Origin of the sequence: Natroniella acetigena (assembly GCF_023227745.1) — a bacterium.
GTDB classification, from domain to species: domain Bacteria; phylum Bacillota; class Halanaerobiia; order Halobacteroidales; family Halobacteroidaceae; genus Natroniella; species Natroniella acetigena.
This window is the reverse complement of sequence record NZ_JALKBX010000004.1, coordinates 1-91,663: the sequence shown is the minus strand read 5'-3', so window position 1 is coordinate 91,663 and position 91,663 is coordinate 1. Positions and strand designations below refer to the sequence as shown.

General features: G+C 34.5%; 92 protein-coding genes and 3 riboswitches. Of the genes, 4 read left to right on the top strand and 88 right to left on the bottom strand.

All coding sequences use genetic code 11. From position 1 onward, the window contains the following. Positions 1-192 precede the first annotated feature (192 nt). From MWH25_RS02125 to MWH25_RS01945, 37 genes are all read right to left on the bottom strand, one after another. Complete coding sequence (locus MWH25_RS02125) at positions 193-666, bottom strand: DUF3189 family protein (RefSeq protein ID WP_248625321.1); 474 nt, start codon at positions 664-666, stop codon at positions 193-195. 1 nt (position 667) lies between these two features. Next, on the bottom strand, positions 668-1,108 hold the full coding sequence (locus MWH25_RS02120; RefSeq protein WP_248625319.1) for a DUF3189 family protein: 441 nt from the start codon (positions 1,106-1,108) through the stop codon (positions 668-670). Positions 1,109-1,119: 11 nt separating this feature from the next. Continuing rightward, positions 1,120-1,311: a capping complex subunit for YIEGIA gene (locus MWH25_RS02115; RefSeq protein ID WP_248625317.1), complete on the bottom strand. Its 192-nt coding sequence runs from the start codon at positions 1,309-1,311 to the stop codon at positions 1,120-1,122. 10 nt (positions 1,312-1,321) lie between these two features. Next, positions 1,322-2,221 carry a YIEGIA family protein gene (locus MWH25_RS02110; RefSeq protein ID WP_248625315.1) on the bottom strand — a complete coding sequence of 300 codons (900 nt, stop codon included), beginning with the start codon at positions 2,219-2,221 and terminating at the stop codon, positions 1,322-1,324. A 14-nt stretch (positions 2,222-2,235) separates the two neighbouring features. Further along, the gene (gene spoIIP / locus MWH25_RS02105; protein WP_248625313.1) at positions 2,236-3,351 is read right to left on the bottom strand and encodes a stage II sporulation protein P; all 1,116 of its coding nucleotides are present in this window, start codon (positions 3,349-3,351) and stop codon (positions 2,236-2,238) included. Further along, complete coding sequence (locus tag MWH25_RS02100) at positions 3,341-4,078, bottom strand: DUF1614 domain-containing protein (protein ID WP_248625311.1); 738 nt, start codon at positions 4,076-4,078, stop codon at positions 3,341-3,343. Before MWH25_RS02100 ends, spoIIP begins: the two co-directional genes overlap by 11 nt. A gap of 314 nt (positions 4,079-4,392) precedes the next feature. Beyond that, a complete protein-coding gene (locus MWH25_RS02095) occupies positions 4,393-4,653 on the bottom strand; it encodes a stage V sporulation protein S (protein WP_248625309.1) in 261 nt (86 codons plus the stop codon). Between the two features lie 102 nt (positions 4,654-4,755). Continuing rightward, positions 4,756-5,544 carry a TIGR00282 family metallophosphoesterase gene (locus MWH25_RS02090; RefSeq protein WP_248625307.1) on the bottom strand — a complete coding sequence of 263 codons (789 nt, stop codon included), beginning with the start codon at positions 5,542-5,544 and terminating at the stop codon, positions 4,756-4,758. A 51-nt stretch (positions 5,545-5,595) separates the two neighbouring features. Then, a complete protein-coding gene (locus MWH25_RS02085; RefSeq protein WP_248625305.1) occupies positions 5,596-6,117 on the bottom strand; it encodes a hypothetical protein in 522 nt (173 codons plus the stop codon). Positions 6,118-6,398: 281 nt separating this feature from the next. Next, a complete protein-coding gene (gene rny, locus MWH25_RS02080; protein ID WP_248625303.1) occupies positions 6,399-7,931 on the bottom strand; it encodes a ribonuclease Y in 1,533 nt (510 codons plus the stop codon). Positions 7,932-8,117: 186 nt separating this feature from the next. Next, positions 8,118-8,783 (bottom strand): DNA repair protein RecN, encoded by a 666-nt coding sequence (locus MWH25_RS02075; RefSeq protein WP_248625301.1) that lies wholly within the window; start codon positions 8,781-8,783, stop codon positions 8,118-8,120. Position 8,784: 1 nt separating this feature from the next. Beyond that, positions 8,785-9,045: a hypothetical protein gene (locus MWH25_RS02070; protein ID WP_248625299.1), complete on the bottom strand. Its 261-nt coding sequence runs from the start codon at positions 9,043-9,045 to the stop codon at positions 8,785-8,787. Beyond that, positions 9,032-10,504 (bottom strand): AAA family ATPase, encoded by a 1,473-nt coding sequence (locus tag MWH25_RS02065; RefSeq protein ID WP_248625297.1) that lies wholly within the window; start codon positions 10,502-10,504, stop codon positions 9,032-9,034. Before MWH25_RS02065 ends, MWH25_RS02070 begins: the two co-directional genes overlap by 14 nt. 3 nt (positions 10,505-10,507) lie before the next feature. Next, positions 10,508-11,473 carry a metallophosphoesterase family protein gene (locus MWH25_RS02060; protein ID WP_248625295.1) on the bottom strand — a complete coding sequence of 322 codons (966 nt, stop codon included), beginning with the start codon at positions 11,471-11,473 and terminating at the stop codon, positions 10,508-10,510. A gap of 13 nt (positions 11,474-11,486) precedes the next feature. Continuing rightward, positions 11,487-12,125, bottom strand: coding sequence for a RecX family transcriptional regulator (locus MWH25_RS02055; RefSeq protein ID WP_248625293.1), 639 nt, complete (start codon positions 12,123-12,125; stop codon positions 11,487-11,489). 50 nt (positions 12,126-12,175) lie between these two features. Continuing rightward, the gene (recA, locus tag MWH25_RS02050; protein ID WP_248625290.1) at positions 12,176-13,249 is read right to left on the bottom strand and encodes a recombinase RecA; all 1,074 of its coding nucleotides are present in this window, start codon (positions 13,247-13,249) and stop codon (positions 12,176-12,178) included. A gap of 318 nt (positions 13,250-13,567) precedes the next feature. After that, a complete protein-coding gene (locus MWH25_RS02045; RefSeq protein WP_248625288.1) occupies positions 13,568-14,971 on the bottom strand; it encodes a metallophosphoesterase family protein in 1,404 nt (467 codons plus the stop codon). Positions 14,972-15,342: 371 nt separating this feature from the next. Then, positions 15,343-16,578 carry a competence/damage-inducible protein A gene (locus MWH25_RS02040; protein ID WP_248625286.1) on the bottom strand — a complete coding sequence of 412 codons (1,236 nt, stop codon included), beginning with the start codon at positions 16,576-16,578 and terminating at the stop codon, positions 15,343-15,345. Positions 16,579-16,760: 182 nt separating this feature from the next. Beyond that, positions 16,761-17,411 carry a phosphate signaling complex protein PhoU gene (gene phoU, locus MWH25_RS02035; protein ID WP_248625284.1) on the bottom strand — a complete coding sequence of 217 codons (651 nt, stop codon included), beginning with the start codon at positions 17,409-17,411 and terminating at the stop codon, positions 16,761-16,763. Positions 17,412-17,440: 29 nt separating this feature from the next. Further along, positions 17,441-18,205 (bottom strand): phosphate ABC transporter ATP-binding protein PstB, encoded by a 765-nt coding sequence (pstB, locus tag MWH25_RS02030; protein ID WP_248625282.1) that lies wholly within the window; start codon positions 18,203-18,205, stop codon positions 17,441-17,443. A 17-nt stretch (positions 18,206-18,222) separates the two neighbouring features. After that, entirely contained in the window at positions 18,223-19,074 is an 852-nt protein-coding gene (gene pstA / locus MWH25_RS02025; RefSeq protein WP_345947213.1) for a phosphate ABC transporter permease PstA, read from the bottom strand. Between the two features lie 71 nt (positions 19,075-19,145). After that, positions 19,146-20,003, bottom strand: coding sequence for a phosphate ABC transporter permease subunit PstC (gene pstC / locus MWH25_RS02020; RefSeq protein ID WP_345947212.1), 858 nt, complete (start codon positions 20,001-20,003; stop codon positions 19,146-19,148). A gap of 232 nt (positions 20,004-20,235) precedes the next feature. Further along, entirely contained in the window at positions 20,236-21,174 is a 939-nt protein-coding gene (locus MWH25_RS02015; protein ID WP_248625276.1) for a PstS family phosphate ABC transporter substrate-binding protein, read from the bottom strand. A 153-nt stretch (positions 21,175-21,327) separates the two neighbouring features. Further along, complete coding sequence (locus MWH25_RS02010; RefSeq protein WP_248625274.1) at positions 21,328-22,071, bottom strand: EAL domain-containing protein; 744 nt, start codon at positions 22,069-22,071, stop codon at positions 21,328-21,330. Between the two features lie 63 nt (positions 22,072-22,134). Further along, on the bottom strand, positions 22,135-22,938 hold the full coding sequence (phnE, locus tag MWH25_RS02005; RefSeq protein ID WP_248625272.1) for a phosphonate ABC transporter, permease protein PhnE: 804 nt from the start codon (positions 22,936-22,938) through the stop codon (positions 22,135-22,137). Then, positions 22,931-23,701, bottom strand: a complete 771-nt coding sequence (phnC, locus tag MWH25_RS02000; RefSeq protein WP_248625269.1) for a phosphonate ABC transporter ATP-binding protein — start codon at positions 23,699-23,701, stop codon at positions 22,931-22,933. The genes phnE and phnC overlap by 8 nt, the downstream gene beginning before the upstream one ends. Before the next feature lie 72 nt (positions 23,702-23,773). Beyond that, positions 23,774-24,679, bottom strand: a complete 906-nt coding sequence (locus MWH25_RS01995; RefSeq protein WP_248625267.1) for a phosphate/phosphite/phosphonate ABC transporter substrate-binding protein — start codon at positions 24,677-24,679, stop codon at positions 23,774-23,776. Between the two features lie 318 nt (positions 24,680-24,997). Beyond that, complete coding sequence (locus MWH25_RS01990; RefSeq protein WP_248625265.1) at positions 24,998-25,879, bottom strand: PHP domain-containing protein; 882 nt, start codon at positions 25,877-25,879, stop codon at positions 24,998-25,000. Positions 25,880-26,215: 336 nt separating this feature from the next. Further along, entirely contained in the window at positions 26,216-27,982 is a 1,767-nt protein-coding gene (pnpS, locus tag MWH25_RS01985; RefSeq protein ID WP_248625263.1) for a two-component system histidine kinase PnpS, read from the bottom strand. Between the two features lie 12 nt (positions 27,983-27,994). Further along, on the bottom strand, positions 27,995-28,690 hold the full coding sequence (locus MWH25_RS01980) for a response regulator (RefSeq protein WP_248625261.1): 696 nt from the start codon (positions 28,688-28,690) through the stop codon (positions 27,995-27,997). 444 nt (positions 28,691-29,134) lie between these two features. Beyond that, on the bottom strand, positions 29,135-30,631 hold the full coding sequence (locus MWH25_RS01975) for an AAA family ATPase (RefSeq protein WP_248625259.1): 1,497 nt from the start codon (positions 30,629-30,631) through the stop codon (positions 29,135-29,137). Between the two features lie 12 nt (positions 30,632-30,643). Next, the gene (locus MWH25_RS01970; protein ID WP_248625257.1) at positions 30,644-31,165 is read right to left on the bottom strand and encodes a hypothetical protein; all 522 of its coding nucleotides are present in this window, start codon (positions 31,163-31,165) and stop codon (positions 30,644-30,646) included. A 103-nt stretch (positions 31,166-31,268) separates the two neighbouring features. Continuing rightward, positions 31,269-33,281 (bottom strand): polyphosphate kinase 1, encoded by a 2,013-nt coding sequence (gene ppk1 / locus MWH25_RS01965; RefSeq protein WP_248625255.1) that lies wholly within the window; start codon positions 33,279-33,281, stop codon positions 31,269-31,271. A gap of 58 nt (positions 33,282-33,339) precedes the next feature. After that, the gene (locus MWH25_RS01960; RefSeq protein WP_248625253.1) at positions 33,340-33,780 is read right to left on the bottom strand and encodes a phosphatidylglycerophosphatase A family protein; all 441 of its coding nucleotides are present in this window, start codon (positions 33,778-33,780) and stop codon (positions 33,340-33,342) included. Next, a complete protein-coding gene (gene pgsA / locus MWH25_RS01955) occupies positions 33,773-34,315 on the bottom strand; it encodes a CDP-diacylglycerol--glycerol-3-phosphate 3-phosphatidyltransferase (protein WP_248625251.1) in 543 nt (180 codons plus the stop codon). Before pgsA ends, MWH25_RS01960 begins: the two co-directional genes overlap by 8 nt. Beyond that, on the bottom strand, positions 34,315-35,640 hold the full coding sequence (gene rimO, locus MWH25_RS01950) for a 30S ribosomal protein S12 methylthiotransferase RimO (protein WP_248625249.1): 1,326 nt from the start codon (positions 35,638-35,640) through the stop codon (positions 34,315-34,317). Before rimO ends, pgsA begins: the two co-directional genes overlap by 1 nt. A 211-nt stretch (positions 35,641-35,851) precedes the next feature. Continuing rightward, positions 35,852-36,961, bottom strand: a complete 1,110-nt coding sequence (locus MWH25_RS01945) for a DUF362 domain-containing protein (RefSeq protein ID WP_248625246.1) — start codon at positions 36,959-36,961, stop codon at positions 35,852-35,854. A gap of 118 nt (positions 36,962-37,079) precedes the next feature. On the opposite strand from MWH25_RS01945, the gene MWH25_RS01940 reads away from it, so the two are divergent. Further along, positions 37,080-37,253 carry a hypothetical protein gene (locus MWH25_RS01940; RefSeq protein ID WP_248625244.1) on the top strand — a complete coding sequence of 58 codons (174 nt, stop codon included), beginning with the start codon at positions 37,080-37,082 and terminating at the stop codon, positions 37,251-37,253. Positions 37,254-37,256: 3 nt separating this feature from the next. Here the strand turns inward: MWH25_RS01940 and MWH25_RS01935 are convergent, their stop codons facing one another. The 15 genes from MWH25_RS01935 to MWH25_RS01865 form a co-directional block, all read right to left on the bottom strand. Then, positions 37,257-37,706: a hypothetical protein gene (locus tag MWH25_RS01935; RefSeq protein ID WP_248625242.1), complete on the bottom strand. Its 450-nt coding sequence runs from the start codon at positions 37,704-37,706 to the stop codon at positions 37,257-37,259. Positions 37,707-38,095: 389 nt separating this feature from the next. Then, positions 38,096-39,223 carry a LysM peptidoglycan-binding domain-containing protein gene (locus MWH25_RS01930; protein ID WP_248625240.1) on the bottom strand — a complete coding sequence of 376 codons (1,128 nt, stop codon included), beginning with the start codon at positions 39,221-39,223 and terminating at the stop codon, positions 38,096-38,098. A 261-nt stretch (positions 39,224-39,484) separates the two neighbouring features. Next, positions 39,485-39,784 (bottom strand): DUF2103 domain-containing protein, encoded by a 300-nt coding sequence (locus MWH25_RS01925; protein WP_248625238.1) that lies wholly within the window; start codon positions 39,782-39,784, stop codon positions 39,485-39,487. A gap of 306 nt (positions 39,785-40,090) precedes the next feature. Further along, complete coding sequence (argH, locus tag MWH25_RS01920) at positions 40,091-41,467, bottom strand: argininosuccinate lyase (protein WP_248625236.1); 1,377 nt, start codon at positions 41,465-41,467, stop codon at positions 40,091-40,093. Positions 41,468-41,482: 15 nt separating this feature from the next. Beyond that, complete coding sequence (locus tag MWH25_RS01915; RefSeq protein WP_248625234.1) at positions 41,483-41,989, bottom strand: GNAT family N-acetyltransferase; 507 nt, start codon at positions 41,987-41,989, stop codon at positions 41,483-41,485. Next, a complete protein-coding gene (locus MWH25_RS01910) occupies positions 41,982-43,187 on the bottom strand; it encodes an argininosuccinate synthase (RefSeq protein ID WP_248625232.1) in 1,206 nt (401 codons plus the stop codon). The genes MWH25_RS01915 and MWH25_RS01910 overlap by 8 nt, the downstream gene beginning before the upstream one ends. A 769-nt stretch (positions 43,188-43,956) precedes the next feature. Next, positions 43,957-44,817, bottom strand: coding sequence for a putative beta-lysine N-acetyltransferase (ablB, locus tag MWH25_RS01905; protein ID WP_248625230.1), 861 nt, complete (start codon positions 44,815-44,817; stop codon positions 43,957-43,959). Further along, a complete protein-coding gene (gene kamA / locus MWH25_RS01900) occupies positions 44,798-46,069 on the bottom strand; it encodes a lysine 2,3-aminomutase (protein WP_248625228.1) in 1,272 nt (423 codons plus the stop codon). The genes ablB and kamA overlap by 20 nt, the downstream gene beginning before the upstream one ends. A 197-nt stretch (positions 46,070-46,266) precedes the next feature. After that, positions 46,267-46,698, bottom strand: coding sequence for a Fur family transcriptional regulator (locus MWH25_RS01895; protein WP_248625226.1), 432 nt, complete (start codon positions 46,696-46,698; stop codon positions 46,267-46,269). 463 nt (positions 46,699-47,161) lie between these two features. Further along, entirely contained in the window at positions 47,162-48,013 is an 852-nt protein-coding gene (locus MWH25_RS01890; RefSeq protein WP_248625224.1) for a metal ABC transporter permease, read from the bottom strand. Positions 48,014-48,015: 2 nt separating this feature from the next. After that, complete coding sequence (locus MWH25_RS01885) at positions 48,016-48,783, bottom strand: metal ABC transporter ATP-binding protein (RefSeq protein ID WP_248625222.1); 768 nt, start codon at positions 48,781-48,783, stop codon at positions 48,016-48,018. Position 48,784: 1 nt separating this feature from the next. Beyond that, a complete protein-coding gene (locus tag MWH25_RS01880) occupies positions 48,785-50,143 on the bottom strand; it encodes a metal ABC transporter solute-binding protein, Zn/Mn family (protein WP_248625219.1) in 1,359 nt (452 codons plus the stop codon). A 315-nt stretch (positions 50,144-50,458) separates the two neighbouring features. Beyond that, positions 50,459-51,499, bottom strand: a complete 1,041-nt coding sequence (locus tag MWH25_RS01875; protein WP_248625217.1) for a peptidoglycan DD-metalloendopeptidase family protein — start codon at positions 51,497-51,499, stop codon at positions 50,459-50,461. 633 nt (positions 51,500-52,132) lie between these two features. Continuing rightward, positions 52,133-52,552, bottom strand: a complete 420-nt coding sequence (locus MWH25_RS01870) for a hypothetical protein (RefSeq protein WP_248625215.1) — start codon at positions 52,550-52,552, stop codon at positions 52,133-52,135. Continuing rightward, complete coding sequence (locus tag MWH25_RS01865; protein ID WP_248625213.1) at positions 52,539-53,150, bottom strand: CbiM family transporter; 612 nt, start codon at positions 53,148-53,150, stop codon at positions 52,539-52,541. The genes MWH25_RS01870 and MWH25_RS01865 overlap by 14 nt, the downstream gene beginning before the upstream one ends. A gap of 211 nt (positions 53,151-53,361) precedes the next feature. On the opposite strand from MWH25_RS01865, the gene MWH25_RS01860 reads away from it, so the two are divergent. Beyond that, positions 53,362-53,790, top strand: coding sequence for a DUF4198 domain-containing protein (locus tag MWH25_RS01860; protein ID WP_248625211.1), 429 nt, complete (start codon positions 53,362-53,364; stop codon positions 53,788-53,790). A 2-nt stretch (positions 53,791-53,792) separates the two neighbouring features. Beyond that, on the top strand, positions 53,793-54,095 hold the full coding sequence (locus MWH25_RS13105) for a DUF4198 domain-containing protein (protein WP_428832786.1): 303 nt from the start codon (positions 53,793-53,795) through the stop codon (positions 54,093-54,095). Positions 54,096-54,222: 127 nt separating this feature from the next. Here MWH25_RS13105 and argF read toward each other — a convergent pair whose 3' ends face one another. The 34 genes from argF to pssA all read right to left on the bottom strand — a co-directional run bounded on the left by argF (position 54,223) and on the right by pssA (position 86,899). Further along, positions 54,223-55,140 carry an ornithine carbamoyltransferase gene (gene argF / locus MWH25_RS01855; RefSeq protein ID WP_248625209.1) on the bottom strand — a complete coding sequence of 306 codons (918 nt, stop codon included), beginning with the start codon at positions 55,138-55,140 and terminating at the stop codon, positions 54,223-54,225. A 49-nt stretch (positions 55,141-55,189) separates the two neighbouring features. Next, positions 55,190-55,636, bottom strand: a complete 447-nt coding sequence (locus MWH25_RS01850; protein WP_248625207.1) for a hypothetical protein — start codon at positions 55,634-55,636, stop codon at positions 55,190-55,192. 238 nt (positions 55,637-55,874) lie between these two features. Continuing rightward, positions 55,875-57,998: an anaerobic ribonucleoside-triphosphate reductase gene (gene nrdD / locus MWH25_RS01845; RefSeq protein WP_248625205.1), complete on the bottom strand. Its 2,124-nt coding sequence runs from the start codon at positions 57,996-57,998 to the stop codon at positions 55,875-55,877. 14 nt (positions 57,999-58,012) lie between these two features. Next, positions 58,013-58,465: a transcriptional regulator NrdR gene (nrdR, locus tag MWH25_RS01840; RefSeq protein WP_282706849.1), complete on the bottom strand. Its 453-nt coding sequence runs from the start codon at positions 58,463-58,465 to the stop codon at positions 58,013-58,015. Positions 58,466-58,798: 333 nt separating this feature from the next. Continuing rightward, positions 58,799-58,939: a hypothetical protein gene (locus MWH25_RS01835; RefSeq protein WP_248625201.1), complete on the bottom strand. Its 141-nt coding sequence runs from the start codon at positions 58,937-58,939 to the stop codon at positions 58,799-58,801. Positions 58,940-59,041: 102 nt separating this feature from the next. After that, entirely contained in the window at positions 59,042-59,305 is a 264-nt protein-coding gene (locus MWH25_RS01830) for a YlmC/YmxH family sporulation protein (RefSeq protein WP_248625199.1), read from the bottom strand. 107 nt (positions 59,306-59,412) lie between these two features. Further along, positions 59,413-60,123, bottom strand: coding sequence for a stage II sporulation protein R (gene spoIIR, locus MWH25_RS01825; RefSeq protein WP_248625197.1), 711 nt, complete (start codon positions 60,121-60,123; stop codon positions 59,413-59,415). A gap of 13 nt (positions 60,124-60,136) precedes the next feature. After that, the gene (gene sigG / locus MWH25_RS01820) at positions 60,137-60,913 is read right to left on the bottom strand and encodes an RNA polymerase sporulation sigma factor SigG (RefSeq protein WP_248625195.1); all 777 of its coding nucleotides are present in this window, start codon (positions 60,911-60,913) and stop codon (positions 60,137-60,139) included. Between the two features lie 754 nt (positions 60,914-61,667). Then, a complete protein-coding gene (gene cobC / locus MWH25_RS01815) occupies positions 61,668-62,285 on the bottom strand; it encodes an alpha-ribazole phosphatase (RefSeq protein WP_248625193.1) in 618 nt (205 codons plus the stop codon). Between the two features lie 396 nt (positions 62,286-62,681). Then, entirely contained in the window at positions 62,682-63,764 is a 1,083-nt protein-coding gene (gene cobD, locus MWH25_RS01810) for a threonine-phosphate decarboxylase CobD (RefSeq protein WP_248625191.1), read from the bottom strand. Between the two features lie 179 nt (positions 63,765-63,943). Beyond that, positions 63,944-64,843, bottom strand: coding sequence for a GHMP family kinase ATP-binding protein (locus MWH25_RS01805; protein ID WP_248625189.1), 900 nt, complete (start codon positions 64,841-64,843; stop codon positions 63,944-63,946). Between the two features lie 197 nt (positions 64,844-65,040). Continuing rightward, positions 65,041-65,775 (bottom strand): adenosylcobinamide-GDP ribazoletransferase, encoded by a 735-nt coding sequence (gene cobS / locus MWH25_RS01800; RefSeq protein WP_248625187.1) that lies wholly within the window; start codon positions 65,773-65,775, stop codon positions 65,041-65,043. After that, positions 65,775-66,374 (bottom strand): cob(I)yrinic acid a,c-diamide adenosyltransferase, encoded by a 600-nt coding sequence (locus MWH25_RS01795; protein WP_248625185.1) that lies wholly within the window; start codon positions 66,372-66,374, stop codon positions 65,775-65,777. The genes cobS and MWH25_RS01795 overlap by 1 nt, the downstream gene beginning before the upstream one ends. Further along, on the bottom strand, positions 66,375-67,754 hold the full coding sequence (locus MWH25_RS01790) for a cobyrinic acid a,c-diamide synthase CobB (protein ID WP_248625183.1): 1,380 nt from the start codon (positions 67,752-67,754) through the stop codon (positions 66,375-66,377). Between the two features lie 374 nt (positions 67,755-68,128). Then, on the bottom strand, positions 68,129-69,079 hold the full coding sequence (cbiB, locus tag MWH25_RS01785) for an adenosylcobinamide-phosphate synthase CbiB (RefSeq protein WP_248625181.1): 951 nt from the start codon (positions 69,077-69,079) through the stop codon (positions 68,129-68,131). Between the two features lie 209 nt (positions 69,080-69,288). After that, the gene (locus MWH25_RS01780; protein WP_248625179.1) at positions 69,289-70,803 is read right to left on the bottom strand and encodes a cobyric acid synthase; all 1,515 of its coding nucleotides are present in this window, start codon (positions 70,801-70,803) and stop codon (positions 69,289-69,291) included. Further along, positions 70,800-72,332, bottom strand: coding sequence for a cobyric acid synthase (locus MWH25_RS01775; RefSeq protein ID WP_248625177.1), 1,533 nt, complete (start codon positions 72,330-72,332; stop codon positions 70,800-70,802). Before MWH25_RS01775 ends, MWH25_RS01780 begins: the two co-directional genes overlap by 4 nt. Positions 72,333-72,548: 216 nt before the next feature. Next, positions 72,549-73,142 (bottom strand): bifunctional adenosylcobinamide kinase/adenosylcobinamide-phosphate guanylyltransferase, encoded by a 594-nt coding sequence (gene cobU, locus MWH25_RS01770; protein WP_248625175.1) that lies wholly within the window; start codon positions 73,140-73,142, stop codon positions 72,549-72,551. Further along, positions 73,135-73,890 (bottom strand): precorrin-6A reductase, encoded by a 756-nt coding sequence (cobK, locus tag MWH25_RS01765; protein WP_248625173.1) that lies wholly within the window; start codon positions 73,888-73,890, stop codon positions 73,135-73,137. Before cobK ends, cobU begins: the two co-directional genes overlap by 8 nt. Continuing rightward, the gene (gene cobJ, locus MWH25_RS01760; RefSeq protein WP_345947211.1) at positions 73,887-74,573 is read right to left on the bottom strand and encodes a precorrin-3B C(17)-methyltransferase; all 687 of its coding nucleotides are present in this window, start codon (positions 74,571-74,573) and stop codon (positions 73,887-73,889) included. Before cobJ ends, cobK begins: the two co-directional genes overlap by 4 nt. A gap of 26 nt (positions 74,574-74,599) precedes the next feature. Next, on the bottom strand, positions 74,600-75,631 hold the full coding sequence (gene cbiG, locus MWH25_RS01755) for a cobalt-precorrin 5A hydrolase (protein WP_248625169.1): 1,032 nt from the start codon (positions 75,629-75,631) through the stop codon (positions 74,600-74,602). Next, entirely contained in the window at positions 75,628-76,383 is a 756-nt protein-coding gene (gene cobM / locus MWH25_RS01750; RefSeq protein ID WP_248625167.1) for a precorrin-4 C(11)-methyltransferase, read from the bottom strand. Before cobM ends, cbiG begins: the two co-directional genes overlap by 4 nt. Positions 76,384-76,589: 206 nt before the next feature. Then, positions 76,590-77,291 (bottom strand): precorrin-2 C(20)-methyltransferase, encoded by a 702-nt coding sequence (gene cobI, locus MWH25_RS01745; protein WP_248625165.1) that lies wholly within the window; start codon positions 77,289-77,291, stop codon positions 76,590-76,592. A gap of 4 nt (positions 77,292-77,295) precedes the next feature. After that, on the bottom strand, positions 77,296-77,883 hold the full coding sequence (gene cbiT / locus MWH25_RS01740; protein ID WP_248625163.1) for a precorrin-6Y C5,15-methyltransferase (decarboxylating) subunit CbiT: 588 nt from the start codon (positions 77,881-77,883) through the stop codon (positions 77,296-77,298). Beyond that, on the bottom strand, positions 77,876-78,502 hold the full coding sequence (cbiE, locus tag MWH25_RS01735; RefSeq protein WP_248625161.1) for a precorrin-6y C5,15-methyltransferase (decarboxylating) subunit CbiE: 627 nt from the start codon (positions 78,500-78,502) through the stop codon (positions 77,876-77,878). The genes cbiT and cbiE overlap by 8 nt, the downstream gene beginning before the upstream one ends. Before the next feature lie 121 nt (positions 78,503-78,623). Continuing rightward, positions 78,624-79,718 carry a cobalt-precorrin-5B (C(1))-methyltransferase CbiD gene (gene cbiD / locus MWH25_RS01730; protein WP_248625159.1) on the bottom strand — a complete coding sequence of 365 codons (1,095 nt, stop codon included), beginning with the start codon at positions 79,716-79,718 and terminating at the stop codon, positions 78,624-78,626. Between the two features lie 196 nt (positions 79,719-79,914). Then, on the bottom strand, positions 79,915-80,535 hold the full coding sequence (locus MWH25_RS01725) for a precorrin-8X methylmutase (RefSeq protein ID WP_248625157.1): 621 nt from the start codon (positions 80,533-80,535) through the stop codon (positions 79,915-79,917). 244 nt (positions 80,536-80,779) lie between these two features. Continuing rightward, positions 80,780-81,145 (bottom strand): sirohydrochlorin chelatase, encoded by a 366-nt coding sequence (locus MWH25_RS01720; protein WP_248625155.1) that lies wholly within the window; start codon positions 81,143-81,145, stop codon positions 80,780-80,782. Between the two features lie 219 nt (positions 81,146-81,364). Then, on the bottom strand, positions 81,365-81,991 hold the full coding sequence (locus MWH25_RS01715; protein ID WP_248625153.1) for an energy-coupling factor ABC transporter ATP-binding protein: 627 nt from the start codon (positions 81,989-81,991) through the stop codon (positions 81,365-81,367). Further along, on the bottom strand, positions 81,988-82,755 hold the full coding sequence (cbiQ, locus tag MWH25_RS01710) for a cobalt ECF transporter T component CbiQ (protein WP_248625151.1): 768 nt from the start codon (positions 82,753-82,755) through the stop codon (positions 81,988-81,990). Before cbiQ ends, MWH25_RS01715 begins: the two co-directional genes overlap by 4 nt. Then, positions 82,752-83,399: a cobalt transporter CbiM gene (gene cbiM, locus MWH25_RS01705; RefSeq protein ID WP_248625149.1), complete on the bottom strand. Its 648-nt coding sequence runs from the start codon at positions 83,397-83,399 to the stop codon at positions 82,752-82,754. The genes cbiQ and cbiM overlap by 4 nt, the downstream gene beginning before the upstream one ends. A gap of 14 nt (positions 83,400-83,413) precedes the next feature. Continuing rightward, positions 83,414-83,926: a hypothetical protein gene (locus MWH25_RS01700; protein ID WP_248625147.1), complete on the bottom strand. Its 513-nt coding sequence runs from the start codon at positions 83,924-83,926 to the stop codon at positions 83,414-83,416. Positions 83,927-84,346: 420 nt separating this feature from the next. Beyond that, positions 84,347-84,699: riboswitch (cobalamin riboswitch) on the bottom strand. Between the two features lie 193 nt (positions 84,700-84,892). Continuing rightward, entirely contained in the window at positions 84,893-85,381 is a 489-nt protein-coding gene (locus MWH25_RS01695; RefSeq protein ID WP_248625145.1) for a hypothetical protein, read from the bottom strand. A gap of 336 nt (positions 85,382-85,717) precedes the next feature. After that, positions 85,718-86,047, bottom strand: a riboswitch (cobalamin riboswitch). 129 nt (positions 86,048-86,176) lie between these two features. Then, positions 86,177-86,899: a CDP-diacylglycerol--serine O-phosphatidyltransferase gene (gene pssA, locus MWH25_RS01690; RefSeq protein WP_248625143.1), complete on the bottom strand. Its 723-nt coding sequence runs from the start codon at positions 86,897-86,899 to the stop codon at positions 86,177-86,179. A 300-nt stretch (positions 86,900-87,199) separates the two neighbouring features. Here pssA and MWH25_RS01685 point away from each other — a divergent pair, with 300 nt between their 5' ends. Continuing rightward, entirely contained in the window at positions 87,200-88,192 is a 993-nt protein-coding gene (locus tag MWH25_RS01685; protein ID WP_248625141.1) for a lysylphosphatidylglycerol synthase transmembrane domain-containing protein, read from the top strand. A gap of 149 nt (positions 88,193-88,341) precedes the next feature. Here the strand turns inward: MWH25_RS01685 and MWH25_RS01680 are convergent, their stop codons facing one another. Beyond that, the gene (locus MWH25_RS01680; RefSeq protein WP_248625139.1) at positions 88,342-89,019 is read right to left on the bottom strand and encodes an ABC transporter substrate-binding protein; all 678 of its coding nucleotides are present in this window, start codon (positions 89,017-89,019) and stop codon (positions 88,342-88,344) included. A 326-nt stretch (positions 89,020-89,345) separates the two neighbouring features. Then, positions 89,346-89,636, bottom strand: a riboswitch (cobalamin riboswitch). 117 nt (positions 89,637-89,753) lie between these two features. After that, entirely contained in the window at positions 89,754-91,547 is a 1,794-nt protein-coding gene (locus tag MWH25_RS01675; RefSeq protein WP_248625137.1) for an ABC transporter ATP-binding protein, read from the bottom strand. Positions 91,548-91,663 lie beyond the last annotated feature (116 nt).

Sequence of the window (91,663 nt, the reverse complement as noted above, 5' to 3'; positions counted from 1 at the left end):
AAATAATGCAGTTCGGAGTATCAATGACAGCCCTTCAAGGCGTTACCCTATCATTTGACTGTTACAGTCTTTCAGTTTTAGTTATTGTAGATTGTCTTCACAATACTAGGCGATACTTTTCATATCGCAACAGATCACACCATAATTGTAATACAACTTAGATAAGCAAACCGACTAGTTTAAAGATTTAAACTAGTCGGTTTCAGCTATCTGCTTTAATCTCTGCTTCACATTTGAAACTAAATTCACATAACAATCATATTCTTGTAACAACGAATAAATAGTCAATGGTCTACCTAAGGCAACTATACCACATCTTCTAGATAAAAAACCTCCAATCTTTGTCCAAAAATTAGCATGAACTAAAGCACTTACTAACATAATATCTGCAGTATTAATTCCACACAATTCAAGATAATTATATAGTATCTGTTTCATTAACTCTCTCTGCCCACCCAATCCCAAAATGTAGACTTGATTCTTTAATTCATCTTCACCATAAAAGATCGGTGAACCTATTTGTTCAGACTCTATTTGATCATAATGAGGTAGATTTTTAATTGCTTCACTATCTGCTTTTTCCTGTAATGGTAATAGACCTACATGAAGAGCAGCAGCTAAAACTGAAGTATGGGCACTTCCATAACAATAATATATAACCTTCACCTTAATTAGTTATCCTTTCTTTAATTTTAGTTGCTTGCTGTTTTATCTGAGCGTAATCCGACTTAATTCCCGACTTAACAACTGAAAATCCAAAGCTACCAAAACCAAGCTTTATTAATATTTTGCCTATTTTGATTAATGAGTTATTGAAAGGAGTAGTCTCTATTAATAATACTTCATTGTCTAACATAAAAATCTCTTTAAAACCTAATAACATCCTTTTTACAAGCGACACTTGATCTTTACATCCTAAAACAAAGACTTCATTTCCTAATTCATCAATTCCTATAGAGATTAACTCACCGCTATTCTGTTCATTATTTAATTCAAACATTGTTAATTTATCTTCTAATTCTTCCTTAGTATTGATAATACCTAGATAAAAGGAAGCTACTATTAATGGTAGTCCTAAACTATACTCACCATAATAAATAATTTTCATATAATGTGCTCCTAATGATTAATTAAGATATAAACTCCATTCCCTAAATCATGTGCCATAGTATCTGTTATACGAGCCATTAACATAGCAATATATTCTAACTCGTCATCATCACTAGCATAAAAGACTGGAGTCCCTCCATTCTCAATCTTTTCTTTATTCTCTTTTTTCATCACAAAAGCTTTTAAATCTTTGGTTTCCATAAAAACCTCCCTAATCTGCAGCTGCACTACCTGCTTTTGACTGTAAAGGTCTTCTTCGCGCTTCTTCCAAGATTGGAGTAGAACTGACTGCTTGTTTGACACATTCTTCATCAGGTTCAATAGGGATAATAATCATGTAAACTCTCCCCGTATCTAAATTTAATCTAGCTAAAGGAGTATAATCAACAACCCCAATATCTAATTTAACCCCTAACTGATTTGCTACATCATGAACAATTGCTTGGCGTTGTCCAATATTAGCTAAAGTAGCCCGAGCATCATCATCTTTGGGTTCAATTGCAATACCTATCCCAGCTTTCTTCCACTGCTCTAAAGCTTCCTTCAACCCTACATTCATCATCACTACACCTTCAACCCCAATATTACTTCCTGTTGGCCCAGAAAACTCTAAATCAGCTACTCTTATATTAGCAATATTCCCTACAGTCTTTTGAACCATAATTTTATCTAAAAAATAAGCAGTCAGCCCACCAACTATCAATCCTCCGATTAGATTTAAAAAATAATATCCGATTGTTGTAAAAAAAGCAGTCATCATTGCTAAATAATTTCTCGCTTCAAAAACCTTAGCTATATTCTCTATATATGCTATTCCGCGTGGTACCAATTCTGTTGTCTCAATTTCAGTCAAAAAATCTCTTTCCATTGTTCTGATATTTTGAAACTGTTGAGCTGCTGCTCCTAAAATTGTAACTGCAACATAATTTTCTTCTAATAAAGCTGGAATAACCAATGCTCCTAAAGCAGCAGCAATAAACCCTAAGGTCGAATGAACAACATAACCATGAGGATATCCTGGATATTGTCTATAATCAATCCTTAACTCTATCATTCTAACCAAGGTACCCAGACCAATACCTAACAAGATCATCTGCTCATATCCATCCATTTTATCCCCCGCTTCTACTCATCATCATCGTCTTCGTTCTTGATCCCTAACGAACTTCCTAATCCACCTAAGTTTTTAATCCTATCTATTGCACCTTCAATACTTCCTGCATTAATTACAAGTAAGATTGCTCCACCAATTAGTACAATAGCTAAAATAATTCCAACCGATCTGAGAGCACCTGTAGATTGTGCAGCTTCATCCTGTAAACCTTCTCCATCGACACCACCATATAATAACTGTTCCATAACATCAGCAAAATATACCGTACTAGCAGCAGCCTTTTCCCTGGATAAAGTGTGGGTTCCAAACTCTAACAACATTGCCCGTGGGGATAAATCTTGATTGTAAGTCCCATCCGCATAAAAGATATCTTTAATTAACCCTGGATATAATTCATCAGCAACTGCTTTAATCTGCTTAGCAAATTCATCATTAGCTTCCATCCCTGGGTTTTGTCGTCCTACTACCAATCTAACTTGAGCTACTTCTTCCCCATTAATAGTAGTTAGGTATTCTTCAGGATCAGGAACACCATCACGGTGAATATCTAAGATTGTATCGGGGGCCTGCTGGGCCAACTTTTTAGCAGTAGGTCTTGAACGTTGATAAGCACCACCATCAATAGGATCATGATATGATCTATCATGAACTACCTCTATTCCCTTTTCTTCTAGGCTCCCTTTCAATCTCTCTGTAACTGGAAAAATATCTCCCTCACCAGGCTTAGCTTCGGTTCCACTCTCTGGTACATATGACTCCGGATTATGAGTATTATACATCCCAATCATTCTATCTTCTTGCTGAGCAAGTAACCCTTGTGTCAAAGCTACAATATCATCTCTACCTTCTAATAGCTCAACCTCTTCTTCAAACTCAGCAACTCCTTCTCCCTGCTCTGTATCAACCTCAATAATTCTATATTGTTTATTATCCTGTGTAATAAAATAATCATTAACACTAATACTCTTAGCAGTACTAAAGACAACCTCCTCTGTCTCCTCATCTATCACATTAAAATAACCTTCTTCAGCAAGATGAGCAAAAGAATTCGGCATTATTGCTAAATTAATAATCAAAAAAATTGCTAAAGTCATTATTACCTTATAGGACATTCTTTTATTCATCATCTTCACCTCGCTTTTCTTGTTGCTCTTCTTCTTTATTTTTATAACCTAATTCTCCAAATTCAGAATTAACCAACTTCCGATCAAATTTCCTTCTATTATCTCTGTCCCTTTCACCTTCACTACCACCTGTTGCCAGTCTTTCTCTTATTTCACCAAATATCTCTACTAATAAGACAGCAAAAATCCCACTGAGCACTATTGCATCAAAAGCACCAGCTCCACCAATCTCCGCTTCTCCTGGTATACCACCTAAAGTAATTCTACCCAGATGGATCAAATCATACATTAAAAAACCTAACACCCCTGTAATAAAAGCCGCTCTTCTTGAACGGGCAATTAAGTATGAAACTACTGCAGCGATAAGTGGATATAAATAATTAATATCAAATAAAGTATGACCTTCTTCAAATTGAAATAATGTATTGACACCATAAATTACCCCACCAGCAATCAAAACAGCTAACAAAGTTCTATATATAATTCTCTTTTCTTCTACGTTAAATAAAATATACAGGGCCAAAACAATAGGAAGAATTGCACCTCCAACATTAAGAGTAATTACTGGTGAACTACTAATTGGAATATCGACAAAACTACCTAGAATCATTAAAGTTAAAAAAAGAACAGCCGTACCTGTAGTTAATCCCATTTCATTAAGCATCTCTTCAGCAACACCAAAATAAATTAAAACTTGTATTACAATTAAAATTATAATCCCAACTGGCATTTTTATTAACCCCTCCATTTCAAATTACTTCTAGTTTCAATTATTGACTTATCAATATCTAGTTTTATCTAAACAATAAAAATTATTCAACTAAAAAATATCCCTCTATTAAAAACAAAATGACTTCCAATCATAATCTAAGCTTAAGGATAAGTTTAAGTAAAATCAATACACATAAACTTAAAAATTATCCATAACCTCTAAAAAGCATAGTTTCCGTAATGATAATAAACAAACGACCCATAACTCTGAATCATCAGAATTGTGGGTCGTTTATTTTCCGTAATTTACTAATTATTTAATTATATTGAAACTTACCTTGGCCCTACAATCAATTTAATAGCCGTTCTCTCTTCACCATCGATCTCAATATCAGTAAAAGCTGGAATACAGACCAAGTCAACACCACTTGGTGCTACAAACCCTCTGGCAATAGCTACTGCTTTAACCGCTTGATTTAATGCTCCAGCTCCTATTGCTTGAAGCTCTGCTCCACCTCTTTCCCTTAAAACTCCCGCTAGAGCTCCAGCTACTGAATTTGGACTTGAACTAGATGATACCCTTAGTACTTCCATGTAAAATACCTCCTTTTTTTCATTTCACTTGTATACTTATTTCAATATTTACAAAATTATTCCTTCAAAAACAATAAAAATTTATTCCTTTTATCCAATTTATTAACTATTAAGCTTATGTATTCTTTTAATTCTCTTAATTCTATTAGATTTTCCTGTTTTATCATCAATATCTACCATTAAACCACATAATTGAGTATCTCCAGTAGCCACTTTAAACCTTTGTGGCATTTGAGTTAAAAACCTCTCTAACGGTTCATCAATATTCATTCCCAGGATTGAATCTATAGCTCCCGTCAATCCTAAATCAGTCATATACGCTGTATTATTAGACAAGATCCTTTCATCAGCCGTTTGAACGTGAGTATGAGTTCCCACAACTGCTCCTACTTTACCATCAGCATACCACCCTAACGCTTCCTTCTCCGAAGTAGCTTCAGCATGAAAATCAACAACAATTCCATCCACCAGATCTTTAATCTTTTCTACAGCTTGATCTAAAGAACGAAAAGGAGAATCATAATCCCCTAAATAAACCCTACCGATCAAATTAATAACTCCTAAACTCAAACCTTCTTTATCAATAGTCTTAATTCCAAATCCTGGTACTCGAGTCGGATAATTATAAGGTCTAATTACTCTTTCAGTTTGATCAATAAATTCAAAAATTTCTTTATTATCCCAAGTGTGATTGCCGGTTGTCAACAAATCTATTCCATACTTGATCAATTCTTCTACTACTGCTGCAGTCAAACCAAAACCCCCTGCTGCATTTTCTCCATTAGCAATCACAAAATCAATTTCATAATCTTCCTTAATTACAGGCAATAATTCCCTGACTGCTCTTCTACCTGCTCTTCCTACTATATCGCCAATCATCAACACTTTCACATCAATTCCCCTCTCTTATTTGTACCCAAAACGACAAAAAGTATGTGTCTTTTACTTATTTTTATTAAAAACTAAGATTCTATCCTCTTCTCTAAACCCTAAATATTTCTCTCTATATTCTAACTGCTCGATTTGAGCTAACATCCCATCAATAGAATCAGCTAAATCAAAGGAGAAATTTTGATTATGTAATTGGTTTTCTAATAACATTTCTCCAAAAACTTCCTTGATTAATTTAATCATAAAGTCTATTTCTTGTTGTGATAATTCATTTAAGTTTCTAACTAAATTTATCTTACTCAATTCAGAATAACTTTCTCTATTTATCTGTAAATTAATATCATTGATATTATTTTTTTGAAATTTATTGAATAAATTAAAATTCCGCATTAAATAATCTTGTTCTTTTTTCCAATTGATATCAGTTATTGAATCCTCAATCAAAAAAGATATCTCTAACTCTCTCTCTTCTAAATTAATATTTACAGTATTTATCACCGGATACTTCAATAAAATAGAAGTCAATAGCTCTATACTACTGTCTGATTTATTAGTTTGTTTATTTGCCTTCATTTACTACCACTCCTTTTAGGTTTCAATATATATTATTCTGCATTAAACTCAGCAAATCCTGCTTAAATAATATAAAATCAAATTGAAAATTATAACTTTTATTTTAATTATCAATTAATTTTACATTAATTGATATTAAGTTTAAGGTTAAATCTAAGTTTAAGTAAAATCTAAGACCTTATTGATTCTAATGGTTGGCTTAACCTTAAACTCAGCCTAGAACTTAATTGTAATAAATAATAAGGGGCGATCACTTTAAAGTGATCGCCCCTTATTATTTATTACTTCGCATAATTTACTGCTCTTGTTTCACGCACTACTGTTACCTTAATTTGACCTGGATACTCTAAATCATCCTCAACCTTCTTAGAGACATTATAAGCCAACTTACTTGCTTTAGCATCATCAACTCGGTCAGGCTCTACCATAATTCTAATCTCCCGTCCGGCCTGAATAGCATAAGCTTTATTAACTCCATTAAACGAATCAGCTATATTCTCTAAATTTTCTAATCTCTTAACATAAGACTCAAGCGTTTCACGTCTCGCTCCAGGTCTTGCTGCAGAAACAGCATCAGCCGCAGCAACTAAAACAGCCTCAATCGAATCAGCTTTAACATCATCATGATGAGCAGCAATTGCATGAAGTATCTTTTCTGATTCACCATGCTTTTTCGCTATATCAGCTCCAATTTTAGCATGTGGACCTTCAACTTCATGATCGATTGCTTTTCCTAAATCATGCAATAGACCTGCTCTTTTAGCTACATTAATATCCGCTCCTATTTCTGCTGCCATAACTCCAGCTAAATGAGAAACTTCAATAGAATGTTGTAAAACATTCTGTCCATAGCTTGTACGATATTTCAATCTACCTAATAACTTTATGATTTTATTATTTAACCCGTGAACCCCAATATCAAAAGTTGCTTGTTCTCCAACTTCATAAATTGTATCATTAATTTCTTCCTTAGCTTTTTCAACCATCTCTTCAATTCGAGCTGGATGAATTCTTCCATCTACAATTAATTTTTCTAAAGCAATACGTGCAATCTCTCGTCTAATCGGATCAAATCCAGATATGACAACTGCCTCTGGAGTATCATCAATAATTAAATCAATTCCTGTTAAACTTTCTAAAGCTCTAATATTTCTTCCTTCTCTACCAATAATTCGTCCTTTCATTTCATCGTTAGGTAAAGATACAACAGAAACGGTTGTCTCAGCCACATGATCCGCAGCACACCTTTGAATAGCAGATGAAATTATCTCCTTAGCCTTTTTATTTGCCTCTTCTCTAGCTTGAGCTTCTAACTCTTTAATCATTTTAGCTGTTTCGTGTTCAATTTCATCTCGCACTCGATTTAATAATAACTCTTTAGCTTCTTCAGTTGTCAAGCCAGACAACTCTTCTAAGCGATTAATATGCTTCTGATGTAACTGCTCAATTTCTTCCTTCTTTTGCTTGGTATCTGTCTCTCTTTTCCTAATAATGTCTTCCTTTTTAGCCAAATTATCAGCTTTATTCTCTAAATTTTCTTCCTTCTTTAATAACCTCTTTTCAAACTCTTGTAACTCATTTCGGCGTTCCCTACAATCTTGCTCAACTTCTTCTTTAATTTCATGTGCTTCCTCTTTAGCTTCTACTAAAATTTCTCTTTTGATAGACTCAGCTTCTCTTGTAGCATTATCTTTAATCTTTTCAGCTTCTTTTTCAGCAGATTCAATCTTACTTTCTGCAATATATTTTCTAATTATAAAGCCAATAATAGTTCCTATTATTAACCCACTAATAATTATCAAAAAACTTGTCAATATGTCTCACCTCCATTTCCTATTTAATTGTCAAGTTAAATATATCTCGATTATTAATCTTAAAATCAAAGTTGCTATTTTAGCTTTGTAGGGCCAACCTATAGTCAATCCAATTCTGAGTCTTATAAATAAAGTCCCAAAATAAAAAGTACTCTGCTTACATTTTATCTTTTTCATCTAACTATGTCAAGATATAATATCAGTTGTTACCTGGCTTTCTTCTCCCGCCAATTCTACTCTAAATGATTTATCAGCTACTTGGCTTAAATGGCACTGGTGAGTTACAACTATAACTTGTCTAGCAAACATCTCACTTACTTTCTTTAAAAATTGGGTTACATTAACAATATACTCCTCACTGACATGCTTAGCCGGCTCATCCAAAACTAGAGGACCAACCAATGGTGGATGTTGATAGGACTGCAAAATAGCTACCCGTAAAGCCAACGAAACCACATCGACTACTCCCCCACCTCTAGCATCTTGAGGTTTATTTCTTAATTTATAATCTCCCCGTTGAGAGAGAACATAAAATTCAGCCCAAGGTCGATTTCTATGGTTTTTAAGCTCGATTTCAAAGCTGAACTCCTCTCCAAATACATACTGTAAGGCTTGGGTTACTAAAGCCTCTATCTGTTGCTTAGCCTGTTCCCTAGCATACTCTGAAGTCTCCTGTAATAAGACATTAACCTTATCTAATAGATCTCGCTCAACTTTAATCTGCTCTAAGTCATCTTTTTTCTGTTGCTTTACTTCCAGAAGTTGCTCTTTTTTTCCTTGCCGGCGATTATAATCAGACTTTTTCTGCTGCAGATTAACTTCTAATCTATCTAAGAACCCTTCAACCTCCATCTTAGCTCACCTTGCCTTGCAAAATATCATCATCTGGTAATAATTGATCTGCTTCAGCAAGTAAACTCTCCAATTCCCCTTCCAATTTTTCAATCTCTTGCTCTAAATTTTCAGGTTCTATATCATACTCCTTAATTTCTTCTAATAATTCTTGCTGCTGTTTCTTCAACTCCTCCATTCTAGTCTCAGCTTTCACCTTCAGATTTTTAGCAGTATTTAATCGCTTCTTTAATTTATCAATTTCAGCTTTATACTCTTCCATCTTGATCCCCCTTATACTTATAATTACTAACAATTCCCTTAATCACCTGCTGATCAACAGGATTAAAGCAGGTTGGACATTTACCCATTGCTTTTAATTTTTTACTATACTTTATTACTAATTCTTGATTCTCTTGCTTTCTTTGCTGTAATTCCTCTTTGGTCTCATTAATTCTACTTGTAATATTCTCTTTTCTAGTCGCCAAATCATTTAATTGCTCTAATTTTTTATAATTTTGTACCAATCCATTCCCAACTCCACTTAATAGTTCAGCTGCTGGTAATAAATCAAGTAACTTTTGTTCCTGCTCGATTAACCCTTCAATTTTAGCTAAATTACCTTTAAGTTGTAATAATGATTCTATCTTCTTACTATTTACTACTAGTTTCTTATCTAAAATTTGACTACTTTTCTCAATTCCACCCATCTGTTCAATTAAATTTTTATTCTGTTCTATCTGATCATTAATTCGATCATACTTAGTTAAAAATCTCTTGAATTGATAATATCGATCCTGCTTTTGTTGTAATTGCTCATGAATCTGCTCAATGTGGTTAATTCCTTTAAATTTCTTTAAATAATTAACCCCATACCCCAATTTGTACTCTACCTTATCTTGCCGCTTAACTAATTGCTTTAGTACTCGCAATTGCTCTATTTTAGCTACTATTTTATCATACATATTATCTATCTTTGCTAAATTACCTAATTTTTGATTAATTTTTTCCCATTTGTTTAATTCTTGATTAATCGAATTTATTCGCTGGTGAATAGTTTTAAATTTTTTTAATTTGTTATTAACTTCCTTGATTCGAACTAACAATTGCTCTTGCTGTTTAATTTCCGCGGCTAAAGAAGGTAAATCACTAAATTCTTCTAACTTATTGTCAAGCTCTACCAACTCCTGCTCAACCCTCTTTTGCTCCTGCTTTAATTCTCTTAGATCTTTTCCGGTATCTCTAATAGCAGCATCAACAATATGTACCTTAATCAATCTACCCAATACCTTGGCCCTGGTCGAACCACTGGCATTTAACAAAAAAGCCCCGTCCAATTGATAATCTAAATTCAATGTTGTTTCCAAATCACTATCAAGTTCAATTTTAGGCATTCCATGTATATCTTTTACCTCTTGAGGCACCTTACTTCCTATCTTTTCAAAGACATGGTTTTCTCCAGTAGGAGTAATCACTTCATACCTATTCTCCTTTTTAGTCCTTTTTCTAGTAATCTTAAAGTCATTGTTCAATTCTATAGTCACTTGGCAAGCATTAGTACCTGTTCTAATAAAATCGGTTCCGCGGGGCTCATTATATAAGACCCATCTTAAAGCTCTAATAATAGCTGACTTCCCTTGGTCTGAAGGACCTGTAATTACATTCAAACCCTCCTCAAACTCCAACCTAGAATCAGCGTGAGATTGAAAATTCTTAATCTCAATCGCCCTTATCTTCTGCATCAATTATTCACCTCCTAGCCTCTCTTGTGCTTGACTGATTCTTTCTCTTGCTTCAGCAACCACTTCTGATTCTAGCTGATGATTAGTAGCCAGTTCATCCAGAATATCAGTGCTAGAAAAGACCTTAAACTCCTCAGTTGCTCTAACTTCCCGAATAAAATTAGCCAATTTTTTCTCCCTAAATTTAATATCTTCAATCTCACTTCTATCTAAAACTTCCTCCCCTTTAAGAGCAGTTTCTAATTCTCTTAACTGAATATCGACATCTTCTTTAAAGTCAACCAGTGCTATTTGAGGCTGTCTATTAATCTCTTTTAAATCAGCGCTAACACGCACTAAGGCCCCTGGATTTAAAAATTTCTTCCCCTCAAATTCAAGTTTATCAAAGCCTAAATGATAATGCCCAACAACTGTTAAATCAGCTTCAGTCTCAACATCTTCAATTAAGGTATAACCTTGATCAAAAAAAGGCTTCTTCAGTAACATCCCATGAACTAAATGCAAAGCATAATCTACATCTTTTGCTTTTTCAACACTATAAGCAGTTGTATCTTTACAGTCAACCTCATAATCAAAGCTCTTACCGGTCAACTGCAAATCAATCCCATCTTTGCTTAACAAGATAGGCTCTTCTGATACCAAATTAACAACACCTGAAGCAACTAATACTCCTAACATCGTTCGTGGTAGAGTCTCAGGATTATGACCAAATAAATCATGATTCCCAGCTACCAAATAAATTGGGACAGGATAACTACACAACACCTCGATAAACTCATTGACTACAGAAGGAGCTGTATCAGGTCGATCAAATAAATCCCCTCCATGCAAAATAAAATCAACCTCTTCCTCAACCGCTATCTGCCCTACTTCCTTTAATTTTTTAAGTAGTGTTTCCTTAAAGTTATCCATTCTGCGACTAGGAGTCGTTCCTCTAATATGGGTATCGGTCATTATCAGTAACTTCATCTCACTCCCCCTTTCAGCCAATCTCTAACTTATCTAACACCAAGTTAACCGCTTCAAAAGAAAAACCCTTTCGCTTTAATACTTGTCCTAATTTATACCTCTGCTCTCTAGAGTCCAATCCTCGATAGCGATCACTCTTCTTTCTAGCCAATTCAAAAGCAAGTTCACATTCTAATTCAAAATCATACTCCTTACTTAGTTCTTCTTCTATAATATTAGTAGCTACTCCTTTTTCCTGTAACTGCCTTTTTATTCGCCACGGGCCAAACTTCTTCCGCTTGCGATCTTTAATCCAATTATTAGCAAACTCTCGATCATCAAGATAGTCTAATCTATTTAAAACTTCAATCACCTGTTCAATCACACCAAACTCAAACCCTTTGCGGGCCAATCTATCCTCCAACTCCTGTTGGCTACGTTGGCGATATGACAATAAATTAAAAGCAGCTTGCTTAGCCTGTAATAAATTTTCTTCATCTAATAGTTGATTTAATAAATCTTCCGTTACCTGATCGCCAACATTTAATTTCAACTTATAGATCAACTCTGCATTGATCCCCACTAAAAATTGATGATCTAAAAAAATAGAACAACGCTCTTGATTATTCTTCTGCTGCTCTATCTTTGTAATCTTTCCAATTGAATTCATCATTTACTACCCCTCCACAACCAAAAGACCCTTCATGATGAAGGGTCTTTTCTTTAAGCAGATTCCTTTTCTAATTGCTCATCTTTTTCTTCTTCTTTATTATCCACCAACTCCACATCAGAATCTTCTTCAGCAATTAAACCTAATTTAATTTTGATCTTTTCTGCTACCTCTTCCATTATTTCTGGGTTTTCTTCTAAAAATTCCTTAGAGTTTTCTCTTCCTTGGCCCAGTCTGATGTCATCTCCATAAGAGTACCAAGAACCAGCTCGGTCAATCACGTCATATTCTACTCCCATATCTAAAATACAACCAGATTCAGAGATCCCTGTTCCATACATAATATCAAATTCTGCTGTCTTGAACGGAGCGGCAACCTTATTTTTAACTACTTTAGCTTTAGTACGATTACCTTTATAGTCATCACCATCTTTAATTGTCTGTCTTCTTCTAATATCTAACCGAACTGAAGAATAAAACTTAAGAGCTCGTCCTCCAGAAGTCGTTTCTGGATTCCCAAACATAACTCCTACTTTCTCTCTAATCTGGTTAATAAAGATACAAGTACAATCAGATTTACTCAACACCCCTGACAACTTCCGCATTGCTTGTGACATCAAACGAGCCTGTAATCCAACATGAGCATCTCCCATTTCACCTTCAATTTCTGCTTTAGGTACTAAGGCTGCCACAGAGTCAATAACTACTAAATCAACTGCTCCACTTCTTGCTAATGCTTCACAGATCTCTAAGGCATCTTCACCAGTATTAGGTTGGGAAACTAATAATTCCTTAATATTGACCCCTAAATTCTTAGCATATTTAGGATCCAAAGCATGTTCAGCATCAATAAAAGCTGCTACTCCTCCTTCTCTCTGCACCTCAGCAATCATATGTAAAGCTACAGTAGTCTTTCCGGAGGACTCAGGGCCAAAGACCTCAACAATTCTTCCCCTAGGAATTCCACCTACTCCTAAGGCAACATCTAGCGAAAGGGCTCCTGTCGAAATGGTCTCTACATCCATCTTCTTAGCATCGCCTAACTTCATAATTGAACCTTTACCAAACTCTTTCTCAATCTGATTTAATGTCCTCTCTAACGCTTTCTTCTTTTCATCTATTGCCATACTACTTCACTCCTTTTATTTCTCAAACTTTTTATAAGCTACACATTAATTATAAGTTATCTAGATCTGAAAATCAATCTTAAATTCACAGCTTCATCTCACTTAAGCTGGTATAAATTGGCCCTCTTGCAGTTAATTCACTCTTGATTATAGAAATCTGCTCCACTTTCTGTCTAGCATTAAGATGAAAATCATAAGACTTAACCCAGTTAACACGTTGTGAACAATCTCATAGCATATTTTTAGTCTTTTCTAACTTTTGCTGAACATTCTTGCTAACTCTAGTGCAATAAAGACTCTCACTCTCCCCACTTCCAATTAATCTCCAATCAATTTTCTCTCCATAATAAAACCACCATGACGATCATAAAGCTTGATAATATCAACTATGTCCAATCTATATTGATCTTCTTCCGTTAAATTATAATGTAATAAAGCTACAGAGTAAGGAATCCCTTCCTCATGTTGTAACCCTCTAAGTCCAGCTGCTCCTGTCGTTCCTGCATTAATAATCGTCGTTCCCTGCTCTTGAGAAATATTAAAAGTATGGGTATGACCATGTAATAATAGTAAGAGAGGAACTTCTCCTATGAGTGGATCTGCTATTCCCAACTGATGAGTCATTATTATATCAGGAATATCTTCCTGCTCATATACTAACTCCTTTAATTTATGTTGGTACTTCTCTATATCTTCTATCTCAGGACTAATCTCATTACTCTCAGCGGCAGGATCAGCTATGCCTGCAATAGTCAGATCACTTACTTCTACCACTTCATTATCTAAAACAATTACATTTTCAAATTCTTTCATCTTGTTAATGATAGTCGGCGAATCATGATTCCCTCCTATAAAGACATAAGGCAGATCTAGCTCCTCAATCCTAGTTAATAATCCTCCTTCTAAAGGTGTTCCATAATCAGTAATATCTCCCGTATCAACCAAGAGATCAACACCAAAACTATTAGCAATCTGGAGTACAAATTGCAGACCAACAGGATTATTATGGATATCTGATAAATGCAGCACCTGCAGATCACTAACTTGCTGGGCCAATGGCTGTAAAGCTTCAATTCTAGTAAATAATTGAGACATATTAGAGGCAATCAACTCAAATTCAGAACCTAATTGTTCAATATTCTCTAACCCTTCTTGTATCAGACCAACCATCCACGGAGCAGCTTCTAACATTCCTTCAAAATGGGGATCATCAAAAGCTGTTAGATCGTAAGTATGGTACGTTCCTACATAAAGAACCGAAACAATTACAATTGCTACCATTATCCCAATCAAAACTGAATTAATAGAGATCCCTCGCAAACTAGCTCCAACTATCCCACCTAAAATTGTTATCAGGGCCAACCTAAGAGCAAACAAATCTAAAGTTGCTTTAGCCCGCCTTCTCATTAACTCTAATAACTCCTCACTATCGGTAACATCAGCAATAATCTCGGCTAATCGCTCTTGATGGATAGCTTCTAAAGTCAATGTCAAATCAAGAGGAGTCAAATGAGTTCTAGCAAATACTTGACCAATCGGGGGAAATTTAATGATAGTAGAAGGAGTTGTCGATAGATTTAAATCAAGTTCTATCTCAAATGCTTCTAATTTATAAGTATCTGAGACTGCAAAGTTTAATAGAAATAAGATAGTTAAGATCGCCAACGCTATCTTATAGATAAGTTCCTTGTGCTTAAAGAAGAATTTTTTACTACATAACATAATTATAGTCTATCCTTTCTACTAAAGATCAGTGTACAGTTTACAGTTTACAGTTAAAAACCTTCCCCCCCTTAAAACTATGTACTCTCTCAGCTAAATTTAAGTCTATCACTACAGTGCTTCGCAGATAACTAAGTTTCTCTACACCCCCGTCTAATTGATAATTGATAGTTAAATTCAAAATCATAAAACCACAAACCCTTAGACCATCAATATTTGCAAAGCCTCTTGAGACTAAATATTCACTCTTCCAATATTTCCTTTTAGCTAAGAGTACTCTATAATTATAAGATTTTTTATTGTTTCAATTGCTTAATTCTTTAATTGTAAATTGTCAATTCTAAATTGTACATTGTACTCTGTCAACTATATTATCTACTAGATTCTAATAATAATTTTAAAGCCTGCTGACTAGTTAAAAACTTCACTCTTTCTCGACCACCCTTAAATTGATACTTATAACTAGTAACATCCTCTTTATCAGCTACAGCAATATAGACTAATCCCACTGGTTTCTGAGGTGTTCCTCCTGTTGGCCCTGCAATTCCTGTAATTGCTAAACCAAGATCCGTCCCCGCTCTCTTTTTTATTCCTAATGCCATCTCTTGAGCAGTCTGGCTACTGACTGCTCCATACTGTCTTAATGTCTCTTCTGCTACCCCTAATAATTCCTGTTTAGCTTGATTGCTATAACTGATTACTCCCCGTTCAAAATAAGCAGAACTGCCTGACACATCGGTCAACCTGGCACCTAATAGCCCACCGGTACATGATTCAGCAGTGGCAAGAGTTAACCCGTGTTCGAGTAATAATTTAGCTACAGCCTCCTCTAACCCTTCTTCATCATAACCATAAACATAGTCCCCTATTCGCTCTTCTAACTCTGCTATTTTTTCTGCAATCATCTGCTCTGCTTCTGCTAAGCTATCAGCTTTGGCTGTCAGCCTTAATTTAACTTCTCCTCGGCTAGCCAAAGGAGCAATAGTCGGATTGGTCTGTTCTTCTAAAATATCAGCTATCTCCTCTTCTAAACTTGATTCACCAATTCCATAAAGCTTCATCACCTTAGATTTGATAATTTCATCATCTAAAATACTATCTTGTAAGTAAGGAATTATCTCTTCTTGGATCATTACTTTCATCTCTTGTGGTACTCCTGGTAAAGCTACAATAATCTTTCCCTCTTGCTCTACTAAGACTCCAGGAGCTGTTCCTTGTGGATTACTAATTCCTTCAGCACCAATCGGTAAATAAGCCTGTTTAAAATTATTCTCAGTCATCTGATAATCTCGTTCAGCAAAGAAATCTTCAATCTCAGTTGCTAGTTGCTCATTTTTTGCTAACTTCACATCTAAAGCCTCTGCTATAGCTTCCCGCGTTAAGTCATCTTGGGTTGGCCCGAGTCCACCGGTCATAATAACTAAGTTGGCCCGTTTAAGGCTCTGCTGTAAAATATCTACAACCCTATCTTTATTATCCCCAACTGTCTGCTTATAATACAGGTCAATTCCTATTCGAGCCAACTGTTGGGCAAGCCACTGCGAATTTGTATCTACAATCTGTCCTAATAACAACTCAGTTCCAATAGCAATAATTTCTGCTTTCATCTTATCCACTCCTCTATATTTAGATATTATTTTTTCATATTATCTAAAACTTATCCTTTATTTTTCTAGGTTCAAATTCAAACTCCTCTATTAAGTCCAACCATTGCTTACTTAAAATTTCACTTTTAACTAAAAAAATCTTAGTCCAGTTTAATACCAGACTAAGATTTAGCTATTGCAGCTTAAAAGGTAACCCTCTCAGCTGTAACTATATAAACAACCTTTTCACAGATATTAGTAACATGATCACCAATTCTTTCTAAATATCTACTAACAAACATTAATTTATTTCCTTGTTTAATAGTTTTTGGATCTTCAATCATATAAGTCAATAATTCTCTAATAATTTGATCATCTAATTCATCAACTTGGTCGTCTTTTCTTCCTACCTCTCTTGCTTGCTCTGCATCTAGATTAACAAAAGATTCTAAAGCCCCTCGCACCATTTGTTGATTAATCTCTGCCATCCGTGGAATATCAATCAAAGATTTAATAAATTCTTCCGCCGACAACTCTTTAGTAATACTAGCAATATTATAAGCTAAATCCCCCATTCGTTCCAAATCAGTAGCTATCTTAGTAATCATTCCAATCTGGCGTAGATCTCTAGCTACAGGTTGCTGTAAAGCTATTAATTTAATACACTTTTTATCAATCTTAATTTCATAATAGTCCAGTTGATCATCATTTTTGATTACTTCCTCGGCTAATTCAACATCTTGTTCCACTAGAGACGTTACTGCCTTATAAATTGTTTCTTCTACTATACTTCCCATCTTCAAAATATCCTGATTAAGCTTTTCTAAATCTTTGTCAAAATTACTTCTTACCATATTTTCAGCCCCTTTCAATCACAATGATATTAACCAAACCTACCTGTAATATAATCTTCTGTCTTCTTATACTCAGGTTTTTCAAAAAGCTTATCTGTTAACCCGTATTCAATCATCTCCCCCATCAGGAAGAAAGAAGTATAATCAGAAATACGAGCAGCCTGCTGCATACTATGGGTTACAATTACAATTGTATAATCCTCTTTTAAATTCTCAATTAGATCTTCAATCTTAGCTGTAGCAATTGGGTCTAAAGCAGAAGTTGGCTCATCCATCAATAAAATATCTGGATTAACTGCTAAGGCACGAGCAATACATAATCTCTGCTGCTGTCCACCAGAGATACCCATAGCAGATTGATCTAATCTATCATTTATTTCATCCCATAAAGCAGCCTTCTTAAGACTATCTTCTACTATGTGATCCAGTTCATCTTTATCTTTAATACCATGTGCTCTTGGCCCATAAGCTACATTTTCATAGATCGATTTTGGAAAAGGATTCGGCTCTTGAAAGACCATTCCTATCTTCTTTCTTAAACCTACTACATCCACTCCTTTATCATAGATATCCTGTCCATCTAATAAAACCTTTCCATCTACTTTTGTACCTTCAATTAAATCATTCATTCGATTTAAAGTTCTTAAAAAAGTTGATTTTCCACATCCAGACGGACCAATTAAAGCTGTTACTTTATTAACAAGTATCTTAAGTGATACACCCTCTAATACCTGAAAATCTCCATAATAAAAATCTAAATCCTCAATCATAAGTTTAATTTGTTCATTAGCCATAAAAATTACCTCCTCAATTATCTATCACTATTTCTAAATTTGGCCCGAATTAAGATAGCACCTAAATTCATAATTAAAACTAAAGTAATCAAAACTAAAGCCGTTCCATAGGCAATTGGTCTTACCTTTTCTATACTATGATGTTGCGTTGATAAAATATATAAGTGATATGGTAATGCCATAAATTGGCTTGATAAAGAGCTTGGTAAACGTGGTAAGGAAAATGCTGCACCTGTAAATAAGATTGGTGCAGTCTCTCCAGCAGCTCTCGATAATCCTAAAATACCTCCAGTTAAAATTCCAGGAATAGCATAAGGTAATACATTAGTTCGAATACTATACCATTTTGATACTCCTAAAGCTAAAGATCCCTGACGATAAGAGTTAGGAACTGCTTTAAGAGCTTCTTCACTAGCTGTAATAGTAACTGGCAAAGTCATTAACCCTAAAGTTAAACCTGCTGACAAAATAGATCTTCCTAATCCTAAACCACTAACAAATAATGCTAAACCAAAGAGCCCATAAACAATTGAAGGAACTCCTGCTAAATTTCTAATCGCCATTCTAATTAACCTAGTTATCTTACCTTTTCTAGCATATTCATTTAAATAAATTGCAGCAAAAACACCTACTGGAAGCGATACAATAGCTGTAATCATCGTTACAAAAACCGTCCCCATAATTGCTGGCCAAATACCACCTTCAGTCATTCCCCTACGTGGTGATTGAGTTAAAAACTCTAAATTAATTACTCCAATTCCTTTAGTTATGATATCATATAAAATAACAGCTAAAATAATTAACATTATCCAACTAGACAACCTTAAAATAGCAAATCCAATCTTTTGTTTTAAATCATTACTTCCCATCTTAACCTGACCAACATTTACTTCTTTCTCTACTTGCTGATTTATATCCTGATTCACTTCACTTTTTTCCATTAATTTTCACCCTCCCCATATTTGTGGAGAACTATATCTGAAACTAAGTTAATCATAAAGGTCATCACAAATAATACAGCACCGACTGCAAATAAAGAGTAATAGTGAGTTGTATTATAAGGTACCTCTCCTAATTCTATTGCAATTGTAGCAGTTAATGTTCTAATTGAACCAAAAAAACTCTTTGGAAATGCGGGAGCATTACCTGTAGCCATTAAAACAGCCATCGTCTCTCCAATAGCCCGACCCATACCAAGCATTACAGCAGCAGTAATTCCAGATAAAGCTGCTGGAAGCGTAACCTTAATTAAGGTATGCCAGCTATTTGTTCCTAAAGCCAAAGAAGCCTGCTTATACTCTTCCGGCACAGAAGAGATAGCATCTTCAGAAATACTAATAATTGTTGGTAAAGCCATCACACCTAATAAGATAGAACCATTAATAGCATTTAAACCATTACTTAAATTAAAGATTCGAGCTATCATTGGCCCAACCATTACAATTCCTAAAAAACCAATTACTACTGACGGAATACTAGCTAACATCTCAATTATTGGCTTTAAAATTTCTCTTTCCTTTGGCTTTGCTACTTCTGCTAAATAAGCTGCACAAGCAATCCCTAAAGGTACAGAAAGAATTAATGAACCAAAGGTAACCATTAAAGTACTAACTATCATACCAACAATCCCATATTCTGGATTAGAATATGAAACTGGGTTCCATCTAGTAGAAGTCAAAAATTCTTTAATACTAACCTCTCTAAAGGTTGGTAACCCTTCACTTAATAATAGATAAAAAATACCTATTAGAACAACAATAGCTAAAACACCATTTGCAAAAAAGAATAATTCAATCATCTTCTCTTTAATTTTAGCTATTTCATCTTTTCTAGAGATCTTACTGCTTTTCAACTAAACCCCTCCCCTTTCATAAGTAACAATTAATAATTCCATAAACGATTATAACAACTCAATATTAAAACCAGATTAATAAAATGTTAAAATTATGTTAACAAAAAATAATATCAGTTAATAATATAAACCCAGTTTATCAGTTGATAAACTGGGCCAAATCTTCAGATTTTACTAATTAGTTTAAAAGTTCATCATTAACACTTTGGAATTCAGGGCTAACTGGATAGAATCCAGCTTCAACTGCTACATTTTGTCCCTCTTCACTTACAATAAATTCGATAAATTCTAAAACAGCGCCAGTAGGTTGACCGTTAAAATAATTATTTAATGGTCTAGCCAATGGATAAGCACCAGTTGCTACATTTTCTGGAACTAATGGACTTGCATATTCAGAATTACTATCTACTGCTACATTTACAACTCCTAATCCACTTCTTTCTTGACCGCCTTCAGTTGCATAACCAATTCCTACATAACCAATTGCAGATCTATCTGCTCTAACTCCTTCTACAATTTGTGCATTACCATTCATTTGGTTTTTAGTATCACAATAATCACCATCTAAAACATTCTCTCTAAAGTAAACAAATGTCCCTGAATTGCTTTGTCGACCATAAAGGCTAATCTCCATATCTGGTCCACCAAGTTCTGCCCAATTAGTAATTTCTCCTCTATAGATTGCACCAATTTCATCAAAGGTTAAATCTTGTACTGGATTATTCTCATTAACAACAACAGCCAGTCCATCCATTGCAATTACTCCTCTATAAACATCTACACCATTTGCAGCTGCTTGCTCAACTTCTGAATCTGTCATATCACGAGAAACATTTGCAATATCAACTTCATTATTAATTAAAGCTGCAACACCTGTTCCAGATCCACCACCAGTTACTGAAATTTCATGCTCACTTTGTTCCATAAATGCTTCTGCTAAAGCCTGACCGATATTAACCATAGTATCAGAACCTCTAACCTGTACATAACCTTGCTCTGCATCATCACTACTAGAAAACCAACCAAAGAAAGCACCTGCTTGTCCTGTAAAACTAAATAATACTCCTAAAGTCAAAATCAATGCTAATGATAAAGCTAAACATTTCTTATTAAACATTTAATCTGCCTCCTTTTTTTATTCTTAAGATTTTAGGGGCAATTATTTTATGTAAACTAATTGCCTTTCCCTCACTCTGCACTTACAAGTATAACACCTCTTTTTTACAATTAGATTAACAGAATGTTAACATTCTGTTAAAACTATTATTTTTTAATTATTAATAATCCCTTTTGCTGGAGGAGCAATAAAATAGCCCTGCCCATAATCAATTCCTAATTCAGCTAATAAATTTAGCTCCTCTTCTCGCTCAATTCCTTCAGCTATTAAAGTAGAATTAACCTTAGTAGCAAAATCAACAATACTCTCTAGCAGGGCCTGTTTAACAAAATTATGATCTATTCCTTGAATTAAAGAACGATCTAATTTTATAAAATTATAAGCAATAGAAACCAGTGACTGCAACCCAGAATGACCAGCTCCAGTATCATCAATAGCTAGTTGATAACCTTGATAGTTATCTAAAGCTAAATTAAAAGCTTCAAAATCCTCAATAGGAGTATGTTCCGTCAATTCTATTACTATATTCTCCTGACTTAACGAAAGTTGATCAATCAATTTCTTAGTTGTTCCTGATCTGAAATTTTGATCCGTCACAACTTGAGGGTCAACATTAATAAATAACTTATAATCAATAGTATTATTAAATTGTTCAAAATTAAGCAAAGCTTGTCTTCGACAGACTTTTTCTAAAGCAAATAATTTATTAGCTTCTCTAGCTACTTTGAATAAATCTAAAGGCTTATGAAGTGGACTATTTACTGGCCCTCGACTTAAAGCCTCATAACCTAATATTTTACCTGTAGTTAGCTCAATAATAGGTTGAAATAAGGTAGTAACTAATTGATATTCAATTATTCTATCTATTTCTTGAGCTAAACTGATCAGATGTGCCATAAATTAACACCTTCTCTTTAAAATTATTCAGGAGCCAATTTGAACTCCTGAGCTAATAATTATTTAAATGAATTTTTTACGAATTCGTGAAGAGGCCTGCTCTACCCCAATAACAAAAGCTAAAATAATCAAAATTATCGTTAAAGCTTCATCATATTTAAATAAAGTCATGGAAGTATTTAACTCAACACCAATTCCTCCTGCACCTACTAAACCTAAAACTACTGCTGAACGAATAGATTTTTCTACTGCAAATAAACTACTCCCTACAAAAGAAGGAAAAGCAGCTGGAATTACAGAACCTAAAATCACACTCACACGTGAAGCACCTGTTGCTCGTAAAGCCTCAATTGGACCAGGTTTTAATTCTTCAACCCGCTCTGAGAAAAATCGACCACAAAAACCCATAACATCAACAATTATTGCTAATATTCCTGCAAAAGGTCCTAAACCAACCGCGATAATAAAGATTAAAGCCCAAACTAAATCCGGCACTGTCCGAAATAAAGCAATTAAAGTTCTTGTAGCGTTACGAATTATAGGATGGGGGCTAGTATTATTAGATGCTAAAAGAGCTAAAGGAAAACTGAATAATATTCCAAAACTAGTTCCTACAACTACAATATTAATTGTTTCTAGCATTGCCTGAACAATTGACCCAAACCGTTCTATATCAGGTGGGAAAGCTCTAGCAAAAAAACTTCCTAAATTAAATATTCCTTGCATCACTCGATCCGAAGTAATACCAGCTGCTACTATCCCCTGAAGGAAGAATATTAAAAATACTAAGCTTCCTAACCAAAACCATAAAGAAGGCTTCTTTAATCGTGCTGGCATATTCACACTTAATTCATTCTGGTTAAGCATAATTTTTAACCACCTTTTCCGCTTCATAAAGCCAATTTAACTCTTTTTTATTAATATTAGCTGCTGATCTATCTAAAGTAAGACTGCCCTTTTGTAGACCAACTAACCGTTCTCCATATTCTAAAGCAAAATCAAGTTGATGTAAGATACACATAACTGTCAATCCCTTTTCTTCTATTATTTCCCACAGCAAGTTCATAACCTCTCTCCCAGCTCGAGGATCCAAGCTAGCTACCGGCTCATCAGCTAATACTATCTCTGGATCTTGCATCAACATTCGAGCAATAGCTACCCTCTGTCGTTGACCACCAGATAAAGTATCAGTTCTTCTATCAGCGAATTCAGCCATACTTACCCTAGCTAAACATTCCATTGCTTTTTCTCGTTCTTCACTAGAAGCAGTTAAATTAAGAGACGACCAAAACCCTTTATTGCTTTGACCTAAATTACCAAATAAAACATTCTGAAATGCACTTAAATTATTGACCAAATTAAACTTTTGAAAAACAACTCCTATTTTTTTTCTGATTTCCTGTAATTGTTTTTTAGAACTAGAGACAATATCTTGATTATCAATCAGTATCTTACCTGAAGTAGCTTTTTCTAAGCCAACTAAACAGCGTAAAAAAGTTGACTTGCCAGATCCATTTGCCCCTAATAAAACAATACCTTCCCCTGATTTTACTTCTAAACTAACATCTTTTAAAGCTGTTTCACCATCCGGATATTGTTTTGTTAAATTTTGCACTTTAATTAAACTCATTTTTTCACCTTCCTATAATAGATTAAAGTAGAGATAGTAAATAATTTCTACTATCTCTATACCTTATTTTATTTAATTTAACAGTCCTAACCGTTCGTAAGCTCTTCGCATTTGTTCATAACTCTCTTCATCAGGAATAATCAATTCCGAATTACTATATTTAGGATTTTCCCCTGTTTCTAACATAGCTGCTACTAATTCATCTTGGTGTTCTAACATCTTCTCTCTAATCTCTTCCACAAACTCATCAGATAGTTCTCTATTGGCAATAAATAAATCATTAGGTAATGGCGCTCCTTTATGAATCAAACGATAAGCATCTTCTCCAGCTTCTTCTTCTAACATAGTATAATCTCTCATTCCGGTAGCTACTGCATCTACATCACCAGTTCTCATTGCTTCTATACGGGCATCATCTAACATTTTAATATCTAAATCTTGATCAAGATCAAAACCATGTTCAATCAAAATTGAGCTAGGCCCAATATGCCCACTAGTAGACCCTACATCTTTCATTGCTAATTTTTTCCCTTTTAAGTCTTCTAGTGTTTCTAATTCACTGTCTGCCGGAACAATAAAAACAGATTTATAACCGCGACCCTTATAACCTGGGCGAGTTAAAGTTACTATCGGCTCTACTTCTACTTCAGAAGTGATAGCAATATACTCAGAAGGGCCAGTTAAAACTATATCCACCTGATTAAACTCTAAAGCTGTAGCTGCTGCCGTTCGATCAGAAACTGTCTGCACTTCAACTTCAACTCCTAAAACTTCTTCCAACTTTTCTTTAAATGGTCCAAAGCGACGATTAAAGTCAGCCATTCCTTCAATCATCGTATCAGCAAATACTATTTTTTCTACTTCCTCTTCTTCACTACTACTAAACCACCCAAAAAATGCTTCTGTCTCTCCAGCAAAACTAACTAAAATTCCTACTGTCAAAATCAATACTAATGATAATGCAATTCCCTTTTTCATAAATAACTTAATTCCTCCTTGAATTTTTATATCTTATCTTTACATTAGTTAGTGTAGCATCTCTTCTTTACAAGAAGATTAAATTAATGTTAATATCTTGTTAATATTAATTTTCTAAACAAGAAAACAGATAGGCAGCTTAATCAAGCCACCTATCTGTTAATATCTCAAGCTATATAAAAACTGAAAAAGAATTCAGTTTTTATAGTGTCAGTAGTCTGTGTCAGTGTCAGTAAAATCAAAAGTATTAAAATTCAAAACCTTTAACAACTTCTATATATATGGATAATTGTAAAAATTAACTCATCTGTTCTAACTTTACTTTTTAGAACTTAATTTCTTTAACTCTTCCACAATACTATAATGGTTAGCATCTATCTCTCCTAACTCTATCTGAGGCTTAAATTGGCCGTGAAAGTCACTACCTGCTGTCACCAATAGCTTCTTCTCCTTAGCCAATTCAAGAAAGCCATCTATCTCTTTTTGACTATGATATGTACTGTAAACCTCCATTCCCTCTAAACCCATTTCAACTAAATCATCAATAATCTCTCCATCATTAAAGGTCAGATTTGAACCAGGATGGGCCAAAACTGCTACACCACCTAGCTCATTAATCAATTTAATTGTATCTCTAGTACTAGGCTTCCAACAAGGAACATAGGCATCACCACCAACAGTAAAATAATCTATCATAAAGTTAAATTTAGGTTGGTTACTCTTTTCACCATTAAGGTATGACTCTAACCTCTTATCATCTTTTGCTTTAGTAAATAAAATTTCAACAATATACTCACCATAAGGTCCACCATTCTCACCTGCATATTCTAAAACTTCTTCAGCAGTGATAGCAAAGCCTAATTGCTGTAATTTTTTAACCCTTCCATAAAACCTCTTCTCTTTTGCCTCATCAATTCCTGCTACTAACTCACTAATCTTTGGAAAATCTAAATTAAGATAATAACCCAATATATGAAGCACTGTATCTTTATAATTAGTATCAAATTCAATTGCAGGAATCACCTCCAATTTATCATCAGCAGTCAACCTTAATGCTTCTTTAGATCCTCCAACAACATTATGATCAGCAATTGCTATAGCAGCAAGACCCTTTTCTTTAGCTTTTTTAATCAACTCTTGAGGCTTAAAATCTGCATCATCACTATAACTACTATGAATATGTAAATCTACCTTCTTCATTTCTCACCTCCACAAATTATTAATTATTATACTATATTAATTAGTATAGCACATTTTTATTACAAGATTTTTAAACCTATGTTAAATTTAAATTAACAAACCTAAAAACTATACCCCCCACAAAAATATTCCCAGTTTGGATTTCCCAAACTGGGAATATTAACGATGTAACATCTATATTACAGGAGGTTAAAAAGTCTAATAACAGAACTATTTTAACAATAAATTAACAAGTTGTTAATTTATTGTTAAAAATAGCTCTCGAAAAGCTAAAGAGCATCCTTAAATAAAGTGCTCTTACGCAAAACATCAATATTTAATTTAAATTCAAGTCAATTACAACGGTAAACTAACGATAAACTTCGTCCCCTGCTCTAACTTACTTTCAACATCAATCTCCCCATTATACTGTCTCACAATATGCTTTACAATCGATAAACCCAATCCTGTACCACCTTGTTTTCTTGTTCGCGCCTTATCGACCCGATAAAACCGCTCAAAAATCCGCTCTAAATCCTGCTCAGGTATTCCAATTCCATTGTCTTCAACTTCTATTATAATTTCATCCTTTTCCAAATAAAGAACTGTTTTAACTTTACCCCCTTGTGGAGTATACTTAATAGCATTATCAAGCAAATTAATTATTAATCTCGATACTTGATCTTGTTTACCTTTAATTATAGGAGCTTCAAAAGGTAGAGAGAGCTTTAAATCTATCTCTTTCTCTTCAGCCTTATTCTTTAATAATGAACTAGCATCTCTAATCACTTCTACCAGATCTACTTCTTGACTAATCCCCAAGTTAGATACTGACTCTATTTTAGATAAATCCAATAAATCGGTAATCAACCTCTCTAAACGACTCGTTTCATCATTGATAATTCCTAAAAAATGCTGAGCTGTTTCATAATCAAGCTTACTATCTACTAAAGTTTCTACATAACCTTTAATTGAAGTTAAAGGTGTCTTTAATTCATGAGAAACATTACTGACAAAATCTCTTCTCATTCTTTCCAGTCGCCTTATTTCAGTAATATCTCGTAAGACAGCAACAACACCTTTAGTTTCTTGATTATCCTTAATAGGAGCCACTTGAACCCTAAAAATTCTCTTTTCTGGTAATAAAATTTCTACTTCTTCTGTTATAACTCTTGCTTGTTGTAACGTTTTTTCTATTAATTCATCTAATTTATAATTTTTAGTGATTTGAATAATCGACTTTCCACTCACCTCTTGCTCTTTAATTCCAAAGATATCTTCAGCAGCAGGATTAAATAAAATAACTTCTTCTTGATTATTAACTGCAATTACCCCATCAGCAATACTGGTTACTATTGCTTCAATCTTATTCTTCTCTGCTGATAATTCATCAATCTTATCTTTAACCCGATTGACCATATGATTAAACATTTCTGCCAATTGCCCTATTTCATCTTTAGTTCTAATCACCAATTTTTGATCTAAAAATCCATTAGCTATCTTTTGAGCAGCTGAAGTTATTCTTTCAATTGGATTAGTAATTTTTTCAGTCATTTTTAACGACAACAGAGTTGAGATTATAATTACTACTACTCCAGCCTGTAATAAAACATTCCAAATCCCTCGAAAGAGTTCTTTTAAATCATTAAGCTCCATAGCTCCTCGTACTATTCCTATCATTTCTCCATCTCTTATAATTGGTAATGCTATATATCTCATTTCAGCATCCAATGTTGAACTATAACGTTCTGTTCTACCAATCTCTTCCTCTAATACCATCTGCACTTCAGGTCGCTGTAAATGATTTTCCATCTTTTGAGGTTCCTCTCTAGAATCTGCCAAAGGAACTCCTTCTGAATCAATAATCGTAAATCGAGTCTCTAATTTATCCCCAAAATTATTGACAGCCTCATTTAAAGAGGTTAAATCTCCTTCTTCAAGTAACGGATTGATAACATCAGTAACTAAATTCATCTTCTTGATCACTTCTTGTTCCATCCACTGAGAAAAGTAATTTTGTAAAGAATGTTGTAAATAATAACCTGCAAATACCATGGTGACTACTAATAAAATTAAATATAAAATTACAATCTTACTTTTAATACTAGAAAGTTTTCGTAACATATCGCTAGCTCCTTATTTTAATTCTTTAAATTTATATCCAACACCTCTAACTGTTAAGATATATTCTTCTTCACTATACTGAGCAATCTTCTTTCTCAACCTTCTAATATGAACATCAATTGTCCTTGTATCACCATGATAATCATAACCCCAGATCTCTGCTAATAAATAGCTACGAGAGAAGACTTGTCCAGGATGCTCAATTAAAATTGATAATACTGCAAATTCTTTAGGGGTTAAATTGAGCTCTTGGCCCTTAATCTTAACTTGATACTTCTCTAAATCAAACTTAATCTCACCTTGTTCTATTAATTTTTGATCTAAATCTAAAATATTACTACTTCGTCGTAAAACTGCCTTCACTCTAGCAATCAATTCCCGAGGACTGAATGGCTTAGTTACATAGTCATCAGCCCCCAGTTCTAATCCTAATACCTTATCAACCTCTTCTCCCTTAGCTGATAACATAATAACTGGTAGCCTCTTTAATTTATCATCCGTTCTGATTTGACGACAAACTTCAAACCCATCAATTTGCGGTAACATCAGGTCCAAAACTACTAAATCAAATTCTTTCTCTTTAACCTTCTCTAATGCTTCAACTCCATCATAAGCAGTTAATACTTGATAGCCTTCTTGTTCTAAGTTAAATTTGATTAATTCAACTATATTCTCCTCATCATCAACGACCAAAACCTTACTTGACATAACTATCACCTACTTATAATTATTTAATGATTATTCGATAAAGGTATTGTCAACTATCTATCTTTTCACCCTTATTATAATCAATTATTGTTCTAAAATCCAATTTTATTGATATTAAGTGGCACTTTTCGTTCGTGAAATAATATGTTTTTGTAGGGGCGACTCCCCGTGGTCGCCCTGGTTTAACATGGGCAGACCTACGAGTCTAAAAATCAAGACTCTTCGTGAAACCCCTACAGGGTTTATCAACCCTTTCATGAAAATCACCCTACCAGTCCTAGAAACCAGGACTGTTCGTGAAAAACATAAAGACCATATCCACAGGGACCTGCCCCTACATGATTTTTTTACTGATTACTTATTCCAAATTCCTAATTCCTGTGGCACGAAAGTGCCACAATATTGTATGTGAAAAAGCAGACCAACTTTTGCAAGTTAGCCTGCTTATGCTACTACTTCTTGTTCAGTTTTCAATCTTGCTCTAAACTCTTCTCCACTAATACTTTCTTGCACCAATAAATCTTCAACAACCTCAGCAATAAACTCTTGATTAGGCAAGATTTCTGCTGTAACTCGTTCTTCTTGTTCAGCAATAATTTCACTCATAGTATCATACAATAACTTTTGCGGAACAGTATCCTTACTTACTACACCTAATTTAGACATTCCTGAAAATACAATCTTCTTAGCCAACTCCATCGCTTTTTTGAAGTCATTAGCTGCACCTGTACTTCGATTCCCTAAAATCTCTTCTTCCACTAAAGAACCAGCAATTAAGACTGCAATCTGATCCTTTAAATAATCAACTGTCTGTAGATAAAAATCATCCTCAGGGTTATGCCTTACATACCCTAATGCCTTTCCTCGTGACGTAATCGTAATATTAGAGACAGAATTAGGATTAACTACTTCTCCTAATAAAGCATGTCCAGTCTCATGGTAAGCAACCCGTTTCAACTCTTCTTCATTAGGACGACGATTCAATTTTTCTCCCATCATTACTTTATCGATCGCTTCCTTAAAGTGTTTCATCTCAATCTCTTCTGCTTCTTCTCTCATTGCCATAATTGCAGCTTCATTAGTCAGATTCTCCAGTTGAGCTCCTGAGAAACGGAATGTCTCTTTAGCAAGTTGCTCTAAACTAACATCAGCTACTAAAGGTTTATTTTTAGTATGAATCTCTAAAATATGCTCTCTTCCCTCTTTATCAGGTAGATCAACCTTTACAATTCGATCAAATCGACCCGGTCGTAATAGTGCATTATCTAAAATATCAATTCTATTAGTAGCCCCAATAACCAAAATATTGACTTGATCATCTACAGAGATCCCATCAAGTTCAACCAGTAATTGGTTTAAAGTTTGATCATATTCCATATGGCTACCATTTTGGCCCCGTTTACCACCTAAAATATCGATCTCATCAATAAAGATAATTGCATTATTCTTCTCTGCTTTCTTTGCCTTATCTCGGGCTTCCTTAAATATCTTTCTCACCCGCTTGGCCCCTACACCAGCATACATCTCAATAAATTCACTTCCCGATGTAGAAATAAAGACAGACTCGATATAGTTAGCTGCTGCTTTAGCCATCAATGTCTTTCCAGTTCCCGGTGGTCCACTCAACAACAAACCCTTTAACGGTCTAATTCCTAACTTCTTGATCTCTTCTTTACTCTTAACAAATTCTAATGCTTCTAATAGTTCATTTTTAGCTGTCTCTTGTCCCCCAATGTCTGCAAAATCTACTTGAGGAACATTTGACTGATCATCATTACCACCTGTGATTAAAAATTTATTTCCCAACTCTTCTTTACCAATAGTTTTAAAGAAGTAATATCCTATTCCACCTAAAAAGACGAATGGAAATAAATTAATCCCTTGTACAGCTAAAAAGATAACAATTGCTAGTCCAATTCCTAAACTGAATTCTTTAACCATCTCTGTCACCTCCTAATCATTTTTTGCCTCTCGTTCTACAACTTTATAAAGTACTGCTTCATCTTCAATTAAAGTTAAATAAATATGCTCACTGTCAACCTGAATTATTGCTTCTTCTAACCCATATTCTTCTCTGTAATTCTCAATTCGCTCAGCTAATTTAACAAACTCACCAGTTGTGATCGCTTCATATAAAGCCAAATCAACTACCTTACTTGTTTGCTCAAGCACCTCCGTTGAATCTGCTTTTAATTCTATTTCATACTCTCGTTCTTCAAAAGTATCATCAACTTCGTCCTTGAGTTGATTAAAGGTCAACTGTAAGTCTTCTACTTCTTGATTTAACAATATCTCCAATCTATATTGAGAATTGCTTTGATTGATTTCAACATTTTCTATACCATCAATTTCCATCAATTGATCAGTCAAATTACGATTTAAACGATAATTATTTACCAAATGATTTCCCAGAAAAAAAACAGCCAATGAAACAATTAAGACACCAACCAATAATTTAAAATTAATCTGTTTCATCTTCTTTCCCCCTTCCTTCAAATAATAACTATTATCAGTTTCTTCTGACACAAGCTATTATAACATAGATATCGGTTTCCTTCTAACAGAAGAAAGATGTAATTTATGGAAGGGAAGAGGGTCGTTGATAACTTCCATCTGGCTGCTGCTTACGAGCTTTAACTGTATCACTCAAAAGTATTTCTAAGATATTAATAATTCTTTTCTTTAACTTTTCTTCCTCAACTGGAAATAAAACTTCTATTCTTCGATTTAAATTACGTGGTCTCCAATCAGCACTGGCTAGAAAGAGTTTCGCTTCTCCTCCATTCTCAAAATAAAAGACCCTACTATGCTCTAAAAATCTACCTACAATACTAATTACCCTTATATTTTCACTCAACCCTTTCAGTCCAGGAGATAAACAGCAAATTCCCCTAATAATTAAATCAACTTTAACCCCTGCTGTTGAAGCAGAATACAATTCTGTAATAATCTTTTGGTCAACCAAAGCATTCATCTTAGCAATTATTCGCCCTTCTTTGCCCAATTTGACTTGCTCGATCTCATTTCTAATCAATTTAGTAAAATTATATCGTAAATTGAATGGAGCTACTGTTATCTTTCTCCAATCAGGTGATTCTAAAGAACCATTTAAGAAATTAAATAGCTTTGCAACATCTCTACCAAAATCATCTTTAGCAGTAAACATACTAAAATCTGTATATACCTTAGCAGTCTGATCATTATAATTTCCTGTACCCAGATGCACATACCGCTTAATCCTTTCATCTTCCTCTCTAACAACTAATAATGCTTTGGCATGTACTTTTAATCCAGCTAAACCATAGAGAACATGGCAACCTGCATTCTCCAGCTTTTTGACCAGTGAAATATTGTTCTCTTCATCAAACCTTGCTTTCAACTCTACAAATACAGTAACCTGCTTACCATTCTCTACTGCCTTGAGCAGTGCATCAATAATTGGGGAGTCTTCACTAACCCTATAAATTGTCTGCTTAATGGCGATTACTTTAGGATCAACTGCAGCTTGGCGAACCAACTCAATCACTGGCTCAAAAGATTCATACGGATGATGGACCAATCGATCTCGTTCATTAATCTGGGTGAAAATATCATCATAACCATCAAAATCCTGAGCAGACTGAGGCACTAATGGTTCAAATCTTAAATGATCATATCCTTCTAATTGACTAAACTCCAGCAAAAATGTCAGATCAATTGGCCCGGCAACCTCATATGTATCACTTTCACTCAGCTTTAAAGATCCTAATAAAAACTCTTTCAATTGACCATCCATCTCTTCTTCAACTTCAAGCCGTACTGGGAAACCTCTTTCTCTCCTTCTTAAGTAATCTTTCATCTCTAATAATAAATCTTGAGCTTCCTGATCAATATCAATATCAGCATTTCTAGTAATTCTAAAAGCATTTACAGCTTCAACTTGATAATCAGAATATAATAAATCTATATACTCTTCTATCACTCTTTCTAATAAAAGAAAGACTCTTTTATCCTCTTGGGCAGTAGGAAGCTCAATAACTCTAGATAAAGTAGTTGGTAACTTAACTATAGAAAAGTTCTCTTTTTGCTTAGAGGATGACTCTTTAGAATTTTTACTTTTTAATCGTACACTTAAGTACAAAGTTTTATTCGATAAGAATGAAAGGGAAGAACCTTGCTCAATTATTAGTGGATTCAAGATGGGAGAGATAGTTTCTGCAAAATAATCATCTAAAAACAACTTCTGTTTCATTGTTAAATCTTCAATTTTAGTAAAAAGAATGTCTTCCTGCTCTAGATTATTCAAAAGCTCAGCAAAACAACTGTACTGTTTAGCAACTAAACTATGGATTCCATTTAACAGCTCAAGTAATAGCTGTTGTGGCTTATAACCTGCTTTATCCTGCTTATCAACCCCTGAGTCAACCCTCTTTTTCAACCTTGCTACCCGAACCATTACAAATTCATCTAAATTAGAGGCAGTTATTGACAAAAATTTGGCCCGTTCTAACAATGGGTTAGATTCATCTTGGGCCTCTTCTAACACTCTATTGTTAAATTTAAGCCAGCTGAGTTGCTTGCTATTATAGTACTTACTCTCTTTATAATCCATCTAGATCATCCTCTTTTTTTAAATTCACTGAAAAAGAGTACAACCAAAAGCTGTACTCTTAAACAAAGAATAAAATTAACCTTAATAATAAATTAGCCATAATTCCAGCTAAAATATCGTCAACCATAACTCCAACTCCACCTTCCAATTCTTGAAACTTATCAATTGGAGGTGGTTTTAAAATATCAAATAATCTAAATAAAACAAATGCAGGGATCAACATATTGCTCCCTAAGCCATAAATTGCAATTACAAAGCCAACAATTTCATCAATCACAATCTGTTGGGCATCCTTCTCCCCAAAGAATTTTTCAGCTTTATCTGCAAGATAAGTTCCTGCTATAATTAAAATAAAGACTAAAGGAAAATTGATTTCAAAACCAAGTACTAACCACAGCCAAGTCAAAGCCAGTCCTACTACAGTTCCAACTGTTCCTGGAGCTACTGGACTAAAGCCACTATTAAATCCTGTTGCTAATAACCTGATTAATTTATCCATTATTATCATCCTTAATTAATTTTCTAAACTCTATTAAATAATCCAACCCAGAAATAATAGTTAACAATACAGCAATCCATAATAGCAAGTTAGCATAAGGTAATTTAATCATAATTGCTATCACTGCAAAGATCTGAGCATTAGTTTTATACTTCCCTAAATTACTAGCAGCAATTACAATTCCTTCTGAAGCTGCTAATACTCGTAATCCAGTCACAGCAAATTCACGTCCAATAATAATAATAGCGGGCCAAGCTGTAATATCTCCTAAGTCCACTAAAGCGATTAAAGCAGCCGAAATCAATAACTTATCGGCCAAAGGATCAATAAACTTTCCTAACTTAGTAACCAATCCTCTCTTACGGGCAATATAACCATCTACTCCATCGGTAATAGCAGCTGTTATAAAGACCCCTACAGCAATGTATCTCCCATATGTTTGATAGCCTTCAAAACGAAATAATAAAAAAGCCATAAAGATCGGAACCAATAGAATTCTAATTAATGTCAATTTATTGGGCAAATTTAACTTCATTAAACCTCCACTCCCATTAAATCATATTCATAGGCGTCAACAATTTCAACTTCAATCAACCCACCAACTTCTGCAGTTGAATCCTTAACATATACAACTCCATCAATCTCTGGTGCATCTCGCTCAGTTCTACCGACTACTAATGGTGATTCTTCAGCTTGAACCTCTTCTACTAAGACAGTCACCTGCTTACCAACCCAATCTTGATTGCTTTGATAAGAAATCTCTTGTTGCAGTTTCATAATCTCTTCATATCTCTCTTCTTTTATTTCTTCTGGAATTTGGTCAGTCATTTCAGCAGCTGGAGTTCCTTCTTCTTGCGAATAAGTAAAGACTCCTAACCGATCAAATTCTGCTTCTGTAACAAAGTCGATTAAATTTTTAAACTCTGCTTCTGTCTCACCAGGGAAACCTACGATTAAAGAAGTTCGTAATGAGATATCTGGTATTTTGGCCCGTAACTTCTTAATCACAGCTAAAATATCATCTTTGCTACCAGTTCGGTTCATCTTTTCTCTAATTGCAGCATCAGCATGTTGAACTGGCAAATCAAGATAATTACAGAGCTTATCCTCAGTTGCTATTAATTCAATCAATTCATCAGTTAAATGGCTAGGATATGCATATAATAATCTGAACCATTCGATATCTTCAATTTTGACCAATTCCTTCAATAACTCAATCAACCTAAATTCACCATATAGATCAATTCCATACTGAGTAATATCCTGAGCAATAATATTGATCTCTTTAACCCCTTGCTGGACCAACCTTTGTGCTTCATCGACAATCTTTTCGATTGATCTACTCCTTAAAGACCCTCTCAATTGAGGAATCACACAATAAGAACAACAATTATTACAACCTTCTGCTATCTTCAGGTACGCAGTATAGTTAGGGCTTAAATTATTTTTAGGCAAGTAGCGATCATAATCAAAATCCGGGTTCTCAACTTCTACTTTTCTTGTTCCTTCTAAACTTTCCTCAATTACCTCTACAATCTGATCAAAATTTCCTGTTCCCAAAATAGCATCAACCTCTGGAATTTGCTCCTCCAAATCTTGGCTATATCTCTGAGCTAAACACCCAGTTACTATTAATAATTCACAAGCACCATCTTGTTTATACTGGGCCAGCTCTAAAATCGAATTAATTGACTCCTCTTTAGCATCATCAATAAATCCACAAGTATTGACAATCAGTACATCTGAATTATTATAATTATCTACGACTTGATAACCTGCTTCGTCAATTAAACCTAACATAATTTCGGAATCGACTTGATTTTTTGAACATCCTAAACTTAATAGACCTACCTTGAGCATTATCTAACTCCACTCCTTCTAAGATTATATCAATTATTATTATAACAATATAAGTTAAATTTATAATACTGCTTTAGCTAAATTAAGCTCAAATTTATAAACTAAAGGCAGCAAGTCAACTTGCTGCCTTTATCTAAATCTATTATATACTATTTAGCCCCTTAATTCAAAACAATTTTGTTTGACAATCCAAATTTAGTTTAATTTAACATTAATCAATTTCGATTAAATTATATTCTCGACTCCCTAGACCAATCTTCTCTCCATGCCTTAACTGAGCCTCCCAATCTACTTCAGGATGAACACCTCTAAATTTATCCTCACCAGGAGCAAAATTCTTTACTAACGCACTATCTTGATTACCCCGTTGTTGATTGACAAGATCAGCAGATGCTTGATCGATTGCTACTGGATCTTTAGCAGCTAAGATCCCAATATCATTGACAATCGGTTGATCGGTCCAACCACAGCAATCACAATCAGGTGAAATATCGAGTACAAAATTTATATATCCTACTTTTTCCTCTTTACCTTTGACCACTCCTAAAGTAAACTCTGCCATCCTTTCTTGGACAGTAACTGGGGCATCATCCCATTGTACAGAAATAGCATCTGTCGGGCAGGTTACTACACATTCCCCACAACCTATACACTTCTCTAAATCTATTTCACTAACCTCATTAATTACAAAAGCATCCTGAGAACACCATTCTTTACATTTACCACAAGTAATACATTCCGCACTAGCAACCTCTGGTTCCACAGCAGCATGCATCATCTGCTTTCCACTTCTACTACCTAATCCCATTCCTACATTCTTGATCGCTCCACCAAACCCTGTCAATTCATGCCCTTTAAAGTGGGCCAAACTAATCATCCCATCTGCTTGTACAATTTCACTACCAATCTTAACTGAACTGAAGTGTTCTCCATCTATCTCTACCTCCGAAAAGTTCTTCCCAGTTAACCCATCAGCAATAATTAAAGGTGCTAAGACTGTAGAATAACCAAATCCATTAGCTATTGCTGTATTTAAATGATCTACAGAGTTGGCCCTTGCTCCTGAATATAAGGTATTAGCATCTGTTAAAAAAGGCTTCCCTGCTTCTTCTTTAATCTTCTCAACTATCCTCCTGACAAAGAGCGGTCTAATAAAAGCATTATTTCCTTGTTCACCAAAATGGAGTTTAATCCCACATAAATCATCCTGATCTACTAATTGATCAAAGCCTGCTTCTTCAAATAGCCTAGCCAATTTATTGACTAAACTATCTTTTTTATTGTTGGCCCTTAAATTACAAAAATAAATATCACTTTTCATTATTTCCCCCTCCAATTCTTTTACAAATATTATAATTTAATAACTATTTTTACTAACATCATTAATATAATTTTGACAAACAATATAAATAAATTCATTACTAAGGAGGATAATTAATATGCTAGACTATACAAATTTAAATGGTCTAAAACAGATAGTAACTGATCTCAAAAGAATTCAAAATAAAGAAACAAAAGATGTTAGATATATCAAAGAAGATGAATTAGATGGTGTCATCAACTTACTCAAAGCCATTGTTAATACAAAAGAATTTAATGAAAAACTAAAATAAAAATCAGTGATACAAACTGAGTAATGATAGAGCATTAAAAGCATATGCAAACTCCAACAATCCCAAAATTAACTTTAATCTTTGCTTTTTATTATAATCTTTCCTATCATATTTAATTCTTGCTTCAAAATCATCAACAGAACTTATCACTAATTTTTGACTTAATTTAAAGAGACAGATTAAGATCAGTCCATAACTTAAAATCTGCAGCAAAAAATAATTTCCAAATAAGATTGAGTTAGCTATGTAATATAGAATCAAGAATAAATAGAAGGTAAAATTAACTAATTTTAACATTAAAAAAGGATTTTTTTGTTGTCCAATCAGTTTTAATTGAGACTTAATATCTTCATGTTCATCAATATAACTTTCAAAACTTTTCGTACTATCCTTTAATTTAACAATAATAGCTATAATATATACTATAGATAAAAAACCTATATACTGTTTCATACATCTCCCCCTTATTTCAAAATCCGAGGAATAAATTCCTCGGATAAATTTTTTATTTAATAGATAAACTAATCTATAATAAACAATTTATATGTGTCAATTTAATATATTTTTCTAACTAGACTCTTCTTAATTGATATAAAGCTTAACTTCAATTTACAATGTACAAAATTGACAATTGACAATGGATAGAAAAAATCTAAGAGCGGATTTTTTCATCACGAAGGGTTCAAAGAACCCGAAGGAAGACCTTAAAATCAAAACCACTCTAAACCTATAATTTTAAGTCTTTTCATGGATTTTAAGATCTTAATATTTTGATCTTAACTGTAAACTGTAAACCGTAAACTGTCAACTCAATTAACAAAATGAGGAGTTTTAAGCTTAATTTAATAATCTAATGATCCCTGAGTAGGATCAAAATCATTCTCTCTTTGATTTTTTTCTTGCTTATCTTCTGTTTCATCCTCATTTAAATTCGCTCTTAACTCTTCTACCTCGTGTAACAAAAATTGATAGTTACCTTCCAGTTCTTCAATAGTCTTTCTCTTTTCAACTATCCTTGCCTCATATTCATCAAGCCTCATCAAAGCAGCTAATCCTTTAGACTCCTCATCCAGTCTTGGTTCATCATCTTTAGATGTTAACTGATAAGCCTTTTCAACCAACTCAGAGATTTCTTCTCTTCTTCTTTGATTAGCTTGATAACTAACATGAGATAAATAGTAAAAGTAAGCCGGATAATTTATGTAGTAATTCTCCACTTGAGGAATATAAATTCGCTGTCCTGGATAAATCCGATTTGGATTCTGAAGCTGATTATTTACCCCAACTAGCAACTGTAGTGGAATATCATATTTCCTAGCTAAACTAAATAAGCTATCCCCTTCTTCAGCTCTTATAACAAACTTATTATCAAAAATATCAGTTTTAGTCCCCACAGTCAAATTTAAATAATCATAAACCCCTTGTGCTAAAACTCTTTCTTCTAGTTCTTTTAAACTCTCTTCAGCTACCACTTCTCCACTCTTAATTCGTTCTAAAGTTTGCTGGTCATAACTTCTTCGATTATGTGGTAAATCAATATCAATTTCAACAGGCGGTAAGTTGGCAGCTAAATAATTAGCCAACCCAAGTAAAGTATCAACTCTTCTTTTTGCCTGCAGTTGATAATTATCTGCTTGCACCTTAAATTCTTCCCTCAGCTCTTCCTGAGCAAAATCCAACTCTTCTTCGCCAGCTTTAAAAGCTTCCTTCAGCTTGATATCCCGTTCGATCTCTGCTGCCAACAATAAGCTCTTCAAATAAATTGACTTGGCTAAATAATCTGAATAAGATAAGTCATTTAAAATAACTTGATCCAAATGTTGTTTAGCTTGGGGCCAATCCTGACTTTCAAAAGCCATTACTGCTTGCTTATAATTTTCAAAAGCTAAACTCCTAGCAAAGCCAACTTTAGTCATCATAAAAACAAAAACTAACAACAGTATACTTATAGTTTTTTTATTCCTTCTCACTATAAAGACACCTCCTCATTTCATTTTTCAGTCGACTATCATATGCGTCAACTTAACACATAATTTTCTAGTCACCTTACTTTTTATTGATAATTGATAGTTAAAAACCTTCAAAACCTTTGATTTTATGGACTTGATCTTCAACTCTCAATTATCAACTATAAATTATTATTCCTTTTATTACTTCTAGATTACCACCAAATATCCTTTAAAATATAAATATGGCATTACCGAGTTAAAAATCAGTAATACCATTATCCTCTATTTAACAAGCTTTCGCTCTTTCATTACCTTCATTGCTTGATCAGGTTCATCTGTTACTACAAAAACCTCCTGAATCGAAGAGCTATTTTTAGCTAAAACTTTGATCCCACTAGGTGTATTATACTTCAATTTCAAATGAGGAGGAATACCACTTCCACCACGCCGATTAATTCGACCAGGAATTATACTTTTAACAATGGTTAATTTTGATAAATTTTCTAATAAAGGTAATATATCTTCTATGATTGTATGCTCTCGCTTTATTTTATTAGCCCGATATTTATTATCCTTACTCATTTTAATCCTCCTTCCTACCTGCCTTTTTTCTATTATATTGCAAAAGAGTCATAATCCAAAGATTAATCAATTTTATCTAAAAAAGGATATTAACCATTCTATCACAAAAATTAAAGTTTTAAAAGGGAATTGCTGCTAAAAGAATAGAGTAAGCTAAGTCTAAGGTTAAGAATAAGTAAAAGCAAAATTAAAAAAGTTACCTACAACCTTTGAAAAACATAATTTCCTAAACAATATGATTAAAAGGGGTTAGGACCTAAGTCCCAACCCCCTTTTTAATTTAACAATCCAGTTACCTAGATTTATTTACTCAGTATCTATTATTCCTTTTTCTTGAGCAATTACCCGTTCAACTTCTTCTTGTGCTGGTCCACCAATCGTATCTCGAGCATCCACACAATTCTCAATTGCAATAGCATCATAGATATCCTCTCCAAATACATCAGAAAAATCAGTCCATTCTTTTAACTCTAAATCTGATAGATTCTTCTTATTCTCAATACAGTATAAAACTGCCTTCCCTACTATCTCATGAGCTTCCCTAAAAGGCACTCCCTTATCTACTAAATAATCAGCAACATCAGTAGCATTAACAAAACCACCCTCAGTAGCTTCTTTCATCTGGTGTTGATTAAAACTAGTATTAGCTAACATTCGTCCGAAGATTTCTAAACTTATTTTCAAAGTATCTACAGTATCAAATAGACCTTCCTTATCTTCTTGCATATCTTTATTGTATGCCAATGGAAGCCCCTTCATAGTAGTTAACAATTGCATTAAATGTCCATACACCCTGCCAGTCTTGCCCCTAATCAATTCAGGAATATCTGGGTTCTTCTTTTGAGGCATGATACTACTTCCAGTACAGAAAGCATCATCTATCTCCACAAATTCAAATTCAGAAGATGACCATAAGATCAACTCTTCACTCAATCGACTTAAGTGCATCATTACCGTAGCAGCAATACCTAAAAACTCAATAATAAAATCTCGATCACTGACCGCATCTAAACTATTTTGGCTAACTTCAGAAAATTTTAATTCTTGAGCAACATATTCACGATCAATTGGAAATTTAGTACCAGCTAATGCCCCGGATCCTAATGGTAGAACATTAACCCGTTGATAACAGTCAGCTAATCGCTGCTGATCACGTTTTAGTTTCTGTTGATAAGCTACCAAATGATGGGCCAACCTAATCGGTTGAGCCCGCTGCAGATGAGTATAACCAGGCATAATAATCTCGATATTTACTTCAGCCAACTCCAATAATGTCAATTGTAAATTCTTAATTAATTCTGTAACCTGTTCAATCTGATCTCTTAAATATAATCTAATATCTAAAGCAACCTGATCATTTCTACTCCGTGCTGTATGTAGTTTTCCGCCTACTTTTCCTATCTTTTCAATCAACCTTCGCTCAATATTCATATGAATATCCTCTAACTCAACTGTAAACTCAAAATTACCTGCTTCTATTTCAGCTAAGATCTCCTTTAATCCTGCCACTATCTGGTCTTTATCTTTCACTGAAATAATATCACATTTAGCTAACATCTTAGCATGGGCAATACTTCCTTGAATATCATATTGATATAATTTATAATCAAACCCAATTGAAGCATTAAACTCTTCCACTAATTGATCAGTACTTTCAGAAAATCTTCCATCCCATAATTTCATACTATTGCTCCTCCCCTAGATTAACTCCTTACTGATTATTGCCCGAGTATAATCACTTTTATTTTGTAAGCCACTAATTTGATATCCTAAATTCTGATAAAATCGCAATAACTTCTTTAATTTATAAGCAGAATGGAGTATAATCTTCTCTCCACCTTGAGCTCGAACCTGCTTCTCAACAGCAGTAACTAGCTTAGAACCGATCTTTTGGCCACGATAACCAGCTAAAACTCCTAATCTACTCAAATAAAATTTATTTTCAGCTAAAGAATAATAACGAACCGAGCCAACTGGTTTATTATTAGAAATAGCAACTAAGACTTCTTTAGTTTCAATATCTTCTTTAACATCCTCTTTCGTCTCTAATAAGGCAGGGGAAACCGAAGAATTATTAGGTACATTATAATCTTGAAAGATCCGCTTAGTCAAATCAAAGATCAATTTAACATCTTGACTAGTAGCTTTTCTAATTCTAACTTCCTTTCCCTCCGTTTCCTGATAGCTTACAGCTAATTTACTCATTATGGATCTTTCCATGAACCTTTAATGGTAACCCAAACAATTCAATAAATCCAATCGCTGACTCATGGTTGAATATATCCGATTTATCATAAGTAGCTAAATTTTCTTGATATAATGAATTGTTAGATTCTCTTCCAACTACCGTACAACTACCTTTATATAGTTTAACTCTAATCGTTCCATTAACATATTGTTGTGTATAATCAACTAAAGCATCTAACGCTTCTCTAAGTGGAGAGAACCATTGTCCATAATAGACCAATTCGGAATACTTATCGGCAACTGACTGTTTATAATGAGCTGTCTCTCTATCTAGTACTAAATCTTCTAGCTGGCTATGAGCCTCCTGTAATACTGTATAAGCTGGCACCTCATAAATTTCTCGCGACTTAATTCCTACCAATCGATTCTCTACCATATCAATTCTGCCGACTCCATGCCTAGTGGCTACTTCATTTAAGGCAAATACTAAGCTGACTGGATCCATCTCTTCTCCATTTAAAACAACTGGTTCTCCATTCTTAAATTCAAGTTCCACATATTCAGGCTCCTCCGGTGCATCTTCAGGAGCAGTAGTAATTTGATATACATCCTCTGGTGGTTCTTGAGCTGGATCTTCTAAGATTCCACATTCAATACTAACACCTAACATATTTCGATCTATACTATAAGGGCTTTCTTTAGTAGCTCCTACTGGAATCCCTTTCTCTTCTGCATACTCAATCTGTTCTGCTCGAGAATTAAACTCCCATTTTCTTAATGGAGCTACAATTTCAATCCCTGGAGCTAAAGCTTGAAATGAGACATCAAAGCGCACCTGATCATTCCCCTTTCCAGTACAGCCATGAGCTACAGCATCTGCTCCTTCTTTTTTAGCTACTTCAATCATCTTTTTAGCAATTAATGGACGAGAATAGGCAGTAGTTAATGGATATTTATCTTCATAGATTGCTCCTGCTTTCAACCCCTTAAATGCATAATCAGTTAAAAATTCTTCCTTTAAATCATCAACATAAGCTGCAACCGCTCCTGTTTCTAAAGCTTTCTCTTTAACCGGTGCTAATGGTTCATTCTGTCCTACATCTGCTGAATAAGTCACAACTTCTACACCATATTTATCTTGCAACCATTTAATAGCAACTGATGTATCCAAACCTCCTGAATAAGCCATAACAATCTTATTAATCTCTTTTTTCATCTTAAATTCCCCCTTGGTTTATATTATTCATACACGATAATTCAAGCCAAATTTCAATATTATAAAGAGTTTAAAGTGAAATTTTATTATAATAAAGCTCACAATTGACAATTGACGGAATGTACAATTTACAATTAAAGGTCAAAACCTTGAAAATCTAAGACTCCTAAAAAGCCTATATATTTAAAGGTTAGTTTGGTTTTGACCTTTAAGGTTTTAATTAGGTTTTAAGAAAATTTATGTTTGAGCTAAGCATAGTTTCTGCGTTTAAGCTTCGGAAAAGGGCTTAATATTTAAATATTAAGTAGTAAAATTAATTTTAAGCAGAGATTTAGCTTTGAATAGCGAGTTTAAATTTTCCTCTGGTTTTTTAGCTTTTTTTCCTAAATGTTTTTGCAGTAAAAAATTCAGTCGAGGAAGGGCTAATTTTTAGCCCGCTCGAAACTGATTTTGAAGTTTATTAGTTTAAGGTCTTAATTTTAAAAGGTGACGCTATATATCAATAAAAAACAAATTAACGCACATGATATTAAACTATATTCTCCTAAGTTCTTATTGGTTATTATTATACATCTATATGAATAATAATTCAACAGTTAATTTGAATTTCTCTTTCATACTTCAGCACAAGAGCAATTAGTCCTTCAATTTTTTATAATTAGTGGCTTTTTTAGTTAGATTCACTTTTAATTATATCTCTTAAGCAATTTTTTTATTCAATTAAAAGGTTCAAACTAAAAATAGGAGCAGCAAAGCTGCTCCCTAATAATTAAATCACCTTACTCCAGACATTCATATCTTCAAAATCATCAGCAATATTACAGTTTTGAATCAACCTTCCTGTATATTCATAATTAGCACTACTAAAAATTTTATTGATTCCAAAAACATTAGCCCGAGCAATTGTATACAATGATTTATAATTATTGATTATTAATTCTTCTTCTATTTTCTTCAGTAAATATGCTGCTAACCCTTGTCCTCTATGCTCAACATGAGTAGCAAAATCAGTCAACTCTGCATTTTTATATTCTGAGAGTGTTTCGGCAGCTGCAGCTGAAACTACCTCTCCCTCTTTAGTAATAACTCCATAAATAGTTCCTTTCTTTCTCATCTGCTTTAAATAATCTTCTCTCATGATTGGATAGGGATAACTACTAAAAACATCATCATATAAATTAGACAACTGAATCAAATCATTCTCAGTAGCTAATCTAAAATTATATCCAGCTGGCAAAGTGAGTTCATTATCCTGCTCATTTGATTTAACTTTACTTACTAATTCTTCCTTTTCCTTTTTATTGTAACTCTCTCTTCTATCTTCGGTTAAATAGAAAGCCATTACAATTGCATCTTCTGAACCATAAAATGACTTAATAACTGCCTCAGATTCAAAACCAATGCTCTCAAAATCTTCTTTATCCTTGACATAAGCTTTAACCCAAATCTTAGTTAAGTTTCTACTATGAGCAATAGCTATTAATTCCCTTACTAAACCTGACAAATTAGTCCCGCAATACTTCTTGAGTACAATCCGTTTATTGAAGGAAGATAGATTAACTTGGGCTTGATAATCAGTTCCTTTTAAATTAAATAACTCATCTTGCCTCTTATCCATTATAGCTTGCATAACTTCTCTCCCCCGTCTTTAAACTGATCACATCATCATCTTCAGCAAACAAACGCTCTAATCCAACTTTTTCCTGCTCTTCATCTTGATCATCAAAAGGCTGCTCACAAATATTACATTCCGGTGGACAGTTATGTGGTCTAACTTCTGGCTCAGTATAAACTGTAATTGTTCCTTCAAAATTTCTCAAAATAGTCTTTCGGCTGGATGAAGATAGTAAATAATTAGGGGTTACTGGTATTTTTCCACCTCCACCTGGAGCATCAACTACATAACGAGGTACTGCCATACCAGAAGTATGACCAATCAAATGCTCCATAATTTCTATTCCTTTAGCTACCGGTGTTCTAAAATGCTCAATTCCTTGCGATAAATCACACTGATACATATAATAAGGTCTGACTCTATTTTTTACCAACTTATGCATTAAATCCTTAATTATCTCAGGACAATCATTAACATCTCGTAATAAAACAGTCTGATTACCTAAAGGGACTCCTGCATTAGCTAGTTTATCCAATGCCTTTTTAGATTCTGCAGTTATCTCTTGTTCATGATTAAAATGGGTATTAATCCAGACCGGACCAACCTCTTGCAACATTTCTACTAAAGAATCATCAATCCTCTGTGGTAAAACTACAGGAATTCTAGTTCCTATCCTTACTACCTCTACATGTGGTATTTCCTTCAATTTAGTAATAATCATTCTTAATTTCTCTAGATCAACTAATAACGGGTCCCCACCTGATAATAAAACATCTCTAATCTGAGGATTATTTCTTATATAATTAATTCCTTCTTCAATCTGAGCAAAGTCAATCGGTTGTTTTTCATCTCCTACCTTTCTTTTTCGAGTACAATGGCGACAAAACATTGAACATTCATTCGTAACTAATAATAAAACTCGATCGGGATAGCGGTGGGTTAAGCCATCAACTGGAGAATCTTCATCTTCACATAACGGATCATCCATTTCATAATTGGAATTATCCAATTCTAACTTATCTGGGATTGCCTGCTTCTTAATTGGGCAATCTTTATTTTCAAAATCAATCAATGAAACATAATAAGGAGTAATCGACATTGGAAAAATTTTAGTTGCTTTTCTAATTTCCTCTACTTTACTAGTAGGGATATCAAATCTACTCGTTAATTTCTCTACAGTTGTAATCCTATTTTCCAATTGCCAATGCCAATTATTCCATTCCTCTTCACTGCAAGACCATTGTTCCTTAATTTCAGTAAACTCCATCTCTTATCTCCTCCTAAAATTAGCTAATAATAAAAAAATCTGAGCTCTTAGCATAGCTAAGTAACTCAGATCGCTCATCCAAAAACCTTATTCTGGAAATCCCAAAGCAAGATTAACAAATATAAGTTTAAATGTCAAGTGGTAACTTATATAAATTAAACTTGTTATCTTCTACTTCTCTACAGCAGAAACAGATATTAATCAGCAGTATCTTTTTGACAATTAGGACAAATACCATACATCTTCATCCTATGCTCTAAAATAGCATAATCTGTTTCTTGATCTACTTCAGCTTCAAATTCTTGTAAAGGACAGTCTAATGGTTTAACTTCCTCACAATTAATACAGATTAAGTGATGGTGGTGCTCTCCTTTAATTAATTCAAATTTATTTTCCTGTTCATCAAAATTAAAATTTTTAACAATCCCATTAGATTTAAAGCAGTTAAGATTTCGATAGACAGTTGATAATCTTAAATCAACCCCTTCTGTTTCCAATTCGAGAAATATCTCTTGGGCTGATAAAGGTCTTTTAATCTGAAGCAATACCCTTAAAAGAGCAGCGCGTTGTTTAGTCCACCTAATCCCTTTCTCCTTCAACTTTTCTTTCCACAACATTAGTTCATCCATCTTAACCCCTCATTTGCTTCTTCATTTTTAGCAATCAAACTGATGTACGTCAACTTAATATATAATTTTCTAATCACCTTACCTTTTACTGATATTTAGTGGCACTTTGCCACTAAATATCAGTGTACAGTTTACAGTTGATATGGTTTCTATAGTTTTCACGAAAGGTCTTGACAAAGACCTGTAGGGACGGTTGACAGTGGATAGAAAAAATCTAAGAGCGGATTTTTTCATCACGAAGGGTTTAAAAAACCCGAAGGAAAACCATTATAATCTTAAATCAAAATCACTCTAAACCTGCGAACATAAGGCATTTCAGAGGTCTTAATTTTTTAAGGTTTTGATCTTAACTGTAAACTGTACACCGTACACTGTCAACTCAATTATGTGTCACAAAGTGACACATAATTGTAATAATACCAAAAATCATATTAAGTTAGTACGGATTTAATCAAACTTTAACTTAACTATCCTTAACTTCTAATTCTAGATTTTCAATTTTGCTCTGATAAATTAATTTTTTAATATTTTTATATAAAATTGCTCCTAATAAATAAAATACACTAACAATTATAATAGTTCCCCCTGGTGCTAAATCATAATAAAAAGAACTGATCAAACCTGTATTCAGGGCCAACATACTAAATACCACACTATAAAGGATAGTCTGTTTAAAACTCTTAGCAAGTTGTAAACTTGTTGCTACTGGCAACGTAATTAAAGAGGAGACCAGCAAACTACCAATGATCCTCATTGATAAAGAAATAGTGATCGACACTAAAATTATAAACAACAGATTCAATAATCTAACAGGAACTCCAGCCAACTTTGCATCTTCTTCATTAAAAGCTAAAAAGAAAAATCCATAATATAAGAATGATATTATACCAATAATCAATAACCCTAATGGAATTACTACAAATAAATCCTGCCTTGTGATTAACGATATACTACCAAACAAATAACTAAAGACCCCAGAATTGTTATTACTTAAACTGATTAATATGGTAGCTACCCCTAAACCAATAGCTAAAATTATTGATAAGGATAATTCAGCATAATCCTTATAATCTTTCCGTAATTTTTCAATCCCTAAGGCTGCTAAAACTGAAACCAATAAAGCAGCATAAACAGGATAAACACCTAAAATCATCCCCAGCGCTACTCCTGCTAAAGCTACATGAGATAAAGTATGTCCAATCAATGATAACCTTTTCAAAACTAAAAATACCCCTACTAATGGACAGATGATAGCTATAATATTGCCAACTATAAAGGCACGTTGCATAAAAGAATAGCTAAAAATTTCTACCATTATTAAGTATTCACCACCTGATGATTATGCTCTGGAACTAAGATACTATTACTTGTTTTTATCTGGTTGAGATAAGCAAGGTAGTCAAACTCCTCCGTTTGATGAAGATAAAGCTTCTGATCAGAAAAACAGACAATCTTATCCGCTTGACTACTGATCATATTGATATCATGAGAGATCATTATTATTGTAATCTCTAATTTTCGATTTAGCCGGCCAATTAATTGATAAAAATCATCTTGTGCTTGAGCATCAACCCCTACTAGCGGCTCATCTAACAAAATTATTTCTGGATCATTGACTAGGGTTCTAGCGATAAAGACCCTCTGTTGTTGTCCCCCTGATAACTCACCAATCGTTCTATTCTTATATTCTAACATATTAACAAGTTCTAAAGCTTGCTCAACCTTCTTACTTAATTTATTAGTTAAGAATTTAAAGATTCCCATCTTTGAATAAAGATTGGCCCCTACAACCTCTTTAACAGTAGCTGGAAAACTACTATTAAAGTCTCGTGCCTTCTGAGAAATATATCCTACCTTTGTCCAGTTATTAAACTTACTTATTGGCTGATCTAGAAGTTTAATCTCCCCCATTTTAAAACTTAAAACCCCTACTAATAACTTCAATAAAGTACTCTTCCCTGAACCATTAGGGCCAATAAAGGCGACAAAATCACCTTTATTGACTTCCAGATTAATATCATCTAAAATGAGTTTATTATTATATTTAAAAGATAAATTATTAATCTCTACTACTTTTTCTTTCATTCTAATTCACCAATGCTTTCTCTAAAGTTGTCAGATTCTTTCTCATAATTGAGAAGTAATCCTCTCCTGCTTCTACATCCTCTGGTCGTAGCCCTTCAATCGGATTTAATTTCAAAACTTCCAAATCTGCTTCCTCAGCCAAGACTTCTGCTGTTCTAGGGCTAGCTAATACTTCTAAAAAAATGTACTCTAACTCATGTTTTTTTACTTCCTTACTCAATCGAGCTAAAGCTGCTGGGGTTGGTTCTTGATGAGGGCTAACACCTGCTACAGAAAATTCCTGCATACCATATCTCTCTGCTAGATATTGAAAAGCTGAGTGAGAGACTAAGATATAATCACTATTTCTATTGGCTAATACTTCTTTATATTCTTGATCTAACTCTTCTATTTCTTGAGCAAACTTATTATAATTAGCTCGATAAAGTTCTTCACCTTCTGGATCTAATTCACTTAACTCTTCAACTAATCGCTCTGCGATCAATCTCATATTGATTGGATTTAACCAAATATGAGGGTCATACTCCCCATGACCATGATCACAATGACTATGAGTATTGTCATCATCTTCGTAACTATGTCCCCTATCTTCAACAACCTTTACTGTCATCTCTGGTGACTCCCAATCAGCATGTTCATCATGCCATAGCTGAAAGATAACTGCAACCTCACCAACAGACTCACCTCGTAAATGTAGGTGATCGCCATGAGAAACTACCTCTACAACACCTTCTGGAGAATGAAAATCAATACGTGCATTAAATTGATATTTTTCATTATTTCCTAGTGTGATTTGATGACCATGGTCATCTCGAAAGATAGCACCAAGTGAAATATGTTCTCCTACCTTAATCTCTGGAATAGAACCATGCCAATGGTCATTATGAGAATCAGCTATAACTTGATCCTGGCTTCTATCAATAAGCTCAACTTTATCTACTCCTTGATGGTCATGGCTATGATCATGGTCATGATCTCCATATTCTAATACCTTTACAAAATCACTAGCATTAATTGTCTTACTCTCTGTATAGCTTAAATTTTCTACCAACCTATCCGCCCATGGCTCTAACTCCAATCCATTATATAAAAACAGATCACCTTGCTCAATTTGAGCAATCTTACGTGATGAAGGTTCATAACTATGTACCTCTGTTCCATGTGGTACAACAAGTTCAGCATCTACCCTATCACTACCAATCTTATTAACAAGATCATATAAAGGATAAAAACTACTATAAACAACTAAATTCTCTTCTGCTTCTTCCTGTTGTAAAGCTTCTTGTCCCCCAGTACAACCAACTACAATTAGACTTATCATTAACAAACCGATAAACAAACAAAACCTTAATCTTTTCATAATTCTCCCCCTTTTTGCAAATGATTTGCATCTAATCTATGTATATGTTATAAGAGAGAAATTATAATGTCAACATTTTCCAAAAGGATAGAATGAGCTACGTCCTCTTTAGATTAAGACTAAGTTTAAGGTTAAGTAAAACCAATAAACATAAACTAATAAAAGTTACCCACAACTTCTAAAAAATATAATTTATTTAATAATAAAAAAGCTGCCATTCGGCAACTTTAGCTAACAGCAAATTGTAAAATCATCCACAATTTCATAATTTATTTTTCAATAAAAAAACAAAAGAGAATAGAATTCTATTCTCTTTTACTTTAAATAATCTTTAGGATTAACTGGATCTCCATCTATTCTAATTTCAAAATGGACATGTGGTCCTGTACTCTGTCCTGTACTACCTGCCTTAGCAATTACTTCTCCTTGACCAACTTGTTGACCAGATCTTACCAATAATTGTGAGTTATGAGCATATAAAGTCACAACCCCATTTCCATGATCAATTGTTACTGTCTTTCCATAACCTCTAATCCAACCACTACTTAATACCTCACCTGCTCTAGCTGCTTCAACAGGTGTTCCCTCAGGAACTGCAATATCGAGTCCACTATGAAATTGTCGTTGATTAGAGACTGGGTGTACTCGCCAAGCAAAACCAGAAGTTATCCGTCCTTCAACCGGCCAAATAAAATCTCTCTCCACTGGATCGACATTCTCTGAAGTCTTTGGTAGATTAATCATTAATTTTGGAATCCTGATCCTTTGTCCAACAGTAATTCTATCCGTTCTTAAATTATTTTCTTCTCTAATCCTTCTAACTGTAGTATTATACTCTCTAGCAAGCCTTTCTAAAGTATCTCCAGAACGAACCTGATAATCAATAAACTCATAAAACTCTGTAGTACTCACTCCACCCAAACCACTTTTAGGAATAATTAACTCTTGACCGATTAAAATAATATCGGAACTAAGGTTATTAGCTTCTCTAATTAGATCAGACGAAACCCCATATGTACTGGCTAATCGGGATAAATTATCCCCTCTTCTTACTGTATGCTCATCAAAACTAAGAGCTTGTTCCAACTTAGTCCAAGTACCTCTTCCTACAATTCCATCAGTAGGGAGGTCACTCTTTCTTTGAAAGTTAATTACTGCTTCTTCTGTTGCTCCTCCAAAGATACCATCAATTATTATCCTTTCTCCTAGCATAACTAAACTCTCTTGTAATTCTCTAACATCATTGCCCCGCATACCTCTTTGTAAAACACGCTGATTGGCACTAGCAATTCCCACTGTTGAACTGATAATTATTGTAACTAAAACAAGTAAAATTACTAAACGATCACGCTTCACTTTTAATCCTCCCTAGTTTACATTAATTTATATCACTCATTTCTCTTATCTTTAATATACCATAATTTCAATCTCATATTCATTATTAATTTTAATACGCAAAAACTTCATTTATTCTAATCATTACAAAAATCATTAATTGAAACAAGAGTAAACTATTTTTTATCCCCTCCCACTTTCACAAAATTAATAGAAATGAACGGACAAGCTTATTTATTAAAATTATATCACCTTTTTTTATTCCTAGCAATAGAATAAAATTCCGCTATTAATTTATATGATTCTCGACCCAAATCCTTTAATCCTTCCTTAAATTAATCAACTTTACAATGAAATTGATATTTAGTGGCACTTTGCCACTAAATATCAGTGTACAGTGAACAGTTGACGGTTGACAGTTAAAACCTTAAAACCAAAACCACTCTAAACCTATAAATTTAAGTCTTTTCATGGGTTTTAAAATCTTAATATTTTGATCTTAACTGTAAACTGTAAACCGTAAACTGTCAACTCAATTATGTGTCACAAAGTGACACATAATTGTAATTTAGCTTTACTCTCAAACAAAAAAGTTGCAGTCAAGAATATTCTTAACTACAACCTCAATATATATCTAAATTAATTTTCATTAACTCACTCTTCCTTCTTATTTCCAAAAAACCTTGCACCTATTCCAACAAATAATATAATCCCAACCCCTAGTAAAACTCTTGCCCAGCGTGGGAATCTATCTTCAGTTATTGGTTCATCCCGAGTCCATTCAGCTCGGTGACCAAAGGTATCACTCGAAACAATCTTATAAGGTTGAAGTTCAAGATCAAACTCAAATACCCCTTCTAAATCGGTTCTTCCTTCTAAGATAACCTCTTCATCTTGATCATAAAGAACAACATCTGCTTCCATAGCTTTAGTCCCATCATCAAAGCCAACTACTACATAATCTTCATCGACCTCTTCAATCAACATCCGATGTGCTAAAGCATCTTCAATACTAATAAAACTAAAGACCAAACTGAAACAGATAATAAGCAATAACTGCTTACTCTTCATCATAGATATACCCCCTGTTTTTCTTTAATAAAGCAACGACCAATAAAGCAGTAACTACCCCTTCCCCTAAAAATATAGGCAGATGTACTGTAGTCAAAGAGATTCCTACACTAGCTGGATAACCAGATAAATATAACACTATAGAACCAACAGCAATCTTAACTAATATTGAACCAGCCCCTGCTAAAAAAGCAAAGACTCCTTCTAAAAAACTATTCATCTCCAATTTTTTTCTAAGTTTAAAAATATAATAACCACTCAAAGCTCCTACAGCAAAATTTAAGGTATTAACTCCTAAAGTAGAATAGCCACCATGATTGAACAATATCAACTGTAAGAATAGAGCAACTAAAACTGATAAAAAAGATAACGGCCCTAATAAAATTCCAGCCAACCCTACAAATGAAAAATGAACAGTTGTCATTCCTACTGGAACATGAATTAAAGAAGCTACAAATAAAACAGCTGTTATTAAGCTCATCTTAGGAATCAATTTAAAATTAACCTTTTTTTGTCGTGATGATAAATAATATAGTAAAGCACTACCTCCATAACTTGCTAAAACAACCCCTTCTCTAACAACCCCATCAGGTAAATGCATTATAATCCTCCTCTTTATCTAGTGATACTTTTTTTGAAAATGTGTTATTTAGATAATTTCGCCATTTAAACTAAAATCCCTGCTTTTTTTAAAATTAAATTAATTTAAAAAATTTGATTCTTTTGCAGGAATAAGTTATTTCATGAAGAATGTTCTTAGTAGCACAAAAAAACAAAAAGGTGTTATCAAACTTATTACAGGAGGGAATTTTATGAAAAAGTTAGGAAGAATTACAGTTTTTAGTTTGCTTGCATTATTTTTTGTAATTTCAATCGCTAGTACAGCATCTGCTCATTATGTTTGGATCGAAGCACCAACTGAAGTAACTGAAGGGGAAACAGTTTCTATTGATAGTTTTTGGGGACATATGGGAGATGATCGTGCTTCTTTCGGTACTACAGAAGTGAATACGTTCATCCAGACACCTAATGGGATTATCGAAGAAATTTCTTTTTCAAATCGAGGGAATTTCTTAACAGGGAGAGCATCTTTAAATGATAGTGGAACTTATCAAGTTTATGCTATCAGACCTGCTAGCGTCTACCAACGTTCTTTAGGTCAACATACTGCTAAAAGCTATATTAATGTAACAGGTGATGACACTTTTAAAGCATGGAATAGCCTGTTGGTCTACCATTAGAGATAGTCTTAAACTCTAGTCCTTTTGGCTTAACAGCTGGCTCTGAAGTTGAAGTAGAGATTCACTATCTAGGACATCCGTTAGCAAATCATGAATTTCAAGTAATACCTGACGGTGTAGATGAAGATGATTATGAAGATACAGTATTTAAAACGGATTATGCTGGACAAGCAACTATTGAATTAGAGGCTAGTGGAGGATACTTGTTATTCAGTCAATTTGAAGTAATAGCATCAGGAGAGCATGATACCAGAGAATATGACAGAATCCGTCATAATAACTCAGTCTTCTTAGAAGTGGAGTAACCTTAGGTTAAGGCTAAGTCTGAGTCTAAGTAACAGATTTAAAAACAATAAAATTAAAAAATTATCCGCAACCTCTAAAAAACATAATTTCCCAAATAAAAAAGTTGCCGCTTAAGCGGCAACTTTTTTATTTCATTAGTTTGACCATAATTGCTTTTTGAATATGCATTCTATTTTCTGCTTGAGCAAAGACAACTGACTGCTCTCCATCTATTACATCTGCTGTTACCTCTTCACCACGATGAGCAGGTAAACAATGCAGGAAAATAGCATCATCTTGAGCTACGTTCATAACTTCAGTATTAACTTGATAGTCTTTAAACGCTTCTTCTCTCTCTTCTTTCTCTGCTTCATCCCCCATACTGGCCCAAACATCAGTATACAAAACATCGGCTTCTTGAGCTGCTTGTAATGGATCAGTTACAACTTCAACTTGACTTCCACTCTCTCTAGCCCACTCTTTAGCTACTTGCAAGACTTCTGGATCAGGTCGATAATCATTAGGTATAGCAATTGAGATATCCATTCCTACCTTAGTAGTTGCTAACAACAGAGAATGAGCCATGTTATTTCCATCACCAATATAAGCCATCTTTAAATTAGATAGTTGGCCCTTATGTTCATAAACTGTAAATAAATCGGTCAACGCTTGACAAGGATGGTAGGAATCTGTTAAACCATTGATTATAGGGATTGAACCATGTTCAGCTAGCTCTTCTACATCACTATGGGCAAAGGTTCTAATCATAATTCCATCCAAATAACGTGATAAAACCTTAGCAGTATCACTGATTGATTCACCTCGTCCCAATTGAATATCATTTGAGCTTAAAAAGACTCCTTGGCCCCCTAGTTGATAAATTCCAACCTCAAAGGAAACCCTAGTTCTAGTAGAAGATTTAGCAAAAAGCATGCCCAAACTCTTTCCAGCTAACAACTTGTGAGCAACATTTTCTTTGTTTTCTTTCTTCAACTTCTCTGTTAAAGAAAATAATTCATTGATCTCTTCTTTTGTTAAATCATTTATCGTTAATAAATGTTTCATTCTATCGCCCCTCTCTTTCTTATAATTATACATATATAAGAATAAATATTCAAGGGTTTTTTATAATTTCAACTCTCACTTTTACTATAGAATCTTGTTGTGCAAAATCACTGGGATAAATTTCACCATGTTTAGTATTATTTAAAATAATAGTATATTTACCAGGCTTTAAAGTAAATCTTTGTACTTGTTGTTCCTCAGTGGAGGTAAAGAAACCATAATCCCTAAACTGAAGATCATCAATTATATCTCCAACAAATAAATCTTTTTTCAGATACCCTTGTTTAACTACTAACCATTCGACAACTGCCCCTTCTAACCTCTGACAACTAATTTTTACATCCTTCTTCTCTTCTAACTCAAAATCATATAAACTATACTCTCCAGCATTCAAGCTAATTTGTTCATTAACTACCCTCTTATTAAAAAACCCTGTCTGATAAGCTACTATTAACAACAAGATAAGTAAAAATACACTAAAATAGATCTTTTTCATTTGTCATCCCCTTATCTATTTTTTGTTTAAAACTGATACTATTACTATTTTCAACAAAAATTATCTTTTTTCCTGTAAATAAACAGAGTTACCTGACGACAATTGTAGATCAAGGAGATAATACTTTTAAAACGAATTAAATTATAAATAATAGCTTTTAGAAAAATATAAATCCTTCAATAAAAAAGCTTTTATTGAGTAGGAATTCCTACTCAATAAAAGCTTTTAGTTCTAAGAATTAACAATTATTTAAATGATCTATCCTTTTCTTATACTCAGCTTCTTTACCTGGTGCAAAACGATCTAAAGTTGATAAATATCCAGTAACTCTACGTACCCTTCTTATTCGTTCACTGCCACAGGATGGACATTCATCTTCAGCAATAATCCCAGAATGATTACAATCTAAGCATTCATCGATAGGGAAGTTGATTCCAGCATACCCCATATTAGATTCTTTCATTATCCTATGAATTTTCTCTAAAGCTGCAGTATTTTCTTCAATAGCACTTGGTAATTCAATATAAGAAATATGACCAGCATTAGTATATTCATGGTATGGAGCTTCTAATTTTATTTTTTCTTCAAAAGAAATATCATGATAAACAGGAACATGGAATGAATTCGTATAGAAATCATTTTCAGTTACACCCTCTATCGTTCCAAACCTCTCTTGATCTAATTTAATAAATCTCCCTGATAAACCTTCAGCAGGCGTAGCATAGCAGGTGAAATTCAAATCATGCTTTTCACTTAATTGATCTAAGCGGTCACGTAAATGTCCAATAATCTTTAAGCCTAACTCTTGTGCTTCTTCACTCTCTCCATGGTGCTTCCCAATTAAGGCTTTTAAACACTCTGCTAACCCTATAAATCCGATACTTAAAGTACCATGCTTCATAGCTTCCTCAATACTATCAGTGGCCTCTAAACCTTCCGCATCAATATAAATTCCTTGACCCATTACAAATGGTAAATCTTTTACTTTTAATTTTTTACAAACTTCATAACGATGCATCAACTGCTCTTCACATAAGTCAACAACTTTATCAAATTGATTGAAGAATTGAATTATACTATCAGATTTAATCCCTAACCTTGGTAAATTAATTGAAATAGGAGCAATATTCCCTCGTGATTCAGGAGTAGATTCACCATGTCTATTGCCCATTACTCGACTACGACATCCCATATACGATGTGCAATCATCATATTCTTGATTAAAGCTTGCATCCATAAAAGAAAAAGTAGGATTCATTCTTCTTCCTGCAACTTCTAAAGCTAATTGATACAAATCATAATTTGGATCTTGAGGATTAAAATTAACCCCTTCTTTTAATCTAAAAATTAAGTTAGGAAAGATAGGAGTCTCTCCATTACCTAATCCTGCTTTAAATGCTTTTAATAATTGTTCAATTATCAATCTACCTTCAGGAGTAGTAGCAGTTCCAAAATTAATTGAACTGAATGGAACTTGTGCTCCGGCACGAGAGTGCATCGTATTTAAATTATAGACCAACGCTTCCATACCTTGATAAACATCATCTATAATCTGTTCTAAAATTCGTTGCTCTTCTGCTGTAATAGTCTCTTCTTGTTCTTTCATTTTCAATTCTGCATAATCTTTAGGAATATAATCGGACATAGTTTTATCAAACCACGGGAAAGCTTGGCCCCCATACATATCATTCTGACAACTTTGCAAGATAATACAAGATAACATCACTGCACTCGAGATTCTTTTTGGTGGTCGAATATATCCATATCCGGTATTGAACCCTTCTTTTAATAACTTAGCTAAAGGAATCTGCATACAATTAATTGTTTTCCCATAATAATCTAAATCATGAATATGTATATCTCCCTTACGATAAGCTTTTACAATATGTCCTGGAATTAAATTAGAAAGATAATATTCTTTACTCGCTGCCATTCCTACTTGTAACATCTTAGCAGAAGGTGAATTCCCCACATTAGCATTATCCCTAATCGTCTCTTCCTCTACCTCCGATACCTGTTGCATTAAATCACTCTTAGCATGGCGATATCGGGAACGTTTTTCTCTATATAAGATATATGCTTTAGCAGTTTTAGCATGTCCTCTTTCAATTAAAGCTTTTTCTACAGAATCTTGTACTTCCTCTACAGTCGGAATTTCAAAAGTAAGATTCTCTACTAAATAATCAATGGCTAACTCAGCCACTTCTTTTGCAATTTCTCGATCATGACCACCTACTTCTTGAGCAGCATCAAAGATAGCATCTACTATTTTAAGCTTATCAAATGGTACTACTCTTCCATCTCGTTTCTTAACTTTAGTAAATCTTCTTTTTTCTGGTTTAGCACTCATTCTTTTAGTCATTAATTATACACTCCTTAGTTATCTAATAATTCATCCAGCTCTTTCCTGAAATTCTCAATATCCTTAAATTGATGATAGACCGAAGCAAACCTGACATAGGCTACTTCATCAAGTTGACATAAATATTCCATTACAAGTTCACCAATGACAATACTTGTAACTTCTCCTTCCATCTGATTTCTAATTTTTTGCTCTACTGAATTAACTATTCCTTCTAATTGTTCTCTAGAAATTGGTCTTTTTTCACAAGCTTTGATTAGACCACTCATAACCTTATTTCTATCAAACCTTTCTCTTCTACTATCCTTTTTAACAACTATAATAGGAAGTTCATCTATTCTCTCATATGTGGTAAATCGTTCACTACAGTTTAAACATTCTCTCCTTCGTCTAATTGTTATATTATCTTCTGTAGCTCTTGAATCAACAACCTTACTGTTAACCTCTGTACAATATGGACATTTCATGACTAAGACCATACCCCTCTCCTTAAACTACCCTCCATAAAATAAAAGCACACAACATGTTGTGTGCTTGGAAATAATATCATACTATATATAATAAGTCTAACTATTATGCAATTTATTTATCTTGATTTAAGTTAATTAAATTAGATTATAACAAATTAACTATTTCAAACTGCAAATTTTATTTTTCCTCAAAAATCAATCTAACCAAGCTCCATAAGTTAACCCTGCTTACAGATTAATAATTCATAAGCTAATCCCTTTTATTATATTCAACAGAAAAATTTAAAATCCTTCTTTTTAAAGCTCTCTTAAATAAAGAACTTAGTAAATTTACTTATCCTTAACTACCATCAACCTTACATTTTTAGTAGTTTCATCTTCATTCATTGCTTCTTCCATATTCCTTAATTTATCAACTTCATCTGCTGATAAGTTGGCCCATTTATCTTCAAACTTTTTTGAAAGATCCATTTTCCCCCTCCTTCATTATTTATGATTTCCAACTTGATTTTTTATATTCTACTATATTCAAAAAACCTTTATTTCTGATATCAGAAATAAAGGTAATAAATTTTAATCTTCAGCATTAGATTGTTCTAATCCATCATTAATTGTAACTAAAATAACATCTTCCCCTATCTTTTCTATTTTTGACCATGATATGTATAAATTATTATTCTCACTGAATAATTTTAAAAATTTTTCTTCCCTAGGCACAATTATTCCATTTATTTTACCAGCTACTAAGTCAATATCTATATCTTCTATCATTCCTAGTCTCTGCCCATTGCTAACATTAATAATTTCTTTTGCTTTCAACTCAGAAGTCTTAATCATTTTACTCCTCCTTTTTCACTCAATTGTTTATAACTATTATATGTATCAGATATAAGTTTGTTACAAAATAATAAAGATTATCACTTAATATTAAGTGATAATCTTTATTATTTATCTTTACTATTCTGTTCTCCTGAAAATAATAATTTATTTAGTCCTGGAAAAGAAGTTTCCAGAATTTGGGCCAACTTTAATTTAGATTTAACTAATTGAGGGTTTTCTTCTAACACTTCAACCAATTTAAATTTAAATTCTATTGGAATCTCGTTTTCTCTAATCTCTTCTTTTTCAGATAACTTATTTAGTTCTTGTTTTGATAATTCTTCAATTGAATCAACAAAACATAATGGTGGGAATAATACACACCACCAATTTTCGCCATTTGCTTCACCGATTCTAACTTGCAATGCCTGATACTCTCCAGCTTCTAAAGTCGTCCCTCCATAACTCCTTGTTGGAAAATCAAAATTTCCTAATTTTAGTTCAATATTATAATCTTTATTATTCTCTTTTAATTTATTTTCAACTATTTGCTTGATTTGATTTAAATTATTCTTTACAACTGCTTCAGCTTGTAAAGGATTTTCCAAATCCTTAAATAAATAAGTAGTTTCATTAATTATTTCAGCTTTTATCTCTCTTTTTATTCGCTGATCATCCAATGAGTTACTATTAGCAACTACGTGTAATCTTAATAACTCTTCAGGCCCATAAGCTTGAAGAGTTTCCTCCTTAATAATAAAACTATTTCGATAACCTGTCATAAAAACAAAACTGATCAAAATAGCAATTATAATTATAAATTTAACCCGCTTCATCTTTTACTCCTCCTCAGCCTTCCTTAACATATTTCTTTAAATTATTCAAAGCCGCTTTTTCTAACCTAGAAACTTGGGCCTGAGAAATTCCTATATTCCCAGCTACCTCCATTTGAGTTTTACCTTCATAGAATCTTAACGTTAAAATTAACTTTTCTCTATCTTCCAGTTGTCTCAATGCTTCTCTAACTGCAATTCCTTCCAACCAGTCTTTATCGTCATTATCATCACTAATCTGATCCATAACATAGATTGGATCTCCACCATCATGATAAATTGGTTCAAAAAGTGAAATAGGATCCTGAATAGCATCAAGAGCATAAACAATTTCTTCGCGTGGAATCCCTAACTCTTGTGCTATTTCAGTTAAGTTAGGTTCCTCAGACTTTTTATTTTCCAAAGTCTCTTTAATTTGCAAGGCTTTATAGGCTGTATCACGCAATGAGCGACTAACTCTAATTGGATTATTATCTCTCAAATGTCGCTTAATCTCCCCAATTATCATTGGAACAGCATAAGTAGAAAATTTAACATTTTTACTTAAATCAAAATTATCTATGGATTTCATCAACCCTATACATCCAACTTGGAAAAGATCATCAATTGGCTCTCCACGATTATTAAATCGCTGTAATACACTAAGAACTAGCCTTAAATTTCCTCCAACTATCGTATTCCTAGCTGTTTTGTCCCCTTGCTGCATCTTTTTAAATAACTTTCTCATTTCTTTATTAGACAAAACTGGTAGCTCTGAAGTGTTAACACCACAAAGATCTACTTTCTTTCCCATTTATTACCCTCCCAGTTATTACCATATTAAATTCCTTAATCCATTATCAGTATTAGCATTAATTAGGATATCTATACATCGCTTTTCTTTAGAAAATTTGTTAAAAATACATCTAAATGCAACAAATTTAATATTTCATTCATCTGCGTCAACTTAATACATAATTTTCTAATCGGTAATTGTCTTACTTTTTATTGATATAAAGTGGCACTTTGCCACTTTATATCAGTGTACAGTTTACAGTTGACGGTTGACAGTTAAAGACCTTAAAATCAAAACCACTCTAAACCTATAATTCTAAGTCTTTTCATGGGTTTTAAGATCTTAATATTTTGATCTTAACTGTAAACTGTACACTGTACACTGTCAACTCAATTATGTGTCACAAAGTGACACATAATTGTAATAAAGCTTTACTTCGAACGTCTATAAGACCAAAAATTGTCTTAAACTGACGCGGATAATATTTCATTAATATAAAAAGGGAGGCTTGTCATAGTTATCATTTTAAAGTTAACAATAGTAATTTACTTGTTAGTGAAAATTGTCAAATCACTTGCCAATCATATTAGGTATTATGTACGATGTGAATCTAGCTTATTCAAGATTAAACTAAGATTTAACTATTCACAAAATGGCGATCGCCCATTTTAGGATAATTAAAATCAAAATAAAAAAGAGTCAACTGAGAAATTAACTTCTCAGTTGACTCTTTTTTACTTAAACTCTTCTAAAATCAATCTGAAATTTCTTATTACTCATCCAAATGGGCAGTACAGTTAAACAACTCTAAAATCACACTCGCTTGACCTTCATAAAACTTAAGGATATTAACCGCTGTATTGGACTGTTTTAACTTCCAAGACTTATTTAGAGGCATTTCTAATAGATTACAGAGCAAGGTTTTAATTACTCCCCCGTGACTAACAACTACTATCTTATTTCCTGTCTCTTCTTTTATAATTGTTTTTAAAGCTTTAATAGTACGTTCTTCTAATTGCTTTAAACTTTCTCCTGCTGGTGGTTTTTTAGTGACAGGATCTTTCATCCACTGATCAACAGTAAAGTCAAACTCTTCATTAATCTCTTGATAAGTCATTCCTTCCCACTCACCAAAGTTGATCTCTTGTAAACCATCAACCTGAATTACTTGTAATTCATGCTTCTCAGCTACTAAGTTGGCCGTTTGATAAGCCCTAGTTAAATTACTAGAATAGATTTTATCTATCTTCTCACTAGCAAGTCTAACAGCTAATTTTTCTCCCTGCTCCTTACCCTCTGCACTCAATTCAACATCTTGACTTCCTTGAAATTTAAAATCTCGATTCCATTCTGTTTCACCATGTCGCACCAAAATAACTTCTGTTTCCATTTTATCCCCCCTCTAATAAATTTAAAGAAAGCCCCAACCACCAAATTATACAATTAAACTTATCAAATTTAGCAATAGAAACTAATAATTTATTTCAATAACTAACATATTAATAAATACAAAATAATAAGGAGTTGATCCTATGGAAGCAGGAGTAAGAAATGACTTAGTAGGTAAGGTTGAAGAAATTAAAACAGATGGCATGATGGCCCAAGTGAAAATACAATTATCAAATCCTTGAGCAAACTCAATTACGTCCGTGATGACGAAAGATAGTTTACAAGAAGCAGGATTTGAAGAAGGAGATAATGTAGAAGCATTAATCAAAGCTATTAATGTTGTCTTTACAAAACAACACTAATTCAGATAAAGCATCAGTAACTAGTTACTGATGCTTTATCTCTCATTAAATAATTCCTCTAAATTAGCCAATAACTCTAAATTATCTTCTCTATCTCTCACTGCAACTCTAATAAAATTCTCTCCAAGCCCAGTATAAGTATTACAGTTACGAATTAAAATCCCCCGCTGGGCCAACCTAACCTCTAACTCACTTGCTGTAATAGAGAGTAGACTCAAATCGATCAAGATATAATTAGCAGTTGGGTAATAGACCTTCCAGCCAGCTACCTCCTTCAAATTACGATATAAGAACTCCTTCTCCCGTCTGACAACCTCTTTAGTTGTCTCGATATACTTCTGCTCTTTAATAGCTATTTGGCCCGCTAATTGGGCAAAAAAATTACAATTCCACGGATCCTTACCTCGCTCTAAATCTTCAAGTAGATTGGAATTACTGACTCCATAACCTAATCGCAGTCCTGGAATAGCAAAAAACTTAGTTAAGGAACGTAATACAAATAGATTATCATATTGATCAACTAGATCAATTACTGTTACCTCTTCCTCTAAAAAATCAACAAAGGCTTCATCAACCATAATAAAGGTATCATGCTCTTGACCCGCCTCAATAATCTCAACTATCTCTGATCTAGTAATTAACGCCCCTGTTGGATTATTAGGATTACATAAAAAGAAGAGATCAACCTCAGCCAACCTAGCTATCAATCGCTCTACATCAATCTCAAATTGATCATCCCTACTTAATTCAAACTCCTCTACCTTAGCCCCTACACTCTTTGCCGCTGCTCCATATTCAGAAAAAGTTGGGGCCAACACCAACGCCCGCCGAGGCTGTAATACCTTAGCGAGTAAATAGATCAACTCTACAGCACCATTACCGATTATAATCTCCTCTTGCTTAACTCCTAACTGTTCAGCTAACCCATCCTTCAACTCAGTATAGTTTGGATCAGGATAATTAACTATCTGATCCAAGTTACCCTTAATAGCCTCCATTACTCTACTAGGAGGACCTAAAAAGTTAATATTAGCACTGAAATCTATTATATCTTCTTGCTGTAAACCATACTCCTTAACTGCCTGATTGAGATTGCCGCCATGCTTCTCCTGTGGCATCTTTATCCCCCTTACTTATTAAGATCAGTACTCTCAGATAAATTTAAACCTCTCACTACATCGTTTCGCAGATAATTAAGTTTCTTTGCACCCCCGTCTAATTGACAATTGATAGTTAAATTCAAAATCATAAAACCCTTAAACAATCAATAGTGCGAAACATTCTATGACTAAATATTTTACCTTCCAATATTTACTTTTAACTGAGAATACTCAAGATAACCTCCATTGATTATTCTTCGACACATTAGATAATTTAACTTAGGAATCTCTTTAGTAATTTTACTCAACAACGGTTCTACTTTAAACCCTTCTTTAATTAATACTCCTACCAAAGTTCCACTATGAGCAATATTGACTCCTAATAGACCTTCATCTCGTTCCACTAAATCAATTAATTGCTCCAAATTAGGTTTAAGCAAAATATCTTGGTTAGCCAAGCTGCTAATAGTAGCCCCTTGTCCAATTAGCTCCCAATCATTTTGTTGAACCCCTTCTTTAACCAACTGATAAGCTCGAGCAATCTGATCAGATTTGGCCCGCTTTAACTCTATTAAATCATCCCTTTGATTAAAGGCAATAGTATCTACCTCTCCCCCATAATCAAAGACCAATAACGAAATCGGTTCTATCTGCCCTAAGCTAGTCACCTTGCTCCCTTCTAAATGATCAAAAACAACTATCCCGGGCCAAAAAGAAGCATCAGTAGGTTCAATCGCTAAAGCTAACCTAGTTACCAGTTCTAGCTCTACCTCTTCTCCTAAAACCAAAGTAGTTGCAATAATAGCTGCTACAATATCTGCTGTACTACTAGCCATTCCTTTGCCCACTAATAACTGAGATTCTAATTCAACTTCTAAACCTAGATTTTGATAACCAAAATACTGTAAAGTCTTTTTAATTGCCAGTAAAGTCTTATCTGCCTGCTGAGCCATCTTAATTCCTGATTGAGAATCATCTACTTTAACTGTAACTGCATTATATAAGTCAATCGGACAACTGATTAAAAAGTTAGTTTCATCTAATAGACCTTGTACCAACTCACCACAAGTTCCTGGTACTTTAACTGTTACTTTCATAGTCTCTACTCCCTATCTTAAAAAATATAACCTTATATCAATTTACAATGTACAATTAACAATGTACAATTAAAGACTAATTCTTTAACATCAAAAACTTTTGATGTTTTTTAATTGTACATTGTACATTCCGTCAATTGTCCATTGTGAAGCTACTTTGTAATACGGTTGACTTAACCTCAAACTTAAACTTAAACTTAAACTAAAATTACCATAATTAATAGCGAAGCTACTTCCATCAATTCATTGATCGCCCCATAACTATCCCCTGTCAATCCATCTATCTGATTAATAATTATTTTAGCAATTAAAATCACAGCTAACCAACTGATTAAATAAACAACTATTCCAGTTACGCCAAAGAGTATTATTCCCAGTACCATTGTCCAGGCAGTTGCTAATAAAAACTGAGTCGTTGTCAAATATTCTACATGAGCCTTACCTAATCCTTCTTGTCGAGCATAAGGATAATGAAAAGCAGCATAGACCATTGCCCAGCGGCTGATAGTAGGAAAATAAAGTAAGAGCAAGCCCTTATCAACTGTTGGTACCTCAACAAATAAACTAAACTTTAAGATAAATAAAACGACTAATCCAATCACACCAAAGGCTCCAACCCTACTATCTTTCATAATCTCTAAAACTCTTTCCTTCTGCCGTCCACTAAAGATCCCATCACAGGTATCCATCAAACCATCTAGATGAATCCCTCCTGTTAATGCTACCATTCCTCCTAACAACAGACTATTTGTCACTAACTCAGGGAGATATAACTCCCCTATATAATTAATCCCAACTAACAATAAACCCAACAAAGAACCAATCACAGGAAAATAGAGCATTGAACTACCTATATTCTCTTCTTTATAATCTAATTCCTTCATGACTGGAATTCGAGTAATAAACTGTAGAGCAATTAGGAAGCGGTTCATTAATACTCAATCCCCCATCTACTCTTAATCCCTTGTTCTTGATAGGGATGCTTAACTGCGTTCATCTCAGTCACTAAATCGGCTCGTTTCACAATCCCTTCTGGAATTCCTCGCCCTGTCAAAACTAATTCTGTCTTCTCTTGCTTAAGCTCTATTAAGGCTAATACCTCTTCTGTCGTTAATAGATCATAGCGTAGTGCATTATTGATCTCATCTAAGATCACTAAATCAGCCTCTCCCTTATTTAATACAGTTTCAGTATATTGATAGGCCCATAGAGCAAATTTTCGATGGGTTTCAAGTTCATCACCCTTTCCGACAAAACAGTCTCCACAGCCTGTACATTCCATTAACCCTTGACGAATCAAACTAGAAAATGAGCACCCTTTCCCAAATTGTCTCAAGTTAAAATTAGGTAATTTCTCTGTCGAAAATATTTCTCCAGTATAGCTACTTCCTTTTAGATACTGGACCATCTCTACTGTTAGACCATGCCCTACAGCTCTTAAACCCAATCCTAAAGCAGCAGTCGTCTTTCCTTTGCCAGTCCCAGTATAAACCTGAACCAATCCCTGCTTTAATTCAGACTGTATCTCCATTTAATTAACCTCCTTATAAGCTTGGCAGTTATCTAAAAATCTCCTTGCCACCTGCAAATTACTCCCAAAATGAAGATGTAAATAGCTAGCCAATAAATTATCCATCACAAGTCCTTCTAGCCTTCCATCTTCCCCCTTACCACCAAATAATTGATAACTATAATCTAGCTCATCTACTAGATTGATCAACTTAGAATAGTGGAATTCATGACCTTTAACCTCTTCTCCAGCTTTTAATAATAAGTTATCCTGACAAGCTTTAGCCTTAACATAACCCATTGCTTGTAATCTATCCTGCATTTCTACTTGAGCAGGAATTAATCCGACCATTGGAAAACTCTCTTGAGCAAAGTTTATAATCTGCTCTGTCAAATACATCAAACCCCCACATTCAGCATAAATAGGCAGTCCTGCTTCCACCTGCTGATAAATCTTTTCTTTCATACTTTGATTAGCAGCTAACTTCTCTAAAAAGCTTTCTGGAAAACCACCACCAATATATAACCCATCAACCTCTGGTAATTTTTGATCATTAATCGGGCTAAAATACTCCAGCTTAACTCCTAAATTCTCTAAAATATCAAGGTTATCCTGGTAATAAAAATTAAAAGCCTGATCATAAGCTACACCTAAAGTCAGATCATACTCATCAGTCTCAACAAAGATCTTCTGCTCTGCCAACTCTAATTCAGCAGAAGTTTTAGCCAACTCAACTACAGCTTCTAAATCAAGATACTCTGTAATCAGAGCAGTCAACTGAGTAATATATTCTGTCAACTCTTCACTCTCTGCCGTCGGTACTAGACCTAAATGACGCTCTGGTAGCTCCAACTCCTGTTGAGAAGGTAGATAACCTAATACCTTTACTCCAACCTCCTCTTCAATTGGCCCTTTAATCATTTCATAATGCCGCTCACTACCTACATTATTTAGGATAACTCCTGCTAAATTCAAATCACAATCAAAGTTTTTATAACCATAAGCCATTGCAGCAGCACTTTGGGCCATCTTTTTAACATCAAGCACCAGCACAACTGGAGCCTTTAACATCTTAGCAATTTGGGCTGTACTCCCTTGCTTTTTGCGACCTTGTTTACCATCAAATAAGCCCATAACACCTTCAACAATTGAAATATCAGCTTCTTGAGCAGAATTCAAGAAACTCTCCCTAACTCCTTCTTCTGATAGAAAATAACTATCTAAATTACGAGATTGATTATCGGTAACTATAGTATGAAACCCTGGATCGATATAATCCGGGCCAACCTTATAAGGCTGCACATTATAACCTTGTTCCACAAAAGCAGCCATCAAACCAATCGTAATTGTCGTCTTTCCTACTCCACTTTTGGTACCAGCTATTACTACTCTAGGATTCATCTCATCAACTCCCTACTATAAAGCAATTAATATTTAACATTGAATATTTAATAATTAAAATCAAAGACAGAAAAGCTTTTAACCACGAATGAACACAAATCAACACTAATTAAATCAACAATAGATACTTCTCAAATTATATAAAATAATTTAGACTAATTAAGTACGTAATCTAATTAAATTATTTTTATCTAACTAATTTTATATAGATGTCTAACTCTAAAGTATAATTAATATTAGTTGTTGTTTTTTTCTTTTTTACTAATTACTAGTTCCTGGCATCCAACTTATCTTTAATATATCTTCCATTTTAAAGTTAGATGATTATATTCGTGTCTATTGGTGTCAATTCGTGGTTCCCAGATTTTGAATTTCTATCTAAGCACTAGGCTAAGCAAATAATATCCCCCGAGAAAGATTCCAGTATTCCAATAGATCAACCTGATCGTATCTTGAATCAGCTCACTAGTAAAATCAACCTTAGCTTGACCTAGATAAGCTCGTTTGCTACGTTGACCCTGATAATAATTGACCCCTCCTAGCCGAATCTGTAATGCTCCTGCTATTGCTGCTTCTGGAAAACCAGCATTGGGGCTAGGGTGCTTCTTAGCATCCTTCATAATCGTCTTTAACGCTAACTTCCATTCCTTATTTAAGAATACAGCAGCTATTACAAATAATCCTCCGGTCAAGCGGGCTGGAATCAAGTTAGCCAGATCATCAATCTTAGCAGCAGCCCAACCAAAATCTTGATACTTCTCATTCTGATAAGCAACCATTGAATCTAAAGTATTGACCGCTTTATAAGCCAAGGCCAGTGGAGCTCCCCCAATCAAACCAAAAAATAGAGGAGCGATAATCCCATCACTCGTATTTTCAGCCAAAGTCTCTATCGTCCCTCTGACAATCTCTCCTTCTTCTAAAGAATCTGTATCCCGTCCTACAATCCAACCTAAGTTCTTCCTTGCTTGCTTAAGCTGATCGGTAGTTAATTGATTATAGATTTCTCTGCCTGCTCCGACCAATCCTTTAATTGCTATTGTAGTCGATAATAACCAAATATTAATGATTAATCCTAAATGATAATTGATTCCAAAAAAGAGTTCTAAGATTAACTGACTAATCAGATAAGTACTCCCAATCACTACTACTGACAGAATAACTCCAGCTATCTTCAGTCCCAGCTTACCACTAAATATCTTCCGCAATCCTAGCTCTAACCAAATGATTCCCTTCCCAATTATCACGACTGGATGGGGTAAAAAGTTAGGATCACCGACTAGCAGATCAATGATTACTGCTATTAATACTAGGTAGTTTTCCATCTGCTCCCCCTCTCCAATTAACAATTGATAATTTACAGTTAAACCCAAAACCTAACCCTTTTAAAAACTCTGCTGCTAAAACATAACAATACTTTAGGGCTTTAAGGTTTGTTAACTATCTTCTTTGGATTCTTAGAACCCTTCGTAATGAAAAAATCCGCTTTTAGATTTTTCTATTCACTATCAATTATCAATTATCAACTATAAACTTAAAATAGAATTTCATACAACTTCTCCATATCCAGATTCTCCCTAACACCAGCAGCCAACTTTTCGTAAGCTTCTTCCCGCTCTGAATTAATCTCTATCACTTCATCTTCAAGCGGGGTCAACCCTTTATTACTCCGCAAGAAGTTGATTAGCTGACGCCTTAAATGATCATTATCAAAGATGCCATGCAAATAAGTCCCCCAAACTAAACCATCAGAACTACAAGCACCATCAGCTACACTGACTTCTCTTTCTGATCGCTCAGTAATCTCCAATAAAGGCTGAGAATCAACCCCTAATTCAGTCCGTCCCATATGAATTTCATATCCAGTAACCGCCCCTTCTTCTAACTGTCCCCAAAAACCGTTATCTCCTGTAACTCTAGCTCGAACCTGACTGGTAATCTTATCAGTAGCCAAGGTCGTTTCCAGATCCAACAGACCCAAACCTTCAATCTGACCCCGCTCTGTCTCAACTTCAGCAGGATCATAGAGCACTCTTCCTAGCATTTGATAGCCACCACAGATTCCAACAATTGGTACTCCACCTTCAGCTTTCTTAATTATCTCCGTTGCAAAATCTGTCTGATATAAATCTTCCAAATCCTCAATCGTATTCTTGCTACCAGGAATAATGATCAAATCAGGCTCGCCAAGCTCCTCTTTATACTCAACATAACGTACTCTAGTCCCCGGCTCCTTGGCTAAAGCATCAAAATCAGTAAAATTGGAGATATGAGGTAGTCTAATAACTACAATCTCCAATTGATAATCCTCTGCTCCTTGAACAGAGCTAGGAATTGAATCTTCTTCTGGTACTTTAAAATCTTCAAAATAAGGAAGTACTCCTAGTACTGGCACCCCTGTCTCTTTTTCTACATAATCGATCCCTGATTGGAGTCGGCTGACCTCCCCACGAAACTTATTAATGATAATCCCTTCAATCTGCTCTCGCTCTTCCTCATTCAATAGCTCAAAGGTACCAATGATCGAGGCAAATACTCCACCACGATCTATATCAGCCACTAGAATTACTGGTGCCTTAGCTAACCTTGCTATCCGCATATTGACCAAATCATAATCTCTAAGATTGACCTCTGCCGGACTACCTGCCCCTTCTAAAACAACGATCTGATACTCATCCTTTAACCGCTCTAAAGACTCCTCAATTGCTTGTAATCCAACCTGTTGTGAACTGAAGTATTCCTGAGCAGTCATATTCCGACTGGCTTGCCCATGGATAATCACCTGTGAAGAAGTATCCTCCTTCGGCTTCAACAAGATTGGATTCATATCGATCGTAGCATCAACCTTAGCTGCCTCTGCCTGGACAGCTTGAGCCCGCCCGATCTCTCCTCCTGCTTTAGTAATATAAGAGTTTAAAGCCATATTCTGTGACTTAAAAGGAGCTACAGAATAACCATCCTGTACCAAAATTCGACAGATAGCAGCAGTCAAAACACTCTTTCCTACATCTGAACCTGTTCCTTGAAACATAATCGCTCTTCCTGTCATAACAGCATCCCATCCTCTTCTAAAACCTGATAGATATAATCTAAATCTAGATTTTCACGGACTATTGCAGCCAACTTCTGATAACCTTCTTCTAATTTATCTTGACTGGCAGTTGAATCAACCTCCAACAACTCCAAACCCTTTTGCTGGCGTAAGTGATTGATAAACTCCAATCTAAAGCGATGATTATCAAAGATACCATGGAGATAAGTCCCCCAGATTGAACCTGTCTGATTGCAGGCACCATCAATTACCTCAACCTCCTGCTGAGACCGCTTTTCAATCCTACAGAAAGGTACTGCCTCTGCTCCCAACTTACTTTGGCCCATATGGATTTCATATCCTGTTACTTCTTTACCAACTAACTCAGCCATAAAGCCTACGTCTGACTCAATCACTGCCTCTGCTTGATGGGTCGTCTTAGCTTGATTAAAGGTCGTCTCTAAATCTAACAAGCCCAGTCCAGTCAACTCTTTTTCTGTCCCTTCAACCAGCTTAGGATCGATCAATTTAGTTCCTAAGATCTGATACCCACCACAGATTCCTACAATATTCATCCCTTGCTCAGCTAGTTCAATTATTCGCTCAGCCAAACCTTCCTCCTGTAAATAGAGTAGATCGGCTACTGTATTCTTAGTTCCTGGAATGATTAAAGCATCATAATCAGCCAATTCATCATTCTTAGTTATGTAATCAACCATTACCTCTTCTTCTTCAGCCAAAGCATCAAAGTCAGTAAAATTAGAAATATGGGGTAACTTAAGCACCCCAATCTTAATCTCAGCCTCCTCTGAATCGAATCGATCCAGAACAACTGCATCTTCATCAGGAATCTTAAAGCCTTTAAAGTAAGGAATGACCCCCACAATCGGTTTACCCGTCTTCTCTTCTAAAATATCAAGTCCAGGCTTTAATAACTCATAATCCCCGCGAAATTTATTTAAAATAATTCCTTTAACAAGTTTCCTTTCTTCAGGTTCTAATAACTTCAAAGTACCAACTACCGATGCCAAAGCTCCACCCCGATCAACATCAGCCACCAACAAGACTGGAGTCTGGTTTAACTTAGCAATCCTCATATTGGCCAGATCCTGATCCTTAATGTTGATCTCTGCTGCAGCTCCTGCTCCCTCTATAACCAAGACTTGATAATCCTGACCTAAAGCGGTCAAAGATTGATCGATAATCTCCACTGCCCAGTCAATATAATCTTCATTTTTGCGATCCAAACCTCGATCACCAATCGGCGTTCCTCTAACTATGATTTGGGATAGACCACCTCCCTTGGGCTTAACCAAAAAGGGTTGCATATCAACATTAATCTCAACCCCTGCTGCTTTAGCCTGGACAGCTTGAGCTCGACCAATCTCCCCTCCATCTTTAGTTACATAAGAGTTTAGAGCCATATTCCAAGCCTTAAAAGGAGCTACTCGATAGCCATCTTCAGCAAAGATCCGGCATAAAGCAGTAGTTAAGATACTCTTTCCTACATTTGATGCTGTCCCTTGGAGCATAATTCCCTCTGCCATTTAAACACCCCCTCGTTAAAAGCAATTAATAACTAATATTTAATAGTGAATAGTTAAGTTCAAAACCTTTTAACAAACACACAACTTGTGAATATCCTAATAATTATTCTCTATTCTCTATTCTCTACCTCCGAGTTTTTATAAACCAAAAAACTCTGCGTGAGCCGCTGACAACTTACTGCTTTAAAATTGTAATTTCCTACTAGCGGCTCTTCTCTATTCATTGAACTTCGCTCTTGTTTTCATCCCTAGTTCCTTAATCTCAACTGGCAGTCCTGCATAGGTAATATAAACCTCGTCAGCTTGATCAGCAACCCGTTGGTTGCCCCAGCCGACTAGGTCACGATAGACTCGACCTAACTTATAAGGAGGGACTACACCTTGCCCGACTTCATTAGAAACAATGACCAACTCTAAATTCTTCTTCCTTCCTACATCAATTATCCGCTCAACCTCAGCCAAGATCTCTTCCTCTTTAGCCTGTAAAGTAAAATCAGTCTCATCTTCTGCTAAATCGCTATCAGCCAAGACCAGATTAGAGAGTAAGACCGTCAAACAGTCAAGCAAGACGACTGAATCATCCTCAAGCTCAGCCAATGCTTGGCTGACTGCCTTTGATTCCTCAACTGTCCGCCATTCTTGTGGTCTAGATTGGCGATGTCTAGTAACCCTTTCTTTCATCTCTTCATCTCGTACTTCAGAAGTAGCAACATAGATTACATCTTGCCCTCCTAATTTCTCTACAATATCCTCAGCAAAACTACTCTTTCCACTCCTTGCTCCACCTAATACTAAGATCAATTTACTCATCTTCAATCTCTCCCAATAACTTCTGATAATCAGTTACAATCTTATCTGTAGGCAACTGTGGTCTAGTAATCAAGATTACTGGAATCTCTAAGTCTAAAGCTGCTCTTAATTTAGTCTCTAATCCACCAGTCTTACCACTTGCTTTAGTAACTAAGACTGAGATATCATATCTCTTTAAGATTGCTTGATTTAACTCCTTACTGAAAGGTCCTTGCATCCCAATTAGATTCTGAGGAGTAAATCCTAACTCTTCTGCCTGCTTAACAAACTGCCAAGTAGGCAAAATCCGTGCTACTAATCTCTGCTCCCAATTATCGACTTCCTCAACAAAGTAATTCAATCTTCTACTACCTATTGTCAATAGCACTCGGTTAAATTCGTTGGCCCTTCTAGCAGCTTCTCGATAATTATTGACTTCAATAATCAACTCCTGCTTAGGGGCTTCAATCTCCTCTCGTTCAAAACGAAGATAATCAACATCTAAATTATTACAGACCCCGATTGCTGTTTTAGAAACCTCTTCTGCAAAAGGATGAGTTGCATCAATTACAAGATTAATCCTTCGTTTTTTAATCAACTCAGCCATAGATGCTTGATCTAAACGCTGTTGAATCACTTCAACTCCTAATCGGGATACTAACTGATAGCCATAATCTGTCACTACAGAAGCGACTAACTCCTTACCAGCCTCTTTTAAGCTTTTGATTATCTCACGACTATCTTTAGTCCCAGCTAAAACTAAAATCATACATTATAACCCCGCGGTGTAATCATCAAATCATTAGCTGTAAATGTTTCAGAGTTACCAATAATCACTGTCGTCAACATATCGATATCTTTTTCTAACATCTCAGCTAAAGTAGTAATCACAACTTTTTCATTTCCTCGCTTAGCCTTACGTACGATTCCTACAGGTGTACTTCCAGCTCTATGCTCTAAAAAGATTTCTTGAGCTACCTCAATCTGCTCAGTCCGTTGCTTACTTTTTGGATTATATAATGCTACGATAAAATCAGCTTGAGCAGCTTTAGCTAACCTATCTTTGATTACTTCCCAAGGCGTCAAAAGATCACTTAAACTGATTACCGCATAATCATGCATCAATGGTGCTCCTAAAGAAGATGCTGCTGCATTAGCAGCTGTAATCCCTGGAACTACTTCTACTGGTAAGTCTAATTCTTCTTCTTGAACCACCTCTAAGATCAGACCAGCCATGCCATAAACTCCTGGATCACCACTACTGACAATTGCTACACTCTTACCTGTTTGAGCTATCTCAATTACTTTGTTGGCTCGATCAACCTCTTTCATCATCGGTGACTCAATCACTTCTTGTTCCTCAGATACTAACTCATCCAACAACTTAATATAGGTCTTGTAGCCGATTACTACATCAACCTCTTGTAACAACCGATAAGCCCTTAAACTCATCTGTTCAATATTACCCGGGCCAATTCCTACAACATAGATACTTCCTTGACTACTGCTACTGTGACTTGATTCATTACTGTTTTTGATAAGATCAGCTCCCCTCTTTTGGCACTCAACATCGCTACTGGCTCGCATACACCACCAACTCCTATCTGTTTTCTAACAAATTCTGAAGTAGTATATTCAAAGTCCGCTTCCTTAATCTCTGCTCTAGAAACAATCTCAACTGGAAGTTCCAATTCTTCAGCGAATTGTAAAATTCCAGCTTCATCCTGTTTCAGATCAACCGTTGCTAACTTCTTAACACTCTCAATTCTCAGCTCTAATTTTGCTACAGCTGACTCAACAGCTTCCTTCACCTGCTTCTTACTGACTCCCCGCCGACAGCCAAGACCTACAATTATATTCTGCGGTATCAACTGCAAATAAGGCTCCTCAATCGTAACGTCTCGTTCAGAAATGATAACAGGGAATCCTTCTACCGTTCCTAACTTATCTAATGGAAATAACCTAACATTCTGATCCAACTCTAAATCAAGCTTAAGATCAGTAAAGATATTGACTCTCTTCCCATTGACTAACGCTGCATTGGCCAACTTCAAATTAGAGAAAGGAATAATCTCACAACCAAGCTCTTTAGCCAACAGATCAAAAGCCAACTTACCATGACAATCGGTCGCAGTTGTAATCACAGGCTCAGCTTCAATCAGTCCTGCTATCCTTTCAGTTAAACAGTTGGCCCCACCTAAGTGACCAGATAAGGTACTGATCACATGTTGGCCCGTCTCATCAATAGTGATTACTGCTGGATCTTCTCGTTTATCAGCTACATAAGGGGCCAACACCCGTACCACAATTCCTAAGGCCATGATACAGATAATACCATCATACTCCTTAAATAACTGATCTACTAGCTCCTTTAACGAAGAATCAAACTCAATTACCTCTCCTTCAGCTGATAACTTAGTTGGTAAATAGATGTCAGCTTCCAGGTTCTGTTCTAACTTACAAGCTAACTTCTTACCTTCTTCAGTTAAAGCAACAATAGCTAGTTTCATTCGCCCTTAGCCTTTCTAAATTCATGAGTGAAATTCTTGTCATATAACTTAGATTTTTCATATTCGGTATCCAAGAAATCACCGACCAAGATCATAGCAGTCTTATTAATTCCTGCTTCCTTAACCTGCTCAGCTATATCTTCTAAAGTACCCTTGACTACCTTTTGATCAGACCACGATGCCTTCTGAATTACAGCAATCGGTGTTGAGCTAGAATACCCCTTAGCCAACTCTGCTGCTACATCTTCAATCATCTGAACACTCAAAAAGATTGCCATTGAAGCATTATGCCGAGCTAACTTAGCCAACTTCTCCTTCTCTGGTACAGGAGTTCTTCCTTCCATTCTAGTTACAATTACCGTTTGAGTAACATCTGGTAAAGTAAACTCTCGTTCTACTGCTGCAGCTGCAGCTAAGAATGAACTGACCCCAGGAATAATCTGATACTCAATTCCTACTTCTTTTAAATGATCCATCTGCTCTTGAATCGCTCCATAAATGCTAGGATCACCTGTATGAACTCGAGCTACTATCTTACCATCTGCTACTGCTTCTTCCATCTTGTCTAATACTTCTTCTAAAGTCATGCTTGCACTATTATAAACTTCCGCTTGTGGAGCATAGTCCAAAACTTTAGGATTGACCAATGATCCTGCATAAATTACAACCTCTGCTTGCTCTAACGCTTTCATCCCTTTGATTGTCAATAATTCAGGATCACCTGCTCCTGCTCCAATAAAATAAACCTTCATCGACCTACCCCCTCGATTTTATCAATTGACAATTTACAATTGATAATTGACAATTAAAACCCTTCTTACAATCAAAACATTTAAGGATTTTTAATTGTACATTGTACATTGTCCATTGTTAATTGGTTTTTAACTATTACTTATTAAATATTCAATATTCATTGCTTTTTACTAATTACTAATTACTAATTACTAGTCACCAGTCACTATTTCTTAACGATCATCATTGATAAATAATCAATCTCCGTTCCCACCAAAGAATCTAAATCCTTCGTAATCACTTCATCCTTTTGCCCACAGCGACTGACAAACCAAGCTTGGCCCTTCAAACCTAACTTAGCCAATAGCTCAACAATCTGATCATAATGCTTGGCCACCTTCAATAAAACAATATTTTCATGCTGCTTAATTATCTCTTCTAACTTATCTAAACCATAAGTTGCTGGAATAATGACCAACTTCTCATCCTTTTCAGTCAATGGTATATTGACTCGAGAACTAGCTGCAGCTATCGAAGTAATTCCTGGTACTGTCTCCACCTCAATCTCTGGATGATTATTCTTAATTCGCTCTAAAACATAAATATAAGTACTATATAATAAGGGATCTCCAATCGTAATAAAAGCAAGATCTTGGCCCTCTTCTAATAAAGCAACCATCTCCTCTGTAGCTTGATCCCAAAATTTATTCAATTCATCCTGATCATGGATCATTGGAAAGAGTAATTCTTTGACTCGTCCTTGACAATCCACCTCTTCTTTAATTATCTGTAAGGCAACACTATCTCTGCCCTTCTTAGACTGCGGAGTACATATCATATCAACCTCTTCTAAGACTCGTTTAGCTTTTAAGGTCAATAATTCTGGATCACCTGGGCCAACTCCTAAACCATATAATTTACCACTCATCCTGTCACCTCTTCTCTCCACTAATAATATAAACTGGATTTAATCCATTAAACATCTGATAACTACCAACCTCTCTTGTTCTCGTAACTGCTAGGTTACAGATATCAAGCTGATAGTCAAGCTCTTCTAACTTTTGATAAGCTGCAGTCAAAGTATTCATCGTTACAGCATTGACAACAACCCTTCCTTTAGGAGTTAATCTATCAGTTACCACTTCTAAGATCTGATCTAGGTTCCCCCCACTACCACCGATCAAGACCCGATCGACTGGTGGTAAATCAGTTAAAGCTTCTGGTGCCTCACCATGAATCAATTCGATATTATCGGCTCCAAACTGCTTCATATTCTGAGAAATCAACTCCATTCCTTCCTCTTCACGCTCAATAGCATAAATCTGCCCCTTTTGAGCAACCAAAGCAGCTTCAATACTGATCGAACCGGTTCCAGCACCAATATCATACATCACTGTATCATCTTTCAATCTCAACTTAGAGATAGTAACCGCCCTGATCTCTTCTTTGGTCATTGGCAATTCACCTCTAATAAATTCAGTATCAGGAATACCAGGAACTTGATACTGCCACCTACTCATCACAGATCACCATCACTGTCAAACCTCCAAATTCCTGCTCACTCAGTTCTGCCAAACTTCCCTTAATCACTCTCCCTTCTGGATAAGAAAGCCTCTCAGCTACAATCCCCTGTTTATCTCCTAAACCCTCCGCTGTTAAATATTCAGCAATTTGATGCGGAGGAAACTTATTATCGGTAAAGAAACCAATCTTATCATACTCAGCAAGCAATTCTAATAGTTCCTCTTTATCTTGATTGCCATGCAGACTGGTCAACTTAGCATCCTGCCAACTGAGCTTAGCCTTAGCAAAACCTAGTTGCATAGCACTGATTCCTGGCACAACCTCCAATACTTCTTCAGAAAAATGCCTTTTTAAATAATTGAGCATACTATATAGACCAGTATCACCAGAAACTAAGACTGCAATCTGTTGGTTTTGATAATTAGCTTCAATATAATCTTTAATCTTCGCTAAATCAGCCTTAATTACCATCTCTTCTTTATTATATTCTGCAAATAAAGCTAGAGCCCGCTCTCCTCCAATCAGAAGATCGGCTTCTCTAACAAGTCTATCCGTAATCGGCAGTACATAATCTTTAGTACCCGGACCAATCCCTAAAACATAAATTTTATTCATCTAGCCACCCCCGCTTTACAAACATTAATTTACAATGTATAATTGACAATTTACAATTAAAGATCAACCCCTTAAAAATAAAAAACTTTAAAAGATTTTTAATTGTCCATTGTACATTCTGTCAATTGTCAATTTTATAACTTCCTAGAACTTCTTCTTCCATCGAAAAGAGTAAACTCCTTACTTCCAACTCACCCTTCACATACTCTTCGGCTCTGATTGCAACCCGCTTAGCCAACAAGTCAAAGACCTCTGTCAGCTCAGCTTCTTTAAGTAACTCTATTGTCTCCTCTGCAGTATTAGCAGCCAAAATCTGTTTGATCAACTCCTGTTGACCACCACTGGCAGCGGTATAAGCTGCTATTGTCTCCCTTCTAGCATCAGCTACATAACTATGAGTATTAAAGATACCTGCAGCCACCTTAACTAACTTACCTAAATGCCCTATTAAAGTCAGCTCACTGACCCCTTTTTCTACTGCATACTTCAACATAAAGCCAACAAAATTACTCATTCTGATCACTTGCTCCGGTTGATAACCCAATTTAGCAGCCATCCTCTTACCATAATTACCAAAGACAAAGACCAACTCCTCTTCTCCTGTAGCTAAAGCCTGATCAATCGCCAATACTAGAGAATCCTTATAGGCTTGCTCGGATATAGGCTCTACGATTCCCGTCGTTCCCAAGATCGAGATCCCACCTTCAATCCCTAACTGTGGATTGAGAGTCTTAGTTGCCGTCTCTTCTCCCTTGGGAACTTCAATTACTATCTTGGCTCCTCGCTCAGCAGGTAATACCTTCTTAACTTCGTCTATAATCATCTTCCTTGGGACAGGATTAATCGCTACCTCACCCACTTCAGTTGCTAATCCTGGTTTGGTGACTTGGCCCACCCCTTGACCACCATCTAACTCAATCTTAGGTGAATCAAGCAATTCCACATGCGCTACAATCTCCAAACCATCTGTCACATCTGGATCATCTCCACCATCTTTAATGATCGAAGCTGTAGCTTGCTGATCGTTATAACTGGTTTTAACAACCTCTAACTCAAGCTCAATCTCTGCTGGAGTATCTATCTTGATTGTCTTAACCTCTTGTTCAGTCATTAACATCTTAGTTGCTGCCTTAGCAGCGGCTACTGCAGCACTTCCTGTCGTATAACCTCGCTTCAACTTTTCACCATCTCTAATTATGTAAGATTCAAATCCCATAATGCTACCCCTTTGAAAAGCATTTAATAATTAACAATTAATATTGAATAGTTGACAAACAAATTTAAGTTTAAGGTTAAGTCTAAGCTTGAGTAAAAGCTAGACCCTTATCCTTTTAACGGTTGACTTAGCCTTACCTTCGGATTTATAAAAACCCTTCGTAATAAAAACCATTTCCTCAGCCTTAAACTTAAGATTAGTCGATTTGATATAACAATGCATTCATAATCGAAGCAGCGACTGGACTGCCTCCCTTTCTTCCTCGGACAGTAATATAAGGCACATCTAACTTCTCTAATTCTTCCTTAGATTCTTTAGCTCCTACAAATCCAACCGGAGTTCCAACAATCAAATCTGGCTCTACTTTCCCTTCTTCAATTAACTTCATCAATTCAAACAAAGCCGTTGGAGCATTTCCGATAGCAAATATCTTATTATCAGAATCTTCAACTGCCTTTCTCATACACATCATCGATCTAGTAACCCCTACTTCCTTAGCTTCTTGAGCAATATCATCATCACTGATAAAACAATTAATCTCATTACCCAACTCTGCTGTCTTACGCTTACTGATTCCTTGCTTCAACATATTAACATCAGTTACAATGTTGGCCCCTGATTTTAATGCCTTTAAAGCTGACTCTATCGCCTTATCAGAAATAATTACTAGCTCCTTAAATTCAAGGTCAGCAGTAGCATGAATCACCCTTTTAATCACTTTAGCCTCTTGTGGCGAACAATCAAATCCCCCAACTTCTTCATCAATAATCTTCATACTTTTATCTTCTATTTTTTGTGGTTGCTTAATTATCTCCATTTTTTCACCATCCCTGTTAAATTTAATTGATATAAAGTGGCATTTTGCCACTTTATATCAGTTGACAGTGAACAGTTGACGGTTGACAGTTAAGAGCATTAAAACATTAAAATCAAAACCACTCTAAACCTATAATTACAAAGGTGTTTAATGGTCTTAAGTCTTTAATGTTTTGATTTTTAACTGTAAACTGTAAACCGTAAACTGTCAACTCAATATTGTGGCACGAAAGTGACACAATATTTTAATTAACTTCCTCAATTCGTTCAACAATAATATCTGCAATCTTATCGTCAGCACCAAGATTCTTTCCAAACTCAAACTCAATTTCAGAATACTCTGCTTCTAATTCCTCAATTAAATTAGGAATATCTTCTTGAATATGTATTCCTGGAAATAAAAACAAAGGAACAATAACTACCTTTTCTGCTCCTGCTTTGATAATTTTTGCTACACTATCTTGTAAACTAGGTTCAGCTAATTCCATTGCTGCTCCTTCAACTAATTCATAATCCACTTTTTCTCTAACTTTGTCCACAATTTCTGCAAAGACTTGACTAGCTTCTGCTGCTCTACTTCCATGACCTAAAACAATAATTCCAGTTTTCATTGATTTTCCCCCTTAAAATTCATTTAATATTTAATACTTAATATTGAATAGTTGGAACCAAAAAACACCTAAAACTTCATTTAATATTTAATGAATTGACCATAAAAAACATCAAAATATTTTCTCATACTACATATAGTACAATTCAAATGACCACCTTCTATATGCAGTATGTTTTTAATGGTTATTAAATATTCAATATTCATTATTCAATGCTCTTTACTCGTTCATATAATAAAGTTTATTTGTAACCTTATCTATCAAATCTTCATTATGGGAAACAACTAGATAAGATTTATCAGTATTATTCAAAATATCAACCATCTTCTCTACTGCCTCCTCATCCAGACCCGAAAAAGGCTCATCTAATAATAATACTTCAGGCTGCATAGCCAAAACAGCACCAAAAGCTATCATCCTTTTTTGTCCTCCTGATAATCGATGACTCACCTTTTTCTCAAAGCCTTTCATTCCAATTATATCCAGAGTTTCATTAACTATCCGTTTAGCCTCCTCTTTACTCTTCCCCAAATTAAGCGGGCCAAAAGCAAGATCCTCCTCAACAGTAGGACAGAAGAGGAGATCATCAGAATCTTGGAATAAAAAACCAACCCTCTCTCTAACCTCAACAAAATCTTCCTCTTTTTCTCTTTTTTGATCAAAGATAATTACTTCCCCTTGCTTAGGGGTTAACAAGCCCATAATTATTTTAAATAAAGTAGTTTTCCCACTTCCATTAGGTCCAACTAATCCTATCTTATCTCCTGGCTTTAATGCTAAATTAAAATTATTTAAAACTTCTTCTCCATTCTCGTACTGATATGAAATATTTCTCAAATCTATCATATAAGGAAAACTCCTCTCTCCAAAATAATAATCCAACTGATAAAGACTAATATCCCTGAAAATATCTTTAGATCCTGATTAGAAAAACTGAGATCATCAAGATTATGAAACTCCCCTCTAAACCCTCGACATAACATAGCTTCATAAACTCTCGTTGAACGCTCATAACTTCTAACCAACAGCATCCCAATCAAATAAGCATAAGATTTATAACAATGCAAATTAGTTTCAGCTTTAAAACCTCGCATCAACATCGAATCATATAATCTATTAAATTCCTTCCAAATAACATGAACATACCGATAAACAAAGAAAAATAAATAAACTATCTTTTCAGGAACATATAACCATCTCATAGCTTGCATCAAAGAAGATACTGTTGAAGTAGAGAGCAAAGCAATTATTCCTAACATAATAGCATTTGATCTTAAAGTAATCTTAGTAGCATAAATAACCCCTGCTGTAGAAATACTCAAGGGGCCAACCTGCATTAAGGCATCTCCAGGATAGGTAGCAGGCACAAATACCCAGATCCCTAGAATAAAAAAGTTAACTACTACTAATCTCTTCAAGACCTTTTTTAACTCTAACTTAGCAGCCAGTACCAAATAAGTCGTAAAAGCTAAAGCCTGTAATAACATGATTATACTCTCTCCAACAGCTAATATTACAGCTAATAAAAAAATGGTCATTATTTTTACTCTAGGATCAAGTTGGTGCACCCAACTTGATCCTTGAGCAAATCCCTGATTAAGATCAATCATACCCTTTCACTTCCTTTTAGACCTCCACCTTCAACTTGAAGATCAATAAATAACTCAGGTTTAACCTTTCGTAAAAAGACTAAACAGAATCCTGTTAATAAAGCCTCAATAATCACTAACACTAAATTACCTGCCAAGATCATCCGGGCCATTTCATAGAAGGAATCATGAGTAAATATAAGAGAAAACATCAATAAAATTACAGTTAAACTTATAGCTACTGCCCCACAGATAAAACCACTAATTCCCAGCCACTTACTACTTTCACCCTTCTTGATCAAAACTTTAAATAAATAATGGCAGACAACAGCAGGAAGGGCAACCATAAAGACATTGACCCCTAAAGCAGTCAGCCCCCCAAACTGAAATAAAATACTCTGTAGTAAAAAGGCCACTAAGAAAGCAGGAAACGCCTTCCACCCTAATAAGATTCCAGCTATCGCATTTAAGACTAGGTGAATACTCGTTGGCCCAATTGGTATATGAATTAAATTTCCTACAAATAGTGCTGCTGAAACTATCCCCACCTGCGGAATATCCTCATTATCTATCTTTTTTAAGGCTATAGCTGTTCCTGCAGCCGTAGCAGCTGCTCCTGTAAGTAAGACCGGAGCAGAAAGTACACCTTCTGAAATATGCATCATTAATCACTCCCAACTTAATTATTTACTGACTGCTTTTGCTTCCAAAACATCATACTAGCAGCTAGGAAGACTAATATAGCTAATCCAAGTAAGATTCTCGCCCACGCAGGAAGCATCATAAAAAAACCTTCCCCTTCTCCATCTGAAGACCAGACTGCTCGATGACCTACATCATCACTTGCAACTACTTGATAAGGTTCAATAGCTGGATCATAACTTAAAATTCCATCCTGATCGGTCTGCCCTTCTAAAATAACCTCTTCTGCTTCATCATACAAAGTCACATCTGCATCAGGTGCTACCGTTCCATCATCAAATCTAACCTGTACTTCACCATTTTCAGGTTCATCTACTATCATCCGATGAGCATAAGCACTAGTTCCCACAACCCCTACTATTAAACAGATAATAACTATCATTTTCAAAAATTTATTTGAATTCATTTTAATTAACCTCTCCTTTTTAAAGAAATTTTCAGTTGACAATTTCATGATTTTTCTAACTTTTTGCCCAATATCTTCTACCATTCTCATAACTAAATTATTCTGCAAGTAAGAAAAAATCCCTTCTTTTATCAAGAAGTTATTTTTATTCTAATAAATCTTATTTCGCTCTTACTTCTAATCAGATCTTAGTCATTTTTCCTCTTCTTTAAAGTAATAAATATCAAGAACAAAATGACCTCCGGTCATAGTCTAAGGCTAAGTCTAAGGTTAAGCAAACCAGTAAAAATAAAAATTATCCACAATCTTTGAAAAGCATAATTTCCTAAATAATAAAAAAGAACTTCATCATAATAATACCCAGTTCAATCCATCACCATTATTTCCGGATTGAATTAATCCCTCCTTTCTTTTCTTAAAATAAAAACCCTCAATCTTCTTTAGCAAGATTGAGGATAATTAGCCACTATACTAATTACCTACTCCTCTTTACCATCGAAGATCCGTAGGCTCAATAATTAGGCAGGTCTCCTGACTCCTAGCTATAAGAACTTCACCTTCCCTAGGGGTTAGCAAATAGTGCCTTGTGATTTATGACTAATAGTTAGTTGTTAATTTACTAATTACCAATTACTAATCACTAGTTACTAGTTCCTCCAAGTGGTATTATTAAGTCCTTTTAACAATGAATATGTTTTCTGATTTTGAATTTTAATTATTCAATATTCAGTATTAAATATTCACTGCTTTTATAGCTAGTTACAGTGGCGGGCCCGCTCAGGATTCTCACCTGATTCCCTATTCTTCTTCAGTAGCTGTTAACAGCTACTGAAGACACCTAATTACTAAAATAAAAATATTCACTTTTAAAATCTTAATCTACCTTAATTATTCAACAGTAAGCAATTTTATCCTGCTTGTTAAAACAAAAAAAGCATTTTTTTTACTTTTGATTCAATTCATAAGACTACTTTGAAAATATAACATCCCAATCTCCATAATCGAAGATCGGGATATTTAAATTATCATAATAAAACTTATAATTCTTAATTAAAAATTAAAAATTCTACTAAAGAAGCCACGCTCGTCGTCACCAACCTGAACAGTAATTTCAGGTGTTTCATAGTCAACATGATCCCCATGCCACAATTCAAATACTATATCAGTCTCGCCTTCTGACTCACCAACAACATGGACATGATCTCCGTGAGAATGAAATTCTACTATCCCTTCAGCTGCACCATCAGCAAGACGAGCCCTTAATTCATACTCAGAACCAAGCTCTATCTCATCTCCATGCTCGTCCTCAATATAGGCACCAAGTGAAATATCCTCATTAACTGGCACATTTGGAAGTTCACCATGCCAATGATCATGATGTACATATGCCGTTACATCATCAGCGCTGCGATCAATCACTTCAAACTCAGCAATCTCCATGTGATGGCCGTGAGCAAAAACTTGACCACCTCCAACACTTACACATAACACTGTCAATAAGACTACCAACATCAACTTTTTAGTTTGTCCTTTAATCATTTACATATTCCTCCTCGTATATTATCTTTATTTAATTATGGCAACATAATCCTATTATTAAAATAATAATAGTGTAAGATTACGCAACCACTTTACCAATTAATGTAATTTAATAAAAAACCTTTTTCAATCTTTAACTAAAAATTCTGCTTTAGCTAAAGATTGAAAATAGGAGGGACTTACTATAATTTTATTAATCCAAACAAAATCCCCGATCTCAACAACAAGATCGGGGATAATTAGATATAAAACCTAAAAGACCTCAATCCAACAAATAAGGATCGAGGATAATTAGCCAATACAACTAATTACCTACCTTCCTTGCCATCGAAGACAGAGTAGGATCAATATTAGGCAGGTCTCCTGACTTCTAGCTTATAGACTTGACCTTCCCTGGAGGCCAGTAATTAGTAATCTGTGATTAGTAATTAGTTACCAATTACCAATCACTAGCTACTAGTTACCAGTTAATCCAAGTGGTCTTACTAAGTCCTTTTAGCAATCAATAATTAATAGTTTTTGATTTTGAACTTCAACTATTCACTATTAATTATTCATTATTCACTGCTTTTATAGCTAGTTACAGTGGCGGGCCCGTTCAGGATTCTCACCTGATTCCCTTTTAATCAACAATAAACTTGTTGAACCTAAAATGTAAATTTAATTCAATTTGTTAATATTATACACTAACTAGGACTGTCAGTCAAGCCAAACAATTAAAAATTCATTAATTTATAAAAAAACCCAAAGAAAACTCCATCTAAATCTTTGATTTAGGTGGTGAGGTTCACAGCTTTATTTGCCCTGATTAATAAAACTTACATACTCTTCAACATTAGATTTAAGATCCTGTAGCCGATTAATTAAAATATAGACAATAAATAATGGAAAAACTAAATACTCTGCAGCTAATAATAATACTACTAAAATAATAATAAGATATTTATAATTTATTGCAGCCAGTAAATTTGAGATGTTTTGATGTGGTAGATTACTTACCATTAAAATGGATACAAGAACAGCCATTCCTAGAAATAAACCCAGACCTAAAAATTGGCCCCAAACTGCATTTGTAAAGATATAATAAGAGGCCAATAATCCAGCTGCAGCCGGGATCGGCATCCCGATAAAGTCTCCCTTGGTTGCAGAAAGTTCAGTCTCAATATTAAATCTGACCAATCTGACAATACCAGCTAACATGAATAAAAATGCTACTGGAATAATTACTGACTTAAAATAGCTTTCAGTAGTCAACGTTGCATAAATTAAAATACTAGGTGCTATTCCAAAAGAGACTGCATCACAAAATGAATCAAATTCCTTTCCAAACTGACTATAACCTTCTAATTTTCTAGCAACTTTCCCATCTAAACCATCAAATACTATTGCAAATAATACAAGCCAAGCAGCCACTAAAAAGTTTCCTTCTAAAGACATTAAAATACTCAAAAATCCAAAGAACAGATTCAAACTGGTTATCAAATTAGGAAATAAAAATCTTCTTTCTATCTTAAACATAAAACTCACCTGATACAACCACTCCATCCTTTAACTTGAAATTAATATCTAACCATAATCTACAATCAATCATATTATCAAGCCCCTTCTTTCTTTGATTTTTCAACAAATTCCTTAACCCAAAACCATTAATTAAAACATATTGTTATTTCCATTATAATAAAAAACATTCCCTTTCGTCAACAAATTCCTTTCTACAACATTACATATTAATATTTTGCTTGACAACCAAAAAATAGCTTAATATAATTAATGTAGTTATTTAAATTATGCTGCTTAGTTTAGAGGAGGCTTGTAACCATGTTCAAAAAGATCATCCCATTTTTAATCTTAATAGCTATCCTTTTAGCATCATTCTTCATTATTGATTGGGAAAGTACAGCAGAAGTGTTACGCCATACTAACTATTTTGTAATTTTTAGTTTATGTATTCTTCAATTAATAAGTTTGACAATAACTTCTTATCAATGGTATATCTTAATATCTAAATTTCAAAAACCCCTTTCCTTCAAGAAAGTAATGAGTATTCATTTAGCAGCAAAATTTACTGAAAATATTACACCATCTGTTAAAGTTGGGGGCGAAGCAACCAAGTTATACCTACTTAATCGACTATTTAAAATTAATTATGAAAAATCGACCTCTCTATTACTGATCAATAAGTTCGCATCTTTTTTACCCTTTTTAGTTATTTGTAGTGTTTTTTTAGGGGCATCAATCTTTACTTTTAAATTACCTCCAGCTGTTTATCTATCTTTCTTAGCTTTATCTACTACTTTTATAATCATTTTTCTTTTATATTCTAAAGTTAGTAATAATAACTCTTTAAAAGAGTTATCTTGTAATAATTCTTCAAAGCCTTCTCTAATCAATAAGTTCCTCAAATTATCTCTAGTCAATAAATCAATAGCATTTTTCAGTAATGCAATCGAAGAAACAAATAATCTGATCAGTAACCAAGAATTAATTAAACTCTATTTCTTATCAGCAGTTGTATGGTTTATTTATCCAATCCATGTTTATTATATTATCTCTATGTTAGGTGTCCAATCTACCTTTACCCTAATTGCTATAGCAACCTATAGTGCTTATAGTGTAAGTATGATTCCACTTTCACCAGGAGGACTAGGTTCCTATGAGGCAACAATGGTTTTAATCTTGACTTTAAATGGAATTTCAGCTACTAACGGACTCGCTATAGTACTCTTAACTAGATTAGTTACATACCTTTTCCCATTACTTATCTCAGGAATCAATACTGCCTTTTTAAGTTGGAGACTCAGTACAGAATAAATCTTTAAGCTGACACACAGAAAATATCTGCAAACCTTAGTACATGCTAAGGTAGATTAGCGTTAACCTCTTTAATTTCAAAGAATTTATCTGCTGGCTGTTTGATTAAATCAAAAACAACCTCCTCCCATAATTGACTGAAACGTTCTTTATCCTCCCCTTTCCAGATAAGAAAGTTTAAGATGAGTTAAAGAATGATGAGCGAACATAAACATCCAGCCATCATACTTATCTGGTCTATAAGCTGTATAGCCGGCTGGATGATAGAGTGGTATTTCTGGTACATCTTCAGCCAATATTTCCTGAATTTCAAAGATTATTTCTTGACGCATTTCTTCATCAAGTTCTAACCTTTGCTCTTCCAATAATTGATTCAGCTCTTGATTTTCATAACCTAAACTCTGTGTGTCAACATATTCCTCATCATCAGCTGGAGTCATAAATCTTCCTCTTAAATAATCTGGGTCACCTCCCCAGCCACCTCCACTATGAATAGCTAACTCGTATTCATTATTTCTAAGCCGACCATCATGCGTCTGACTTTCTGCACTCTGAACTTCTAGGCCAATGCCTGCTTCAGCTAACTGTTCCTTCAGTATCTCTGCTATTCTGACTGTGCAACCCCTTATAAATATTGTAAAGACTAACTCTTTACCAGCTTCATTATAGCGAATTCCGTCCTCATTAACCTGATCATAACCTAAGTCCACCAGTAATTCCTCTGCTTTATCTACATCACAATCATAATCCTTAACCTCAGGATTATACATCGCATGATCAGAAGGCAAAATACTTTCACTAACAGGTACAAATTCTATAGCTTTCACATTCTGCCTTGGCCCCCAGAAGTCCTCAAAAGTTTCAAAACGATAAGTACCATGCTCTTAACCATAATCCGCTAAGCGGTATGGTCCAGTTCCTACAACTGCCTCTTCTTTAAGAAACTTTTCGGGGTTATCTACATCTTCCCAAATATATTTAAGAATAATCCGAGTTCTTCCTAGATTATAAAGAAAGGCTGCATTAGGTTCAGCAACAGTAATTAAAACTTGATTATCCCCTTTTAATTCTACATTTTCAACATCATCACCATCGAAGATCTAGTAGGTTCTAGATTGTTGAGCTCAATAATCATCTAGATTAAATATTCAACAACCTAGTCAATAATTAGGCAGATCTCCTGGCTTCTAGCTTATAGACTTCACCTTCCCTAAATATTGAAATATCCAAATAGTTTTATTAAGTTTTATTAAGTTTTATTAAGTCTTATTAGTAATTAAAAATTAATGATTTTTTGAACTTTCATTGTTCATTGTTCATTGTTCATTGTTCATTGTTCATTGCTCTTTTGCTAGTTACAGTAGCGGGCCTGTTCAGGATTTACATCTAATTCCCTATTCTCCTTTGACATTAAGCTAAAGGCACCTAATTATTTACTATATTTAGTTTTAATTTAACATATGCTGATTTTATACTACATTTAATATATTATGTAAAATAATTAAATCTCTTCTTTAAATTTTATTTATTTTAACCTTAATTTACTAGTTATACTTTATATTTAAATTACTTCATTACTCTGTTTTTTAAATAATTTACAGTACAATGAATTATCCCTCAATAACTCATTATGAGTACCAACATCTATTAACTCTCCATTCTGCAAAACTCCTATTCTATTTGCCTGCTTTAAAGTTGAAAAACGATGGGCAATAATTAATGCTGTTCTATCTGCAAGTAAAGTCTCTAGTGCCTGTTGAATTAAGAGTTCACTATAAGCATCTACACTGGAAGTTGCTTCATCTAAGATTAAAATTAGAGGGTCAGCCAATAGAGCTCGGGCAAAGGAAATAAGCTGCTTCTGTCCCCCAGATAACTTAACTCCTTCTTCTCCAACCTGAGTTTGATAACCATTAGGTAGTTTATTAATAAATTCATGGGCATTTATCAATTTAGCTACTTCTTTAACCTCTTTATCTGTAGCTGTAGGGACTGCATAACGAATATTTTCTATGATCGAAGTATTGAATAAGAAGACATCCTGAGTTACAACACTGATCATCTGGCGTAACTTTTTGATTGGAATTTGATTTATATTCATACCATCAATGGCAACTTTACCTTGATCTACCCCATATAATCTAGTTAATAAATTAACTAAAGTTGATTTTCCCGCACCAGTTGGCCCTACTAATGCAAAAACTTCACCTGGTGTTACCTGTAAGTTAAAGTTTTTTATAATAGGTGTATCCTCATAAGCAAAGTTTACTTCTTCAAAGCTGAAACCACCCTTGAAGTTGTTCGATTGAATTAAAGCTTCATTAGAATCATTAATATCTGATGGAATAGATAAGTATTCATAAATTCTGTCTAAAGCTGCTCCAGCCGATTGATATGTATTATAAACCTGACTTAAATCAGCCAGTGGAAAGAAGAAGCGGCGGACATACCCAAGAAAGGCCACTAATACTCCTAAAGTTAATCCTCCATTAATTACATTCCAACCACCATACCAGAGTACTAAAGCTTCACCTAGTACTCTACTAAAGGTCATAGCTGGAAATAAAAGTGCAAAGACAGAAACAGCTTTAAGATTAGCCTTTAGACTTTTCCAACTTAAACGATTAAATTTACCTGCATTGACCCTTTCTCTATTTAAAGCTTGCACTACTCTAATCCCCGAAATATTCTCTTCAACATCAGAATTAAGTTGGGCCAACTTTTCTTGTACTTCTCGATAAGCTACTCTCATCTTCTTACCTAGATAATTAACAATTATTAAAATCAACGGTATACTAGTAAAAGTGATTAGTGCTAAATTGAAATTGAGCCTTAACATAATGATCACTATTCCTACTAAGGTCAGTAAATCATTGAGAAAGCGTATAAATCCATTGGTTATAATTTCCGAAAGTGCATCTACATCATTGGTCAATCTTGAAATAATATCACCAGTCGGCTGTTTATGGAAAAAGTCTAAAGAAAGAGTATGAATATGCTGATACAGATCTTCTCTAATACTGCTGACCACTTCCTGCCCTACCCAGTTGGACAGATATCTTTGCCAGTAAGATGAAAACCAAAAAACCCCATAAGTGCCTAACATAATTAATAATATCAGATTCAATCCCTGAAGATCACCTTTTAAGATATAATCATCAACTGCAACTTTAGTAAGATAGGGCCCAGCTAGAGTAGTTATGGTAACTGTTAGCATAGCCAGAGTAGCCCATATTAATTTAGATAAATGTGGCTTTAAATAACTGCATATGAATTTAAAATGCTGCCTACTCAACTTTGATAAACTGAATTCATCTTCCCTATCTGACAGCATTCTTCTGAATCTGCCGACCATGGTCATCACCTCCCTTTTCTTCTATAGTACTCTCAGCTAAATTTAAGCCTATCACTACAGTACTTCGCAGATAACTAAGTTTCTCTGCACTCCCGTCTTAGTGTACAATTTACAAT

Excerpts from the sequence above, each read along its gene's own strand:
- MWH25_RS01895 (WP_248625226.1), bottom strand. The coding sequence starts at position 46,698 with ATGGATGAACTAATGTTGTGGAAAGAAAAGTTGAAGGAGAAAGGGATT.
- MWH25_RS01970 (WP_248625257.1), bottom strand. The coding sequence starts at position 31,165 with ATGAAACAGATTAATTTTAAATTATTGGTTGGTGTCTTAATTGTTTCA.
- MWH25_RS01795 (WP_248625185.1), bottom strand. The coding sequence starts at position 66,374 with ATGGAGATACAGTCTGAATTAAAGCAGGGATTGGTTCAGGTTTATACT.
- MWH25_RS01870 (WP_248625215.1), bottom strand. The coding sequence starts at position 52,552 with ATGATGAAGAGTAAGCAGTTATTGCTTATTATCTGTTTCAGTTTGGTC.
- argH (WP_248625236.1), bottom strand. The coding sequence starts at position 41,467 with ATGAAATTATGGGATGGAAGATTTTCTGAAAGTACTGATCAATTAGTG.
- MWH25_RS01695 (WP_248625145.1), bottom strand. The coding sequence starts at position 85,381 with ATGATTAAAGGACAAACTAAAAAGTTGATGTTGGTAGTCTTATTGACA.
- cobJ (WP_345947211.1), bottom strand. The coding sequence starts at position 74,573 with ATGAGTTTAAGGGCTTATCGGTTGTTACAAGAGGTTGATGTAGTAATC.
- MWH25_RS02075 (WP_248625301.1), bottom strand. The coding sequence starts at position 8,783 with ATGGAGGTTGAAGGGTTCTTAGATAGATTAGAAGTTAATCTGCAGCAG.
- MWH25_RS02070 (WP_248625299.1), bottom strand. The coding sequence starts at position 9,045 with ATGGAAGAGTATAAAGCTGAAATTGATAAATTAAAGAAGCGATTAAAT.
- cobI (WP_248625165.1), bottom strand. The coding sequence starts at position 77,291 with ATGAGTGGTAAATTATATGGTTTAGGAGTTGGCCCAGGTGATCCAGAA.
- MWH25_RS01780 (WP_248625179.1), bottom strand. The coding sequence starts at position 70,803 with ATGACAGGAAGAGCGATTATGTTTCAAGGAACAGGTTCAGATGTAGGA.
- MWH25_RS01885 (WP_248625222.1), bottom strand. The coding sequence starts at position 48,783 with ATGAAAGAAAAAGTAGTAGAGATTAATAATTTATCTTTTAAATATAAT.
- cbiT (WP_248625163.1), bottom strand. The coding sequence starts at position 77,883 with ATGAGTAGGTGGCAGTATCAAGTTCCTGGTATTCCTGATACTGAATTT.
- MWH25_RS01915 (WP_248625234.1), bottom strand. The coding sequence starts at position 41,989 with ATGAGTAAATTAGCTGTAAGCTATCAGGAAACGGAGGGAAAGGAAGTT.
- nrdD (WP_248625205.1), bottom strand. The coding sequence starts at position 57,998 with ATGACTAAAAGAATGAGTGCTAAACCAGAAAAAAGAAGATTTACTAAA.
- MWH25_RS01700 (WP_248625147.1), bottom strand. The coding sequence starts at position 83,926 with ATGGTAGAAGATATTGGGCAAAAAGTTAGAAAAATCATGAAATTGTCA.
- MWH25_RS02015 (WP_248625276.1), bottom strand. The coding sequence starts at position 21,174 with ATGTTTAATAAGAAATGTTTAGCTTTATCATTAGCATTGATTTTGACT.
- MWH25_RS01865 (WP_248625213.1), bottom strand. The coding sequence starts at position 53,150 with ATGCATTTACCTGATGGGGTTGTTAGAGAAGGGGTTGTTTTAGCAAGT.
- recA (WP_248625290.1), bottom strand. The coding sequence starts at position 13,249 with ATGGCAATAGATGAAAAGAAGAAAGCGTTAGAGAGGACATTAAATCAG.
- sigG (WP_248625195.1), bottom strand. The coding sequence starts at position 60,913 with ATGGGAAAGAAAGTAGATCTTTGTGGTGTTAACACTTCAGAGCTACCA.
- rimO (WP_248625249.1), bottom strand. The coding sequence starts at position 35,640 with ATGCTCAAGGTAGGTCTATTAAGTTTAGGATGTTCAAAAAATCAAGTC.
- pstC (WP_345947212.1), bottom strand. The coding sequence starts at position 20,003 with ATGATTGAATTATTCTTTTTTGCAAATGGTGTTTTAGCTATTGTTGTT.
- MWH25_RS01925 (WP_248625238.1), bottom strand. The coding sequence starts at position 39,784 with ATGAGTAAGGATAATAAATATCGGGCTAATAAAATAAAGCGAGAGCAT.
- MWH25_RS02120 (WP_248625319.1), bottom strand. The coding sequence starts at position 1,108 with ATGAAAATTATTTATTATGGTGAGTATAGTTTAGGACTACCATTAATA.
- MWH25_RS01685 (WP_248625141.1), top strand. The coding sequence starts at position 87,200 with ATGTTCAAAAAGATCATCCCATTTTTAATCTTAATAGCTATCCTTTTA.
- spoIIP (WP_248625313.1), bottom strand. The coding sequence starts at position 3,351 with ATGATGAATAAAAGAATGTCCTATAAGGTAATAATGACTTTAGCAATT.
- MWH25_RS01725 (WP_248625157.1), bottom strand. The coding sequence starts at position 80,535 with ATGGAGATAATTAAGCAACCACAAAAAATAGAAGATAAAAGTATGAAG.
- MWH25_RS02040 (WP_248625286.1), bottom strand. The coding sequence starts at position 16,578 with ATGAAAGCAGAAATTATTGCTATTGGAACTGAGTTGTTATTAGGACAG.
- MWH25_RS01880 (WP_248625219.1), bottom strand. The coding sequence starts at position 50,143 with ATGAAAAGATTAAGGTTTTGTTTGTTTATCGGTTTGTTAATGATAAGT.
- phoU (WP_248625284.1), bottom strand. The coding sequence starts at position 17,411 with ATGGTAAGAAGTAATTTTGACAAAGATTTAGAAAAGCTTAATCAGGAT.
- ablB (WP_248625230.1), bottom strand. The coding sequence starts at position 44,817 with ATGCAAGCTATAATGGATAAGAGGCAAGATGAGTTATTTAATTTAAAA.
- MWH25_RS01720 (WP_248625155.1), bottom strand. The coding sequence starts at position 81,145 with ATGAAAACTGGAATTATTGTTTTAGGTCATGGAAGTAGAGCAGCAGAA.
- MWH25_RS01715 (WP_248625153.1), bottom strand. The coding sequence starts at position 81,991 with ATGATAGATTTGAGAAATATTTCATATCAGTACGAGAATGGAGAAGAA.
- cobC (WP_248625193.1), bottom strand. The coding sequence starts at position 62,285 with ATGGAAACAGAAGTTATTTTGGTGCGACATGGTGAAACAGAATGGAAT.
- MWH25_RS01975 (WP_248625259.1), bottom strand. The coding sequence starts at position 30,631 with ATGGTTAAAGAATTCAGTTTAGGAATTGGACTAGCAATTGTTATCTTT.
- MWH25_RS01775 (WP_248625177.1), bottom strand. The coding sequence starts at position 72,332 with ATGGCAGAGGGAATTATGCTCCAAGGGACAGCATCAAATGTAGGAAAG.
- pnpS (WP_248625263.1), bottom strand. The coding sequence starts at position 27,982 with ATGTTACGAAAACTTTCTAGTATTAAAAGTAAGATTGTAATTTTATAT.
- cobK (WP_248625173.1), bottom strand. The coding sequence starts at position 73,890 with ATGATTTTAGTTTTAGCTGGGACTAAAGATAGTCGTGAGATAATCAAA.
- MWH25_RS02045 (WP_248625288.1), bottom strand. The coding sequence starts at position 14,971 with ATGTTATGTAGTAAAAAATTCTTCTTTAAGCACAAGGAACTTATCTAT.
- MWH25_RS01945 (WP_248625246.1), bottom strand. The coding sequence starts at position 36,961 with ATGAAAAGTGATATTTATTTTTGTAATTTAAGGGCCAACAATAAAAAA.
- ppk1 (WP_248625255.1), bottom strand. The coding sequence starts at position 33,281 with ATGGATTATAAAGAGAGTAAGTACTATAATAGCAAGCAACTCAGCTGG.
- MWH25_RS02095 (WP_248625309.1), bottom strand. The coding sequence starts at position 4,653 with ATGGAAGTACTAAGGGTATCATCTAGTTCAAGTCCAAATTCAGTAGCT.
- cbiD (WP_248625159.1), bottom strand. The coding sequence starts at position 79,718 with ATGGGATTTGAATCTTACATAATTAGAGATGGTGAAAAGTTGAAGCGA.
- cobM (WP_248625167.1), bottom strand. The coding sequence starts at position 76,383 with ATGAAGGTTTATTTTATTGGAGCAGGAGCAGGTGATCCTGAATTATTG.
- MWH25_RS02010 (WP_248625274.1), bottom strand. The coding sequence starts at position 22,071 with ATGGCACATCTGATCAGTTTAGCTCAAGAAATAGATAGAATAATTGAA.
- cobD (WP_248625191.1), bottom strand. The coding sequence starts at position 63,764 with ATGCCACAGGAGAAGCATGGCGGCAATCTCAATCAGGCAGTTAAGGAG.
- MWH25_RS01790 (WP_248625183.1), bottom strand. The coding sequence starts at position 67,754 with ATGAATCCTAGAGTAGTAATAGCTGGTACCAAAAGTGGAGTAGGAAAG.
- MWH25_RS02110 (WP_248625315.1), bottom strand. The coding sequence starts at position 2,221 with ATGGATGGATATGAGCAGATGATCTTGTTAGGTATTGGTCTGGGTACC.
- pgsA (WP_248625251.1), bottom strand. The coding sequence starts at position 34,315 with ATGAAGTTAAATTTGCCCAATAAATTGACATTAATTAGAATTCTATTG.
- pstB (WP_248625282.1), bottom strand. The coding sequence starts at position 18,205 with ATGGCTAATGAACAAATTAAACTTATGATTGAGGATTTAGATTTTTAT.
- MWH25_RS01990 (WP_248625265.1), bottom strand. The coding sequence starts at position 25,879 with ATGAAGAAGGTAGATTTACATATTCATAGTAGTTATAGTGATGATGCA.
- cobS (WP_248625187.1), bottom strand. The coding sequence starts at position 65,775 with ATGAACCGCTTCCTAATTGCTCTACAGTTTATTACTCGAATTCCAGTC.
- cbiB (WP_248625181.1), bottom strand. The coding sequence starts at position 69,079 with ATGGAAAACTACCTAGTATTAATAGCAGTAATCATTGATCTGCTAGTC.
- argF (WP_248625209.1), bottom strand. The coding sequence starts at position 55,140 with ATGAAACATTTATTAACGATAAATGATTTAACAAAAGAAGAGATCAAT.
- MWH25_RS02060 (WP_248625295.1), bottom strand. The coding sequence starts at position 11,473 with ATGAAGTTACTGATAATGACCGATACCCATATTAGAGGAACGACTCCT.
- nrdR (WP_282706849.1), bottom strand. The coding sequence starts at position 58,465 with ATGAAATGTCCATATTGTACAGAGGTTAACAGTAAGGTTGTTGATTCA.
- cbiQ (WP_248625151.1), bottom strand. The coding sequence starts at position 82,755 with ATGATTGATCTTAATCAGGGATTTGCTCAAGGATCAAGTTGGGTGCAC.
- cbiE (WP_248625161.1), bottom strand. The coding sequence starts at position 78,502 with ATGAATAAAATTTATGTTTTAGGGATTGGTCCGGGTACTAAAGATTAT.
- MWH25_RS01980 (WP_248625261.1), bottom strand. The coding sequence starts at position 28,690 with ATGTCAAGTAAGGTTTTGGTCGTTGATGATGAGGAGAATATAGTTGAA.
- pssA (WP_248625143.1), bottom strand. The coding sequence starts at position 86,899 with ATGTTTAAGATAGAAAGAAGATTTTTATTTCCTAATTTGATAACCAGT.
- MWH25_RS01675 (WP_248625137.1), bottom strand. The coding sequence starts at position 91,547 with ATGGTCGGCAGATTCAGAAGAATGCTGTCAGATAGGGAAGATGAATTC.
- kamA (WP_248625228.1), bottom strand. The coding sequence starts at position 46,069 with ATGGAGTTTACTGAAATTAAGGAACAATGGTCTTGCAGTGAAGAGGAA.
- MWH25_RS01935 (WP_248625242.1), bottom strand. The coding sequence starts at position 37,706 with ATGAAACAGTATATAGGTTTTTTATCTATAGTATATATTATAGCTATT.
- MWH25_RS01910 (WP_248625232.1), bottom strand. The coding sequence starts at position 43,187 with ATGAAAAAAGAGATTAATAAGATTGTTATGGCTTATTCAGGAGGTTTG.
- MWH25_RS02115 (WP_248625317.1), bottom strand. The coding sequence starts at position 1,311 with ATGGAAACCAAAGATTTAAAAGCTTTTGTGATGAAAAAAGAGAATAAA.
- MWH25_RS01940 (WP_248625244.1), top strand. The coding sequence starts at position 37,080 with ATGCTAGACTATACAAATTTAAATGGTCTAAAACAGATAGTAACTGAT.
- MWH25_RS01835 (WP_248625201.1), bottom strand. The coding sequence starts at position 58,939 with ATGGATCTTTCAAAAAAGTTTGAAGATAAATGGGCCAACTTATCAGCA.
- MWH25_RS01890 (WP_248625224.1), bottom strand. The coding sequence starts at position 48,013 with ATGGTAGAAATTTTTAGCTATTCTTTTATGCAACGTGCCTTTATAGTT.
- MWH25_RS01805 (WP_248625189.1), bottom strand. The coding sequence starts at position 64,843 with ATGAAAGTAACAGTTAAAGTACCAGGAACTTGTGGTGAGTTGGTACAA.
- MWH25_RS01850 (WP_248625207.1), bottom strand. The coding sequence starts at position 55,636 with ATGAAAAAGATCTATTTTAGTGTATTTTTACTTATCTTGTTGTTAATA.
- MWH25_RS02055 (WP_248625293.1), bottom strand. The coding sequence starts at position 12,125 with ATGATGAATTCAATTGGAAAGATTACAAAGATAGAGCAGCAGAAGAAT.
- MWH25_RS01960 (WP_248625253.1), bottom strand. The coding sequence starts at position 33,780 with ATGGATAAATTAATCAGGTTATTAGCAACAGGATTTAATAGTGGCTTT.
- MWH25_RS02085 (WP_248625305.1), bottom strand. The coding sequence starts at position 6,117 with ATGAAGGCAAATAAACAAACTAATAAATCAGACAGTAGTATAGAGCTA.
- MWH25_RS01995 (WP_248625267.1), bottom strand. The coding sequence starts at position 24,679 with ATGAAAAAGGGAATTGCATTATCATTAGTATTGATTTTGACAGTAGGA.
- MWH25_RS02100 (WP_248625311.1), bottom strand. The coding sequence starts at position 4,078 with ATGCCAGTTGGGATTATAATTTTAATTGTAATACAAGTTTTAATTTAT.
- phnE (WP_248625272.1), bottom strand. The coding sequence starts at position 22,938 with ATGCTTAACCAGAATGAATTAAGTGTGAATATGCCAGCACGATTAAAG.
- spoIIR (WP_248625197.1), bottom strand. The coding sequence starts at position 60,123 with ATGAAGCGGGTTAAATTTATAATTATAATTGCTATTTTGATCAGTTTT.
- pstA (WP_345947213.1), bottom strand. The coding sequence starts at position 19,074 with ATGGGAAGTAATGATTTAAAACAAAAGATTGGATTTGCTATTTTAAGG.
- cbiG (WP_248625169.1), bottom strand. The coding sequence starts at position 75,631 with ATGAAACTAGCTATTGTTGCTTTAACTGAAGAAGGTAAGAAGTTAGCT.
- phnC (WP_248625269.1), bottom strand. The coding sequence starts at position 23,701 with ATGAGTTTAATTAAAGTGCAAAATTTAACAAAACAATATCCGGATGGT.
- MWH25_RS01830 (WP_248625199.1), bottom strand. The coding sequence starts at position 59,305 with ATGATTAAGACTTCTGAGTTGAAAGCAAAAGAAATTATTAATGTTAGC.
- cbiM (WP_248625149.1), bottom strand. The coding sequence starts at position 83,399 with ATGATGCATATTTCAGAAGGTGTACTTTCTGCTCCGGTCTTACTTACA.
- MWH25_RS02065 (WP_248625297.1), bottom strand. The coding sequence starts at position 10,504 with ATGCAGAAGATAAGGGCGATTGAGATTAAGAATTTTCAATCTCACGCT.
- MWH25_RS01860 (WP_248625211.1), top strand. The coding sequence starts at position 53,362 with ATGAAAAAGTTAGGAAGAATTACAGTTTTTAGTTTGCTTGCATTATTT.
- cobU (WP_248625175.1), bottom strand. The coding sequence starts at position 73,142 with ATGAGTAAATTGATCTTAGTATTAGGTGGAGCAAGGAGTGGAAAGAGT.